The organism is Clostridium amylolyticum (genome assembly GCF_900142075.1).
Taxonomy (GTDB): domain Bacteria; phylum Bacillota; class Clostridia; order Clostridiales; family Clostridiaceae; genus Clostridium_AA; species Clostridium_AA amylolyticum.
Genome location: NZ_FQZO01000002.1, coordinates 57,672 through 173,014, shown reverse-complemented (window position 1 = coordinate 173,014; position 115,343 = coordinate 57,672). Strand labels below are relative to the sequence as shown.

Annotated in this window: 103 protein-coding genes, 1 pseudogene, 2 riboswitches and 2 other annotated features (1 of these 108 only partly in view); of the genes and pseudogenes, 74 read left to right on the top strand and 30 right to left on the bottom strand. The window is 32.8% G+C overall.

Annotated features, from left to right (window positions below; all coding sequences use genetic code 11):
- The first annotated feature begins 73 nt into the window (after positions 1-73).
- Entirely contained in the window at positions 74-820 is a 747-nt protein-coding gene (gene map, locus BUA82_RS05360) for a type I methionyl aminopeptidase (RefSeq protein ID WP_073005423.1), read from the top strand.
- Here the strand turns inward: map and BUA82_RS20625 are convergent.
- The 3 genes from BUA82_RS20625 to BUA82_RS05350 form a co-directional block, all read right to left on the bottom strand.
- Positions 806-976: a hypothetical protein gene (locus tag BUA82_RS20625; RefSeq protein WP_178140695.1), complete on the bottom strand. Its 171-nt coding sequence runs from the start codon at positions 974-976 to the stop codon at positions 806-808. The genes map and BUA82_RS20625 overlap by 15 nt on opposite strands.
- A gap of 23 nt (positions 977-999) precedes the next feature.
- Positions 1,000-3,033 carry a glucose-specific PTS transporter subunit IIBC gene (ptsG, locus tag BUA82_RS05355; RefSeq protein WP_073005422.1) on the bottom strand — a complete coding sequence of 678 codons (2,034 nt, stop codon included), beginning with the start codon at positions 3,031-3,033 and terminating at the stop codon, positions 1,000-1,002.
- 286 nt (positions 3,034-3,319) lie between these two features.
- Positions 3,320-4,171: a polysaccharide deacetylase family protein gene (locus BUA82_RS05350; RefSeq protein ID WP_083599800.1), complete on the bottom strand. Its 852-nt coding sequence runs from the start codon at positions 4,169-4,171 to the stop codon at positions 3,320-3,322.
- 197 nt (positions 4,172-4,368) lie between these two features.
- Here BUA82_RS05350 and BUA82_RS05345 point away from each other — a divergent pair, with 197 nt between their 5' ends.
- The gene (locus BUA82_RS05345; protein ID WP_073005419.1) at positions 4,369-5,244 is read left to right on the top strand and encodes an SDR family oxidoreductase; all 876 of its coding nucleotides are present in this window, start codon (positions 4,369-4,371) and stop codon (positions 5,242-5,244) included.
- Positions 5,245-5,620: 376 nt separating this feature from the next.
- Complete coding sequence (locus BUA82_RS05340; protein WP_178140694.1) at positions 5,621-7,270, top strand: MutS-related protein; 1,650 nt, start codon at positions 5,621-5,623, stop codon at positions 7,268-7,270.
- 486 nt (positions 7,271-7,756) lie between these two features.
- Here BUA82_RS05340 and BUA82_RS05330 read toward each other — a convergent pair whose 3' ends face one another.
- Entirely contained in the window at positions 7,757-8,683 is a 927-nt protein-coding gene (locus BUA82_RS05330; RefSeq protein WP_073005414.1) for an alpha/beta hydrolase, read from the bottom strand.
- Positions 8,684-8,918: 235 nt separating this feature from the next.
- Here BUA82_RS05330 and BUA82_RS05325 point away from each other — a divergent pair, with 235 nt between their 5' ends.
- Positions 8,919-9,200, top strand: coding sequence for a YciI family protein (locus BUA82_RS05325; RefSeq protein WP_073005412.1), 282 nt, complete (start codon positions 8,919-8,921; stop codon positions 9,198-9,200).
- A gap of 45 nt (positions 9,201-9,245) precedes the next feature.
- On the opposite strand, the gene BUA82_RS05320 is transcribed toward BUA82_RS05325, so the two are convergent.
- The 3 genes from BUA82_RS05320 to BUA82_RS05310 all read right to left on the bottom strand — a co-directional run bounded on the left by BUA82_RS05320 (position 9,246) and on the right by BUA82_RS05310 (position 13,028).
- Positions 9,246-10,364: an HD-GYP domain-containing protein gene (locus BUA82_RS05320; protein WP_073005409.1), complete on the bottom strand. Its 1,119-nt coding sequence runs from the start codon at positions 10,362-10,364 to the stop codon at positions 9,246-9,248.
- Positions 10,365-10,437: 73 nt separating this feature from the next.
- On the bottom strand, positions 10,438-10,803 hold the full coding sequence (locus tag BUA82_RS05315; protein ID WP_073005407.1) for a zinc ribbon domain-containing protein: 366 nt from the start codon (positions 10,801-10,803) through the stop codon (positions 10,438-10,440).
- Positions 10,804-11,126: 323 nt separating this feature from the next.
- The gene (locus BUA82_RS05310; RefSeq protein WP_073005405.1) at positions 11,127-13,028 is read right to left on the bottom strand and encodes a type I glutamate--ammonia ligase; all 1,902 of its coding nucleotides are present in this window, start codon (positions 13,026-13,028) and stop codon (positions 11,127-11,129) included.
- A gap of 326 nt (positions 13,029-13,354) precedes the next feature.
- Here BUA82_RS05310 and murI point away from each other — a divergent pair, with 326 nt between their 5' ends.
- The 10 genes from murI (at position 13,355) to BUA82_RS05260 (ending at position 29,362) form a co-directional block, all read left to right on the top strand.
- Complete coding sequence (gene murI / locus BUA82_RS05305; RefSeq protein WP_423230445.1) at positions 13,355-14,140, top strand: glutamate racemase; 786 nt, start codon at positions 13,355-13,357, stop codon at positions 14,138-14,140.
- Positions 14,141-14,316: 176 nt separating this feature from the next.
- Complete coding sequence (locus BUA82_RS05300) at positions 14,317-14,592, top strand: STAS-like domain-containing protein (protein ID WP_242948925.1); 276 nt, start codon at positions 14,317-14,319, stop codon at positions 14,590-14,592.
- A 349-nt stretch (positions 14,593-14,941) separates the two neighbouring features.
- A complete protein-coding gene (locus BUA82_RS05295) occupies positions 14,942-15,463 on the top strand; it encodes a peptidylprolyl isomerase (protein ID WP_073005402.1) in 522 nt (173 codons plus the stop codon).
- A gap of 26 nt (positions 15,464-15,489) precedes the next feature.
- Positions 15,490-15,849 (top strand): DUF3783 domain-containing protein, encoded by a 360-nt coding sequence (locus BUA82_RS05290; protein WP_083599829.1) that lies wholly within the window; start codon positions 15,490-15,492, stop codon positions 15,847-15,849.
- An 83-nt stretch (positions 15,850-15,932) separates the two neighbouring features.
- Positions 15,933-16,619 carry a helix-turn-helix domain-containing protein gene (locus BUA82_RS05285; RefSeq protein ID WP_073005399.1) on the top strand — a complete coding sequence of 229 codons (687 nt, stop codon included), beginning with the start codon at positions 15,933-15,935 and terminating at the stop codon, positions 16,617-16,619.
- A 235-nt stretch (positions 16,620-16,854) separates the two neighbouring features.
- Entirely contained in the window at positions 16,855-20,382 is a 3,528-nt protein-coding gene (locus tag BUA82_RS05280; protein WP_083599798.1) for a S8 family serine peptidase, read from the top strand.
- Positions 20,383-20,540: 158 nt separating this feature from the next.
- Complete coding sequence (locus BUA82_RS05275; RefSeq protein WP_073005398.1) at positions 20,541-22,034, top strand: peptidoglycan-binding domain-containing protein; 1,494 nt, start codon at positions 20,541-20,543, stop codon at positions 22,032-22,034.
- A gap of 325 nt (positions 22,035-22,359) precedes the next feature.
- Positions 22,360-24,150: a heme NO-binding domain-containing protein gene (locus BUA82_RS05270; protein WP_073005397.1), complete on the top strand. Its 1,791-nt coding sequence runs from the start codon at positions 22,360-22,362 to the stop codon at positions 24,148-24,150.
- A 257-nt stretch (positions 24,151-24,407) separates the two neighbouring features.
- On the top strand, positions 24,408-28,409 hold the full coding sequence (locus BUA82_RS05265) for a 5'-nucleotidase C-terminal domain-containing protein (RefSeq protein ID WP_073005396.1): 4,002 nt from the start codon (positions 24,408-24,410) through the stop codon (positions 28,407-28,409).
- A 101-nt stretch (positions 28,410-28,510) separates the two neighbouring features.
- Entirely contained in the window at positions 28,511-29,362 is an 852-nt protein-coding gene (locus BUA82_RS05260; protein WP_073005394.1) for an RMD1 family protein, read from the top strand.
- Positions 29,363-29,474: 112 nt separating this feature from the next.
- On the opposite strand, the gene BUA82_RS05255 is transcribed toward BUA82_RS05260, so the two are convergent.
- Both BUA82_RS05255 and BUA82_RS05250 read right to left on the bottom strand, forming a co-directional pair.
- Positions 29,475-30,350, bottom strand: a complete 876-nt coding sequence (locus BUA82_RS05255) for a radical SAM protein (RefSeq protein WP_073006190.1) — start codon at positions 30,348-30,350, stop codon at positions 29,475-29,477.
- 132 nt (positions 30,351-30,482) lie between these two features.
- Complete coding sequence (locus tag BUA82_RS05250) at positions 30,483-31,553, bottom strand: YkvI family membrane protein (RefSeq protein WP_073005393.1); 1,071 nt, start codon at positions 31,551-31,553, stop codon at positions 30,483-30,485.
- A gap of 138 nt (positions 31,554-31,691) precedes the next feature.
- Here BUA82_RS05250 and BUA82_RS05245 point away from each other — a divergent pair, with 138 nt between their 5' ends.
- The 7 genes from BUA82_RS05245 to BUA82_RS05215 all read left to right on the top strand — a co-directional run bounded on the left by BUA82_RS05245 (position 31,692) and on the right by BUA82_RS05215 (position 38,120).
- Positions 31,692-32,804 carry an outer membrane protein assembly factor BamD gene (locus tag BUA82_RS05245; protein WP_073005392.1) on the top strand — a complete coding sequence of 371 codons (1,113 nt, stop codon included), beginning with the start codon at positions 31,692-31,694 and terminating at the stop codon, positions 32,802-32,804.
- Positions 32,805-33,161: 357 nt separating this feature from the next.
- Positions 33,162-34,094 carry a tRNA modification radical SAM protein MnmL/YtqA gene (gene mnmL, locus BUA82_RS05240; RefSeq protein WP_073005391.1) on the top strand — a complete coding sequence of 311 codons (933 nt, stop codon included), beginning with the start codon at positions 33,162-33,164 and terminating at the stop codon, positions 34,092-34,094.
- A gap of 90 nt (positions 34,095-34,184) precedes the next feature.
- Positions 34,185-35,294: an ABC transporter ATP-binding protein gene (locus BUA82_RS05235; protein ID WP_073005390.1), complete on the top strand. Its 1,110-nt coding sequence runs from the start codon at positions 34,185-34,187 to the stop codon at positions 35,292-35,294.
- 15 nt (positions 35,295-35,309) lie between these two features.
- The gene (locus tag BUA82_RS05230; protein WP_073005389.1) at positions 35,310-36,254 is read left to right on the top strand and encodes a PucR family transcriptional regulator; all 945 of its coding nucleotides are present in this window, start codon (positions 35,310-35,312) and stop codon (positions 36,252-36,254) included.
- A gap of 1 nt (position 36,255) precedes the next feature.
- Positions 36,256-36,972, top strand: a complete 717-nt coding sequence (locus BUA82_RS05225) for a 2-phosphosulfolactate phosphatase family protein (protein WP_073005388.1) — start codon at positions 36,256-36,258, stop codon at positions 36,970-36,972.
- 174 nt (positions 36,973-37,146) lie between these two features.
- Positions 37,147-37,461 carry a hypothetical protein gene (locus tag BUA82_RS05220; RefSeq protein ID WP_073005387.1) on the top strand — a complete coding sequence of 105 codons (315 nt, stop codon included), beginning with the start codon at positions 37,147-37,149 and terminating at the stop codon, positions 37,459-37,461.
- A 17-nt stretch (positions 37,462-37,478) separates the two neighbouring features.
- On the top strand, positions 37,479-38,120 hold the full coding sequence (locus tag BUA82_RS05215; RefSeq protein ID WP_073005386.1) for a hypothetical protein: 642 nt from the start codon (positions 37,479-37,481) through the stop codon (positions 38,118-38,120).
- A 329-nt stretch (positions 38,121-38,449) separates the two neighbouring features.
- On the opposite strand, the gene BUA82_RS05210 is transcribed toward BUA82_RS05215, so the two are convergent.
- On the bottom strand, positions 38,450-39,325 hold the full coding sequence (locus tag BUA82_RS05210) for an anti-sigma-I factor RsgI family protein (protein WP_073005385.1): 876 nt from the start codon (positions 39,323-39,325) through the stop codon (positions 38,450-38,452).
- Positions 39,318-40,001 (bottom strand): RNA polymerase sigma-I factor, encoded by a 684-nt coding sequence (sigI, locus tag BUA82_RS05205; protein ID WP_073005384.1) that lies wholly within the window; start codon positions 39,999-40,001, stop codon positions 39,318-39,320. Before sigI ends, BUA82_RS05210 begins: the two co-directional genes overlap by 8 nt.
- 225 nt (positions 40,002-40,226) lie before the next feature.
- Here sigI and BUA82_RS05200 point away from each other — a divergent pair, with 225 nt between their 5' ends.
- The 6 genes from BUA82_RS05200 (at position 40,227) to BUA82_RS05175 (ending at position 46,128) form a co-directional block, all read left to right on the top strand.
- Positions 40,227-40,598, top strand: a complete 372-nt coding sequence (locus BUA82_RS05200; RefSeq protein WP_073005382.1) for a GntR family transcriptional regulator — start codon at positions 40,227-40,229, stop codon at positions 40,596-40,598.
- Positions 40,595-41,293, top strand: coding sequence for an ABC transporter ATP-binding protein (locus tag BUA82_RS05195; protein WP_073005380.1), 699 nt, complete (start codon positions 40,595-40,597; stop codon positions 41,291-41,293). The genes BUA82_RS05200 and BUA82_RS05195 overlap by 4 nt, the downstream gene beginning before the upstream one ends.
- A complete protein-coding gene (locus BUA82_RS05190) occupies positions 41,287-42,093 on the top strand; it encodes a hypothetical protein (RefSeq protein ID WP_073005378.1) in 807 nt (268 codons plus the stop codon). Before BUA82_RS05195 ends, BUA82_RS05190 begins: the two co-directional genes overlap by 7 nt.
- Before the next feature lie 116 nt (positions 42,094-42,209).
- Positions 42,210-42,956, top strand: a complete 747-nt coding sequence (locus BUA82_RS05185) for a MurR/RpiR family transcriptional regulator (RefSeq protein ID WP_073005377.1) — start codon at positions 42,210-42,212, stop codon at positions 42,954-42,956.
- Between the two features lie 258 nt (positions 42,957-43,214).
- Positions 43,215-44,771: a PTS transporter subunit EIIC gene (locus BUA82_RS05180; RefSeq protein WP_073005374.1), complete on the top strand. Its 1,557-nt coding sequence runs from the start codon at positions 43,215-43,217 to the stop codon at positions 44,769-44,771.
- A 34-nt stretch (positions 44,772-44,805) separates the two neighbouring features.
- A complete protein-coding gene (locus BUA82_RS05175; RefSeq protein WP_073005372.1) occupies positions 44,806-46,128 on the top strand; it encodes a family 4 glycosyl hydrolase in 1,323 nt (440 codons plus the stop codon).
- Positions 46,129-46,313: 185 nt separating this feature from the next.
- Here the strand turns inward: BUA82_RS05175 and BUA82_RS05170 are convergent, their stop codons facing one another.
- The 3 genes from BUA82_RS05170 to BUA82_RS05160 form a co-directional block, all read right to left on the bottom strand.
- Positions 46,314-46,676, bottom strand: a complete 363-nt coding sequence (locus BUA82_RS05170; protein ID WP_073005370.1) for a hypothetical protein — start codon at positions 46,674-46,676, stop codon at positions 46,314-46,316.
- Positions 46,677-48,608 carry an OPT family oligopeptide transporter gene (locus BUA82_RS05165; RefSeq protein ID WP_073005368.1) on the bottom strand — a complete coding sequence of 644 codons (1,932 nt, stop codon included), beginning with the start codon at positions 48,606-48,608 and terminating at the stop codon, positions 46,677-46,679.
- Between the two features lie 162 nt (positions 48,609-48,770).
- A complete protein-coding gene (locus tag BUA82_RS05160; RefSeq protein ID WP_073005366.1) occupies positions 48,771-50,213 on the bottom strand; it encodes an aminoacyl-histidine dipeptidase in 1,443 nt (480 codons plus the stop codon).
- A gap of 636 nt (positions 50,214-50,849) precedes the next feature.
- Here BUA82_RS05160 and BUA82_RS05155 point away from each other — a divergent pair.
- The gene (locus BUA82_RS05155) at positions 50,850-51,353 is read left to right on the top strand and encodes a hypothetical protein (protein ID WP_073005364.1); all 504 of its coding nucleotides are present in this window, start codon (positions 50,850-50,852) and stop codon (positions 51,351-51,353) included.
- Between the two features lie 295 nt (positions 51,354-51,648).
- Here BUA82_RS05155 and BUA82_RS05150 read toward each other — a convergent pair whose 3' ends face one another.
- Both BUA82_RS05150 and BUA82_RS05145 read right to left on the bottom strand, forming a co-directional pair.
- Positions 51,649-52,479 carry an endonuclease VIII gene (locus BUA82_RS05150; protein WP_073005362.1) on the bottom strand — a complete coding sequence of 277 codons (831 nt, stop codon included), beginning with the start codon at positions 52,477-52,479 and terminating at the stop codon, positions 51,649-51,651.
- A 205-nt stretch (positions 52,480-52,684) separates the two neighbouring features.
- On the bottom strand, positions 52,685-53,860 hold the full coding sequence (locus BUA82_RS05145; protein ID WP_073005360.1) for a class I SAM-dependent rRNA methyltransferase: 1,176 nt from the start codon (positions 53,858-53,860) through the stop codon (positions 52,685-52,687).
- 145 nt (positions 53,861-54,005) lie between these two features.
- On the opposite strand from BUA82_RS05145, the gene BUA82_RS05140 reads away from it, so the two are divergent.
- The 5 genes from BUA82_RS05140 (at position 54,006) to BUA82_RS05120 (ending at position 57,512) form a co-directional block, all read left to right on the top strand.
- Complete coding sequence (locus tag BUA82_RS05140) at positions 54,006-54,875, top strand: sensor histidine kinase (protein ID WP_073005358.1); 870 nt, start codon at positions 54,006-54,008, stop codon at positions 54,873-54,875.
- A gap of 158 nt (positions 54,876-55,033) precedes the next feature.
- On the top strand, positions 55,034-55,537 hold the full coding sequence (locus BUA82_RS05135; protein ID WP_073005356.1) for an NfeD family protein: 504 nt from the start codon (positions 55,034-55,036) through the stop codon (positions 55,535-55,537).
- Positions 55,538-55,570: 33 nt separating this feature from the next.
- A complete protein-coding gene (gene floA / locus BUA82_RS05130; protein ID WP_073005354.1) occupies positions 55,571-56,569 on the top strand; it encodes a flotillin-like protein FloA in 999 nt (332 codons plus the stop codon).
- Positions 56,570-56,580: 11 nt separating this feature from the next.
- Positions 56,581-56,769, top strand: a complete 189-nt coding sequence (locus tag BUA82_RS05125; protein WP_073005352.1) for a hypothetical protein — start codon at positions 56,581-56,583, stop codon at positions 56,767-56,769.
- Positions 56,769-57,512 carry a LytR/AlgR family response regulator transcription factor gene (locus BUA82_RS05120; RefSeq protein ID WP_073005350.1) on the top strand — a complete coding sequence of 248 codons (744 nt, stop codon included), beginning with the start codon at positions 56,769-56,771 and terminating at the stop codon, positions 57,510-57,512. Before BUA82_RS05125 ends, BUA82_RS05120 begins: the two co-directional genes overlap by 1 nt.
- A gap of 63 nt (positions 57,513-57,575) precedes the next feature.
- Here BUA82_RS05120 and BUA82_RS05115 read toward each other — a convergent pair whose 3' ends face one another.
- Complete coding sequence (locus BUA82_RS05115; RefSeq protein ID WP_073005348.1) at positions 57,576-57,770, bottom strand: hypothetical protein; 195 nt, start codon at positions 57,768-57,770, stop codon at positions 57,576-57,578.
- Between the two features lie 166 nt (positions 57,771-57,936).
- Here BUA82_RS05115 and BUA82_RS05110 point away from each other — a divergent pair, with 166 nt between their 5' ends.
- The 3 genes from BUA82_RS05110 to BUA82_RS05100 all read left to right on the top strand — a co-directional run bounded on the left by BUA82_RS05110 (position 57,937) and on the right by BUA82_RS05100 (position 61,146).
- The gene (locus BUA82_RS05110) at positions 57,937-59,865 is read left to right on the top strand and encodes an ABC-F family ATP-binding cassette domain-containing protein (protein ID WP_073005345.1); all 1,929 of its coding nucleotides are present in this window, start codon (positions 57,937-57,939) and stop codon (positions 59,863-59,865) included.
- 75 nt (positions 59,866-59,940) lie between these two features.
- Positions 59,941-60,549: a DUF1643 domain-containing protein gene (locus BUA82_RS05105; RefSeq protein ID WP_073005343.1), complete on the top strand. Its 609-nt coding sequence runs from the start codon at positions 59,941-59,943 to the stop codon at positions 60,547-60,549.
- A gap of 93 nt (positions 60,550-60,642) precedes the next feature.
- Entirely contained in the window at positions 60,643-61,146 is a 504-nt protein-coding gene (locus BUA82_RS05100) for a hypothetical protein (protein WP_073005341.1), read from the top strand.
- 58 nt (positions 61,147-61,204) lie between these two features.
- Here the strand turns inward: BUA82_RS05100 and BUA82_RS05095 are convergent, their stop codons facing one another.
- On the bottom strand, positions 61,205-61,717 hold the full coding sequence (locus tag BUA82_RS05095; protein WP_073005339.1) for a nitroreductase family protein: 513 nt from the start codon (positions 61,715-61,717) through the stop codon (positions 61,205-61,207).
- Between the two features lie 254 nt (positions 61,718-61,971).
- On the opposite strand from BUA82_RS05095, the gene BUA82_RS05090 reads away from it, so the two are divergent.
- Together BUA82_RS05090 and BUA82_RS05085 are read left to right on the top strand one after the other, a co-directional pair.
- Complete coding sequence (locus BUA82_RS05090; RefSeq protein WP_073005337.1) at positions 61,972-62,889, top strand: ABC transporter permease; 918 nt, start codon at positions 61,972-61,974, stop codon at positions 62,887-62,889.
- Positions 62,890-62,891: 2 nt separating this feature from the next.
- Positions 62,892-63,800, top strand: a complete 909-nt coding sequence (locus tag BUA82_RS05085; protein ID WP_073005335.1) for an ABC transporter permease — start codon at positions 62,892-62,894, stop codon at positions 63,798-63,800.
- 74 nt (positions 63,801-63,874) lie between these two features.
- Here BUA82_RS05085 and BUA82_RS05080 read toward each other — a convergent pair whose 3' ends face one another.
- On the bottom strand, positions 63,875-64,066 hold the full coding sequence (locus tag BUA82_RS05080) for a (2Fe-2S)-binding protein (RefSeq protein ID WP_073006189.1): 192 nt from the start codon (positions 64,064-64,066) through the stop codon (positions 63,875-63,877).
- 581 nt (positions 64,067-64,647) lie between these two features.
- Between BUA82_RS05080 and BUA82_RS21215 the strand changes: the two are divergent.
- Together BUA82_RS21215 and ileS are read left to right on the top strand one after the other, a co-directional pair.
- Positions 64,648-64,813 (top strand): annotated as a pseudogene (locus tag BUA82_RS21215) (YkvA family protein); the annotation flags it as partial.
- Positions 64,814-64,957: 144 nt separating this feature from the next.
- Positions 64,958-65,249: a binding site (T-box leader), on the top strand.
- Between the two features lie 62 nt (positions 65,250-65,311).
- Entirely contained in the window at positions 65,312-68,416 is a 3,105-nt protein-coding gene (gene ileS / locus BUA82_RS05070; RefSeq protein WP_073005333.1) for an isoleucine--tRNA ligase, read from the top strand.
- Positions 68,417-68,704: 288 nt separating this feature from the next.
- Here the strand turns inward: ileS and BUA82_RS05065 are convergent, their stop codons facing one another.
- Positions 68,705-69,724, bottom strand: coding sequence for a LacI family DNA-binding transcriptional regulator (locus BUA82_RS05065; protein WP_073005331.1), 1,020 nt, complete (start codon positions 69,722-69,724; stop codon positions 68,705-68,707).
- A 219-nt stretch (positions 69,725-69,943) separates the two neighbouring features.
- Here BUA82_RS05065 and BUA82_RS05060 point away from each other — a divergent pair, with 219 nt between their 5' ends.
- Together BUA82_RS05060 and BUA82_RS05055 are read left to right on the top strand one after the other, a co-directional pair.
- Entirely contained in the window at positions 69,944-70,942 is a 999-nt protein-coding gene (locus BUA82_RS05060) for a LacI family DNA-binding transcriptional regulator (protein WP_073005329.1), read from the top strand.
- Between the two features lie 110 nt (positions 70,943-71,052).
- Positions 71,053-71,763 carry a M48 family metallopeptidase gene (locus BUA82_RS05055; RefSeq protein WP_073005327.1) on the top strand — a complete coding sequence of 237 codons (711 nt, stop codon included), beginning with the start codon at positions 71,053-71,055 and terminating at the stop codon, positions 71,761-71,763.
- Positions 71,764-71,793: 30 nt separating this feature from the next.
- Here the strand turns inward: BUA82_RS05055 and BUA82_RS05050 are convergent, their stop codons facing one another.
- Positions 71,794-72,954 carry a hypothetical protein gene (locus tag BUA82_RS05050; protein ID WP_073005325.1) on the bottom strand — a complete coding sequence of 387 codons (1,161 nt, stop codon included), beginning with the start codon at positions 72,952-72,954 and terminating at the stop codon, positions 71,794-71,796.
- Between the two features lie 188 nt (positions 72,955-73,142).
- Between BUA82_RS05050 and BUA82_RS05045 the strand changes: the two genes are divergently transcribed.
- From BUA82_RS05045 to BUA82_RS05030, 4 genes are all read left to right on the top strand, one after another.
- Entirely contained in the window at positions 73,143-73,583 is a 441-nt protein-coding gene (locus BUA82_RS05045; protein ID WP_073005323.1) for a MarR family winged helix-turn-helix transcriptional regulator, read from the top strand.
- A complete protein-coding gene (locus BUA82_RS05040; protein ID WP_073005319.1) occupies positions 73,576-74,916 on the top strand; it encodes an MATE family efflux transporter in 1,341 nt (446 codons plus the stop codon). The genes BUA82_RS05045 and BUA82_RS05040 overlap by 8 nt, the downstream gene beginning before the upstream one ends.
- A 326-nt stretch (positions 74,917-75,242) precedes the next feature.
- Positions 75,243-76,586, top strand: a complete 1,344-nt coding sequence (locus BUA82_RS05035) for a sodium-dependent transporter (protein ID WP_073005317.1) — start codon at positions 75,243-75,245, stop codon at positions 76,584-76,586.
- Positions 76,587-76,762: 176 nt separating this feature from the next.
- Positions 76,763-79,087, top strand: a complete 2,325-nt coding sequence (locus BUA82_RS05030; protein ID WP_083599794.1) for an immune inhibitor A domain-containing protein — start codon at positions 76,763-76,765, stop codon at positions 79,085-79,087.
- 59 nt (positions 79,088-79,146) lie between these two features.
- Here BUA82_RS05030 and BUA82_RS05025 read toward each other — a convergent pair whose 3' ends face one another.
- Positions 79,147-79,332 (bottom strand): hypothetical protein, encoded by a 186-nt coding sequence (locus BUA82_RS05025; RefSeq protein WP_073005315.1) that lies wholly within the window; start codon positions 79,330-79,332, stop codon positions 79,147-79,149.
- A 176-nt stretch (positions 79,333-79,508) separates the two neighbouring features.
- On the opposite strand from BUA82_RS05025, the gene BUA82_RS05020 reads away from it, so the two are divergent.
- The 3 genes from BUA82_RS05020 to BUA82_RS05010 all read left to right on the top strand — a co-directional run bounded on the left by BUA82_RS05020 (position 79,509) and on the right by BUA82_RS05010 (position 81,088).
- Positions 79,509-80,084: a nucleoside recognition domain-containing protein gene (locus tag BUA82_RS05020; RefSeq protein ID WP_073005313.1), complete on the top strand. Its 576-nt coding sequence runs from the start codon at positions 79,509-79,511 to the stop codon at positions 80,082-80,084.
- A gap of 14 nt (positions 80,085-80,098) precedes the next feature.
- The gene (locus tag BUA82_RS05015) at positions 80,099-80,626 is read left to right on the top strand and encodes a spore maturation protein (RefSeq protein ID WP_073005311.1); all 528 of its coding nucleotides are present in this window, start codon (positions 80,099-80,101) and stop codon (positions 80,624-80,626) included.
- Between the two features lie 258 nt (positions 80,627-80,884).
- Positions 80,885-81,088: a glycine zipper domain-containing protein gene (locus BUA82_RS05010; protein ID WP_073005310.1), complete on the top strand. Its 204-nt coding sequence runs from the start codon at positions 80,885-80,887 to the stop codon at positions 81,086-81,088.
- A 264-nt stretch (positions 81,089-81,352) separates the two neighbouring features.
- Here BUA82_RS05010 and BUA82_RS05005 read toward each other — a convergent pair whose 3' ends face one another.
- The gene (locus BUA82_RS05005; RefSeq protein WP_073005309.1) at positions 81,353-82,549 is read right to left on the bottom strand and encodes a dicarboxylate/amino acid:cation symporter; all 1,197 of its coding nucleotides are present in this window, start codon (positions 82,547-82,549) and stop codon (positions 81,353-81,355) included.
- Between the two features lie 281 nt (positions 82,550-82,830).
- Between BUA82_RS05005 and BUA82_RS05000 the strand changes: the two genes are divergently transcribed.
- From BUA82_RS05000 to BUA82_RS04975, 6 genes are all read left to right on the top strand, one after another.
- Complete coding sequence (locus BUA82_RS05000; protein WP_073005308.1) at positions 82,831-84,024, top strand: glycine C-acetyltransferase; 1,194 nt, start codon at positions 82,831-82,833, stop codon at positions 84,022-84,024.
- Between the two features lie 88 nt (positions 84,025-84,112).
- Positions 84,113-85,069 (top strand): L-threonine 3-dehydrogenase, encoded by a 957-nt coding sequence (locus BUA82_RS04995; protein ID WP_073005307.1) that lies wholly within the window; start codon positions 84,113-84,115, stop codon positions 85,067-85,069.
- 109 nt (positions 85,070-85,178) lie between these two features.
- The gene (locus BUA82_RS04990) at positions 85,179-85,616 is read left to right on the top strand and encodes an ACT domain-containing protein (RefSeq protein WP_073005306.1); all 438 of its coding nucleotides are present in this window, start codon (positions 85,179-85,181) and stop codon (positions 85,614-85,616) included.
- 87 nt (positions 85,617-85,703) lie between these two features.
- Complete coding sequence (locus BUA82_RS04985) at positions 85,704-86,945, top strand: aminopeptidase P family protein (RefSeq protein WP_073005305.1); 1,242 nt, start codon at positions 85,704-85,706, stop codon at positions 86,943-86,945.
- 89 nt (positions 86,946-87,034) lie between these two features.
- Positions 87,035-87,451 (top strand): hypothetical protein, encoded by a 417-nt coding sequence (locus tag BUA82_RS04980; protein WP_073005304.1) that lies wholly within the window; start codon positions 87,035-87,037, stop codon positions 87,449-87,451.
- Between the two features lie 135 nt (positions 87,452-87,586).
- On the top strand, positions 87,587-90,847 hold the full coding sequence (locus BUA82_RS04975; RefSeq protein ID WP_083599793.1) for an SNF2 helicase associated domain-containing protein: 3,261 nt from the start codon (positions 87,587-87,589) through the stop codon (positions 90,845-90,847).
- Positions 90,848-90,991: 144 nt separating this feature from the next.
- Here BUA82_RS04975 and corA read toward each other — a convergent pair whose 3' ends face one another.
- Complete coding sequence (corA, locus tag BUA82_RS04970) at positions 90,992-91,981, bottom strand: magnesium/cobalt transporter CorA (RefSeq protein WP_073005302.1); 990 nt, start codon at positions 91,979-91,981, stop codon at positions 90,992-90,994.
- A 214-nt stretch (positions 91,982-92,195) separates the two neighbouring features.
- On the opposite strand from corA, the gene BUA82_RS04965 reads away from it, so the two are divergent.
- The 6 genes from BUA82_RS04965 to BUA82_RS04945 all read left to right on the top strand — a co-directional run bounded on the left by BUA82_RS04965 (position 92,196) and on the right by BUA82_RS04945 (position 98,232).
- On the top strand, positions 92,196-92,882 hold the full coding sequence (locus BUA82_RS04965) for a hypothetical protein (protein WP_073005301.1): 687 nt from the start codon (positions 92,196-92,198) through the stop codon (positions 92,880-92,882).
- 310 nt (positions 92,883-93,192) lie between these two features.
- Positions 93,193-93,582: a large conductance mechanosensitive channel protein MscL gene (mscL, locus tag BUA82_RS04960; RefSeq protein ID WP_073005299.1), complete on the top strand. Its 390-nt coding sequence runs from the start codon at positions 93,193-93,195 to the stop codon at positions 93,580-93,582.
- A gap of 164 nt (positions 93,583-93,746) precedes the next feature.
- Positions 93,747-94,415 (top strand): diacylglycerol/polyprenol kinase family protein, encoded by a 669-nt coding sequence (locus BUA82_RS20285; protein WP_083599792.1) that lies wholly within the window; start codon positions 93,747-93,749, stop codon positions 94,413-94,415.
- Between the two features lie 8 nt (positions 94,416-94,423).
- The gene (locus BUA82_RS20280; RefSeq protein WP_083599791.1) at positions 94,424-95,221 is read left to right on the top strand and encodes a DUF92 domain-containing protein; all 798 of its coding nucleotides are present in this window, start codon (positions 94,424-94,426) and stop codon (positions 95,219-95,221) included.
- Positions 95,222-95,263: 42 nt separating this feature from the next.
- Positions 95,264-95,522 (top strand) — a binding site (T-box leader).
- A gap of 59 nt (positions 95,523-95,581) precedes the next feature.
- Positions 95,582-97,510 (top strand): methionine--tRNA ligase, encoded by a 1,929-nt coding sequence (gene metG, locus BUA82_RS04950; protein WP_073005297.1) that lies wholly within the window; start codon positions 95,582-95,584, stop codon positions 97,508-97,510.
- Positions 97,511-97,755: 245 nt separating this feature from the next.
- Complete coding sequence (locus BUA82_RS04945; protein ID WP_073005295.1) at positions 97,756-98,232, top strand: hypothetical protein; 477 nt, start codon at positions 97,756-97,758, stop codon at positions 98,230-98,232.
- A gap of 72 nt (positions 98,233-98,304) precedes the next feature.
- On the opposite strand, the gene BUA82_RS04940 is transcribed toward BUA82_RS04945, so the two are convergent.
- Positions 98,305-99,000 (bottom strand): Crp/Fnr family transcriptional regulator, encoded by a 696-nt coding sequence (locus BUA82_RS04940; protein WP_073005293.1) that lies wholly within the window; start codon positions 98,998-99,000, stop codon positions 98,305-98,307.
- Between the two features lie 148 nt (positions 99,001-99,148).
- Here BUA82_RS04940 and BUA82_RS04935 point away from each other — a divergent pair, with 148 nt between their 5' ends.
- Positions 99,149-100,669 carry a DUF445 family protein gene (locus BUA82_RS04935; RefSeq protein ID WP_073005291.1) on the top strand — a complete coding sequence of 507 codons (1,521 nt, stop codon included), beginning with the start codon at positions 99,149-99,151 and terminating at the stop codon, positions 100,667-100,669.
- A gap of 75 nt (positions 100,670-100,744) precedes the next feature.
- Here BUA82_RS04935 and BUA82_RS04930 read toward each other — a convergent pair whose 3' ends face one another.
- A complete protein-coding gene (locus BUA82_RS04930; RefSeq protein ID WP_073005289.1) occupies positions 100,745-100,945 on the bottom strand; it encodes a cold-shock protein in 201 nt (66 codons plus the stop codon).
- Positions 100,946-101,144: 199 nt separating this feature from the next.
- On the opposite strand from BUA82_RS04930, the gene BUA82_RS04925 reads away from it, so the two are divergent.
- The 12 genes from BUA82_RS04925 (at position 101,145) to BUA82_RS04870 (ending at position 112,797) form a co-directional block, all read left to right on the top strand.
- Positions 101,145-101,924 (top strand): TatD family hydrolase, encoded by a 780-nt coding sequence (locus BUA82_RS04925; protein ID WP_073005286.1) that lies wholly within the window; start codon positions 101,145-101,147, stop codon positions 101,922-101,924.
- 331 nt (positions 101,925-102,255) lie between these two features.
- Positions 102,256-103,296 carry a 3D domain-containing protein gene (locus BUA82_RS04920; protein ID WP_073005284.1) on the top strand — a complete coding sequence of 347 codons (1,041 nt, stop codon included), beginning with the start codon at positions 102,256-102,258 and terminating at the stop codon, positions 103,294-103,296.
- A gap of 162 nt (positions 103,297-103,458) precedes the next feature.
- Complete coding sequence (gene rnmV, locus BUA82_RS04915; RefSeq protein ID WP_073005282.1) at positions 103,459-104,010, top strand: ribonuclease M5; 552 nt, start codon at positions 103,459-103,461, stop codon at positions 104,008-104,010.
- A 3-nt stretch (positions 104,011-104,013) separates the two neighbouring features.
- Positions 104,014-104,856, top strand: coding sequence for a 16S rRNA (adenine(1518)-N(6)/adenine(1519)-N(6))-dimethyltransferase RsmA (gene rsmA / locus BUA82_RS04910; RefSeq protein ID WP_073005280.1), 843 nt, complete (start codon positions 104,014-104,016; stop codon positions 104,854-104,856).
- A gap of 34 nt (positions 104,857-104,890) precedes the next feature.
- Positions 104,891-105,541: an HAD family hydrolase gene (locus tag BUA82_RS04905; protein WP_073005278.1), complete on the top strand. Its 651-nt coding sequence runs from the start codon at positions 104,891-104,893 to the stop codon at positions 105,539-105,541.
- A gap of 198 nt (positions 105,542-105,739) precedes the next feature.
- The gene (locus BUA82_RS04900; protein ID WP_073005276.1) at positions 105,740-107,119 is read left to right on the top strand and encodes a DUF7922 domain-containing protein; all 1,380 of its coding nucleotides are present in this window, start codon (positions 105,740-105,742) and stop codon (positions 107,117-107,119) included.
- An 84-nt stretch (positions 107,120-107,203) separates the two neighbouring features.
- Positions 107,204-107,788: a hypothetical protein gene (locus BUA82_RS04895; RefSeq protein ID WP_073005274.1), complete on the top strand. Its 585-nt coding sequence runs from the start codon at positions 107,204-107,206 to the stop codon at positions 107,786-107,788.
- A gap of 158 nt (positions 107,789-107,946) precedes the next feature.
- The gene (locus BUA82_RS04890; RefSeq protein WP_073005273.1) at positions 107,947-108,720 is read left to right on the top strand and encodes a prolipoprotein diacylglyceryl transferase; all 774 of its coding nucleotides are present in this window, start codon (positions 107,947-107,949) and stop codon (positions 108,718-108,720) included.
- Positions 108,707-109,537 (top strand): YhfM domain-containing protein, encoded by an 831-nt coding sequence (locus BUA82_RS04885; RefSeq protein WP_073005272.1) that lies wholly within the window; start codon positions 108,707-108,709, stop codon positions 109,535-109,537. The genes BUA82_RS04890 and BUA82_RS04885 overlap by 14 nt, the downstream gene beginning before the upstream one ends.
- Positions 109,538-109,553: 16 nt before the next feature.
- Positions 109,554-110,396 (top strand): Mrp/NBP35 family ATP-binding protein, encoded by an 843-nt coding sequence (locus BUA82_RS04880; protein WP_073005271.1) that lies wholly within the window; start codon positions 109,554-109,556, stop codon positions 110,394-110,396.
- A 64-nt stretch (positions 110,397-110,460) separates the two neighbouring features.
- Positions 110,461-110,649: a ferredoxin gene (locus BUA82_RS04875; protein ID WP_073005270.1), complete on the top strand. Its 189-nt coding sequence runs from the start codon at positions 110,461-110,463 to the stop codon at positions 110,647-110,649.
- Between the two features lie 87 nt (positions 110,650-110,736).
- A riboswitch (Lysine riboswitch) is annotated at positions 110,737-110,915 on the top strand.
- Positions 110,916-111,024: 109 nt separating this feature from the next.
- On the top strand, positions 111,025-112,797 hold the full coding sequence (locus BUA82_RS04870; RefSeq protein ID WP_073005269.1) for a Na+/H+ antiporter NhaC family protein: 1,773 nt from the start codon (positions 111,025-111,027) through the stop codon (positions 112,795-112,797).
- A gap of 114 nt (positions 112,798-112,911) precedes the next feature.
- On the opposite strand, the gene thiT is transcribed toward BUA82_RS04870, so the two are convergent.
- The 4 genes from thiT to BUA82_RS04850 form a co-directional block, all read right to left on the bottom strand.
- Complete coding sequence (gene thiT, locus BUA82_RS04865; RefSeq protein WP_242948924.1) at positions 112,912-113,577, bottom strand: energy-coupled thiamine transporter ThiT; 666 nt, start codon at positions 113,575-113,577, stop codon at positions 112,912-112,914.
- 71 nt (positions 113,578-113,648) lie between these two features.
- Positions 113,649-113,747, bottom strand: a riboswitch (TPP riboswitch).
- A gap of 31 nt (positions 113,748-113,778) precedes the next feature.
- The gene (locus BUA82_RS04860; RefSeq protein WP_073005268.1) at positions 113,779-113,985 is read right to left on the bottom strand and encodes a hypothetical protein; all 207 of its coding nucleotides are present in this window, start codon (positions 113,983-113,985) and stop codon (positions 113,779-113,781) included.
- 148 nt (positions 113,986-114,133) lie between these two features.
- A complete protein-coding gene (locus tag BUA82_RS04855) occupies positions 114,134-114,586 on the bottom strand; it encodes a PadR family transcriptional regulator (RefSeq protein ID WP_073005267.1) in 453 nt (150 codons plus the stop codon).
- Between the two features lie 3 nt (positions 114,587-114,589).
- Positions 114,590-115,343 carry the 3' portion of a DegV family protein gene (locus BUA82_RS04850; protein ID WP_073005266.1) on the bottom strand. 92 nt of this gene lie beyond the right edge of the window, so the window shows 754 of its 846 coding nt (coding positions 93-846); its start codon lies beyond the right edge, outside the window — the gene reads right to left on this strand; its stop codon occupies positions 114,590-114,592.

The window sequence follows — 115,343 nt, the reverse complement described above, 5'->3', positions numbered from 1 at the left end:
ACATATGAATAATGATAGTTGATTAAATATTGCTATTAATTATAAAGATTAAATATTGTAAAGAAGGGATAGTATGATAATACAAAATGAAAGCGAGTTTGAAGCACTAAAAAAGATAGGTACAGTAGTTGCCATAGCTCGAGAAGAAATGCTAAAGGCAGTAAAGCCTGGAGTTACTACTAAGGAATTAGATATGATAGCAAAGGAAGTGCTAGATTCCTACGGAGCAAAATCTGCACCTATAACTGAGTACAATTATCCAGGATACACCTGCATAAGCATAAACGATGAAGTAGCTCACGGTATACCTGGTGGAAGAGTAATAAGAGAGGGTGACTTAGTTAACGTAGACGTGTCTGCAGTGTTGGATGGATTTTATTCCGATACTGGAGCGACTATTATAGCTGGAGAGTCACCTGCTGTGGTTAAGAAGTTGTTAAAGTGTTCTGAAGATGCACTTTACAAAGGCATAGCCAAGGCCAAGGCAGGAAGTAAAGTAAATCAGATAGGAAGAGCTATATTTAATGAGGCTAGAAACAATGGTTTTACAGTAATACGAGACCTTACTGGCCATGGAATAGGAAAAAAGCTTCATGATGAACCTCAATATATTTTTAATTATTATAACAAAGAAAATGATGAGCTTATGGTAAATGGAATGGTTTTGGCCATAGAGACCTTTATATCTACAAAAGCAGAGCATATAGAAGAGCTGGAAGATGGCTGGACATTAGTAACTCCTGACGGCAGCTGGGTATCTCAATTTGAGCATACAGTGGTAGTTCACAACAACGAACCAATAATTTTAACTGCAATTTAGAATTGACAATTTAGAATTTAGAATGATAGATAGTTTTTCTGAAAAAGCATCAGAAAAACTTACAAATATAATAAGAAAATGCCCAAAGGCTGGAGGCCTTTGGGCATTTTTTGAAATTAAATTTATAGAAACTCCGTCAGGAGTTTCCTCCTTCATTCTCAATTCTCAATTTTAAATTATTAATTAATCTTCACTAGTCCTCTTTCTCCGGCTTTACCAGTGTGTCCGAATTTTACGTCCACGGTTTGCTCTGGTGTGAGGTTTGTAAACACAACAGGGGTGATCATAGATGGCACCTTTGATTTTAGCAGATTTAGGTCAAACTTCATAAGGGGCTGACCTACTACCACTGAGTCTTCTTGGGATACTAGGGCTTCAAAGCCTTCACCTTTGAGATTTACTGTGTCCATGCCAATGTGGATTAGAATATCTAAACCAGAATCAGAGGTTATGCCTATAGCATGCTTAGTGGGGAATAGAATGCTGATCTTTCCGTTTACTGGAGAAAGCACAACACCTTCTTTTGGTTCTATAGCAAATCCTTCACCCATCATCTTTTGTGAAAACACTTCATCTTTAACCTCTGAAAGCTCTAATAGCTTACCGCTTATAGGAAGAGCTATTACTTCTGAAGCACTGCTTGCTGCGGTAGTTTTTACATCTGTAAGGCTATCTACGGTGACTTGAGGTATGTTTCCTGCTATAACGTCTTTAATTTGGGTTTTTAAGTTATCGGATTTAGGTCCAAAGATAGCTTGAATGTTATTTCCTACTTCTAATACCCCAGAAGCTCCCAATTTCTTTAATTCATTCTTGTTAACATTTTTAGCATCTCTTACGGTTACCCTAAGTCTTGTGATACAAGCATCCAAATCCTTTATATTTTCTTTTCCACCTAAGGCGCCTAATACTTGTATTGCTAAGTCTGTACCTTTGGATATATTTCCTTCAGAAGATACTTCGTTGGAATCCTCTCTACCAGGGGTTTTTAAATTTAGTTTTCTAATAGCAAATCTAAAGCCAAAGTAGTATATCACTGCAAATACTAATCCTACAGGGATAACTATCCACCAGTGGGTTCTGTTAGGAACTATACCAAAGAGTATATAGTCGATGACACCTCCAGAGAAGGTCATACCTATCTTAACGTTAAGTATTTGCATAATCATGAAGGATAACCCAGCAAATACTGTATGTATTGCAAACAATACTGGAGCTACAAATAAAAATGAAAATTCTATAGGTTCAGTAATCCCTGTAAGGAAAGAAGTTAAGGCAGCTGAAGCTAACAATCCTCCTACCAGTTTTTTCTTTTCAGGTTTAGCTTCGTGATACATAGCTAGTGCAGCAGCAGGAAGCCCAAACATCATAAAGGGGAACTTACCAGTCATAAAGGTTCCAGCTGTAAAAGGAACGCCATCTTTAAGCTGAGCAAAGAAAATCTTTTGATCCCCTAATATAAGCTCTCCAGCTTTATTGGTGTATTCCCCAAACTGATACCAGAAGGGGTTATAGAAAATATGATGTAGTCCAAAAGGTATTAAAGCTCTTTCAATTACACCAAACACAAAAGCTGCCAAAGTTTTATTGGTATCAATCATGCTTCTAGAGAATATAAATAATCCATTTTGAATGGGAGGCCAAACTATTACCATAGCCAAGCCCACTAATAAAGCAGCAACTGCTGTTACTATAGGTACAAACCTTTTTCCAGCAAAGAAGCCCAAATAAGAAGGAAGTTCTATATTATAATATTTTTTATATAACACTGCAGCTATAACACCTATTATAATACCTCCAAAAACACCGGTTTGAAGGGTGGGGATACCAAGTACGCTAGCATAGGCAGGATTACCCTTTATAATTTCTGGAGTAACTCCTGCAACTAGCCCCATGGTCTTATTCATTATTAGGAAACCAACTATAGCAGCAAGCCCTGCTGTACCTTCTCCATCTGCAAAGCCTACAGCTACCCCTACAGCAAATAATAATGCCAAGTTGTCAAATATGATTCCTCCAGATTGCTCCATAACCTTTGCAATTTGTTGAAACCAAAATACATTTAATGCAGGCACATTATGAAGAAATGCCTCATTTTGAAACATATTACCAAAAGCCAGTAGTATACCAGCTGCAGGTAACAGAGCCACAGGCAGCATTAGGGATCTGCCTACTTTTTGTAATACACCAAAGCCTTTTTTTGATGATGACATAAGATTACCTCCTTATATTTATAAATATCAATTAAAATTGTATTCATTATTTTTTGAAAAAAGAGCTATATACTTTATAGTTCCCTTTAAAACAAAAAATAAAAGGCATGAGAAAGCATAGAAAAGAAAAGGATATAAAAATCCTGTTCTAATCTATTACCTTACTCATGCCTGCTAAAATCAGTAACACGTAACAGTAATAAATACAGTTTTATTAAATTTATAAAAGAATTATAACATTTAAATTTTATGATTTCAACTTTAAATTTTTAACAAATTTTAAAATTTAATTTCTTTCACTAATGGCACAAAACTTATAACCTTTCTTCTGTAGAAATTCTATTACTTCTGGAAGAGCTTCTACGGTAGTGTCTTTAGGGCTTAGGTCATGCATGAGTATTACCAGATTGTGGCCATTTTTTGTGCTGTTTAAATCTTCTGTTTCCTTATATATATTATTTAGTAAGGCAGACTTTGGCACCTTTATGGCAGAAGTGTCCCCATTGGATAAGTTCCAGTTAATATCTTCGAAGCCTGAAGACTTCAAACTAGCTTTGTAGCTATTAAGGTTAAAAGATCCCCCAGGAAAGCGCACTAAATTAGTTTTAAAGTCTTTACCTAATACTTCTTTGAGTAATGCATCATTTCTTTTAATATCATTAACGAAGTATTTTGGAGAAAAATTTTTATATCGCACATTATGGCTATAACTGTGATTTCCTATGGAATGTCCAGATTCATGAATTTTTTTTACCAAATCCCTTTGGGATTCTACCATAGTTCCTACTAAGAAAAAGGTAGCTTTTATATCGTATTTATTTAAAATTTCTAAAATTTTTTCTGTATTAGAGCTGGGGCCATCGTCAAAGGTTAAGAAAGCTTTATATTCTAAATTGTCATTAAGAATTTCCTTTACAGCAAAAACACTTTTTTCTGTTTTTTTAGGTATAGGTTCAGGAGGAATTTCTTCTGTAATAAAATTTCCAAATTCTTCTTGTGCTATGGGAGGCACAGGAATAGTATCCTTTGGATGAAAATATTGTATTTTAATAAGCCTAAAGGCGCAAATTATCAAAAGTAAACCTATAAAGCATATCTTTTCTTTAAGTATATAGGGCTTTTTGGATAGATATCTCATAGCTTCCTCCCATAATAATAATAATTTATTAAGTATTTATAAAAAGTATAGAAAATAAATACAAAAAGGAAACACTCTATACATGGAATGTTAATTACACATATATAAAATATATGTAAGCAAACTAAGGGTATATTACTATGAGAAAAATTAAATAATATATGGATAAAATAAATATCTTTGAAAGGAGAATATAAATGAATAACATAGCCGAAAGTTTTCCTAAGAATCAACCACCGCAAAAGCAGCAAAAACAGCCTGGTATGGAAAATCAGATGAATCCAAATCCAGTATTTGAAGATGCAAATTATAACAAAGTCTCAGGAAGGCTACAAGGAAAGGTAGCGCTTATTACCGGGGCAGATAGTGGAATTGGAAGGGCTGTAGCAGTAGCTTTTGCTTATGAAGGAGCTGATATAGCTATTTTGTACCTAGATGAGACTTCTGATGCAGAAGAAACAAGAAAACATATAGAAGCAGTGGGCAAAAAATGTAAACTTATCTCTGGGGATATAGGATATGAAGAGTTCTGCAAATATGCTGTAGATGAAGTGGTTAAGCACTACGGTAAAATTGATGTATTGGTTAATAATGCAGCAGAACAGCATGAACAAGCGAGTATAGTAGATATTACCAAGGAACAACTGGAGAGGACCTTTAAAACCAATATATTTGGCGCTTTTTATATTACAAAAGCAGTAGTTCCACATTTGAAGGAGGGAAGCAGCATAATAAATACAACTTCTGTAACAGCTTATAGAGGAAGTCCTTCTTTATTAGATTATTCCGCTACTAAAGGAGCTATGCTAGCCTTTACCCGTTCCCTTTCCGGTCAACTGGTAAATCAAAAAATCAGGGTTAACGCAGTAGCTCCAGGACCAATTTGGACTCCTCTAATACCAGCTTCCTTTGATGCCGATAAAGTAGCTAAATTTGGTGCAGATGTTCCTATGGGAAGGGCAGGACAACCGGTGGAAGTGGCTCAAGCTTATGTATTCTTAGCTTCTGAAGCGGCTTCTTATATAACAGGGCAAGTAATTCATGTAAATGGTGGAGAAATAGTTAATGGATAATAGATAATAGGTAAGAACTAAGAGGTAAGAAGTAAGAAGTAAGAGTTTTTGAAAAAATTCAGCAAAGGTGAATTTTCACCACAACTATTACTTCTTAGCTATTACCTCTTACTTATCCACAAATTAATTATAAAAACTCTATGAGTTTTATCCTTAACTCTTCACTCTTACCTCTTACTTCTTACTTTTTTAAGTTTTTAAGATAGATTTAAGAGTTAAGGGGTAGAGAGGCACATGAAATCCATTGTTAGGAGTAATACTTATGTATATAATTAAATGGTAGGTAAAATGATGTATTAAGATTATTTTATATACAATTATAATGGAGTATATCTTTATTATTACTATTAAATTTACATACATAAGGGGGATTAAAATGACAGGTGGATATTTATTTAGTGAAGGGTGGCACTATACTGCGGCTTTTTGCCTGGTGGTGCTCATAATAATATTGCTTATTAAGCATCAAAACAGAAAATCTAATTTAGACAATTTAAATCTTTCTATGGAAGAAATGAAAAATAGAAAGAGAGATTTTAAGGTTATAACTAGATTGTTTAATTATGAAAATATGGAAAAAAAGGATATTGATATAATTATAGATGATCAGACCTGGCAGGACTTAGAAATGGATAAAGTGTATAGAGAGATGGATTTTACACTAACCACTCCAGGGGAACAAAAGCTGTACGAATTACTTAGAAAGCCACTTATAAACGCAGAAGCCATCAAAAAAAGAAGTAATGTAATAAAGTTTTTTCAAGAAAATGCTGAGGACAGGAATAAAGCAAGAAAAATACTAGCTCTTCTTGGAAGACAAACCAAAGGTGACATAGTAGAGTTCATATATACTGGCAAACATAAATATGTAAACAAATTAATATTTGATATATTAGCACTTCTAGGGCCTTTATTTTTAGCTGCCATACCTTTTATAGGAATGAATGCAGTGCTGCCAGCTATAGGGGTGTTTACCATAAATATGTATATACATTATAAAATAAATAAAAGTATTAATGAAAGAGTACTTTCCATTAGCTATTTATCTTCCATAGCATCTTCAGTAGAAGGTTTTTGCAAGTTTGATAATGAAGCTTTAAAAGATTATAGGGAAACTTTACTACATAGCAAAAAAACTTGTGATGTTATATTAAAAAACTCTTCCTCCATAGGAAGAGTAGAAGGTTTGGACATTCTGGCGGACTATTTTAATACCATTTTCCTAGTTCAAGTAAGAGCTTATTACAAAATAATGAATAAGATTGAAAAGTCTAAAGAAGATCTTATAACTATATACAACACCATAGGTGAATTAGACGCTTTAACTGCCGTAGCCATGTATAAAAACACTCTTAGTACCTGTGCTGAACCAGTATTTTTAAAGGAAGAAAAGAAACTTATTATAAAAAATGCCATAAACCCAATTATTATAGATGGGGTTCCTAATACTATAGAAATAGGGGATAAGGGAATAATACTTACAGGGTCTAATATGTCTGGAAAGTCTACCTTCTTAAGAACCATAGGTATTAGTGCAGTTACAGCACAAACCCTAGCTTTTGTTACCGCTGAAGCTTATGAGGGAAGTATATTTAACATAGTGACTTCCATAAGTCCTAAGGATGATTTAGCTCAAGGAAAGAGCTACTACCTAGGAGAAGCAGAAGCAGTATTAAGAATTATAAAAAAAGTGGAAGGAAAATTATGCTGCCTTTGCATTATAGATGAGATATTCCGTGGCACTAACCCTATAGAAAGAATAGCTTCCTCCACAGAAATATTGAATTATATTATGGAGCATAACGCTATTTGCGTAGTTGCCACCCACGACTTAGAGCTTACAGAACTTACATCCCACTATTTTGAACCCTTCTACTTTAGCGAAAATGTAGATGATAATGAAGGTATAAGCTTTGATTATAAGATTAAAAGAGGAGTGTCCCCTACTAGAAACGCTATTAAGCTTCTAAAATACTTGGGATATCCTGAAGAAATAATAATAAACTCTCAGAAGAGATTAGATTAGGTGAGAAGAATAAGTTTCCTATTCCAAGTGTATCTATAAAAAGGAGCTATATATGAGAAAAGATATAAAAAATTCTTTTATTAAAAATACTCTATATTTATATATAATTGTTAATTTGTCAGTTATTATATATTATTTTATTAAAAGAGTTTTATTGAAAGATCCTTACCATACCTCTCTTCAATTATTTATTTATATAATATTTGGAGGCATAGGAATTATAAGTTCTTATCTAGCTCTCAAGGGAAAAGGTATAGGTATATATGGAATTATTGGAGCTACCACCATATCATGTTTCTTTAACTCCGCTTATAGAGCCTTTACTATGAATTCCTTACTATTAAATGGAATGATATTTCTTACGGTTATAGTATATTCTTTTTATTTTATAATTTACATAAATAATTATAAGTAAAAAAATAAACTGGTTTATTAGTATTTAAATTACTAATGAGCCAGTTTTATTATATATTAAGTAGATTTTAATCAATTTGTATTTTTTGTTATAAATTCAAAAACATTTTTTAAGGTGTTTAATATATCCATGGCACTTGCCCCGGACATATCGTGATCCCCTTTATCTACAATTATCATTTCTACATTAGCACCAGAAGCTTTTGCTTTTGAATAAAAGTCTTGAGATTGCTTTAAAGGCACTATATCATCTTTAGAGCCGTGAACTATAAGAGTGGTTGGGGATTTGGAATTTATATAATTAATAGGACTTGCTTCTTTGAGTTTTGCTTCATCTTTAGCAAGATCTCCCATTAAGTTTTCGACAGAAGTATTTGTAATTTTATTATCCAATCCATAAAAAGTGGTAGGCCCTGAAAAGTCTACTACATATTTTACTTTAGAGGAATAATTTCTAAGCTCTTCGCTGCCAAGAAATTCATTGTTGCCGCTATATGCAGAAAGCATTGCTAAATGTGCTCCTGCGGAAACTCCTATAATTCCAATATTAGAAAGATCAAGATTAAATTTATCCGCATTCTTATAAATCCATCGTAAAGAGTCCTTAGTATCTGTAACAGGTATAGGATATTTTACTTTGTCATTAACTAATCTATATTCTATGCTTATTACAGTATATCCGCTTTCTCTAACCTGATTGATAACGGGTTCTAAATTATGAGGTATTGATTTATCTCCGGAAAACCAGCTGCCACCATGAATATATACTACTACAGGAGAAGGATTATGTATAACCTTCAAAGGAGTGTATAAATCTAGTTTTAAATCCCCATCATCTACAGATTTATAAACTACATCTTTAAAAATAGTTCCTACCTCAATATCTTTTTTAGCTTTTTCTTTAACCACTGTTGATTTATCCTGAGTTTGATATGAGCCGTCATAAGATTTCTTAAAAGAACAGCCTGAAAACATCAGTATAAACGCTAAACCTACCATAAATAATGATTTTCTTTTTATGCTCTCACCTCCTTTCTATACTTTATTCTATTATAATAATAAATTACGGTATAAGTACAGTTTTTATTAATAATATATTGACAATAAAACGTACGTTCGATATTATATTATTATAACAAACAGATGTTCGAATAAAAATAGTTAAAAAAGTAATATTTATTCATACTACGAAATAGATTATAGTGAACTTCTAAAATAAAAGGAGGAACCGTAGATGAAAAAATCCGGTGGAATATTCGTTAAAATTAATTACAAAATAGACACAAATTCAGATGCTAGAGCGAAAGATAGAAAAGTTAATGACATAAAAAATTCTATTTATAATAAATATCTTGCTTGTGCAGGTACCCTAAACAAAAATGGCGGCACTATAATTTTTCAAGCAAAGGATCTAACTGAAGCTGAAGAGATAATAAGTTCTAATCCTTTTATAAATAATAAATTCTATTCTTATGAGATATTAAGCAAGAATTCTATAGCTCTTACCTCTATTTAAATATTTGCAGACGTAAAAAGGGCAGATACTTACCCCATCTGCCCTTTATACATAATACTCTATATCTGAAATTACTACAGAAAGTTCTTTAACTAATTTAACTAAACAACCTATTTTTGATTTATCTAGACTTTTTACTATTCTCACATCCGGTCTTAGAGGAAAGTTTAAAGGTGTTGTTTCTACCACACCTACATCACCATTGCTTAACTTTACTACGGTTCCACTAGGATAAGGTACAATTACCTTAGAAAATGCTTTAACATAGTTATAGTCAAACATAGTGCTTGCATTTCCCATAATATACTCCATAGCCTCATTAGGAAGCATAGCGCGCCTATAAGGTCTATCAGAAGTAAGAGCATCATATACATCTGCAATAGCTACAATTTTTGCAAGCTTATTTATTTTTTCTCCATATATGCCTTCAGGGTAACCTTTACCATCTTGTCTTTCATGGTGTTGAAGAACCACCATCCTAGAAGAGCTTGTTATATTTTGCACGTTTCTTAAATAATCATATCCTCTTAAGGAGTGGGTTTTAATTTCCATAAACTCTTCTTTAGTGAGAGGACCTTCTTTTAATATTATATCTTTTGATACAAAAACCTTACCAATATCATGGATAAGAGCTCCCACGCAAAGATCTCTTAATTCATACTTATTAAGTTGAAGACCTATGCCCAGCACTAAGGCTAAAACTGCAACATTTACACAGTGCTGATAAGTATAATTATCCATGCTTTTAATATCCACCAGATTTACCAATACAGACTTATTACTTAATACATTATCAATAAGTTCTTGAGCTAAATCATAAATAGAAGAGAAATATTCATCTTGGGTCTTTAATAATGATAACCGCTTACTGCTATGGGACATAGACTGCTGAAGTTGTACCTGTAATCTTTCTATGCTGGTAAAGGTTTCTTTTACTATCTTTATAGATTTTTGCCTTAGTTCAGGCTTAATTATATCTTCTATTTCAATATCGCTATAATCATCTTGAACATAGAGAGAGTATATCTGAATATATTTTAGACGTTTTAATATGGGTGATGTAAGCTTTATTCCTTCCTTAAGAAGGATTCTACCATTATCGTCAAATATAGTGCGAGCCAGATAACTTCCTTCCCTTATACTTTCTATAGGAATCAGTCTCATACAAAACACCTCATAAAAATTATACTATCTTTTGTAAAAATAATCTTTACTAAAAGTATAGAAACTAAAAAAATTATAGAAGTTTGCCACATTTTAGACAAAACTTTGATTTTTTGTCTATGGATTCACCACAATAAGGGCAAAATTTTTCTTCTTTTATAACAGATATCTCTTTTCTCAGTTTTTTGATATCTTTTTCAATTAATTCTAATTCATTGCATATCTCTTTTAATTCTTTATATCTTAAAAGCTCTTTGCCATATTTCTTATATATTTTTTCTCCAATTAAACAATATATATCTTCCATATCCTTTTCTTTAGAGGCTATCAATATATTTATTCGTGAAATATCCATAAAAACTGTAGACTTTTTTAATGTCTTTTCACCTCCGCTTTTAAGAGCACGACCCAAGGAACTCAATGAACGCTTAAAATCCATAATATACTCCTTAAATTAATTATCACTACAGTATATGATACAAAAATCAAGGGTGATTTTTATAATTTAAAATTTAGAATTTAGAATTTAAAATGGACAAAGTAATTTATAATTGAGAATTTAGAATTTAAAATGACGGATATTTTTCTGATGAAAAGAATCAGAAAAATTTTAAATATATTTAAAACAAAGAAAGGAAACTTTCAGGTTTCCTTTCTCTCTTCATTTAAACTCCAAAGGAGTTTAATATTATATTCTACCAAAATTCCGTCAGGAATTTTTTCCCTCATTCTCAATTCTAAATTTTAAATTCTAAAGTATCTTCATATATCTAGTAGGTTTTTCTTATAGGAATTATATAGTTTCCTTAGTATATCCATTTTTTCATCTAGCTCTAATTGAAGTTCTGATACTTTGGTATAATTTTCGGAAGCGGCGGCTTCTTTTATTTTTGTAAATAAGCTCCTGTTTGTATAAGAGTCCTTCATGATATAGTGCCTTAGCTCGTTTATAGCCATCCAGTTTGTTATATCTAGGTCTAGAGCTTTGTCTAGAGAGTGAAGGGCTTTATAGGATCTTATTTCATCTATATAGTTATTTAATATTCTGTTAGAGATTTCAGTAAGCCATCTTCTGGTAGCTGTTGTTCTGAAAGAATTTATAATCTTATCAGTGAATACTGAGTTTCTCTTTAGAACTTCTAATTTTTCAGGATATTTATTAAAGGCGGTTAAATTTTCATATACTGTAGCTGGAGCTTTGCCAAAGAAGGCAACTCTTTCTTCTTCCGTAAAATCTTCAAATACATCATCTTCAGATCTATAGGCTCTAGAAGTTTCTAGGTAAGGGAATTCATCTCCAGGTTTCTTTGACAGCTCTCTTAATAAGGCATCCTCATCTTTATTGTTTTCTACAGCGTAATATACTCCATCTAACATGGTTATATAGCAAGCGGCCATAGCTAAATATGTATTGGTGTGAGGGTTTGGAGATCTAAGTTCAAATCTTGTAGCCAGTGGGTTATTTAGGTCTCTAATAAGTCCTGCTAAAATAGTTCTGTTTCTTGAAGGTAAGTGAGTAGTAAGACCTAAAGAGGTTACTATGCAAACAGGAGCTTCGTAGCCGGGTTTTAACCTTCTTAAAGAATCATTAGTTGCAGACACAAAGGGATTTATTACTTCGTAGTTTTTAAGAAGTCCCATTATAGATCCATAACCTATAACGCTTAGGTAATGATCTTTAACACCAGTAAATAAATTTATAATTTTACCGTTTTTAAGTTTTAAAGCCATGCCTACATGAACGTGTTTTCCACTTCCTGCAACTCCATCTATAGGTTTAGCTAAAAAGGTAACCTCCAAACCATTTCGTCTAAAGGTTTCTTTAACCAAGGTTCTTACGAAAATTTCATTGTCTGCAGCTTGAATTGCCTCTGAAAACTTCCAATCTATCTCTAGTTGCTCCATAATATGATTATACTTTCCAGATTCGTCAAGCTTTGCTGTAACTCCACCCACTTCTTTATGGCCCATTTCAGGCTCAAAGCCATATCTATCCATGAGTAAAAGGGTTTGCTCCAAGGCAGTTCTTACAGATCCTTTTGTACGAGTCCAATATTGCTCTTTAAGCACTTGAGAAGTAGAAAGCTCTTCTGTTTCTGCTTTATCATTAGGAGTTTTAACCCAAAATTCTAATTCTGTAGCTGCGGTGGCGGATATATTCTCTATATCGTCGATGGTTATATTATATTCTTCTAAAATGTGAGGATGATTTGTAAATAATTCAAAGAGAGAATTCTTATATGTTTCGATAGAGGATTTAAGAATATGCCTTGAATCTACGGCTTTGTTTTCATGATAAAGGAAGCAAGGGATTCTTAAAGTACCCACAGCTTTATGGGTGAAAGGGTCTATGTGATCATAGTTATAGTCTACGAACCAAGTGCAATCAATATCAGCAGCCATATCGATCTTAGCATTATTTAGGCTCGCTATACCTGGAAGAGAAACAGAAGAACCGTCGGTTTGAACTGCAGCACCTGTAAGAAATGTGTTTAAATCTTCTAGGAATGCCTTTATAGGTATTTTTTCGTCGGTATCATTACCTGCAAGATCAATTCCCACCAAGGAAACAAATTTAATTTCAGGATGATCCATAATTAATTTTTTTAATGTTTCTTCAGTATGCATATGTTTAGGAATGGTATAAATAATGTCTTCGTACATTTTATTTAGGCTTATAATTTTAAAATATTATAAGGCCTAGTCACTTCCTTTCATAATTAAGTGTGAAGTTTGCATAATGTATATTGTATCGATTAAACCATAAAAAAATTCTATAATATATTATTTATAAGTGTCAACCTTACTAAGTGATTTTTAAGAAATTTCAATTAATAAGAGTAAATATTTGATGTGAAAACATTTGCAGCAGGGAAGTATTTATTAAACTAAAATAAAGTATGTGGAAATATAAATAGAAAAGTAATAAAATAATATAATAGTTATAAAATAAAAGTTCTAAAAATATATCTTAGCTATACGGAGTGATAATTATGTCAGAACATAATCAGTGTCCCATTGGATTCTTTGATTCAGGAGTTGGAGGACTAAGCGTATTAAAAAAAGCAATGGAATTAATGCCTAATGAAAATTATATTTATTTTGGAGATTCTAAAAATGCTCCTTATGGAGGAAAGTCTACAGAAGAGGTAAGAGTACTTACTTTTAATGCCATGGAATTTTTTGTTAAGCAAAGAGTAAAAGCTGTAGTTATAGCTTGCAATACAGCCACTAGCGCAGCTGTTAGCAGCCTTAGAGAAGAGTATAAAAATATTCCTATAATAGGTATTGAGCCAGCTTTAAAACCTGCTGTAGCCATGCATAGAGAAGGAAAGATACTTATAATGGCTACTAGCGTTACCTTAAAGGAGAAGAAGTTTCAAGAACTTGTTAAAAATTATGGAGAAACTGCTTGTATAGTCTCTATTCCTTGCCCTGGGCTTGTGGAATATATTGAAAGAGGAGATTTAGAGAGTACAGAACTTCAAGATTATTTAATAAATAAGTTAAAGGATTATAAAAATGACAAAATCAGCTCTATAGTTTTAGGATGTACTCATTATCCTTTTATTAAAGATAAAATTCAAAAGATAGTAGGTAATGATGTGATAATTATTGATGGAAGTGAAGGAACTGCAAGAGAGCTTAAGAGAAAGTTACAAGGTTTAGGCATATTAAATAATTCTAAAAATATGGGAAGTCTAAAAATATATAATTCATTAAATAAGGAAGAAATAATTAATTTAAGCTATAAACTTTTAGGAATAAAAAAATAATAAATATTTAAAATTCATGGAAACACTCATTTAAAGCTCCTTTTTCTATGGGAAAAAATATAAATAAAAAGTTTGTTAAAGTATTGACAAAGTATAATGCCCATGATATATTTAAATTAGAAAATGAATTGTATGAAAATTACTACAATTACATTATTAAAAGGAGTGTTTAAGATATGTTGGATATTAAGGTTAAGGATTTCTTAGGTAAAGAATTTGCTGTAGAGGACGCAATACTGTTAAGAGGATATATATATGATAATATAGGTGAAAAAATAGTTTTAGATTTTAGTGATATTGAAAAAGTACCATCAACTTTCTTCTATTGTTTATTTAGCGAATTAATGAGTAACCAAGGTAGAGACTATGTTTTTTCACACGTTAATGTGAAAAACTTATCAAACTCCAATGATTATAATAGAGTTGTACTTGGTACTACTTTCGTAAATTAGAAAAAGTAACCACAATTTCTTTAATACTACAATACAATAATAACTATTCGGTTAATAAAAATAGCAACATTAATACTATTGTTATTTGCAGTAATTAAATTCAAGGGATGGTTAATAGATGATCTTAATAAAATTTAATAATATATCTTAAACACTGGATGATGCCTATTTCATCCAGTGTTTGCTTTATGATGATTTAGCAGTATGATTCTATATATAATAAGCTATGTTATTTCCAAAATGATAAAAATCATATATAATCTTTGTATAGTAAATTATGGATTTGATTAGACTAAATCCTTAAGGATAGAATAATAATATTAAAACCAAAATTCAAGGAGGTACAAAGATGAATCCTATAGTAACAATAAAGATGAAAAATGGTGGAGAAATAAAAATAGAACTTTACCCAGAAATAGCCGAAAATACCGTTTGTAATTTTATTAGTCTAGTTAAAAATGGTTTTTACAATGGTCTTATATTTCACAGGGTAATACCTGGATTTATGATTCAAGGAGGTTGTCCTCAAGGAACAGGAATGGGTAACCCAGGTTATTCTATTAGAGGAGAATTCTCAGCTAATGGATTTAAAAATGATTTAAAGCACAGTAGAGGGGTTATATCTATGGCCAGATCTATGGATCCCAATTCTGCAGGAAGTCAGTTCTTTATAATGGTAGAGGATGCTCCTCATCTTGATAAACAGTATGCTGCCTTTGGAAAAGTAATTGAAGGCATGGACATTGCTGATAAAATAGTAAGTGGAAAAACAGACTATAATGATAAACCTTATGAAGATGAAGTTATGGAAAGTGTTATTGTAGATACCTTTGGCAAAGAATATCCTGAGCCTGTTAAATTAATGAGGTAGGTTAATATATTTAAGGAGTGAGTATGTTGGATAATAACAAGATGATGCTAGCTTACGGACTTGATAATGAACAGCTAGAAGCGTTAAGAATGTCTAACCTAGAAGTAAAAGAAGTAACTACAGAAATGGCTAGCATGAAGATAGGCCAAATAATAGAAGGATTAAAGTTTGAGATACATGATAAAAAAGTTCCGGAGGAGAAGATAGTGCTATTTAATAGCTTTTCAGATGAAGAGCTGGATAAAGCTATTAAATTAGTTAGGGCCATCATAGGCAGAGAGGGAATACTAGCAGTGGTTACCCCTACCTCAATAAACTGGACTTTCCATTACCTAGTAGAGCATCTCATGGAAGAAAGAGAATGGTTTAAGAATAATAGAAAATAATGGAAGAGTGTCTGGCACGTGACAAGTGGCAAATGAGCTAAAAAATAATATAAAACTAAATGAGCTAGAAAGGAAATATACCAATGAGTAGAGTAGGAGAAAGAGTTAAAGCCGCTCGTAGTAGCTCTAATATGAGTCAAAAGCAGCTAGCTAAGAAGCTTGGCGTTGCGGAAAGCTTTATAGCTGATGTGGAGCTGGGAAGAAAAATAATGAACGAAGGCATGATTAACAGGATTTCTAAGGTTTTAAATGTAGATTTAAATGATGTTAATATGCTAGCAACAGATGAAGATTTAAAACGAGAAAATGAAGTTAAAAGAGCTTCGGCGCCTCCTTTGAAGGGAAGTAAATCTCAAGAAGAAACTAAGGATATATGGAATCAAGCCTTTGGTTCAGTATTAAAAAATGTACCTGTGTATGATTATTCTCTAAATGTGGTTAAAAGCACAAGACAGCTTCCTGTGCATTCAAATAAAATAGAAGGACATTCTGCTGATAAGGTTTTTTATATTGAGATAGAAGATGAAGACATGATTGGATATAGGATTGCTAAAGGTGATATAGCGCTAGCTTATTCTATAAAAGAATTAGAGAATAATTCTATTTGTCTTATGGATTATAACGATAAAAGAGCAGTGAGACAGGTTAAGAAGTTGGATAATACAAAAGTTTTAATTATAAGTAACAGTGGCACTGTAAAGACTGAAACTGCAGCTATTAAAGACATTAAGCCCATAGCGAAATTAGTTAAACTTGAAATAGTGTTATAAGAATAAAGATTTATAGAGATGAAGAAAGCATTAAGCTTAAACTTCATCTCTTTTTATTTTAAATTTAATGAAATAATACCCCATAATGTATTAACTTAACAGTGTAACTATTTTGCATATTTTGCATAATATATATCACTATAGAAGCTGTTTGGTTAAATGTTACAATAAGGTAATTTTCAATTAATTAATCAATTAAAGTTTAAGCTAATAATCATTTATTTGGAGGTCTAATATGGCAGGTAATGCTCTGCTTAATCTTTTAATTAATTTGCCCCCTGAGCTTTATGAGAAAATTGTTGATTTATCTAGTAGCTCGCAATTCTTAACAAATAAGGTAGAATTAGAAGTATTAATTGGGGATAATGTGGATAATGTGAGACAAGCTGTGGATAACATTGGAGGGACCTTTGAAAATCTAGGTTATGGGTATGGTATTATCACTTTGCCTGTGGATAAAATTAAAGATATTTCAAAAGTTACAGGCATTCACTATTTAGAACTTCCTCAAGTACTTTATACTTCTTCTTTAGATAGCAACAGAGCAGCTTGTGTACCGGAGGTGTGGCTGGTGGATAAGCTTACAGGAGAAGGGGTTTTAGTAGGGTTTATAGATACTGGAATAGACTACACCCTTCCTGCATTTAGAACAGATGCAGGGGGGACAAGAATAGAGTATCTATACGATTTAGCTCAACAAGGAAAGGTGTGGAATAAAAAGCAGATAGATGAAGCACTTTTATCACCGGATCCTTATGCCATGATTAACTTTAGAGACTCAACAGGTCATGGTACTCATGTGGCAGGGATAGCTTGTGCTGGAGGCAATATTAATAGAGAAAATTATGGAGTGGCATATAACAGCTCCATATCTATGGTAAAGATAACAGGAGTTGAAGGTATAAATTTTACTCTCAGTACACAGATATTAAGAGGTATTAAATTTCTGATAGATAGAGCTAGAGAACTTAATCTCCCTCTAGTTATTAACTTAAGCTGGAGTACTAATGACGGAGCACATAATGGTTCTAGTATTTTAGAGCAATATATAAATACTGTTTCTAGTGTAGAAAGGCTAAGTTTTGTAGTAGCCTCGGGCAACGAAGGAGATAGAGCTCACCATGTGGGTGGGGATCTTAGAGATGTAATTAACATAGGAATGAATGTAAGTCCTGGGGAAAATGGAGTAATTATGCAGTTTTACAAGCCACTATTAGCGGATGTTTCTGTAGAAGTTATAAATCCTTCAGGTAATAGCAGTGGTATTGTAAAAATTCAACAGGGATATAAAAGCATCAATGTAGGAGGAGATAGATTTTTATATTATTATACCGGGCCAAAGCCTTTTAATATAAATGGTGAAATAATAATTACTTTGGTGTCGCCATCTGGGCCTATAACTTCTGGACAGTGGAATATTAGGCTTACCACTGAAGGACCTGATAGAGGAAGGTTTGATATATGGATGCCTACCTCAGAAAGACTAAATCCTGGAACAAGATTTCTTCAGCCGGATGTTTTCAACACGTTAGGAATTCCTGCTACGGTACAAAATGTTATATCTGTAGGAAGCTATAATTATTTAACCAATACTATATCCCCTTTCTCGGGTAGGGGGATATATGGAAATGGCTTCATAAAACCAGATGTTGTTGCCCCTGGAGAGAATATAACTTCTTTCTTACCAGGCGGAAATACAGGACCCAAAAGTGGTACTTCCATGGCAGCACCACATGTATCAGGGATATGTGCTCTTTTAATGCAATGGGGAATAGTACAAGGTAATGATCCTTTTTTATATGGAGATAGATTAAGATATTATTTGCTTAGAGGAGCTAAGAGAATTAGAAGGGAGGAATCATATCCTAATCCTACTTGGGGTTATGGTGTAGTGTGTGCTAAAGATGCATTGGATATGGCTAAGCTGAGTGTAGGAGGAAGATCAATGGATATTGAGAAAGATGATATTTTAACAAGGGCAGAAAAGGAAAAATATAAAATAAATCAAGTGAAAAGTTTCAGGCAAGTATCCCCGGGGGCAAACTACCTAGATCCTACTTATGCAAATTACGTAATAGAATATGATGGGGATATTGTAGGTGCAACTGAGGCTACAGGTTTTGCTTCAGCATTTATTTTGGACGAAAATTATGCTGTGCTATCTGTAAAAAGAGGAAGGGAAGAAGAGTTAACTGCAAGGGTGAAAGAAATAGTTTTTATAGATCCTGGAAGGATATATACTTTATGTCAGGTATCCCCATTAGAATCCGCCAATATACTTCAGTTTCACAAAAATCCATATTTAACTCTCACAGGTCAAGGAGTTTTATTAGGAATATTAGATACGGGTATAGATTACATGAATTTGGAATTTATGTTTGAAGATGATACTAGTAAGGTATTAAGGCTGTGGGACCAAAGTATCTCCATAGGAAAGGCACCTAACAATATACCTTTTGGTAGTGAGTATACCATGGATGATATAAATAGAGCAATTAAAGCTGCTAGGAGTGGAGGAGACCCCTACGCTATAGTTCCCTCTAAGGATATTAATGGACATGGAACTCACATGTGTGGACTTATGGGGGCGAAAGGAAGAAATCCAATTCTTGTAGGTGCAGCTCCAGATAGTAGATTTATAGTGGTAAAGTTAAAAAGCATTCAACCTGAGGTATCCGAGGATTATGGGGTGGAAGATACCATCGTAGCTAAATATAATGATACGGATATAATATTAGCTCTTAAATATATATATAATGTTGCTAGGGAGTTAAATACCCCTATATCAATACTAGTGCCGGTAGGTAGTAACTTAGGAGGTCATGACGGTAATACTATCCTTGAAAAATATATTGATCAATTAACCAAGATAAGGGGCATTGTGATTTCCATTCCCACTGGAAATGAGGGCTTTTCGGATACACACACTGAAGGGGAATTTGATAAGACTGGTGATATAAAAATTATTGAATTAAGTGTAGCTCCTGAAGAGAATGAACTTATGTTTGAGATATGGTGTAACAAACCTGATAAAATCTCCTTAGGAGTAGTATCTCCATCTGGTGAAGTAATAGAGAAAATACCTGCTAGACGGGGAGAAGTAGAACAGGTTAATTTTGTATATGAAAGAAGTATTCTTTATGTGAAATATTTTATACCAGAAGAAGCCACAGGGGATGAGTTAATTAGAGTAATGATAACCAATATAAGGGAAGGGATATGGCAATTTAGACTTTATGGAGATTTAGTAGTGGATGGAAGATATAATTCTTGGATACCTCAAAGAGATCTTATTAAAGAGGGAACACGGTTTTTAAATCCTAATCAATTTATCACTCTAACCCTGCCCTCTACTGCTGCAGGAGCCATAACGGTGGGATATTATAATCAAAATAACAACACAGCAGTGGCTCAATCAGGAAGAGGTTATACAAGGGATGGACGAATAAAGCCAGAGATCTCCGCAGGAGGTATAAATGCTCTTACCACAGCAGTAGGAGGAGGAACTACCACGGTGACTGGAAGCAGTGTAGCTGCGGCAGTTACAGCGGGAGCTAATGCGCTTTTACTTCAATGGGGTATAGTGGATGGTAATGACCCTACTTTATACAGTCAAAAATTAAAGACTTACTTAATAAGAGGAGCCAATAAGAGGCCGGGAGAAGTATATCCTAATCCACAATGGGGCTATGGAACACTAAATTTAGAAGGGGTTTTTAATAATATTAGAGTTAAAACATCCATAGATGAGGATATAGATTAAAAAAATTCTGTATAGATAATAAGTTAAAGTATGAATGCAAGAAGTATTAAGAAATATAAATAATATAACTATAAAGAAAAGTATATTAGAAGACATAGTAACTCTTTAAATTTAAAAAGCATATAATATAAAGAATTATTATAATAAGGAGTCATCATATGGCGGTTGGCCGATTAAAAGTACAGGTTTTCCAAAGTGGAAACTTCGTACCCATAGAAAATACAAAGGTTACGGTAATACCCAGATCGCAAAATATAAAAGCATCACCTACTGAGCAGGTACTTACTACAAATGCTGTAGGACAAACGGAAGAATTAGAACTTCCTGCACCACCAGTAGAATTTTCTCAAGTTCCTAGTAATCAAATACCTTATAGCTTTTGTGATGTTCAGGTAGAAGCAGCAGGGTATGCACCTCTTATAGTTAGAGGAGTTCAGATACTTCCAAATATCACTGCACTGCAAGAGTGTAATTTAATTACTACAAGAGAAGCTGAAATGAGAGGAATAAAAAATCAAGAAATCATTATACCCACGCATAAACTTGTAGAAGGCTATGAATTAATGAAAAGGCAAGAGCAAATTATAAATATTGATCAGAATACTTTGGTAGGAATATTCCCGCCTAAAATACCGGAAGCGGAAGAAAAACCCCTGCCACCAGAAAAAGGAGCAGTGGTACTTGAAAATGTTGTGGTACCGGAGTTTGTAATAGTACATGATGGTAGTCCAGATGATCCTAGTGCGCCAAATTATACAGTTAGGTATAAAGACTATATAAAAAATGTTGCATCTTGTGAGATATTTTCTACTTGGCCTGAAACCACTATTAGGGCAAATCTTTATTGTATAATATCTTTTACTTTAAATAGGATTTATACAGAATGGTATAGAAGTAAAGGAAAAGACTTTACCATTACTACTTCAACAGCTTTCGATCAGGCTTTTAGTTATGGGAGAAATATATATGATAACATTAATAGAATAGTGGATGAAATCTTTTCTACTTATATTAAAAGACCAGATGCTAAGCAACCTCTCTTTGCTCAATACTGCGACGGAGTAAGGGTTCAATGCCCAGGGTGGTTAACACAATGGGGCAGTAAGTATTTGGGAGATCAAGGGAAAATTCCTTATGAAATATTAACAAACTTTTATGGCAATAATCTAGAGCTTAGAAGAGCGCCAGAGGTGTCAGGGATTCCTGTTTCTTATCCAGGAACAGTTTTATCTGTAGGATCTAGAGGGAATCCTGTAAGAGATATTCAAACTTATTTAAATAGAATTGCGCAAAACTATCCTTTAATACCTAAATTAGCAGTAGATGGTGTGTATGGACCTACTACAGAAAATTCTGTAAAAGTATTTCAGCAGGTGTTTGGACTGCCTCAAACCGGAAAAGTAGATTATGCTACCTGGTATAAGATTTCAGAAATATATGTGGGAGTCTCTAAAATAGCTGAGTTAAGAACTGTAGAATCAGAAGAAAAGACTCCAGTGAAGGTAGAGGAAGAGCAGCAGATTCAGAAATCTGAAGAAGCAGAAAGAAGTGTTGAAGAAGAGGTTTTTAAAGAAATTGATGATGCTCCTTATGTACCTTATTCTAGAAAGGGAAAAGGTACTAACAAAACCTTTTTAATGCCTATAAAATAAATTCTTCACAATATAAAATATAGTATCAAATAGGTGTGTACATCTAATTAGTATTTAAAGCAACCTTTTTAAAATAGTGTATTAATTTTAAAGTATTGCCATAATATGGCGAAAATTAAAATTTTAGCATTATATATTAAAAGGGTTGTTTTGTTATATAATAATTATTATCTAATAATAATTATTATATAAATATTTACATATTATGAAAATATACTAACCTTAGCAGAAAAATATATTAATTTTAACGCAATAATGATAGAAAATATGAAGAAAATTGTCTATAATAAGAGTTTGAGGTTAAATATATTAAGAGGTGAAGGATATGAAAGGTACTGTAGTTTCTACATGGATTAAAACCTGTAGAAGAGTTTATGGTGAGGATGTAGTAAATTCTGCCATGGATATTGTGGGGTGGCATAAGTATAAGATATTCACTCCTTTAGAAAATGTGGAAGACGAAAAGATAAAAAATGTTATTGCACACATAGCGAAAATGACAAATAAAGACGTTAAAAAGGTATGGAATACTATAGGAGAGGATAATATTAATACTTTTTACAAAGATTATCCTGCATTTTTTCAATGTGAAAATCTTTATACCTTTTTAAGAAATATTTACAATATACATATTGTTATGACTAAAAAGTTTATAGGAGCTAAACCGCCTTTTTTAGTAATAGAACCTATATCTTCAAAAGAAGCAGTGCTTACCTATAGGTCAGAGCGTGAGATGTATGACTACTTTTATGGACTATTAATGGGCAGTGCGGAATATTTTAAAGAAAAAATAGATTTTGTTGAAGTTAAAAAAGAAAAAGGAATGCTTCAAGTTAAAATCACTTTTGAGAATGAGATTTATTATAAAAAAGACTATATATTCAATAATATTTTATCCCTAGGGATTATAAAAAGCTTTGAACTTAAAATAGCTTTATTTACTTTTATAACGACATTTTTAAGCACGGTGTTTTTATTAAAACCAATACATTCCTTAATATCTGCAACCATATCCTCTATGGCTGCAGGAATAGCAGCCTTTGGGTTATTAAGACCTTTAAGTATAATTAAGGATGAGTTTAATGAAATAAACAATAGAAGGTATTTTTCAGAAAGCAAAATTACCACCCACGACTTTCTTGAAGAGATCCATGGACTTCTAATTAATTATAAAAAGCAAATTAAAAGTGACTTCACAGGCTTTAAAGGTGTTACCGATGAAATGAAAGTGTTTATAGACAACATAAATACTATAAGCGAATCTATGAATGTTACATCCAATGAAATATCAGGTGTAGTAGAACAGGTTTCTGAAGGGGCTGTTTCTCAGGCGGAAAATACTGAAGGCATAGCCTTTAAGATTCATGAAAGCATGGAGATTCTAGATACCATAGTAAAGGGTGAAAATAGTAATAAAGTTGAATTAGAAAAGGCTATGGAAAAGTTAAATAACAGCTATGACCAAGTGGACAAGGCTAGTTTAAATATTAAGAAAGCTTTAAATGACTTCTTAAAAGTTAAAGATAGCAGTGAAGTGCTAGAAAAGAAGGCTGCTAATATCACAAATATAGTATCCATAGTTTCAGGAATAGCTGAACAAACTAATCTGCTAGCCCTTAATGCATCTATAGAAGCAGCTAGAGCAGGGGAACAGGGAAGAGGTTTTTCTGTGGTGGCTGAATCTATAAGAAAATTGGCAGAGCAATCTAAGGATGCGGTTCAAGAGATAAACTCAAACTTAGCACAGTTTGTTAAGGACATAAAATTAGTGGTAAATGATGTAGACAATCAATATACACACCTGGAAAAAGAAACAAAGAGCTTGGAAGATGTAAGAGAAATAAGTTTTGAAGCTGTTAACTCCATACAAACTGTGGCGGTATCTACAATTAAAACCATCAATGATTTAAACAAAGAAGTTAAAGATTTTGAGGAGATAGCTGAAAATATAGAAAGTCTTGCTTCCATAGCAGAAGAAAACTCTGCATCCTCAGAAGAAGTTAGTGCTAGTGTAGCAAACTATACTTCAGAAATATTAAAGCTCATAAAAAATATTGAAGAATTTGGACAAGTTACGGAATTGTTTAAACAAGATCTTAAAAAATATACAATTTAAAGTTTTAAAAAATAAAAGTAAAAAATAAGATGATTAATGTAGAAAAAAGAATAATATAGTGATTTTATAAACCACTTTTCTAAATATTTAGAAAAGTGGTTTAATTCTTTTTAATAGTAAATTATATAAAAAGGTTGTAAAAATATTAAGTATATGTTAACTATATTAACTTATATTTGTATATATTTACAAAATATACACAATGGGTTACTATGTAAATAGTAACCTTAAACAAAAATAAAAAAGGGGGACGAGAAATGAGAAAAACTTATAAAAAGTTTCTAACGCTGTTTACGGCCTTAATGATGATAGTAAGTTTTATAACTCCTGTCAATCTTACTGCCCATGCTGCAGAAACTCCTATTGACATTCAGATACTTGCCACTTCAGACATGCATAATAAGTTTGTAGCTTATGATTATGCCACTGACAGTGTAAGTAAATCTGGAAGCCTTGCTCAAATAGCTACTTTAGTAAAGGGTCTTAGAGCAAAGAACCCTAACACTATATTGGTGGATAATGGGGATACCCTTCAAGGTACAGCTTCCTCACTATTCATAAATGATGAAATTCATCCTATGATAGCAGGAATGAATGCTATGGGTTATGATAGCTTGAGCTTAGGAAATCACGAGTTCAACTATGGTATGGATTTTGTTGCTAGATTTAAAAAAGCTGCAAAGTTCGAAATTTTATGTGGTAATGTACTTAATACTGCCACTAAAGAAAGACTAGGAAAGCCTTATATCATCAAAGAAGTTAATGGAGTTAAGGTAGGAATCATAGGCTTAATCACTCCGCATATCACTAAATGGGATGGCCCAAATCTTAAAGGTTATACCGTTACAAACCCTGTAGATGAGGGTAAAAAGATTGCTGATGAATTAAGACCTCAAGTAGATGTAATGATAGCTACTTTCCATGCTGGAGAGAATGAAGAATATGGTAATGGAGACAGTGCTAGAGAATTAGCTAAAGCTGTTCCAGATTTGGCTGCAATAGTAGCTGGACATGCTCACTCAAATATTCCTCAAGCAAAGGAAGGTAATGTATTAATTACAGAACCAGGAAGCTATGCTCAAAAGCTTTCTAAAATAGATCTTAAGGTGGAAAAAGATGCTTCAGGTAAGTATAAGGTTGCAAGCGGCAGCTCCACCTTAATAGACGTTAAAGATGTAGCTGAGGATGGCAGTTTAGTAGATATTTTAAAGTCCTATGACACTAGAGCAAAAGATAATGCTAAAACAGTTATAGGAGAACTTAAGGGTGGAGATCTTGTACCTGCTAATGAGGTTAAAGGAATACCTCAAGGTGTGATGCAAGATACTGCACTTATAGACCTTATTAACAAAGTTCAGCTAGAGTATGGTAAAAAGGGTGTACCTGCTGGAGCTAGAAGAGTGGCAGGAGCAGCGATGTTTGCTGAAAATGCTAATGTTAAAGAAGGGTCTATAACCAATGCTGGTACTTCTTTAATATACAAATATGATAATAGTCTTATGACTTTAAAGGTTAATGGAAAACAATTAAAGAAGTATATGGAATGGTCAGCTTCTTACTTTAATACCTTTAAAACAGGAGATTTAACCATTTCCTTTAATGAAAAGATTAGACTTTATAATTACGATATGTTTAGTGGTGTTAAATACGATATTAATATATCCAAAGCACCTGGTAGTAGAATTGAAAATCTTACTTATAGTGATGGTAACTCTGTAAAAGATGAAGATACTATTTATTTAACTGTTAACAATTACAGAGCCAACAATACCCTATTAAATAATGATAGTGGTTTGTTTAAAGGCGAAGGTGTTGAAACTATATATGACTCTACCAATGAGCAGCCTTCCCAAATAAGAGATTTTATTGGACAATATATCACTGAAAAGAAGATTATAACTCCAGAAGTAGATAATAACTGGAAGCTTACAGGTTATAGATGGGATTCAGTGAAGAGAGATAAGGCTGTTAAGCTGATAAATGATGGAAAGCTTAAACTTCCTACCTCTGAAGATGGAAGAACCCCTAATGTTAAGAGCATAAACTGGGAAGATATATTAAAAGTAGAGAAGAATTTTATCAATATACTATCTTTCAATGACTTCCACGGAACTATGGAAGAAGCAGGTAAGAACATTGGAGCAGCTAAATTAGCCGGAGAAATTAAAAAGTTTAAGGAAGCTAATCCTAACAGTTTAGTAGTGGCTGCAGGAGACTTGTATCAAGGTAGTGCTATGTCCAATTTACTTCATGGTAAGCCAGTAAGTGAATTCCTAAAATCCATAGGATTGGTCACTTCAGCCATAGGTAACCATGAGTTTGATTGGGGCTGGAAATATATTCCACAGTGGGCAAAGGATGGAGGTTTTGAAAACTTCCTAGCATCAAATATATACTCAAAGGATACTGGTAAACCAGTAGATTGGGCAAAAGCTTATATAGTAAAAGAAGTTGATGGTAAGAAGATAGGCTTCATAGGTCTAGCTACTCCAGAAACGGCCTTTAAAACAAAGCCTGAAAATGTTAAAGACTTTGAGTTTAGAGATCCAGTGGAAGCCGCAAACACTTGGGCTAAGCATTTAAAAGAAGTGGAAAAGGTAGATGCAGTAGTAGCTTTAACTCACCTAGGAGGCTTCCAAGATAAGAGTGGAAAGATAACAGGGGAAGCAGAAGATTTTGCTAATAGAGTTAAAAATATCGATGCTATTATCACTGGACACACTCATCAGACCTTAGATGGAAGAGTTAATAATATTCCAATAGTTCAAGGATACTATAATGGAAGATCCTTAGCTAGAATTCACTTAGAGTTTGATGATAATAATAAGTTAGTTTTGGCTGCAGGTTCAGTGGATGATCTATATAATAGAGTAAAAACTTTAACTGAAGATCCAGAAGTTAAAGCTATGGTAGCTGGATATGTTAAAGAACTTGCACCTATATTAAATGAGAAAGTTATTGATTTAGGAATGGATCTTCCTCACGATACCACTCAAAATGGTGGATTAAGCCCTATGGGTATCTGGTCTACAGCTCTAATGGCAAAAGTTGGCGGAGCTCAAATAGCTGTTACCAACGGTGGTGGATTGAGAAGAGGATTTGAAAAGGGAACAATTACCATGGGATTAATGTATGAATTAATGCCATTTGACAATACTATAGTTACATTAAATATTAAGGGAGCAGACCTTAAGAGGGTTATAGAGCATGGTATTATGGCAGAAGGATTTAAGCCAGGCCAGTTCTATGGATTAAAAGTTTACTATGACAAGGATGCTAAAGCAAATAGCAGAATTAAGGGAATGACCTTATTAGATGGTACTCCTATAGAAATGGATAAATACTACAAAGTAGTTACCAATGACTTTATAGTAGATAAAGGAGACCAATACGATTTTACAGGTGCTAAAGATATAGTAGACACCGGTAAGCCTATTAGAGATGAGATGGCAGCTCTTCTTAAATCTATGACAGCAGAAGAATTAAGAGCCTTAGAAGCTATAGCATCAAAACCAGAAGAAATGATGATAAACGGTGATGTGCCGGTTATAGAAATACCAGATGTAGTAGTGGATAAGAATGTAACTACAGTAAATAAACTAAAAGGACAAAATGGAAATTATGAAGTAGCTATTGATAAGATAGCTGAAGATACTCAAGTAGTTATTAAAGATATCCAAAGCTTACTTAATGATCCATCGGGAACTCTCACTATAAAGGGTAAAGATAACAGCATATTTAAGATTCCTTTCAATGCTTTTGAAAAAGGTGTACTAGAAAATGCTGATAAGATAGTTATTACTCTTGACACAGATATTAACAGTGAGTTATTAAAGGGGATAAAAGGTGTTAAAACAGTATTTAATTACACCATAAAAGTAATATCTAAGGATGGTAAAGAAACTATAATCCATAAGTTAGCAAACAATGCTTCCGTAGAAATTACTATACCTTTAACTTCTGAGATGTTAAAAGGCTTAGATTTAAACAAACTTGCTGCCTTCTACTATAATGAAGAAAGCAAGAAGTTTGAATTTGTATCTGATGTAAAAGTAGTTGACAGCACAGTTACCTTCAAAACTAATCATTTGTCTACCTTTGCCATTGCTGAAAAAGCAGTGAGCTCAGCTGGTACAGTTCTTCCTAAAACTGGTGAAGCTATAGGCTTTAATTTCTTAGTTGTACTAGGTATTTCCTTAGCAGCTGTAGGAACAGGGCTTGTAGTATATAAAAAGAAAGAGGAAGAAGATGCAGTTTAGTTAAAATAATGAGGAAACCTTCGGGTTTCCTTTATGTTTTATATATTTTTCAATAAAAAGCTGTGATAAAATAAAAATATCAAATAATGGGAGATGTTACTATGAAGACTTGCAGCGTGGTGGCTCAAGCGGTATGCAGTGAATTTAACATTTCAAATATTTCAGCTTTTTATGGCATAAATAGAAAGTTGAAATGGGAAGAACCTTTGATTTTAAAACCAGAAACCATAGCAAAATATAATGTTAATGAAGATAGCCTCGTATACATCTATTATTTTGGCGTAGTAGTGTTTATTAACTTTAAAAGAGAAGAAATGCAAAACTTTGTAGATGATATTAAAAACATACCCAATAGCATAAAAAGCAAAAATATAGATATGAAATATGATTGCTTTGAAGATTTTAAGATTGAAATTGATGAAACTCAAGAAGAGGAACTGGTATATTTGTGCCTTAAAGTTAAGACTTTAGAAAGCTACCATCTTGATATGACAGCTCTAGTTGTGGCCAAATCCGTAGCCCTAGAAGCTATAGAGCTAAGCACTGATTTGGTTTTTGACCAAGTAGAAGAAATTTTAAACTACTTTAAGATAGGAAAGGTAAATATCAGCGATAAAAAAGTAGCGAAAATAATAGGTAAGATATTAGCTTTTAAAAACACTACCATATCTTATATCTTACTTTTAGATAAGCCAGCGGTGGCTTGGAAAAATGAAAAAGCTGAGGAGCTTTTTAATGAACTGGCAGACCTCTTTGAATTAAATGATAGATATGAAAAGCTAAATGCCAAATCCCAAGTACTTTTAGATACCACAGAAGTATTTTCAAATTTAAGTCAATCTAGAAGAGGAACCATATTAGAAATAATAGTAATAATACTTATCTTAATAGAAGTGCTCCATGCTTTTGAACAACCATTACTTAATTTCATAAAAGGAGTATTTGGAGGTTAGAGTTGTCACTTGTCAAGTGGCTGTCACCTGTTTGTCCAAAGAAATTAAAGTTAGAATATGAATTGAAATAAGCCTCTAGGTCAAATGAAAGATTTGACTTAGAGGCTTATTTCTACCATTGAGGTATAAAAGATTGAGAACATGTACCTTCATCTTGGATGAAGCCATTTACAACCCCTAAATTCAAAGCATAATCTATAAGGGCTTCATAATGTTTTTGATTTAAGGGCTTGTTTATTTCAGGATATTCAGAAACTTTATTATAAGGGGTGTATTGATTCATTAAGCTTAAATACACTCTATCACTATATTTGTTATAGACATAATCTACTATCTTTTTTGAGTCAAATAAAAGGCCGGGCAACATCATATGCCTTATAATAACCCCTTTTTCCATAATGCCATCATTGTTAAAGGCTGGCTCTCCCACCTGTTTAACCATCTCTTTTATAGCCCCCGTAGCTATATGAAAATAGTTTTTAACTTTAGAGTATTTTATAGCATACTTATCATCAAAATATTTTAAGTCTGGAAGATATATATCTACATAGCCTTTTAAGGCTTTTATAGTTTCTAGATTGTCGTAGCTGCTGGTATTATAAACTATAGGCAGATTTAAACCGTTATTTTTAGCTATATCAATAGATTCTATTATTTGAGGGACAAAATGCGTAGGAGTTACCAAGTTTATGTTCATAGCTCCTTGTTCCTGAAGCTCAATAAATATTTCAGAAAGCCTCTCTATGGTTATTTCTTTACCCATATCTCCTTGACTTATGCAATGATTCTGACAAAAAACACATCCAAGGCTACAGGAAGAAAAGAATACAGTACCAGAACCCTTTTCACCGGAAATACAAGGTTCCTCCCAAAAATGAAGGGCTGCTCTGGCAATTTTTAAGTTTTTTGAGCTGCGGCAATAGCCTATCTGGCCTTTAAGCCTATTCACCCCACAGTTTCTAGCGCAAAGTCTACAATTTTCAAGCATATATTCATTAGACAAAGTCTGTTCACCTCTAATTCAAAGTCTCCGTAAATACAAATAAAATATATAACAAAGAGTAAACTATGTCTACATAAATATTACGGAAACCTATATTGCTTCCATTGAATTCTTTTATTATTCATGGGAATAATAAAAGAATAAACATTGGGCAATAAAAATCAAACTAAGCAGTCCAAAGATGGGGTATAAGATACTTATTAAGTTTGTAAAGCCTATTTGTGAAATGGGTAAAGCTATAGCGAGAACTATAAATATATTTTTTTTAAAAGAAATATTAGCAGATTGCTGAAGGCTTTTACTTATGCTGTAAATATCTGATACTTCAGTGGAGAACATCTCCAGCCAAATTATAATAAGCAGCATTATTTGAATGGCACTTCCAAATCTGTTGGCTATATAAAGGAGAGGTATTTCATAATTGTATATATAAGGCTGATTTAACATCAGCATTAAATTTATAAATAAGCATAAAATTGTTAAAGCTATAGAACCTAGTATTATACCTAAGGTTACGGTTCTAGTGTTTTTCATCTCTCTGCTTAAGGGGACTATTACTCCAGTACAGCACAGTATGTTATAACCTGAATATAAAATGCAAGAAATAAACCAATTAGACTTTTTTGCTGGTAAGCTTTGAAGGTTACCCATGGTTATAATATCTTTATAAAATAAAATATACAAAATTAAAATGGTTACAATAACTATTATCAGCGAAGGTACTATTATAGTATTAATTCCTATAAGACCTTCCGTTTCCTTCCATAATGCAAGAATAGCAAGAAAAGCCATGATCAACGTTCCTATAATCTTTGGTATGCCAAAGTATTGATGAAAAAGGGATCCGCTTCCAGCCAGTATTATAGAAGCACTACTTAAAATATATAAAGTGGTAATGCCTGAAGTCAGCTTACCCACTATAGAACCCAAAGAGCCTCTAGTTCTTTTACTATTAACTAATGTAATGACTTCAGAATAAGAATTTAAATTGTATTTGATGCTTAGCCTTCCAATAATAGAGCACATATAAATATAAAATACTCCTGTAAGAATTATGCCTATAAAACTCTTATATCCATAGGATGTAAAAAATTGAGTTATTTCTTTACCAGAAGCGAGACCGGCACCTACAATAGTGCCTATAAACACAGCCGCTACTTGAAAGGTTTTTGAAATTTCTTTTTGCAACTTTTTTCCTCCTCATAAGCTTTCTGTTACTAAATATATAAATAACTCTTTATTTTTATGTTTATTAATAAGAACTTTAATAAATAATAGTAGTAATTAGATTTGAAAAAGATAATAATTTGATTGGGAGTGAGAAATTTGAAAAGAATCATTACATTTTTTCTCATAGCTATAATGTTGTGTATACTTCCAGCCTGTGGAAAAGGCAATGAAGAAAAAAATGAAACAAGTAGCTCAAATAAATTTAACACTAAGGTTGCTCTCACAGTAGCAGAAAATTATTTAAACTTGTTGGCAAAGGAAGATTATGAAAATGCCAGTAAGCTTTATTCAAAAAGTTTAAAAGATAAAAACCAAGACTTTAGGCCGGGAGATTTAAGAATTGTAGGATTTAATCAAGACACATTAAATGAAGTAGGAGAAAGTATATTGGTTAGATATAGGGTTACTAGGGTGGTTAAAGGAGAAGCGAGATCAGATTTAGATAATTGCAGCATTAAAATAATAAAAGAAGGAACAGACTACAAAATTTCAGAGGTTAAGTCTGAAAATGAAAAAGAGGCTTATGTAGAAGGAAAATCTCTCCGCCAAAGGAGAAAAGATGATGTAAAGAGCAGCCCTATAATAAGGCTTCACCGCCTTCCTAGAGAAATGTATCCCAAAAGTAATAAGGCTAATTTTAATAAGGTACCTATACCAAACAAGGAATTTACTGCAGTGAATTTTTCTTATAGTGGAGAAAAAATTGCCATATCTACCTTCAATGAAGATTCCTTTATAGGCATTGTAGGTATAGATGATAGTCTTCAAACCGCTGCTGGCGCTCAAGGTGGAGGTGCTGGAGGACAGCAAGGGGGACAACAAGGAGGACCACAGGATGTAGGTGGACAGCAAGGCGAGGATATCAGTATGGAAAAGCCCATAGGACAAAAAATTTTATCATTGGACATATTAAAAAATGCTAAGGTTGATTATATGGTATTTTCACGAGACGAAAAAGTTATTATGGTTGAATTTACTGAAAAGGATAAAGGAAGCAGTTTAAATCTTTATGAAACAGATAATGGGAATTTAGTGGAATTAGATATTGATAAAAAATATCCATCAGATAAATATGATGTGGTCTTTGTAAGCTTTGACAAAAATGTTATGACCTTTGAAGTAAAAGCTAAAAAAGGTCAAGATCTTCAGGATCCTGCTGTTGGTAAATATCAAGTAGATCTAGAAAAGTTTAAAGTTAAAAAATTATAGTATATAATGTAAGAGGTAAGAAGTAAGAGATAAGAAGTAATAAGTAATAAGTAAGAGGTAAGAGATAAAAGATAAGAGATAAAAGATAAAAGATAAAAGATAAAAGATAAAAGTAAGAGATATAAGGTAAGAAGGAATAGTTAAGAATTATAACTAATTATAAACTCTAAAATACAGCAATACCGGTGATAAATCTTCATGGGTAAACAAAAGAACAAAAAACTTACACAGATTAGTTGATAAACTCAATTATAAAAAAACTCTATGAGTTTTATCCTTAACTCTTACTTCTTACCTCTTACCTTTTACCTATTTTCTTAGCTCTTGCCTATTTTAATTGAAAGGAATTTAATTTATATGGATAAATCCTGGGGGGATAAAAGATATAAAAGCCTTAATTATTTTCTTAGAGAAAAATTTGGAGAAAAGGTATTTAAGATATCTTTGGATGCTGGATTTAGTTGCCCCAATAGAGACGGCACTATAAGCCATGGAGGATGCATATTTTGTAGCGAACGAGGCTCTGGGGATTTTGCAGGGGAAAGATGTTTTTCTATAAATAAGCAGTTTCATGATATAAAGGATATGATGAACAAAAAGTGGAAGCAAGGAAAATACATAGCTTATTTTCAGGCTTATACCAATACTTATGCTCCAGTAGAGGTTTTAAAGAAAAAATATAATGAAGCCATAGAACAAGAAGGAGTAGTAGCTATAGCCATAGCCACTAGGCCAGATTGTTTGGGAGATGAAGTCCTAGACCTTTTAGAAGAGATAAATAACAAAGTTTATCTTTGGGTGGAGCTTGGACTCCAAACTTCCAAAGATAGTACAGCAAAGCTTATAAATAGAGGTTATAACCTTGAGGTTTTTGAAAAAGCTGTAGAAAAGCTTCATAAGAGGAATATAGCAGTGGTGGTTCATACTATTTTTGGCTTGCCAGAAGAAGGTGAAGAGGATATGATAAATACTGTAAAGTATATATCCAAACTTCCCATACAAGGGGTAAAGTTTCACCTTCTGCATCTTATGGAAGATACTCCTATGGTGAATTTGTATAAAAAAGGTAGATTGAAGTTTATGACACGAGAACAGTATATAAATGTTATATGTAAGGCTATAACCCTTCTTCCACAGAATATGGTGATTCACAGGCTTACAGGGGATGCTCCTAGAGATATTCTTATAGGCCCTATGTGGAGTTTAAATAAATGGGAAATATTAAATGCTATTGATAATTGCCTTAAAGATAATCATTGGTATCAAGGTTTGTACTTTTCTACAAATTAAAACTTATAACTTTGGGAATTTTGCGTATGGAATACCTTCCTTGAAACGGTTACAATAATAAGTGTAATAAACTCGAGGGAGGAACTAAAAATGGCAAGTTTATCATTAGAACATATTTATAAAGTATATCCTGGTAATGTTACAGCGGTAAAGGATTTTAACTTAGATATATCTGATAAGGAGTTTATCGTATTTGTAGGACCATCAGGATGCGGTAAATCTACAACTTTAAGAATGATCGCTGGATTAGAAGAAATCAGCGAAGGAACTCTTCAAATAGGAGAAAAAGTAGTTAACGACGTAGCTCCAAAAGATAGAGATATAGCAATGGTATTCCAAAACTATGCACTTTATCCACATATGAGCGTTTATGACAATATGGCTTTTGGATTAAAACTAAGAAAAACTCCAAAGGACGAAATAGAAAGAAAAGTTAAAGAAGCTGCAAGAATACTTGATATAGAACACCTACTTGATAGAAAGCCAAAGGCTCTATCAGGTGGACAAAGACAAAGGGTTGCTATGGGAAGAGCTATTGTTAGAAATCCTAAGGTTTTCCTTATGGACGAACCTCTTTCTAACCTTGATGCTAAGCTAAGGGTTCAAATGAGAACTGAAATAGCAAAACTTCATCAAAGATTACAAACTACATTTATATATGTTACCCATGACCAAACAGAAGCTATGACTCTTGGAACAAGAATAGTTGTTATGAGAGATGGTATTATTCAACAAGTGGATTCACCACAAAATATTTACGAACATCCAACAAATCTTTTCGTTGCAGGTTTCATAGGAAGTCCACAAATGAACTTTGTTGACTCCAAGCTTGAAGAAAAAGAAGGAAAGCTATTTGTAATATTTGGAGATGACACTGTAGAAGTTCCTGCTGATAAAGCAGCTTTATTAAAAGAAAAAGGCTATGTGGGAAAAGAAGTTATACTAGGTATAAGACCAGAACACTTAACTACAAAAGCTGAGTATATTGAAGCGCATCCTAATGCCGTAATAGAAGCAGATGTTGAAGTAACTGAATTAATGGGTGCAGAAAGCTATATTTATCTATCTAAGGGTAAATCAAACCTTACTTCCAGAGTTAATGGTAGTACTGCATTAAAAGCTGGGGATAAAGCTAAATTAGCACTTTTCACAGATAAGCTACACATATTCGATAAAGAAACAGAACTAACTGTACTATAATAGGAGGAATAATTGATGTACAATTTCAATGGGTTTTTGCAGGAATTAAGCAGTGAAACTGGTATTAAGTTCAATCTGATTTCCCAGGAGGGAATGGAGATGTTTAATTCTTTAGAGGGTATTAAAGCATCCCAGTGTATTACCACTCAGATCTCCCTTGGAAAGCAGAGTGCAAGGCTTATTACAGAAATTGAAAATGAAAAATGTACATCATTACTTAAATATACTATTGAAAGAAAGTATAATGAGCTCTATTATCTTAAAGAACAGTTAATTATTGATATTTTAGAAGGAACGGGTGTTGCTACAGAAGTGGTAGATAACACCCTACCCTTCTTATTAAAAGAGGCTACCCTTTTTTTAATATCTGTAGAAGGAAGCCTTTATGAAGCGCTAAATGCTTTAAAACAGTTGTATGACGAAGAAAGTGCAGTTACTATAATATATAGGGATAGTCTCCTTATGATAGGAAGCTTTGAAGAAGTGGATGAACATGCTAAGAGTATAAAAGAATCCATAACTTCCGACTTATTTAGTAAGTGTTACATAAGCTATGCAAATGTTCCTAAAGGTACTTGTAACCTTAAAAGTGCTTATGAGGATGCTAAGGAATGTTTAGTTATAGGTAAAAAATATGATATCAAAGATCAGATTTTTGATAGTGAGAGCATGATATTTGAAAAAGCTGTATATAATATCAGCCCTAAAGCTAAAAAAGAGCTTTTAGATAGATTTCAAAGTAAGTTTAGTTCCTTTGATCAGGACATAATAAATACCATTGAAGAGTTTGTAAGATGTGGATTGAATATTAGTGAGGCTGCAAAGAAGCTATATATACATAGAAATACTCTTATATATAGATTAGATAAAATATCAAAAGATACAGGCTATGATATTAGAGATTTTAAACAAGCAGCTATATTTATTATAGCCTTCCTTATATGGAAGGAGAGTAGATAATATGAAGCTAGATATAATAATATCAGCGGACAATATTAATGAAAAATATCTTGAAAATAAAATAGTGGTTGTTATTGACATGCTTAGAGCAACCTCTGTTATAACCACAGCCTTAAATAATGGCTGTAATAAGGTTGTACCTTTTCTTACGGTAGAAGAGGCTTTTGATTATCGTAAGAATAATGTAGAGCCATGCCTTTTAGGGGGAGAAAGAAGAGCCTTAAAGATAGAAGGTTTTGATTTTTCCAATTCACCTTTAGAATATACCAGTGATAAGGTTAAGAACAAAATTGTAGTTATTACCACCACCAATGGCACAAGAGCCATACAAGGAGCTTCTAAAGCCAATAGGATTTTTATAGGCTCCATGCTAAATGCCAAAGCAGTAACAGAAGCACTTAAAACCCTGGATAAGGATGTGGTTTTTGTAAATGCAGGCACTTATGGTGAGTTTTCTATGGATGATTTTATTTGTGCAGGCTATATGATAAGCCTTCTAAGCACAAATAAGGAGAATGCTTTGTCCGATATAGCTTTTACTGCTAAATATATATATGAAAACAATAAAGATATAGTAAGCTTTATTAAAAATGCAAGACATTTCAGCGTATTAAAATCCTTACAGTTAGAAGAGGATTTAACTTACTGTACAAAAAAAGACATCATTTCTATAGTTCCAGAATTTAAAGATGGTGAAATTAAAATAGCGAGTTTCTAAAAATTAACATAACTTTGTTCCTTTCCAAATTCCTTAAATTAAAAAGAGAGCCCCAGGGCTCTCTTTTACTTTACCTTTTATTTTTCTTTTAATTATTTCTATAGATCACCCCCTTAAAAGTTTTATATTTCCCGTATTAATTAGTAAAGACATAAAAGAGGGAAGAAGGGTACTATGAAGAAGTTATTTTTATTAACATCATTTATTTTAATTCTTGCTTTTTCAGGTTGTACAAGTAAGGGAAAGATAGACAGTAATGGACAAAGTGCTAAAAGTGACAGTAGTATTACTTCATCTGAAAGTAGTTCTAAAGCTTCTGAGAACAAAGAAGCAACTAAGGATAACAGCTCTCAAGGTTCAAAATCTACAACCTCAAAGCCCGTAAATAGTAGTGAAAAAGAAAAGCTAGATTCTATAATAGACAGTATAAATAGCTCTTTAAAATCCTTAGATGATATTAAAGATATAGATTTAAGCTCAATCAATTAGTTTAGGAGGATATTATCATGAAAAAAGGTAAATTATTAGCTTTAGTTTTATCAGTAGTATTATTGGTTCCTACAGCAGCTTATGCTAAAGGAAACTCAAAATCCCAAGAAAATAGTAAGGCAAAAGTAGTTACAGAGCAGAAAAAAGAAAATGTCAAAGAAAAGAAAAATGAAGTGGATAAAGAAGTTAAAAAAGAAAATAATGGTGCAGAAAAGAAACAAGCTAATGAAATTAAAAGAGATGAAAAGAAAGAGCAAATCGCTGCCTTTAAGGAAGCTATGAAAGCTAAACATGAAACCATGAAGGCTATAAAACAAGAGACCATTGAGGTTAAGAGACAAATTCAAGATAAAAAAGTAAAATTAGAAGCGATGCTTAATGATATTAAAGAAGGAAATAAAGAGATCTCAGAAGAAAACTTAAAAGCTTTACTAGAAAAAGTAGAGAGCTTTAAAGCTCATACTGAAGAAGTAAAAGCTACCGAAGATGTAAATAAAAATGTAGAGGAAACTCAAGATAAGATAAATAAAAAAGATTTCAATAATGCTCTTGCATCCTTAGATAAAGTTATAGCAAAGCTTCAAGCTAGATTAGATGCTCTTAAGCAGCTAAACGCTGATATAGATGCGGCTCTTGCTTTAGTTAATATTGCTGAATAAGTAAGTATAAAAATATTTAATTCCCGTGCATTTATCCTATAGATAACCACTCCTATATAAGTTCTTCTAAGCTTCAGAGGGAGCAAGCATTCCTTTTAAGCAGATTTCATCTGAAGATAAGAATTACTTAATATAGTTAAATCACAACATAAACCCTTATTGAAGAGCATTCATAGATTGTAACAATAAATCTATGGATGCTCTTCATCTTTACAAATTTAATAAAGATAAATTGAATACACCCCACTCAGAGTGTGTGTATCTAAATTTGTGTTAAATCAAATCTAGCAATTGCCTCTGTTTATCTCTGGGGTGCATTTTTATTACCTTTATTTTTTCTTGGTATTTTGGACTTGTCCTTTGCCAGTGATATTTTTCTTATTACTATTATCATTTTTTATATTATTGTTATTGTTAGTTTTATAGTTACTTTTATTATTATTGTTATCTTTATTAATTTCTTTATTATTGGTTTTATTGTCCTTAGATTTATTTTCCGTATTTTTTTCTTTATCATTTTGAGAGCTGTTATTTGTAGTGCTGTTTTTATTTTCTTTATCCTTACCATTTTCTGGAGGAGTTGAAGGTTTATCCTTCTTATTAGTTTCATTATTAATAGGAGTTTCTTCCTTTGGGAACTGCTTTTTTACTTTCTTGCCATTATTATCGATGTTTGTATTTAGTTTATTGTTATCTATATACTTTTCAAAATTAGTAATGTTTAGATTTTTATTTTTAGATAATATTTTTACTGAGATTATTTTGCCTTCCTCTACATAAGCATCGTCAATAAAATTATCTTTTTTAGCTTGAGAAACTAATAAGGTTAATGCTTCATCTATGTTTTTGTTTTTAATATTTATGCTCTTTAATAAAGTACTTCCATCTTCATTAAGAGGTATAGATTTTATTATTTTGTTGAAGTAGTTCAATTTAAGTTCTATAGAAGGGTTAATTGTTACTTCAACCGTAGCTGCCGGGGCGGAATAGGCATAAACCCCTGCGCTGGATAAAAGAAATATTGCTATAGCTGCAGCGGCAGCAAAGGGCTTTAAGATTCTTTTTTCTTTTTGTACAGCACCAGTGTAGGTATCTCCTATGTTAGGAGGATTTTTAGAGATAGTAACCTTAACAAATTCTCCGGTAGCTGTAACTAATGTGGCAGTATTCTTATGAGTTTTTAATACTAAGCCAGTTTTATTCATGGTTTTCACCTACTTTTATATTAAAATATGACCTTATATAAGGGTAATCATCGCTGCTTAAAATTAATATTAAAACTAAGATATATTTTCGCCACTTTTCTAAAAACTTCCTGCTCATAGAGGTAAATAGCATTATCTCTTTAATGGGAAGCTTTTTCTTTTCAATGATATATTTTAGTATGCTTTCTTCCTTTGAACATCTGAAAGCTATATTTAAAATAGTATTTCTAGTATCTAGGTGAGAAGGAGAAGCTTCAACAAGGTCATCTAGCGTTAATTTATACCTTGACAATTCCATAGAAAAATATGAGATTTCTTCTGCTCTTCTTAAATTTTCCTGCTGTTTTTCAAATTCTATTAAAGAGTTCCTGCTGTCTATGTAATCAAAAGCCTCTTCCTCAGTTGAAAATGCTAAGTGAGGAGTATTTTTAGATTTTCTAAAATAATCTATCAAAGCATTTTTTATAATTACCTTGGCATAGGGTAAGAAAGCACCTTTATTCTGGTTATAGATATCACAGGCTTTGTTAAAAGCTATTAAAGCTATGCTTAATTCGTCATCATTTTGCCATTGTAGTTTCCTTTTACATACGTTGCAGGTAATCTTATATATAAAATCTTTATTTTCTTCTATAAATTTCTCTCTATTAGTCATGAGAAGAGGATCTTGTTCCATGGAATCACCCCTTATATTTATTACGTAATTTATCGTGTATTTTGTAGGGTACTAAAATATAACTTGATTATAATTATACCAAAAACTAAGTTTTTATAGAGTTAGAATAAGTTTTTTATCACGGAAAGATTTACTAATATATTTTAATTTATTTGTTGACAAGTTAAGTTTTCAAATGTATTATTGTATTAAGTGATTAGTACAATAATACAAGGAGGTGATATAGTGAACTGGGAATTTCAATCAGATAGACCTATATACACTCAACTAGTAGAACAAATTAAACTTAGGATTATTTCAGGAGTATATAAACCCGGTGATAAATTGCCATCAGTTCGTGACTTTGCACAAGAAGCTGCAGTAAACCCTAATACCATGCAGAGGGCTTTAGCAGAGCTGGAGAAGGATGGATTAGTATATTCACAAAGAACCAGTGGTAGATTTATTACGGAGGATAGAGATATGATTAAAAAGGTTAAAGATAATTTGGCATTGGAAGAAATAACTGCATTTCTAGAAAAAATGAAAATGCTAGGTTTTGATAAAGAAGAGATGGTTTTGATTATGAAGAATATGGTAAAGGAGATGGAAGCATGAGCAAGATATTAGAGTGTAAAGGCCTTACTAAAAAATATGGAGATAAATATGCACTAAATAACATTGATTTGTCTATAAGTCGTGGCAGAATTGTAGGGCTTCTTGGTCCTAACGGCAGCGGCAAAAGTACAATAATTAAACTTGCCAACGGTCTTTTATTGCCCAGCAGTGGTGGTATTTATATCAATGGTGAAGAGCCAGGAGTTAATACAAAGAAAATTGTATCTTATCTACCTGAACGCAGCTATTTAAGTGATTGGATGAAGGTTTCGGATATTATTAAATTCTTTCAAGATTTTTATAGCAATTTTAATGTTTCCAAGGCCTATGAGATGTTAAAGCGTTTAAACATTAGCCCTGAGGATAAGTTAAAAACTATGTCCAAAGGAACTAAGGAAAAGGTTCAATTGATACTAGTTATGAGCAGGGAGGCAGAGCTTTATTTATTAGACGAACCTATAGGGGGAGTGGATCCTGCAGCTAGGGATTATATTTTAAATACTATAATCAGCAATTATAGTGAAAATGCAACGGTGGTTATTTCTACTCATCTTATTGCAGATATAGAAAAGGTGCTAGATGATGTAATATTTATAAACCAAGGAAATGTGGTTATGTCTGCAGCGGTAGATGAAATTAGAGAAGAAAAAGGAAAATCTGTGGATGATTTATTTAGGGAGGTATTTAGATGTTAGGAAAGCTTTTAAAATATGAAACTAAAGCAACTGCAAGAATGTTTTTACCTCTTTATGCAGCACTCCTAGTGTTTGCAGTAATAAATAGAACATTTATATCAATTAACAGCTCAACAAATGTCTCTAATACTTTTATGAATATTAGTACTGGTATATCCATGTTCCTGTATGTATTTATTATTATAGCCATATTTGTTCTTACTTTTGTGGTAATGATACAGCGTTTTTATAAAAATTTGCTTACAGATGAGGGATATCTAATGTTTACTTTACCAGTAAAACCTTGGCTTCACATAATATCTAAATTAATGGTTTCAATTATGTGGGATATAGTTAGTACGATACTTACTATAGTATCAGTCATTATATTAGCGGGAAATAAAGAAATGTTCACAGGACTTCCACAGGCTGTCAGGATAGCTATGTCAGAGATATATGCTGAATTTAGTATAGCGGGATACGATTTTATTCTTCGAATTGGTTTAATGATGTTACTTTCATTGATAGGAGGAACACTTATGATATATGCCTCCATAGCCATAGGTCAATTAATTAGCAAGCATAAGCTTTTAGGAGCCTTTGGAGCCTTCTTGTTATTAAATACCGCTTCACAGATAATAGTTACAACTGCTATTTCCATAGCTGCAGTTGTAAAGCCAAATACCTGGTTTATAACCGTACCACCAAGAAATATGTTTAATTTACTCTTTACTGGAGCAACAGTACTAAACTTAATATTTATAGTAGTTTACTTTATAATTACAAATTATATTCTTTCCCACAAATTAAATTTAGAATAAAATAGTTTAAAGTAAATTTATTTAAGTTTAAAAGAAAATAATTGTTTTTTCTCTTTAGTATAGTAAAATATGGTTAGTGAAACATTTAAGTCAAAGTTTTGGAAAGTGGGGATTCAATGGAAAGTTTAGCTAAAATGTTTAATAATCTAACCAACAGTGAGCAAAAGGTGTTTAAATATATCTACTCACATCAAGAAGAGGTTTCAAAAATGAAGATAAGTGATTTAGCTAAAAAAACCTACAGTTCCAAAACTGTAATAATCAATTTATCTCAGAAATTGGGTTTTGAAGGCTTTTCAGATTTCAAGTATTTTTTAAAATCCAATGATAGTAAAGATATGGATACACCCTTTGTAGAAGAACTACAATATAATATAAAGCAAAATATTGATAAGACCCTTTCTGTAATAGAAATTGAGAAGTATAAGAAAATATCAAAGGAACTTATGAAGGCTAGTACTGTATATGTCTTTGCTAGAGGAACCAGCAAAGCTGCAGGAACTTACCTTAATCACTTGCTTTTGACCATAGGCGTAAAGTGCATATTTGTGGAAGACTATAATCTGCTTACCTTAGTAAGTAAGTCTCTAAATAGTCAAGAGGTAGTGATTTTAATTTCTTTATCTGGAAAAACAGAAAAAATCTTAGAAGTAGCTAATGTGGCAAAGGTAAAAGGGGTTAAAATAATATCTATAACTTCTTTTGGAAACAATGAATTAGAAAGGCTTAGCGACTATACTCTTCACTGTGTATCAGATAATACGGAAACAAAGTTTAACGATAGTTTATCTAGAATAGGAATGTTTGTTATTATTGAAATATTAGTTAATTCCATTAAGGAATTCAATAAAAATAACTTATAAAAATTAAAACAAAAAACAACTCACTTTTATAAGAGAGATGAAAAATCATTGGTTTTTCATTATTCTCCTATAAAAGTGAGTTGTTTTTATGACCTAGTTCATTTTAGATGACCTAAGCCATAATATAGGTAAAGAGTATCATCTAGAATTATTGTAAGGCATCTTATATATATGTAAAATAGTTATTGAAAAGAGTGCTCTTTAATAAAAACGTATTCATAAATTAATAATTATAATTTGAATAATGGGGGAAGTGAAATGTCCAAGGATTTTAGTCAAAAGATACAAAGATTTGGAAGAACCTTATTGCTACCAATTGCCGTTATGGCTCCTGTGGGAATGATATTAGGTATTACAGGTGCGCTGGTTCAATCTTATATGATTGCTAGGTTTCCTTTCTTAGGAAATACCGTACTAAACACTATTTTAGTTAACTTGAGAACCATAGCTGGTGCGGTATTTGACAATATTCCGTTAATGTTTGCTATGGGTGTGGCCTATGGTATGTCTAAGAAGGATAAAGGTATATCCGTGTTTGCATCGGTGATAGGATATATTATTTTAATTATTACCATGAATGCTTGGCTAGTTGTAACTGGCAAGTTAGCAGATCCAGCAGTGATGAGTCAGTATGGACAGATAAAAGTTTTAGGAATTCAAACAATGAATATAAACGCACTAGGTGGAATCATCACCGGTTTAGTGGCTGCTTGGGTTACAGATAGATTTTACAAGCTGGAATTACCTATTGCCTTTGCCTTTTTCTCTGGTAAGAAATCGGTTCCAATAATCACCATGGGGATAATGCTTGTAATAGGTTTAGTGATTCCATTCATTTGGGAAGTATTTGTGTCACTATTAACTAAATTATCCGTAGTATTTTTAAGTCCAGTAGGACCATTCTTTACCGCAGCAGGGGAAAGATTATTTATTCCTTTTGGTCTTCACCATTTATGGAATGCATTATTTAGATTCACTGAAGCAGGAGGAAGTTATGTAATAGATGGACAGACCTTTGTAGGAGTAGTTCCAACTTTAAACCATGTTTTATTTAAACTAGGTCCTAGCAGTGAGCATTGGAGCATGATGCCATCATTAACAAGATTTATGGCTCAACAACAAATGCTTTGTACATTATTTGCTTTTCCAGCAATAGGACTAGCTATGTATAAAACTTCCTATAAGGAAAACAAGCCACTAGTAAAATCTTTGATGATTACATGTATATTAACAGCTTTATTAGGTAATGTTACAGAACCTTTAGAATTCTCCTTTGTGTTTATTGCACCACTATTATATGCAGCTTATGCAGTTATTATTGGAGTAGGTGCTGTGGCTCTTTCCTTAGCCAATGTAGGTATAGGATACATAAGAGGAACGATATTTGATTTTGCCATATTTGGATTACTTTATGAGAAGACTAACTGGGTAAGTTTTATAATTATTGGATTAATATTAGCAGTGGTAACTTACTTTGTATTTAAGTGGGCGATATTAAAATTTGATTTAAAGACTCCAGGAAGAGAAGATTCTCCATCATTAGATAATTCACTAATAAGAGAAAAGAAATATGATGAAATAGCAAAAATAGTAGTACAAGCTTTAGGCGGGAAACCAAATATAAAAAATGTTGATAACTGTATTACACGTTTAAGGATTGATTTAGAAGATGTTAAATTAGTGGATCGTAAGCTTTTAGAGACCTCAGGATGTACAGGAATATTCTTCCCTGCATCTAAGCATATTCATATAGTTTATGGACCGCTGGTAGAATTCGTTAGAAATGAAGTGGATGAAGAGTTGCAGAGGTTATAGCAGCTAAAGGAAAATCATATAAAGGAGGAAACACATGAGAAGCAGCAATATAATCACCATAACAGGAGCAGGTAGTGCTAGAACTCCGGCACTAGTAGGAAGTTTAGTTAAATTAAAAGAAAGATTTCCATTAAAGAAGGTTATCTTTTATGATATAGATTCAGAAAGAACTTCAAAAATGGAGGATTATATAAGATTAGTTTTAAAAACATATTCTCCAGAGACAGAGGTTGTATTCACTATAGATCCTGATACAGCATATGAAAATACTGATTTTGTATTCTGTCAAATGCGTGTTGGAAAAAATGAAATGAGAAGTCTAGATGAGAAGATTCCACTAAAATACGACTTAGTAGGTCAAGAAACCTGTGGACCAGGAGGATTTTCCTATGGTATGAGATCACTAGGCGCTATGATAGAAATGGTTAACCAGGTTCGTAAACATTCTAAGGATACATGGATATTAAACTATACAAATCCTGCGGCTATAGTTGCCTTAGGACTAGATAAGGTATTTCCTGAGGATAAGAGAATTTTAAACTTATGTGATCAACCATACTCTCTTATGAGGTCCTTTGCAAAAATTCTAGGGGTGGAACAAAGTATCCTAAGAGCCACTTACTTTGGACTAAATCACTTTGGTTGGTTTACAGAGCTTAAGGGCACTGATGGAAAGGATTATTATGAGACTTTAAAAACATATTTAAGAGATTATGACTTTAAGCCTTATAATGCAGAGCAACGCTCAAAGTCTTGGCTTGATACCTATTTAAGGGTAAATAAATATATGAATTTCTTTGATGAGTATATACCTACTACTTATTTGCAATATTATTTCTTCTCGGAGGAAATAGTATCAGAAAGCGATCCAAACTATACCAGAGCGGATGAAGCAAAAGACAGCAGAGAAAAAGAAGTTTGGGAGATTTGCAGCAAGGCAGTAGGAACTGATTCCGTAGATGACATTGAAATAATAACCAATAGTGTCTTTGGAGATTTAATGGTGGAGCTAGCTGAGTCCATAGCTTATGATCTGCATAATGAGTTTATACTTATGAGCAGAAACAATGACATCATACCAAACTTCAGCAAGGATGCCATCGTAGAGGTTTCCGGTACTGTAGGTAAAAATGGTGCTAACCCATATAAATATGGTGACATAAAGCCTTTTTATAAGGGGCTTATGGAAGGTCAGCATGCTTATGAGCTACTAACTGTAGAAGCATTTTTAGAGAAAGATTATACTAAAGCTTTACAGGCTCTAACCTTAAATAGAACTGTAGTTAACCCTGAAAAGGCTAAAGCAGTATTAGATGATTTAATGGAAGCCAATAAGGATTATTGGTATTTAAGTTAACTAAATATAATGTTAGCCATATAAGTTATGGTTATTTATATTAAATAATAAGCTTTTAAATTAAAATATAAAAAGGAGCTTTTGTCACTGGCGTAAGGCCAAAGCATATAAAAGCTCCTTTTTTATTTATATTTTAATTTTACACTTATTTATCATAATATTTAGCAGTATTTGTAGTAGTAATATTATTGTATGCTTTTAACTTCTTTAAAAGAAACCCAACCTCTTTTAGAGATGTATCGTATAAAGGTTACAAGTCTCCTTAAATCATCATTGGCATCGGCTTTAGTTTTCTTGTTCATTTCTTTGGATATTTCGTAAATACTCTTTTCACCATCTATTAAGCACCAAGCTTTAGAGCATAACTCATCGAATTCTAGATGATTCTTTGGAGATTTTTTTACAAGCCATCCTGCAAATCTTCTTATGGGGTCTTTAACGGTAAAGTAAAGATGTACTTTACCATCAGTAACTTCCCATTTATCATGCTTAATAACTGGAACATACAAGGCAAAATTGTATTTATCTTTAGCATTGGTATTTGACATTTACACAGCTCCTTTATTCTTTTTTGATGAGAATAAGTAAATCCACAATCCAAGGAGTATAAACATAATAAAGGCAAAAAGATTGCTTTCAGAAAGAGCAGGTAATAAAGCTTTACCCAAACCTAAGTTAATATCTAAGGTAGCAAAGGCTGCAATTATGATACCTATTAAAGCATCTCCTGCCACTAGACCGGAGGCTAGCAAGGTACCTTTTTCTATAGATTCGGCTTTTCTTTCTTCATTGTTAGTAAATTTCTTCTCTACTAGCACCCTAATTATTCCACCAACTAATATGGCAGCATTTAGGTTTATGGGTAAGTAGATCCCTAGGGCTACAGGTAGTATAGGCAATCCTACAAGGGCACAGAATACTGCTATAGCAGCACCTACAATAACTAAGGTCCATGGAAGCTGAGCTGTCATTATACCATCCACTATGAGCTTCATTAAGGAAGCTTGAGGAGCAGCTACTTCAGTACCACCAATGCCATAAGCCTTATCCAGCATTATTATTACGATTCCTGCTACTACTGAGGCTATAGATAGGGCTATGAACATTCCTATTTGAACGTTTTTAGGGTTTCCACCAATGACGTAAGTAGTTTTTAAACTTTGAGCAGTACCACCTGCCACAGCTATGGCCACACAAACCACGCCTCCTATTAAAATAGCCTTCATTACTCCAGCATCTCCAGTTACACCAGTTAACTTTAATAAGGAGGTAACAAAGAGTAAAGTTGCAATAGTCATACCAGAAACAGGGTTATTAGATGCACCTATAATACCAACCATCCTTGCTGAAACTACAGCAAAGAAGAAGCTAAATACTACAGCAGCTAAAGCACCTAGCACACCACCATTTATTGCAGGTACAAGCCAAGTAGCAACAAATCCAAATACCGCTGCGCCAATAACCCATGTTAGTGGAGCTTCCACATTTATTCTATCTACATCACCAGTATTCTTGCTTCCAATACCTGACATAGCTTGTTTAAAGCTTCTGATTATAGTAGGTAAGGATCTAGCTAAGGAGATAAAACCTCCCATGGCTACTGCTCCAGCACCTATATATCTTATATAACTACTCCAAATTTGGCTTGCTGACATTTCTGAAATTAACTTAGTAGAAGGGAATAATGGAACTGCAAGACCTTGACCTAAAAATTTAATTAATGGTATTAAAGCGAACCAGGCTATTAAGGAACCTCCAAACATTAATGCTGAAGCATGAGTTCCTACGATAAAACCTACACCCAGCAGTGAAGCTAAAGCATCTACTCCTATCATGGTGCCTTGATATTGAGTTACAGTGTAACTAGCGCTTTCCGACCAAAACATTAAACCACCAGATAAGAATTTATATCCACCACCTACACCAAGTCCGGTTAAAACAGTTTTAAAAGCACTACCTCCTTCAGTACCTGTAACCAGTACTTCAGCAGCAGCCATGGACTCTGGATAAATTAAGGTACCATGTTCTTCCACTATAAGAAATCTTCTTAAAGGGGTAATGAAGAATACACCCATTATTCCACCAATAATTGTCACTATAGCAACTTGAGCAATAGATAATCCAAAACCAGAAAGAATTAAAGCAGGAAGTATAAATATTATTCCCCCCGCTATGGATTCTCCCATAGCTGAAAGAGATGCTATCATATTAGCTTCAAGTATATTGTTTCTTCTAAATAAACCTTTTAATAATCCAGTAGCAAGAATTGCACCTGGAATACCAGCAGAAATGGTAAGTCCTACTTTAAGACCTAAATAAGTATTAGCTGCTGCAAAGATACAAGCAAAAATAATACCTATAATTATAGAATAACCAGTAGTTTCAGGCATTACTTCAGTAGTTGGGATAAATGGAATGTAATCTTCTCCTTTTATTCCACCATAGGCAGTGGCAGAAAGTTTTTTCCTATTTTCACTCATGGGTTGTACCCCTCTCTTTTCATTTAATTAGTATTTTTAAATTTTTATTTATTATTGTATTTTAAGTCAAGAATTATGAGTTGCTTGCATTAGTATATGCTAGGGTTCAGGTGGAGAGGTAGTTTTTTGAGAAGGCTCCACCTGAAGTTAAGAATCATTTCATTATTTTAGATTTGTGAGCAGGGATAAAAGAAAATCCCAAGTTCTAGCCACAGAAGATATGCTCATATGTTCATTAGGCGTATGAACATCGTAAAGGTTAGGTCCAAAGCTGATCATATCTGCATCAGGAAGCTTTTCTTTAAGAAGTCCGCACTCTAATCCTGCATGAATAGCTTCGATTTTAGGTTCTTTACCATTAAGATCAGCATAAGTTTTTATAGCAATTTTTCTTACTTTAGAGTCAGCTTCATATTGCCATTCAGGATAGTCACTGAAGGTTTTCATGCTACCATCGCATAAAGCTGCAATGGTTTTTACCCTATTTGTAATTTCGAATTTAAGACTTTTTATGGAACTTCTTATGGCATGAGTAAACTTGATTTTTCCATTAGATTCTTCCAATACTCCTAAATTTAAACTGCTTACCACAAGACCTTCTATGGCTTTGCTCATGGTTTGCACTCCATCAGGCACAGTAACCATGTAGTTGATTATGCTATTGGTATCTTTTTTAGACATAACCCTACTTACTTGTACTGGTTCCAATTCTATTTTGATGTCTGGATCTTCAATATTATATTCATTTTTAAATTCATCATTAATTTTATTTACAATGTCATATGCTTTATTGTGATCGTCCTTTGATAGCGCTATGTTTGCAAAAGCTTCTCTAGCTATGGCATTATGTTTTGCTCCACCCTGTAAAGAAATTAATTTAATATCAATTTCTTCATTAAGACTATAGAGCAATCTACCTAAAAGTTTTACGGCATTGGCTCTTTGTTTGATTATTTCTATTCCTGAGTGCCCTCCTTGAAGTCCCTTTATATATACTTTTAGCCCTTGTCCGCCATGATCCTCATACTTAGGTTCAAAAGTTACAGTGGCTGTAGTACCACCTGCACAGCTCACTAGGAAGATTCCTTCTTCTTCTGCATCGATATTAATCATGGTCTTTCCTTTTAAATGAGAAGCATCTAGGTTCGCAGCTCCATCCATTCCAGTTTCTTCATTGGTGGTAATAAGCAGTTCCATGGGTGGGTGAGGTATATCCTCAGAATCTAAAAGGGCTAATCCATACGCTACAGCGATACCATCATCTCCGCCAAGGGTTGTATCCGTAGCATATATGTAATCATCTTTTACCCTTAGGCTTAGAGGGTCAGTTAAAAAATTATGATTACTTTCATTTGACTTTTCTCCTACCATATCCATATGACCTTGAATAATTACAGCAGGTGAATTTTCATAACCCTTTGTGCCTTCTTTTTTGATAATCACATTTAGCCATTCATCTTGATAAACCTCCAGGTTCCTAGATTTGGCAAAGCTTACAAGCCAATCACTAACTCTTTTTTCATCTCCGGATGTTCTGGGTATATTTGAGAGTTCTTCAAAGAAATGAAAGACTTTAGATGGCTTAAGATCTTTTAATTTATCCATTAAAATTCTCCTTTCCAATGTTTTTACACTAATAAAAATACAAGCAATACGCTTTATTCATCCTATAAAATTAATAATTTAACTTCTGTACAGTATAAAAAGTACATTGATAATAAGAAATCTGAAAATATTAGTGGAAATATCATCTTTTAAAATTTTAACCAAGATGTGTTTTTAATAAAGAAAATAATCTACTGGTAAGGATGATATATATAGGATAACGCAAATCTTTGAAATTATTCTTGCCTTTAAGCTTGAACACAAGGAGAGCAGCAATAGAAGTTTGCTTAGAAACAAAGAAGAAATAGTTACACCTAACATTCAAAATAAGAGCAGTGTAATATTTGTTGTAATAAAAATTAAAGTTTTGTTATTTAATAATATAGAATGATATTTATCAGAGTAAACATTTACATATTGTATTCTACCATTCTTTAAATACACTTTCAATAAAATGTATTTAAAAATATCATAAAAAATGGTTAACTTTTATTTAATTTTTTAATAGTATCTATTTTATAATTTAATTTTATATATTATAAAACTCTATAAAATGTTTAATTTAGGACATAATTTTGCCTTATTTATTGGCTATTATAAATACATAAGTAAAATTAATAACAAGGAGTGATTAATATGAAAAAAGGTTTATTAGCAGCATTAGCAATTACTATAGCATTAGGGGCAGGTGCAACAGCTTATGCAGCGACAAGCTCTTCAGCACAGCCTCAAAGATTAGAACTTGGAAGAAAGATTTCTCAAAGAGGATGGGAAATTAGAAATACTATATTAGAAAAACTAGGAATATCTCAGGATGAGTTTACAGAAGGCAGAACTGAAGGGAAATCTATGTATGATCTAGCTAAAGAAAAGGGGATAACAGAAGATCAAATAAAAAGCACTATGTTAGAAGAAAAATCAAAGCTTATAGATAAGGCAGTAGAAGAAGGGAAAGTCACCAAAGAAGATGCAGCTAAATATAAAGAAGACCTTAAAAGCAACATAAATAGTTGTGATGGTTCCTTTGGAAGAGAGAGAACAGGTATGGGCCTAAATGGACAAGGCAATGGAAATGGCCAAGGAATGGGCAAAGGTCAAGGCATGGGTAGAAACGGTGCAGGAAGAGGACTGGGGAGATAATTGAGAATTTAAAATTTAGAATTTAGAATTAAGAATGATGGAGGTTTTTCTGAGAAGAATACTCAGAAAAACTTCAGCTGAAAAGGGACTATGGCATAATACATATGTGTTATGCCATAGTCCCCTTTTAAAGAACTCAATTCAGGCCTTTGATTAATATTTAATGATTAATAAGTCTTATAGCTGATTATTATAGTCCTCATCCATTTTGTAACACCAGTTTAGCTTTGTTTAGTTACAACAAATAAATAACCAATGGTATGTCTAAATTGATTATTACCTTTAAGGTTTTAAACTACTTTCTGATGGGTTGGCATGTGGGACAATAATATACATTACCTCCCAGGTATGCCTGTCTGATAATAGTATCTCCGCATATGGGACAGGGATTCTTAAAGGTCTTATTGGAAAGTATTGTCTTATATCCTCCTCTGGAACCAAACAAATCCTTTTCAGTGTCACGTCCACCTTTATCTATCATTTCAAAAAGAGTATTTTTTATATTTTTGAACAAACTCTCTACTTCCTCCTGGGAGAGCGCTTCAAGTCTGCTTTTGGGATTGATTTTAGCGTTAAACAAAATATCCTGCAATACTCCATTTCCAAGTCCAGGAATACGTTGTTCAGTGGCAAGAAAAGCCTTTACACTGAGGGATTGTTTCACGCCTGACAGTAAAGTTTCAAAATAGTTTTCATGGAATTCCTCAGAGAGAGGTGAAGGCTTTTGCTTTGCTACAAGGTAATAGAGGTTATCATTTTCTCCCTGGGAAAATACCCAAAGGCCGCCATACATTTGAACTGTACATACTATAGAGGAAGAATCCTGAAATTCAATATGAAGCTGATGCTTTTTGGGGAGAATCTCTCCTGGGTTAAAATATCTAATATTGACGCCGTCGCTAAATAATAATCTGGAGTTTTCAGCCGTTATCTCAACCTGACCGGCAATAGCTGCGGCGTTTCCCAAAATTTTCCTGGTAAGTAAGCTGTGATAATGATTAGGGTCTCCGAAAAAAAACGCAAAACTATGTGGTGATGAGTTTGCATACACATTTTGAATTGTTTTACCTTTAATTGTTTGGTTTAATTGTTTTGATATAGTATGGCTTTCAGGTATTTCAAGCATTTATAACACTCCATTCTATTTGAAACTTTCAATAAAAGCTGAAGAACAGCAGCATATTTATTATACATTATAGAATAACTTATGCGGTTATATAATATCCTTTTACTTTTATAGGTATAATATAACCTAGATTATACATTTATTACAATATATAAAAACAAGAAACTCTTATAAGCTTCTTGCTTTTAAACCTCCATTATAAATTTTAAATTACTTGAAACACGTAGAATTTCAAGTAGTATGACTCGTCGGAATTCCAAAGTATTGGGTGGTCTGCGGATTGAGTTCTGAACTCTATCTGTCTAAGCTGTCTTTTGGCATCCTTGGCTGCATCAGCTATGATGCTGCTTAGGAGTTCTTCTTTCATGTAGTGGGAGCAGGAGCAAGTTACAAAATATCCTCCTGGCCTTACCATTTTTAAGCCTCTAAGATTTATCTCTTTATAGCCTCTTTTGGCTCCTAAAACAGTGTCTCTAGACTTAGTAAAGGCAGGAGGGTCCAGTATTACCACATCAAACTGCTTTCCAGCTCTTGACCATTCTGAGAGTATATCAAAGGCATTATCACATTGAAATTTAACTATTTCAGAAAGATTATTAAGCTCAGCATTTTTTCTAGCAAAATCCACTGCATGCTGTGAAACATCTATACCTAAAACGCTTTTAGCCCCTGCTATCCCTGCATTTAGTGCAAAGGAGCCGGTATGGGTAAAGCAATCTAGCACTTCTTTGTCCTTGCATATTCTATGAATGGCTTTTCTATTTTCCTTCTGATCCAAGAAGAAACCAGTCTTCTGTCCATTTTCTAAGTCCACATTATATTTAACTCCATTTTCCACTATTTGAATCATGGTATCAAAGGGTTCAGTGAGAAAACCTTTTTTTTGTTCCAAGCCTTCTAGCTCTCTAGTAGAGATGTCGCTTCTCTCATAAATACCTTTAGCGCCATATTCCTCCACTAAAAGTTTAACTACTACATCTCTAAACTTATCCATACCTAAGGTGGAAAATTGAACTACATAGTAGTCTTCATATTTGTCTATGGTAAGGCCAGGAAGAAAATCTGCTTCTCCAAATATAAATCTACAGCTGGAAGTGTCTATTACATCTTTTCTATAGTTCCAAGCATGTTTAAAGCTTTTCTTGAAATATTCATAGTCTATATCCTCATTAATATCTCTAGTTAGAATTCTTATGGCAATTTTAGATGCATCATTTATATATCCTTTTCCAATAAACTGTTCCTTTGAACTATATACATCTACAATATCGCCATTTTCATAATCTCCATCATAGCCATCTATCTCGTCGGTATAAATCCAAGGATGGCCTTGCTGTGCCTTTTTACCTTTTCCGGTATTCAAATAAAATTTACAGGACATAAAATCCTCTCCTTCGTAAAAAATCCTGTTAAAATTATAGCACAAAGGAAGAGAAATAATACAATATTTTGTATGATGTAATTTTGGTGATATAATATAAATACATTATTATAATGAAATGCATAAATATGGTAGGAGAGTAAAAATGAAAATTTCCAATGTTAGTATAGGGAAGAAAATTATTATAGGTTCTTTGATTGTAAACAGCATACAGATAATTCTCATATTGCTTTTAATAGTAAACAGCCATTCAGGAGAAAATCTTAAGGCTTTAAGCGGTGTTCTTTATATAATTGCTTTAACCATGGCTATAAATAGCTTTTTTACAATAAGAAGCTTATATTCCCTTATATTCAGCAATGGAGAAAAGCAAGGCCTTGTTCAAAGTATAAATGATTTAAAGGAGCTGAACAGAACTTTAAGGGCTCAAAGACATGATTTTTTAAATCATATTCAGATTGTTTATGGACTTTTAGAATTAGGAGAGCAGGATGAGGCCCTAAAATACATGGAGCCTGTTTATAAAGATATATCTAGGGTAAATAAGGCTCTTAAAACTTCAGAACCTGCGGTAAACGCCTTACTACAAGCTAAGATGCACATAGCTGAGGAAAAACATATAGATGTAGAGCTTAGCATCACTTCAGATTTAAAAGAACTTTATATGCCTTCTTGGGAATATTGCAGAATTATAGGTAATTTAATAGATAATGCAATTTTTGCCTTAGGAGAAAATCTTGGAAAGAAGAAGTTATATATAGAAATATCTGAAGATAGTTTAAGTTTTAGGACATTCATAATAAATAATGGTCCTAAAATACCTGAAGCAATTATAGATAGTATATTTGAAGAAGGCTTTACTACAAAAGGAGATAAGGGTCAAGGTATGGGACTTTCTATAGTAAAAGAACTGGTAGAACATTATAATGGTAACTTGATGCTCACTTCCATAGATGATAAGACTAGCTTTTATATTGAAATTCCTAAAAACACAGCAGATAAAATCCAAGGTTAAAGGTATGATTTTAGCTATAGAAGTTTATACCTAAATTAGTTTAGTATTATAAAAGTGACATTTGGACAAGTTAAATGTATAAGTTGTGGCATATGAATTTTAATTACTGGAATATTGATATAGTATAATAGCATAATAAGATTATGAGAGGTGAGAAAATGGACTGGGGAGCATTTATTAGCAATGTAAGTGCTGTAGCAATAGTATTATTTACCATAGGGATAATTTTAGTAGTAATAGAAATGTTCATTCCAGGCTTTGGAGTGGCAGGTATTTCTGGAACGGTATGTCTAATACTATCAGTTTTATTTGCAGCAAATTCTTTCTTTGAAGGGCTGATATTGATGCTGGGAGTTTTTGCTATAGTGGGTGTGCTGTTAGGCATTGTGCTAAATTCTCTTTCTCGGGGAAGGATGAGCAAAACCCTGGTGTTAACAGAGGAACAGAAGAAAGAAAAAGGATATATTAGTTCCGATGATTTAAATTACTTTATCGACAAAGAGGGAATGGCCATTACAGACTTAAGACCTTCTGGAAGTGCTGATATAGAAGGAGTTAAGCTAGATGTGGTCACCGATGGTGAGTATATCTTAAAAGGCACTAAGGTAAAAATATTAAAGGTTAAAGGTAACAAAATTTTAGTAAGAAAAGTAATCAATTAAAGTCTTATGACTTAAAAGAAAGGGGTTAATTTTATGGATAGTAGTACAATTTCTCTTATAATTACAGTGGCAGTGGTTTTGGTGGTATTGTCAATATTCTTTAGTTTTGTACCATTAGGTTTATGGATTTCATCCTTAGCAGCTGGAGTAAAGGTAAGCATATTTAATCTAGTAGGTATGAGACTTAGAAGAGTTAGTCCTAACAGAATAGTTTTACCATTAATTAAATCTACAAAAGCAGGTATAAATGTTAGTGTTAATGAACTTGAAGCTCACTTTTTAGCAGGTGGTAATGTAGATAAGGTTATTGATGCAATGATAGCAGCAGAAAGAGCATCCATAGATCTTCCTTTTGAAAAGGCAGCAGCAATTGACCTAGCAGGAAGAGATGTTTTAGAAGCAGTAAAAATGAGCGTTAACCCTAAAGTTATTGAAACTCCTAATGTATCAGCAGTGGCTAAAGATGGTATAGAATTATTAGTTAAAGCTAGGGTTACAGTAAGAGCTAATCTTGAAAGACTTGTGGGTGGAGCTGGGGAAGTGACCATTCTTGCAAGAGTTGGTGAAGGTATAGTAACTACAGTAGGTAGTTCAGAGTCTCACAAAGAAGTTTTAGAGAACCCTGATAAAATTTCTCAAACTGTTTTAAATAAAGGTTTAGATGCAGGTTCAGCCTTTGAAATACTTTCTATTGATATAGCAGATATAGATGTGGGAAGAAATATTGGTGCACAACTTCAAACCCTTCAAGCGGAAGCTGATAAGAACATTGCCCAAGCTAAGGCAGAAGAAAGAAGAGCTATGGCTGTAGCAAGAGAACAAGAAATGAGAGCAGATGTTGTAGCAGCAGAAGCAGAAATTCCAAGAGCTCTTGCTCAAGCTTTAAGAGAAGGAAAACTAGGCATAATGGACTATTATGACATGCAAAATGTAGTATCAGATACCAATATGAGAAATTCCATATCTGAATCAGGAAAAAGCAAACTAACAATTTCTGATAATAAGGATAACAAATCCAAGGATCAAAAATAGGAGTTGAGAATATGGATGACTCTATGAGAAATTCTATGGATAAAAAGGATAAAAATAATAATACTGGTTATATTGACAGTATTGTTAAGGAGATTACTTCCAGTAGATTAAAACAGGCATTTATTATGTCAGAAATCTTAAATAAGCCTGTGTCAAAGAGAGAAAAATCTAACAGAAGATATTTAAGGAGAAAACCATAATGAATTATAGGGTATTGATAGTAGACGATGAAGCTGGCATGAGGCTCTTAATTTCAAAAGCAGTAACAAAAATGGAAGGCTTTGATGTTATAGGAGAGGCAGCCAGTGGAGAAGAAGCTTTAAACTTATTTAAAAAGAATCTTCCGGAAATAGTGTTTTTAGATGTGGAATTAGACGGCATGTCTGGTGTAGAATGTGCCGAAAAGATTTTAGAGATTAATCCTAAAACTATGATAATATTTGCAACAGGCCATAATGAATATATGCCAAGAGCCTTTGAGATATATGCTTTTGACTATATTATAAAGCCTTTTAAAATCGACAGGATATTTCAGACTTTAGATAGAATTAAAGGAATACTCAAGGAAAACACTGAAATTAAAGTGGAGGATAAAATAAGGCCAAGCAAATCCCTAGATAAGCTTATAATTAAAAATAAAGAAGGAATAAGCTTTGTAGATTCATCAGATATCATTCTCATTCAAAGAGAAGATAAGTCTACTGTCATATACACTTCTTCAGAGAGATTTGTAACCTCTGAAGCTCTTACAGATATAGAAGATAAACTTGATGCTAATAAGTTTATGAGAAGCCATAAGTCCTATATAATTAATATTTCTAAAATAAGCAAGATATTTCCTTATGGAAGATGGACTTATGTGGTTAAGCTTAAAGATACAGAAATGGATGCTTTATTGACTCATGAAAAGTATGAAGATCTTAAAAAAATGTTTAATCTTTAAAGATTCAAAGCCATGCTGATAATAACAGCATGGCTTTAATTTTGCATATTATTATAATGTCATCTACAGTGGGGAAGTGTTAATATCTTCAGCTACACTGCCGTTATCAATGCTTGAGATATCTCCATTTATATTTTCTGGGATTCCTGTGCTACCCACCATACCTTCCATTGCAGCACTATCTTTAGTGGATGAAGACTTAAGTTTATTTTCTAGTTTATTGTATAGCTCCATTTCTTTTTGTTTTATCCAAGGCATGAGAAGACCTCCTTAGTTAGTATTTAGTTAATTCACTAGACAAAGGTATTATATCCAAATAAAATGTTTTTTATTGATCAATTACCACAAACATTGATATTTCGTATTTAGACCCATATGTGCTACTATATTAGTAGAAAATTTGTACATAAAGGAAGGAAGCTTAATGAATATAATATCTGTTGAAAATATAAGTAAAAGCTATAGTGAAAAAGCTTTAATTGAAAATATATCACTAGGAATAAATGAAGGGGAAAAGATAGGACTTATTGGTGTCAATGGTACAGGAAAATCTACCTTATTAAAAATAATTGCAGGGGTAGAGGTGGCAGATTCAGGCAATATAATAAAGGCTAATAGGGCAAGGATAGAGTATCTTTCCCAAAATCCAGCTTATGATGATGAAGCTACTATAATACAGCAAGTTTTTAACGGTAACTCACAAGAGCTAACGCTCCTTAGGGAATATGAAGAAATTTTATATAAAGTTCAAGGACAATTATCAGAAGAAGAGTACAACTTGTACAATGGAAGGCTTTTAAAGCTTCAAAGCTCCATAGATAATATGAATCTATGGGATTTAGAAAGCGAAGCTAAAACCATTTTAACAAAGCTTGGGGTAGAGGATTACAACGCAGTAATGGGTGAATTGTCTGGAGGGCAAAGAAAGAGGGTAGCTTTGGCCTCGGCGCTAATAACTCCTTGTGATCTTCTTATACTAGATGAGCCTACTAACCACATGGACAATGAAACCATAGATTGGTTAGAAAAGTATCTAAAGGGCAGAAAAGGCGCTTTGCTTATGGTTACCCATGATAGGTATTTTCTAGATAGAATAGCTAACAGGATAATTGAATTAGATAGAGGAAATTTATACAGCTATGAAGGAAACTATAGTGTTTTTATTGAAAAAAAGTTAGAGAGAGAAGCCTTAGAAGCTGCCAGCGAGGATAAAAGACAAAACCTATTAAGGAAGGAACTAGCTTGGGTAAGGCGAGGTGCGAAGGCTAGGAGTACAAAGCAAAAGGCTAGACTCCAAAGATTTGATGAGCTTAGCAGTAAAGAGGTTACACAAAAATCTCAAGCTGCAGATATTTCTTCTGTAAGCTCACGCCTAGGTAGGAAGGTCATAGAGATAAAGAACCTTAGTAAAAGTATAGAGGACAAAACTCTTATTAAAGATTTTACCTACACCCTTCTTAGAGATGACAGGATTGGGATAGTGGGGCCTAATGGTATTGGTAAATCTACCTTAATGAGGCTTATTTATGGAGAAATAAAACCTGATGGAGGAAGCATAGACATTGGGGAAACAGTAAATATAGGTTTCTTTTCTCAGGAAAATCAGCACATGGATGATGATATGAGAGTTATAGAGTATGTCAGAGAAGAAGCGGAATTTATAGCTACTTCTGATGGAGAGAAAATATCTGCATCCCAAATGTGTGAGAGATTTTTATTTGATGCCACTATGCAGTGGACTCCTATAGGAAAGCTTTCTGGAGGAGAAAAAAGAAGGCTATATTTACTAAGAGTACTTATGAAGGCACCTAATGTACTGCTTCTAGATGAGCCATCTAATGACCTAGACATAGAAACCTTAAAGGTTTTAGAAGATTATTTAGACAATTTTAAAGGAGCTGTAATTACAGTTTCTCATGATAGATATTTCATAGATAGAATATGCAGTAAAATATTCTTCTATGAAGGAGCAGGTAAAATAAAACAATATAATGGTAATTATGAAGATTTTATTGAAGCTAGAGAAGAAGAAGTGAATAGTGTTACTAATTCTAAGAATACTGTGGATAAAAAAATATCTTCTGTGGATAAATCTGAAGAAAAAAAGAAGAAACCACTTAAGTTTACCTTTAAGGAACAAATAGAATTCGAAGAAATAGATGGGATCATAGAAGATATAGAAAATCAAATGGAGAGTTTAGAAAAATCCATTGAAGTCTCAGCTTCTGACTATGAAAAGCTTCAGGAACTTTTAGAAGAAAAGGAAGCTCTGCAAATTAAATTAGAAGAAAAGTATGAAAGATGGGAATATCTTAATGAATTGGCGGCTAAAATAGAAGCTTCTAAAATTTAATAGTAATATAACTCATCTAAGCTAAATATGTATTAATAAAGATTACATTAAAAAGTACTTAGAGGAGTATTGCTAATGGCACGTTATAGGTACCCTAGGTTTGTAGATAAAAATAGTATATTTACTATAACTGATAAGGACAATGAAAGAAGATATGTCCTTAGGATAAGGCTTAAAGGTAAAGGTAAAGAGTCTTTATTAGTGATAATAAAAAACATGGGAGCTGCGGATGAAACTGACTGCGATGGCAAAGTATATAGAATACTAAAATATGTATACCAAAGCCATGATTTAGTGGATGTTGGAGAAGTCATAATAATGAGCCTCTTTCCCCTATGCTGTTGCAAAAGCAATCACATAATACAAAAGCTATATGAAAAAGGGCCTGACTTCATAAGCGGCAATGATAATTTGTTTATAGAGGAAGGAAGGGCTATTCAAAATAGGCAGCTTCTTAAAGAATATATTTTTAACACTGATAAGATAATATTAGCCTGGGGCACTCCAGTTAACGTGCTGCAAAAGTTCTTTAAGGACAATGCAGACTATGTTATAAATCTCTTAAGAAAAAGCCAAAGGCTTAATTCCACTCAGCAGATTTATACAGTGGGAGAAAAAAATATTACAGGACATCCTAAAAGCTGTTTATGCTGGGGATATAAAGATACATTAAATAAATATTAGCCATAAGTAAAATAATATTAATTGGTAAAATATTTAATAAAAGTATTTATATGGTATAATAGAGTTGTAATATAATATAAAGGATGTGCCTATATGAAAAAGATAGTAACTATTATGCTCATGTTATTATTCATTTCTATGCTATTATTTACAGCGTGTTCTTCTAGTAGAGAAATCACTGAAAAGGACAAAAAAGAAGCTACAAAAGTATTTAAGGAATACAAGGAAACTGAAATAAACACAGAAGAGCTTACCTTAGATCAGGTGGAGGAAAAGGGCAGAAAGAATTATGATAAAATGATGTATATGGTGACAAAAGAGCACTTAGAGAGTATAACAAATCAAAGGATCCCTATATTATATCCTAACTTTGCAGCGGAAAAAGGCGTGTCAGTGAAAGTAAAGAATATAAAATTAAACTTTGATGATAATTTTAAGGAGAAGTTTAAGGCTGATTATGATGTGGAAATCAGTGTAGATAAAAAAGGTGCAGAAAGTAAAATAATTAGTGAAAAAGGAATAGTATATTTTGTAAAAGATGATAAGAAAATCTTAATTGAAACAGAAAGTTTTATGCCGCCTTCTGAATTAAAATAACTATATAATTTTAAAATAAAAGCATTGCCTAAACATATTATAGGCAATGCTTTTATTTTTACTTATACCTGTTGTAACAAACTATATCTGGTAATTCCTTTCTAGATCTTGCTTCTGGTTCTTCTGCAGGATATCCCAATGGGGTCATAGCCGCTACCATGACATCGTCAGGTATATCTAATATTGCTCTTACCATATTGGTATCAAACATGCCTAGCCAGCAGGTACCAAGGCCTTGCTCATGAGCTTCTAGCATCATGTAAGATAAGGCTATGGAAGCATCTACCGTATTAGAGGGCTGACCGCACATCATAGTTCTGTTTAAACCCTCTGTACAAACCACTAAGGCTAAAGGGGCCTCTAACACCTGTTTTTGACCTTGAGCTGCATGATATAGCTTTTCTATTATTTCTTTATTATCCACCAATATAAACTTCCATGGTTGGTTGTTTCTAGCTGATGGAGCAAGCCTTCCAGCTTCAAGGATCTTATTTATTTTTTCTTCCTCTACAGCTTTAGGGGAATATTTTCTTATACTGCGCCTTCCTTTAATAGCATCTAAAACATTCATAATTTTCAACCTCCTATTTACTTTAGGTCTAATTTAAAATACTTATAAAAGCATTAATCTATTCTAATTTTAAAAAAATATTTTTTAGTAGTTAAAGCACATTTTACCAAATTATCATTGAAAGTTCAAATTAAAAGTCCACTTAATTATGTATGTAGTAACTAAACTATATCATAAACCTTTGAAACATTTACAATATGTTCCTTTAGTAGTACTATATTAGATAAGCAAAATATTTAATTTGGGGTGAGGCTATGAGGACATATTTGCTTAAAAGAACATTTTCCATGTTCACATCTTTAATACTTATATTTATATTTTCTATTACACTATTTGTTTATCTTCCAGGGGACTATACTAACAACTTTATTATGAAGAGAGAAGACAAAGATGAACTTAGAAGAGAACTGGGGCTGGATAAAACTAAACCACAACAAGTTTTATACTGGGGTAAAAGGTTAGCAACTTTTGATTTAGGAAATGCCTTTGGAAGTAAGGTGCCTGTAAAGGACATTATAAAAGATGTTATAAAAAATTCTGCTTCCATGTATGTGCTTTCCTTTGGTGTGAGCATAATATTAGGGGTTATATTAGGAGCCTTAGCTGCTTATAAGAAAGGCGGGGTTTTTGACGGGGTTAGCAGAATACTGGTGCTTATAGGTATAAGCAGCCCAGTGGTGGTGGTCTGTACAATATTTATGGCTGTTTATTTTTATACATTTAAAGTATCTGTGGAGTATTTTTATGGAACGGTAAATAATAGGCTTACCTTCGTATTTTTAGTGCTTCTTAATGTTCCGTTATTTATGAAATACAGCAGAAGCATGATGATTGATATACTATCAGAGGATTATATAAAAACAGCTAAATCAAAAGGTTTAGGAACTTTTAAAATTTTATTTAAGCATGGTATGAGAAATTCCTTAGTAGGGATAGTAGGAGCCGTGGGTGTATCTTTAAACACTATCATATTCACAGGATGCTTGCTAGAGACTATATTGCAGTTTAATGGAATAGGATCGTTAATTACCCAAGCAACCTTTAACAGGAATTATCCTTTAATGCTAGGTAGTGTAGTAGTATTAGCCTTCATTACCGTAGCCTTCAACTATTTCTTTGATATAGTTATGCATATAATAGATCCTAGAATAAGAGTGGCAAAGGAGGCGTAATTATGGATATGGAATTAGAAGTTAATAATACCGCAGAAAAAGAAGTGATACTTTCACCTTGGAGAGTTTCTCTTAGAAGGTTTAAAAAGGACAAGTTATCTATGGCGGCTTTTTACATATTATCCTTTATAGTTATAGCAGCTATAATAGGACCTATAATCTATCCATATAAAATGGATACTTTAGATCTTCCTAATATGAATACTCCGCCTAGCCTTATGCATCTATTGGGCACTGACTCCTTGGGCAGAGACTTACTTTCTAGACTTTTTTATGCAGGAAGAGTGTCTTTAGTCATAGCTTTTTTAGCTTCGTTGGTTCAAATATTAATTGGTACAGTTTTAGGAGTTCTTGCAGGCTATTATGGTGGAATTGTAGATGCAGTGATAATGAAAATAAGTGACGTACTTATAAGTATGCCTTTCTTGCCAATATTTATTCTCATTAGTGATTTGATGTCTACTCAAGATATATATTCTTATAAGAGGATATATATAGTTATGATCATTATTGGTATGTTAACTTGGCCAGGGGTATGCAGGCTTATAAGAAGCCAAGTGCTAGCCATGAAAGGAAGAGAATTCATGGAAGCAGCAGAGGCTTTGGGTATAAAGGATAGCAGGAAGCTTTTTAAATATATACTTCCAAACACTATAGGCCCTGTTATAGTAGCATCTACCATGGGAATTGCTAATGGGGTACTAATTGAAACTTCACTAAGTTACATAAGGTTAGGCGTCATACCCCCTGTACCCAGCTGGGGAAACATGGCCCAGTCTGCTACAGACATATTTACCTTACAATATTTATGGTGGTACTGGCTTCCTGCTTGTGTATGCATATTCTTAACCATTACCTGCGTAAATATTATAGGTGACGGTTTAAGAGATGCTTTCGATGTAAAACTTTAATTATATATAACCCAATAAAGTAAAATAAAAGTGGTATCTTTTGGATACCACTTTTTTAGAGGGTTAAATATCAACTATTGGTTCAGTTGTTTTTCTAGAAGCTCTTGTATCTTGGGGGTACATCGTCTTCCACCACAACCGCCTGAGCCAGCTCCTGTAGCTTTTTGTACCTTCTCTACAGTATCAGCTCCATTGGCTATGGCCTCTTTAATTTTAAGTCTAGGAATTGCTTTGCATAAGCATACTTTTGTGTGTTTATCAAGCACTAGCTCCTGGAGTCTTCGTTGTTTATCTTCTTCGCTTTCTTCTTCATCTTTCTTATTAGATTTAGAAGATTCCTGTTTCTCCATTTCCTTTTTTGACTTATCTAATATTTCTTTATTAGCTTTATCCTGTGCTTGATCATATTTTTCGTTAAAATTGTTTTCCATAATTAGTCCTCCATATATTTCAATTATCAGTAAGGGGGAATGTAATTGAAAAGTTATTAATAGAGAATAATTATTTGTTATTTATATTAAACCACAAGATAAATTAAAAATCAAGGGGGATTGTTAATTAAGAATTAAAAAATTATAATTAAAAATTAATTTAGAATGTAAGAAAAAATTCCTGGCGAAATTTTAGATAACTTATATAATTAATTAGTAAATTTAAATTTATCAATTATAGACAAGTTCAAATAGATTTTCTATAATATACATAAATTAGTAGAGACTCCGGAGGAATTTCCTCCATGATTTTAGATTCTAAATTTAGAAGGACTTCCATGTTAGATAAAATTAAAGAAAAAGCAAAAGCTCTTAAATTAGAAATAAAAGTTTTATATCTTGCTTATAAGAATAAGGATACTCCTTGGTATGCTAAGTTTGTAGCTGCTATAGTGGTGGCCTATGCGTTAAGCCCTATAGATTTAATACCGGACTTTATTCCCATATTAGGATATCTAGATGATTTGATATTACTCCCTTTAGGTATTGCCTTGGCCATAAAACTTATACCTAACCATGTATTAGAGAAGTGCAGAAAGCTAGCAAAGGAAGAAGGTCAACAAGGAAAACCTAAGATTATGTGGGGAGCTGTTATTATAGTTATAATATGGTGTATTATTGGATATCTTATAATTGACAACTGTCTTCTTTAGTATTATAATTTAATGAAAAACTATGATCAGGAGAAGTAGTTAGATTTGGAGCTTTAAGAGAGCGGTCTCTAGGGTGTAAGGGCTGCAGTGAGAATTTAGCGAAGATCACCTGGGAGTTGGCGGCTGAAAGTTTAGAGTAAGCTGACCCGCAATCCTGCGTTAGGGGATAGAGCATGATGGTGCTTGAATTTTAGCCTTTCTTTTTATAAAGCCGTAATTCTATGTAGGTTTAATATAGATTTAATGCTAATATAAATGATAGGCAGACCTATAGGTGGTATAGCGAACAGAACTTCGTCCTGATGGATGGAGCTTTTTTTATTTGTAACTAAAATTTGATAATAGAACTCATGAAAGGGGATTAATAATGTACAAAAAGATTGATAACTCCAGAAGCTTTGTAGATATGGAAAAAGAAATAGCTCATCTCTGGAAAGAAAAAGATGTTATAACAAAAAACTTTGACATGAATGACGGAGCAGAAGAATTTACATTTTATGATGGACCTCCTACAGCTAATGGTAAACCACACGTAGGTCACGTGCTTACCAGGGTTATGAAGGACATAATTCCAAGATATAAGGTTATGAAGGGATACCACGTGCTAAGAAAAGCAGGTTGGGATACTCATGGACTCCCTGTAGAGCTAGAAATTGAAAAGAAATTAGGTATTTCTGGTAAGCCTCAAATAGAAGAATATGGGGTAGAGAAGTTTGTTAAGGAATGCAAAGGCAGTGTTTTCAGCTATGTTAATATGTGGAGAGAAATGTCAGAGAAGACAGCATATTGGGTAGATATGGATGATCCATATGTTACTTATCATGACAATTATATAGAGTCTGTATGGTGGGCTCTTAAACAAATGTGGGATAAGGATCTTTTATATAAAGGTCATAAGATAGTTCCTTATTGCCCAAGATGTGGTACTGCATTATCTTCTCACGAAGTGGCTCAAGGGTACAAGGATGTAAAAGAAGCTACAGCATTTGTAAAGTTTAAGGTTAAAGGGGAAGAAAATAAATATATACTAGCATGGACAACTACTCCTTGGACACTTCCAAGTAACGTGGCTCTTGCTATTAATAAATCTTATGATTATGTAGAGGTTGTTCAAAATGGAGAGCATCTATATCTTGCCAAGGCTTTATTAAATGTTTTAGATGGGAAATATGAAAAAGTTAAAGAATTTAAAGGTGAAGCTCTTCTTGGCATGGAATATGAGCAGCTTTTCCCATTCTACACTCCAGAGGAAAAAGCATTTTACATCGTTCATGGAGACTTTGTAACTTTATCCGATGGTACTGGTATAGTTCACATTGCTCCTGCTTATGGTGAAGATGATAACCTATTAGGTAAAAAGAACGGCCTTCCATTAATAAACCTAGTGGATGCAGAAGGAAAGTTTGTAGATGCAGTGGAACCTTTTAAAGGTATGCCTGTTAAAAAAGCAGATCCTAAGATTTTAGAGTACATGAAGGAAAAAAATCTTTTATATAAATCAGAGAAGTTCACTCACTCCTATCCTCATTGCTGGAGATGTGACACTGCACTTCTTTACTATCCAAAGGACAGCTGGTTTGTAAAAATGACTTCTCTAAGAGATAAGCTCTTAGAAAATAATGATAAAATTAACTGGTATCCAGATAACGTGAGAACCGGAAGATTTGGTAAGTTCCTTGAAAATGTAATAGACTGGGGTATTTCCAGAGACAGATATTGGGGAACACCACTTCCAATTTGGGATTGTGAATGCGGACATAGAGAATGCATAGGAAGCAGAAAAGAATTAGAAGAAAAGGGTATAAATGTTCCAGAAGGTTTAGAACTTCATAAACCTTATATCGATGAGATAAAGCTTACTTGTCCTCATTGTGGAAAGCCTATGAAAAGAACAGGAGAAGTTATAGATTGCTGGTTTGACTCAGGTTCCATGCCTTTTGCACAATGGCATTACCCCTTTGAAAACAAAGAGATATTTGAAAAGAATTTCCCAGCTCAATTTATTTCCGAAGCTGTGGACCAAACAAGAGGATGGTTCTATACTTTACTGGCTATATCCACTGCCATATTTGACAAAAGTCCTTTTGAAAACTGTATAGTTTTAGGTCACGTGTTAGATAAGCACGGCATTAAGATGTCAAAACATAAAGGCAATGTTGTGGATCCTTTAGATGTACTAGAAAACCAAGGAGCAGATGCAACTAGATGGCATTTTTACACTGCCAGCGCACCATGGCTTCCTACAAGATTCTCAGAGGATGATGTAGCAGAAGCAGGAAGAAAGTTCTTAAGTACTTTATGGAATGTATATTCCTTCTATGTGCTATATGCAGAAATAGATAAATTTAATCCATTAGAATATTCAGATTTTGTATCTGACAATGTGATGGATAAATGGATAATGTCAAGGCTTAACACATTAGTTAAAACTGTAGATGAAGACTTACATTCCTATAGGATAACTCAAGCTGCTCTTGCTGTGGAGGAGTTTACCGATGAGCTTTCCAACTGGTATGTAAGAAGAAATAGATCAAGATACTGGAGTGAAACTTTAACTGATGATAAGATAGGGGCTTATGTAACTTTATATAGAGTACTTACTACTTTAGTTAAGGTAGCAGCACCTTTTGTACCTTTCATTACAGAAGAAATCTATCAGAATCTAGTAGTTGCTTTGGATAAAGATGCTAAGGAAAGCATACATTTATGTACATGGCCTTCATATAATGCTGAGCTTGTAGATGAAAAGCTAGAAGCAGAGATGGATATGGCATCTAAGATAGTTAAGCTAGGAAGAAGCGCAAGAAACGGTGCTAACATAAAGAACAGACAGCCATTATCAAAGATGTTAGTAAGCACTAAATCCCTTCCAGCTTATTATGGAGATATCATAAAGGATGAGTTAAATATTAAAGAAGTTCAATTTGGAGCAGACCTTTCCAAATATGTTAATTTTGAAATAAAACCAAACCTTCCAGTGTTAGGAAGAGCTTATGGTAAGTTGATACCTGCTATAAGAGCTGAAATTGCTAAGAAAAATCAGATGGAATTAGCACAAAAGGTTCAAAATGGCGGTACTGAAGTTATCAATGTAAATGGAGAAGAGATTACTTTAAATAGTGAAAACCTACTAGTAACTATGCAAGGCCTTGAAGGATATGCCTTCTCAGGAGAAGGAGAAATGGGTGTAGTTCTTGACACCACCATCACCGCTGAGCTTAAAGAAGAAGGTCACTTAAGAGAAATAATCTCCAAGGTTCAAAACATGAGAAAAGAAAGCGGCTTCGAAGTTTCCGACAAAATCAAGCTTTACGCAGCTCACAATGATATGCTGCTAGAAGTAATTAAAAAGTTTGAAGACTTCATAAAGAAAGAAACCCTTTCAGTAGAAGTTCTATACAATGCAGAAGCTGAATACACTGAAACAACCATAAATGGTGAAAAGTTAGACCTAAAAGTAGAAAGAAAATAAATTAAATCCCCTGCTAAGGCGAAAAAATATCTTAGCAGGGGGTTTAATTTAATTGAGAATTTAGAATTAAGAATGTAGAATGAAGGATAGTTTTTCTGAAAAAGCACCAGAAAAACTTATAATTTATATTGAAAAAGGAAGCTTCTTCTGAAGCTTCCTTTTGAAGGTATAAAAATATATTTTAAAGTATACGAATTTCTCTTCACATTCCAAACCCAAAAGCTCCTTCTGGAGCTTTTGGGTTTGCATAAATTCAAAGAAACTCTGCTAAGAGTTTCCTCCTTCATTTTAAATGCTCAATTGCTTTTCCGTTGATTTCCTTTGGATAAGTTTTGGTAGTAGCAGCTTTTGCTCATTTTCTTGAAAATTGCTTGTGACTTTTTTCATTAGGAGTTCACTGGCGACGTGTCCAAGTTCGAAGGTATCCACCTCAACACAGGTGAGTGGAGGGTTTACATAGGGAGCCAGTGGGAAGTTGTCGAAGGTCAATACTCCTATATCCTGAGGTATACTTAGAGATTTTTCTTGTAGGGCTCTTAGGGCTCCTATGGCAGTATAGTTGTTAATGCATATTACAGCATCTGGAGGATTTTCTAGTGCTAAAAGCTCTTGCATATGATTGTATCCATCCTCTTCTGTACCTTCACCTACTACAATATAATCTTTATTAAGATTAATGTGTTTATTTTTTAATGTTCTCTTATAGCCTTCAAGCCTATGATTAGAAATAGATTCATCTTGAGTACCAGAAATAAAGGATATTTTTTTATATCCTTTGTCCAACAGGTGAGTTACTGCTAATTCTCCTCCTATGGAGTTGTCTATGTCTACCCAAGTGGTATCCTCTTCTGTCTGCCCTACTATAACATAAGGAAAACCTAGCTCTTCTAAGGAATTAATAACTTCAGGGTTTACTAAAGAAACATGGAGTATTACTCCATCTACCTTTTTGTTATAAACGAATCTTTCAAGAAAGCTTTGCTTTGATTTCAAATAGTTAAGATCACATATAGTGAGATCATAATCATTAGCAAAAACCACGCTTTGAACCCCGCGAATAATATCATAGAAAAAAGTGTCCAAGAGTACTTCTTTGCTTTGAGTACTGAACAAAAAGCCTATATTGAAGCTGCTTTGTTTAGCTAGTTGCTTACCTATACTGTTAGGAGTATAGTTTAAGTCCTTCATTATGGCACGTACCTTTTCTTTAGTTTCTTGAGAAATTAAAGGACTGTCATTTACTACTCTAGAAACCGTGGAAGGGGAAACCTTTGCTTCTTTTGCAATATCTCTTATGGTTACGGTCATATTATCACCTCTACCGCGCATTACGGTGTTTTATAATATGGGATTATAGCATATAATAATAAGTAATACTATATAAGTTATCACTTATTTAAAAATTTAGAATTTCATAGAAATAATTGTATAAAATATTGTATAATGTTATAGTTTACTTGTAATGTTAGGATGATTTTTAGTATAATTATTAACAATGAAATATTAGAATAGGTAGGAGTTGATAAAATGGCGGCTTCAATTAAAGACGTTGCAAAAGAAGCAGGTGTTTCCATAGCAACGGTTTCTAGAGTATTAAACGATATAGATGTAGTAAATGAAGAAACTAAAAAGAAGGTTCAAGAAGCAATACAAAAATTAGGTTATAGACCTAATATAGTTGCTAGAAGCCTTAAGACTCAAAGGACAAAAACTATAGGGATCTTAATTCCGGATATATCAAGTCAGTTTTATCCTGAAATAGTTAGAGGAGCTGAAGACGTTTCTAATATATATGATTATAACGTTATCCTCTGTAATTCAGATTTAGATGCAGAAAAGGAAAAAGAATACTTGAGAGTACTTAAAGAAAAGATGGTAGATGGTGTTCTTTATATGAGTTCATCTCTAAAACCAGATATTACTGAGCTTATAAGAGAACTGGATTTAAAGACAGTGTTAGTAGAGTCCAGTGATGAAGAGGGCACTTTCCCAAGTGTAACCATCGATAATGTAAAGGCTGGTTATGATTCTGCAAATTACATAATTAATAAGGGAAATAAAGACATAGCTTATATAGGTGTGGCTAAAGATGCTGGTAATGCCTGGGGCCATAGATACAAAGGTTTTGAAAAAGCTATGAAAGAACACAATATCGAAATAAATAAGGATATGGTGTTCTTTGGAGATCTAAGAACTGAAACAGGTTATAAAGGTATTGCTCAAATACTTAAAAAAGCTAGTTCCATAGATGCTGTAGTATGCGCTTCTGATGAAATAGCTATGGGTGCTATAAATGCACTTAGAGAAAATCAGCTGTCAGTACCACAGGATGTTGATGTTATAGGATTTAATAATATATACTCAGCTAGAGTGTATTATCCAAACTTAACTACAGTGGCTCAGCCTATGTATGATATGGGTTCCATCGCTATGAGAATGCTTATAAAGCTTATAAATCAAAAGACCATAGAGCAAGGGCATTATGTTTTAGACCACGAAATCATAGAGCGTGATTCTTGCAAATAAGTTTTACAAGGATACTATACTTATAAGTTAATAATTTACGGCTTGCAGTGATCTGCAGGCTGTTTTTATATTTTATGATATTACAAATATCTATAAGGCAGTGTGTATATATGAAATACGACTATAAAATAAAATATAGTTCTAGGAAAACTCTAGGAATAAGAATAAGTCCTGAAGAAGGTATTGTGGTGTTAGCCCCATATAGGTGCAATAAAATCTATATAGAGAAATTACTAGAAGAAAAAAATCAGTGGATAGAAAAGAATTACTTAGAGATACTTGAGCTAAGAAAATATATGGGTGATAGAAACAATATTGATAATATAATGTTCCTAGGACAGACTTATCCTGTGGTGTTAAGATACTCTTCCTTAAAAAAGTCCTCAGTGGAATTTAGTGAAAACACCTTATATGTAAGGTTAAACGGAATCCTCCAATTTAATGAAGATAACAGGATTAAGGAACTTAAAACAGCCATTAAAACCTGGTATTTAAATTCAGCCTATATAATTTTGTCAGAAAGAACTTTATACCATGCACAAAAGCTAGGACTTAAATATAATAATATTTCCATAAAGAATGTAAAGAGCAGATGGGGAAGCTGCTCCAGCAAAGGCAACTTAAATTACAACATAAAGCTAATGCTAATGCCTTTAGAGGTTATAGATTATATAGTGGTGCACGAGCTAAGCCATTTAGTTCACATGAATCATTCTAAAGACTTTTGGGACCATGTAGAAAAGTACATGCCTGATTATAAAGTAAGAGAAGAAAAATTAAAGAGCTTGAGTCATGAGGTTAAAATTTATTGGAAGTTTTAAGGTGCCAGTCACGTGACTGGCACCTTCTAGCTATTCAACTATAACTACCTCGGAGCCGTTGGTTTTCATAGTAAATAGGTATAGGTTTTCAGATGAAAAATTTAGGCTAGATATGATGTATAATCGGTCTTTAAGGGTATAAATAGAACTAAAATAAAGATCTTTGATGTCTTTGTTTTTATAGAGGGGTACAGTTCTATTTTCATTAATGAAGCATTTATATACCTCGGAATAAGTTGTGTAATACAGTATGCCGTCCTTTACTACAAAACTGGTAAATTGTAGAGGAAGCTTTTCTATAACAGTTTCCAATTTGTTACTTTCCACATTTAATCTTAATATTTTAATACTTTTTCTTGGATCTTCTTGAGGAGTATTACTCTTAAGAAAATATATATAGTCTCCATCCATTTGCATTAAACGCATGAAATCATCTAAATCGGAGTGCAATTTAGTGATTTTTTTCGATTTTATATTATAGGAGTATAAAACTGAGTAATCCTTTCCTTCCTTAAACTCTCTATTAGCAAAATACAAATTATCGCCCTTAGCGTATAGAAAGGTAGTAAATGAACTTTCATCTAATTGCATTATAACCTCTTCGTCTTTACCCTGGTCATTTAAAGAAATCAGCTTATTACCATTTAAAGTTTGCAGGTACAATCTTGAATTATATACAAACAGAAAGTTAGCTGGGAAAGGATATAGGATGTTTTCTTCCTTTCCAGTCTTATGTGAAACCATTACACGTTGGCTTTTAACATAATATAAATTGTTGTTAAGTAAATTTAAACTGGATAATGAAAAGTTACCAATTTTATTAAAGATTGTAGTTAGGTTGGGCCTAGCTCTATAAAATCCAAGTTCATTATTAATAGCTAAAAATAAGTATATAAAATTATCATCGCCTGCCAAAAATCCACCTTGAGCTAGATTTCCAGAGACATTACCAAACTGATTTTGTAAATTATCTTCAGGAGATTCTTCTATAATGGAGGCAATGGTTTGAATAGGGGCTTCTTCTTTATTAGTATTAGAAGCACTAGAATTATTAACTTGTTCCTTTGACTCTAGGGCGTTATTTTTAGAAGTTTTAGGAACATTTTTATTATAATAATTCATTATAGAAAGTACAGAAAGCAATATAGCTATTGCACATACAATAAATACACTATATTTTTTATATTTCATTTCACTACCCCTTTACTTTAAAGTAAGCGACCATATCTATGGTTATATTTTACTATAATTGAGAAATATTAGATATATAGTGTATAAAGATAAGGAATATTTTTGAAATATATATGCTTGCACAGTTAAAAAAATTATATTATAATAATTGTTGCAAGTGCAACTAATTAAGAAGAGGGTTGATATATTTGAATGATAGCTGCGATTCCATTGGTAAATATATATCTATACTTTATAGACTGTCTGGAACTTATTTTGCCAGGGAGTTTAAAAAGTTAAATATAGGCAGCGGGCAGTATATGTTTTTAGCTTTTCTTTATAATCATGAGGGGATAAATCAAGAGGAGTTAAGTAATTATCTCAGTATAGATAAAGGCACCACTGCCAAGGCATTAAAAAAACTTGAGGATGAAGGCTATATTAGCCGTGTACAAGATGAAAAAGATAGAAGAGCCTATAGGGTTTTTATAACTCCTAAGGGCATGTCTATTAAAGAAGAGTTTTTTTCTATACTACGGGGCTGGAATGATAATTTAATCAATGAATTAAAACCAGAAGAAATACAAACATTAAAAACATTATTAAAAAAGCTAATTTTATTAAATATACAGGAGGATTTTCATGGATAGACATAACAGATTGGGAGAAGAAAAGATAAGTAGTTTATTATTTCAGTTTTCCATGCCAGCCATTGTAGGAATGTTGGTTAACGCACTTTATAACATAGTAGATAGAATTTATATAGGAAATATAAAGGATATAGGTAAACTTGCCATTACAGGTGTAGGGATGACACTTCCTATTACTACTATAATTATGGCCTTTGGAATGTTGGTGGGTATAGGAACCTCAGCAACCATATCCATAAGGCTTGGACAACATAAGAAGGAGGAAGCTGAAAAGATTTTAGGTAATGCTTTTGTACTTCTTGTAATTATAAGTATTACTCTTTCAATATTAGGAATTATCTTTCAAGATAAGATATTAAGTTCTTTTGGTGCAAGCCCTAATACTTTAGTTTATGCTAAAGAGTATATGACAGTAATATTTTATGGAACAATATTTAGTATGGTGAGCTTTGGTCTAAACCATTCTATAAGGGCAGATGGTAACCCTAAAATGGCCATGATGACTATGCTTATTGGAGCTATACTAAACACCATACTGGATCCTATATTTATATTTGTTTTTAATATGGGGGTTAAAGGAGCAGCCATTGCCACTGTAATATCTCAGGTAGCAACTACCATATGGATATTAAGATACTTCACAGGACCAGATAGTATGCTTAAGCTTAAGAAAGAAAACTTTAAACTTAACAAAAAGCTTATTCTAAGTATTTTTACTATAGGAGTATCTCCCTTTAGTATGCAGATTGCAGCCAGCGTGGTTCAGATAATAATGAACAAATCCCTCACCAGCTATGGTAATGATTATGCTGTTGGGGCTATGACTATAATAATGAGTATAAGCATGATATTCCTTATGCCTATATTTGGAATAAACCAAGGCAGTCAGCCGATTATAGGTTTTAACTATGGAGCTAAAAAGTATCATAGGGTAAAGGAAACTGTAAAATATGCTATTGTGGCAGCCACAGTGTTTGTGATAATAGGCTTCTTGGTTATAGAAATATTCCCGGCTCAAGCCATAGGGCTATTTAATAGAGATGCTGAAATATTAGAAGTAGGAGTAAATGGTATAAGAATATATTTGTCCATGCTTCCTGTAATAGGATTTCAAATTATAAGCTCTAATTACTTTCAATCTATTGGAAAAGCAAAAGTATCCATGTTTTTAAGCATGTTAAGACAGGTAATACTATTAATTCCTTTACTTCTAATATTACCTAAGATATATGGACTAAATGGTATTTGGCTAGCAGGACCAATATCCGATTTTACTTCTGCATTAATAACAGCAATACTGTTTTTTAATGATATAAAGAAAATAAATAAATAAATGGTAAATCTTTGATTCGCGATTTAATAATTTAGAACTTAGAAGTGGAACATATTTTAATTGAATAATAATAGATTATCGTTTTCATTATTAAATAGTCAAAAATATTGATAATTCATTGACAAAAATCCATGAAGCTTATAAAATTATAAACAATATTATAAATAAGCTATCATGGAGTGAAGAAAAGACACCCCTAAGAAAGTTATATATTCCTAGGGGTGTTTTTATTAGAAAAAATGGGGTTTTGTATTTAAAAAAGGGGCTATTTCTTATTTTTGTTGGTGAAGAGACATTTTAATATTTACTAAAAGGGGGCTTAAAATATGAAAAGAGATAATTTCGGTTCTAAGTTTGGGGTATTAGCTGCAGCGGCGGGATCTGCTGTAGGACTGGGAAATATTTGGAAGTTTCCCTATGTGACAGGTAAAAATGGTGGCGGAGCATTTTTGCTACTTTACATAGCATGTGTTGCACTTATGGGAATTCCAGTAATGATAGCTGAGTTTTCTTTGGGGCGAAAGACTCAGGCCAATGCTGTAGATGCTTACAAGAAACTTCAGGGGAAGGGGCCTTGGTATCTTGCAGGTATATTAGCAGTTATAACACCATTTATAATACTTTCTTTTTATTCCATAATAGCAGGATGGGTATTATCTTATGTTGTAGGTTCTGCCACAGGTAAGGTGGTTAATATAAGCACTGGAGAGCTGGGTAATTATTTTACTCAAGTAACCTCAGGGGTATATACACCTATGTTTTGGACTTTTTTGGTGATAGTTATTACCGCTGCTATCGTTATTGCAGGAGTTCAATCCGGGCTTGAAAAGTACAGTAAAATATTAATGCCAGCTCTATTTGTAATATTAGTAGTACTTATGATTCGTTCTGTAACATTAAAAGGAAGCTCACAAGGGTTAGAATTTTTATTTAAACCAGATTTTTCAAAGCTTACAGGTACATCAGTGTTAGAAGCTTTAGGACAAGCTTTCTATTCACTAAGTTTAGGTATGGGAATTATAATTACTTACGGAAGTTATATTAAAAAAGATGAAAATCTTATTTCTCTTTCTGCACAGGTGGCAATTACTGATACATTAGTAGCTATTTTATCAGGAATTGTAATATTTCCTGCAGTATTTGCCTATGGCTTAGAACCTAATTCAGGTCCAGCACTTATATTTATTACACTTCCTACAGTTTTTCACTCCATGCCCTTTGGAAGCTTCTTTGCTACCTTATTCTTTACTTTGGTGGCTATAGCAGCAATAACTTCCACTATTTCGCTATTGGAGGTATCCGTAGCTTTTATTACGGAGAAATTTAAGATAAATAGAAAGGTTGCAACTATAATTATAGCTTTTGGAACTTTCCTTTTATCTATTCCCAGCAGCTTATCCTTTGGACCTTGGGCGGAGGTTACTATATTTGGAAAAAATATATTTGATGCCTTAGATTTCCTAGCTTCTAATATATTCTTACCCTTAGGAGGAATATTTGTAACATTATTTGTAGGATATGTTTGGGGAATAAATAATGCCATGGTGGAAATAACCAATGAAGGAGCTATTAAGTTTAACTTAAAGAAGTTATTTACATTTGTTATAAAAATTCTAGCGCCTATTGCTATTTTTCTTATACTGTTGTTTTCAACAGGTATAATTAAATAGAATCCTCCCTAAAGATCAAGACTCTAGAATTAGAGTCTTGATTTTTATAAAGAAAAGAGAAGTAAATTTTATACATTATTGTTGTTTTATAGAGGAAGAATTTTCTTGTGGATAAATTTATATAAGTTTATAATAATCCATATAATGGTTATAAATATAAGAGAGGTGATGTAGTAATGAGATCAAAGAAACTAACAGCTCTGGTAGTGGCATTAACTATGTGTGCCGGAGTGGGATATGGACAGAAGGTTCTTGCTAGAGGATATAATAGCATTGCAGATGATGGACAAGTTGAATACACCTATATGGATGAAAGCATAATAAGTTCACCAGTAGACATAAGTATAGCTAATGAGGAAAAGGTTATAGAAATGCTTAAAAAAGAAGGCAAAATACCTAAGGACGCTTCCTATGAGAAAGCTAGAGAAATTTATATGAATTACATGAAAACAGCATCTCAATCAAATAAGAAAATACCATTATCAAAAATGGAAAAGAATTTAAAGGGAAAACAAAATCAAAAGGTTCAAAAATACCTTTTTGATAAAAGTACTCCAGACACTAATCCTAAGAAAGTTAATGTGTTAGTGCTTTTAGTAGATTATAAAGACTATAAGCATAATAGCATACAACCAGGGGAAAGTGACATGTATTATAAAGATTATACAAAAGAGCATTATGAAAATATGATATTTGGAGAAAAGGGTTACAAAGGACCTGGGGGAGAAAATCTTATATCCATGAAGCAATACTATGAGCAACAATCTGGTGGAAGTCTAATTATACAAGGAAAGATTGCAGGGTGGTATACAGCTCCTAACACAGCAAAATATTACGGTGAAGAAGTAGGGTCATCCCATGATACAAGACCAAGAAATTTAGTGGATCATACCCTTCAATTAGCAGCTAAAGATCCAAACATTAATTTAGCAGACTTTGATAAAGAAGATAGATATGATTTAGATGGTGATGGCAACTATGATGAGCCAGATGGAATAATAGATCACTTAATGATCATACATGCAGGTGTAGGACAAGAAGCTGGCGGTGGAAGTTTAGGTTCTGATGCTATATGGTCTCATAGATGGAATTTAGGTGGCCTTTACAAGATACCTGGAACTGATTTTATGGCTTATGATTATACTATAGAACCTGAAGATGGAGCGGCAGGGGTGTTTGCTCACGAATTTGGACATGATCTTGGACTTCCTGATGAATATGATACAGATTATACCAGCGCTTCAGGTGAGCCTATCTCTAATTGGTCCATAATGTCTTCTGGAAGCTGGGCAGGAAAAATACCTGGAACTGAGCCTACAGGCTTTAGTCCTTTTGCAAGACAATTTTTCCAAGGTGTATATGGTGGTAACTGGCAAAAATCAGTAATAGTGGATTATAACAGTCTTACAAAAGCTGGTGCTAGGATAGATTTAAGACAAGCTAGTGAAGAGGGACAAGTTGTTAGAATAAGTCTTCCTGATAAAGGAAATTCTATAACAAAACCTTTTAGCGGTAAATACGCTTATTGGGGTGGAAAGGGAAAAGATGGTACACCAATTTTAACATCTATGACTACCAATATTGATCTTGCTAATTACAATTCAGCCACTCTAAGTTTCAAGACTTGGTATGATATAGAAGAAGGTTGGGACTTTGCCTCCATACAGGTAAGATCTGAAGGAAATAATGAATGGACTTATTTAAAAGGAAACATTACTACCAGTGAAAGAGACCCAGAGGCTATAGTTCAAGTTCCTCATGGTATTACTGGAACTTCACAGGGATGGGTGGATGCAAGTTTCGATTTAAGTGCTTTCACAGGTAAGAAGATAGAATTAAAATTTGAATATGCCACAGATAGCTACAGCTTTGGCTCTGGACTATATGTAGATGATATTAAAGTCTCATCTGGAGATAAAGAAGTGTTCTTCGATAATGCTGAAAACACTCCTAAATTTGCTTTTAATGGCTTTAAAGCCGATACAGGAGTAGTATATGCCCCACATTATTATTTAGTAGAATGGAGAAATCATCACGGTGTGGACAAGGGTCTTGCTAATGTTTCTACTTTAGGACAATTAATATCCTATGAGCCAGGAATGGTAATCTGGTATGTAGATGATTACTATAATGATAACTGGACAGGGTTACATCCAGGAGATGGTTACCTAGGAATAGTAGATGCAGACCAAAATAATATATTATGGAAATGGAACGACCCTACTAAGGCACCTATGGCAGCTAGCGGAAAATATCAAATGAGAGATGCAGCCTTTAGTAAGATGAAGGAATCTGAAATGCTTATTGACCTAAGCGCTGAATATGGAAGAACAGCATCAGATACCAATAGATTTAATGAACCTAATTTCGATGATAGCAGAGATTATGGAAATGCTGAGATCCCAAGCCTTGGACGTAACATTCCAAAGTTAGGTCTTAAAATTCAAATAACCCAGCAATCAAGAGACAATACTGCTGCTTCTATAACCATAAAGAAGTAAATGTTACCAAATTAAAAGACCATCTGGAGATATAGATGTGTACATATCTCCAGGTGGTCTTATATTATGCCTTCAGACTTTAAAAGTGATTCGATTTCATTAACCTTTTCGTTAAGCTTTATAAATTTCTTTTTTAGTTCATCTTTTGAAAAGTCTTCTTTATCAATATTATTTTCCAAAGTTTCTACGGCCTCTAAAGCTTCTTCAATCTCTTGCTGAGCTAGTTTCATCATATCTTCTTTCATAAGAGCTCTCCTTTTTATCGCTGTTTAAATTACTCTTATATGTTAACACGGTGAAAAATGTAATGCAATAGACATAAGCCATACTTATTATTTTACCACCTAATAAGAACCATGTAGAATTATATGACCTTCTCTTTCATATATTATAAGGAAAAACTGCCACGGAGGAAAAGAAAATGATAAATTATATATGGTTTATAATGCTAGCTATTGGAGGAATTGTGGGGCTGCTTTCCGGTAATGGAGAAGCTATATCAAAATCTATTATAGATTCTGCAGGTTCCACTGTGGAATTGATCATAGGACTTGCTGGTCTCATGTGCTTATGGTGCGGAGTTATGAAGATAGCAGAAAAAAGCGGGCTTACGGAAAAAATTGCCTGGCTTTTAAAACCTTTTTTAAAATTGCTTTATAAGGATGCTTCTAAAAGCGAACATGCTTTAGGAGCCGTAATTATGAATCTAACAGCAAATATGTTTGGACTTTCTAATGCAGCTACGCCTTTTGGTATAAAGGCAATGGAGGAATTGCAAAAGCAAAACCCTCATAAAGAGAGGGCTTCTAATGATATGGTGCTTTTTTTGGTGATGAATGCTGCTTGCCTTCAGTTGGTTCCTAGTACAGTGATTTCTATAAGAGCAGCCTGTGGTTCTGAAAATCCTGGAATAATACTAGTGCCGGCTATTATAGCCACTGGATGCGCGGCTTTTGTAGGTATTTTATTTACCAAAATATTAGAAAAATACTTTTAAGGGAGATATAAAAAATGTTTTCATATATATTAAAATCCATTATACCCATAATAATATTAATTATTGTTGTGTACGGCATGATAAAGGGAAAAAAGGTATATGAATGGTTTGTGGAAGGAGCCAAAGAGGGATTAGGAGTTTGCTTTAGGATATTTCCATATCTTCTTGCTATGCTTATAGCTGTAAAAGTATTTAGAGAGTCAGGAGCTTTAAATATATTCACTAAAGGTGTTTCTCCTATAACAAAACTTATAGGGCTTCCTTCAGAACTTTTGCCCTTGGTAATTATAAAGCCACTTTCTGGCAGTGGAGCGCTAGGAGTATTTACTGAAATATTAAAGGAATATGGACCTGATAGCATCATAGGACTTATAGCTTCTATAATAATGGGCACTACAGAAACCATATTTTATACACTAACTGTATATTATGGTTCAGTAGGCATAAAAAAGATAAGACATACCCTTTGGGCTGCCTTGTTGGCAGATTTTACAGCCATACTGGCTTCCATTACCATAGTTAGGTTGTTTTTCATCCGATAGCTAACCTCTCCTAAACCCTTCTCTTATACTTTCTTAGTAAAAATTTAATGTTTATATAAGGAATTCTTAATAATATCTTTAGATTTATATAGGATAATAATATTAGTAAGAATTAAAATTTAAATTTAAATAATTATTTTTAAAAATTGAAACTAATCTGTGTTTTGTTTCGTCTAATAGTTAAAGGATAATTAAAGAAAATAATATAATGTAATTTAAAGTAAAAAAGAGATTCTTGGAAAGGGGAGTGGGTTAATTATGGACAGCAAAAAGAAGGTACAAGATGAAGAATTTACATTAATAGCAAAGGGTATATGTTTTGGTTCTGCCACAGGAATAGCAATAGGAGCATTATTTTCCCATCCTGCTTTGGGAATGACCATGGGAGCGGTTATGGGCATCCTTGTTGCTGAAGGGAAAAGGATGATTGGTTACATGAAGAAAAAGTCAGAGATAATATGATCAAGTGATTCTTAGTTTCAGATGGAGTTTGCTAAAAAGGAATACCTACTCCAGCTGAAGCTTAGAAGAACTTATCCAGGAGCTTAGCGCCCTTTTCCCAGCACTTAAAGAAGTGGGGGTATTAGGGGCGGTTAGCTATCGGATAAAAAAGCATGGATTGTGGTTAATACTTCAATCCATGCTTTTTTATTGTTATTAAGTATATAATTTATTTACATTATTTTTAATTAAGTAAAGTTATACTATGTCTAATTAACTATTCATTTACTCTACTGCTGCTTCTTTAGTTTCAGCCTTGTTTTTACCTTGTATAGCGTCTACTATAATGGCTATGGCATTATCGCCGGATACGTTACATGCTGTTCCAAAGCTATCTTGGGTGATGTATAAAGCGATCATTAGTGCAAGCTGAGCTTCAGTAAATCCAAGCATGGTTTGAAGTATTCCTAGAGCTGCCATAACTGCACCACCAGGTACACCAGGGGCTGCTACCATGGTTACACCAAGCATAGCTATGAAGCCCATCATTTGAGGTAAGGTAAAAGGAATATTGTTAAGCATCATAACTGCTATAGCACAAGCAGTTAAGGTTATGGTACTTCCTGAAAGGTGTATAGTAGCACATAGTGGCACTACGAATTCTCTTATGCCTTTGCTCACACCATTCTTCTCTGCACACTGAAGATTTACAGGTATGGTAGCTGCTGAGGATTGAGTCCCTATAGCAGTAAGATATCCAGGGATTTGGTTTTTTAAGCATTGAAATAGATTCTTTTTACCTATGGTGCATGCCACTAGGAATTGGAAGAATATTATTATTAAATGCATGGCTATTACTATTAAGAAAACCTTCCAGAATACAGAAAGAACTCTACCAACTTCCCCAGCATGAGTCATGTTGGCAAATATACCCATTATATGAAAAGGTAATAGTGGAACAATAACATTAGAAATAGTTTTTTCCATTATCTTTTGAAATTCTACTGAAGCGGTATAAAGAACTTCACTTTTCCCTTTAAGGGATGCTATGCCAAGACCTAATAAAAATGCAAGAATAAGTGCTGTCATTACAGGCATAAGTGGAGGCATTTCTAGTTTAAATAATGAAGCTAGTAGCTTTTCTTCAGGGTTTACTGCATTAGTTAATTCGCTGGTTTTAGTAATAAAGGCAGGGAAGAAGTTATAAGATACAATATATGCAAATAGCCCAGCTATTAAAGTGGAAGCATAAGCTATTACTGTGGTTATCCCCAGCATTTTTCCTGCACCGGCACCTAAATCTGCAATTCCTGATACCACAAAACCTAAGATGATCAGTGGAATTGCAAAGCCTAAGAAGTTTCCAAAGATGTGGTTAAAGGTGGCTAAAACTTGTACAACAAATGTAGGAGCAAAAGCACCTAGCAATATACCTATGATAATAGCAGCGATTAACTTAGGTATAAGACCGATTTTTTTCATAAAAACACAACCCCCTAAAAGTTTTATATTATATCACAGTATGATAGTATCATAGAAACGTAAATCTATGCAATTATATTCTGAATATTTAAAATTATGAAAAAGAGAGATAATAGCACCATTATGTAATCGTTTTAAGCTACAAGGCAAAAAACAGTAAAATTTGATTTTTTTTAATTATATTGAACTGTAGATAGCTTTTATAGTGTTTGGTATAATATAATAAGAAACAGAAATACAAATTTGTTTTTACATATATAACTACTTAAGGAGTGAAGGTAATGGGAAGTAAAGCTTTAGAAAAATTTTTAAAAGAAAACTTAGACGATCTTAAGAGCAAGGGGCTATACAATGAGATAAATGTGCTTCAAGGTGCTAATGGACCAATAATAAAAATTAAAGGAAAAGACCTAATAAACCTTTCTTCAAATAACTATTTAGGACTTGCTAGTGATGAAAGAATGAAAAGAGCCTCCATCGAAGCCACTGAAGTGTATGGTGTAGGCGCAGGAGCAGTTAGAACAATAAATGGTACTTTAGAAATCCATAATGAATTAGAAAGAAAATTAGCAGAATTTAAGCATACTGAAGCAGCTATAGCTTTCCAATCAGGCTTTAATTGTAATGCTGGAGCTATTCAAGCTGTAATGAATAAAAAGGATGCCATATTATCTGATGAACTTAATCATGCCTCCATTATAGATGGATGTAGATTATCTGGAGCAAAGGTAATTAGATACAATCACAATGATATGAATGATCTTAGAGAAAAAGCTAAAGCAGCTAGAGAAAGCGGTTTATATAATAAATTAATGGTTATTTCAGATGGAGTTTTTTCCATGGATGGGGATGTAGTAGACCTTCCGGGCATGGTTAAAGTAGCTGAAGAGCTTGATCTTATAACCTATATAGATGATGCTCATGGTTCAGGAGTAATGGGAAAAGGAGCAGGAACTGTTAAGCACTTTGGACTATCCCATAAGATTGACTTCCAAATAGGTACACTATCAAAAGCCATTGGAGTAGTAGGTGGATATGTAGCAGGATCTCAGGATTTAATAGATTGGTTAAAAGTTAGAGCAAGACCATTCTTATTCTCTACTTCTTTAACACCATCCGCTGCAGGAGCCTGCATAGAAGCGTTAAGAATAATGACAGAAAGCACAGAGCTTCACGACAGACTTTGGGATAATGGAAATTATCTTAAAGCTGGACTTAAAAAGCTTGGCTTCAATATAGGTAAAAGTGAGACCCCTATAACTCCTTGTATTATTGGAGATGAAAAGCTTACTCAAGAGTTTAGTAAGAGACTTATAGAAGAAGGGGTTTATGCTAAGTCCATAGTATTCCCTACAGTACCTCTAGGCACAGGAAGGGTTAGAAATATGCCAACAGCTGCTCATACTAAGGAAATGTTAGATAATGCATTAGCTATATATGAAAAAGTGGGAAAAGAACTTAATGTTATAAAATAATAAGGCATTGTAAAAAAATAAATAGTCAAATATACCAGTAGACTCACTAGTTATTTTTTTGTGGATGCCTAATAAATGGGGGATTAAAATGAAAAAAATACTTGTTACAGGTTCACTTGGTCAAATAGGTTCTGAATTAGTAACTCATATGAGAAAAATCTATGGCGACAGCAATGTTATTGCCACAGATATTAAGGTTCCAGAAAATAATGAAGTAGTAAATGGAGGACCTTTTGAAGCTCTAGATGTATTAGATGCAAATAAAATGGCAGAAGTAGCTAAAAAACATAATGTAGATACCATAATACACTTGGCAGCTTTACTTTCTGCTGTAGCAGAGGCAAAACCTGTGTTAGCTTGGCAGATAAATATGGGAGGACTTTTTAATGCCTTAGAAGTAGCAAGAGAGCTTAACTGTAAGTTCTTTACACCAAGCTCTATAGGCGCTTTTGGATGTGATACCCCTAAAGATAATACACCTCAAGATACCATACAGAGACCAGGCACTATGTATGGAGTAACCAAGGTATCTGGAGAGCTTCTTTGCGATTACTACTTCAAAAAATTTGGCGTAGATACAAGAGGAGTTAGGTTCCCAGGACTTATTTCCTATGTAGCCCCTCCAGGAGGCGGAACTACAGATTACGCGGTGGATATTTACTATAAAGCCCTTCAAGAAGGAAAATATACTTCTTTTATTGGTGAAGGTACATACATGGATATGATGTATATGCCTGATGCACTAAATGCTATAGTGACACTTTTAGAAGCAGACCCATCAAAACTAAAGCATAGAAACGCATTTAATATAACTGCTATGAGTTTTGAACCATCTCAAATAGCAGAGGAAATAAAGAAGCATATTCCAGAGTTTAAGATGAGCTATGATGTAGACCCAATAAGACAAGCTATTGCAGACTCTTGGCCAAATTCCATAGATTGCACTGCAGCTAGAGAAGAATGGGGCTTTAATGCTAAATATGATCTTCCATCCATGTCAAAAGATATGCTGGATAAACTAAAAATAAAATTACAGATAAAATAATTCATATCATTATTTCCATTATGGTATCCTGGAGTATATAATTAATTCAGGGTACCATTTACTTTTACCCTAAAAAATTGACATATTATGCTTAAAGGATGAGAGTGCTATGGAAGATAAATTTTATATAGTTGATGGAGACATTTTACAAGATGTAATAAAAAAAGTATTGGAAGTTAAAAAAATGCTTCATGCTGGAAAGGTAAAGGATATTACTGAAGGTGTAAAAACTGTTGGTATAAGCAGAAGTGCATATTACAAGTATAAGGATAAAGTTTTTCCGCTTTCTGAAGGTGTGCAGAGCCAGAAAGCTACTTTGGCATTGCTAATTTCCCATGAAGCTGGAGCCCTTTCCAGGGTTTTAGATACCATAGCAGCAAATGATGGTAATATACTTACTATAAGCCAAGATGTACCTATAAATAATGCTGCTAATGTTACCATTACCTTTGATATATCAAATTTAAGAATTGATATTAAAGAGCTTATGGAGATTTTATCCAAAGAAGGTCTGGTATTAAAAATCAAGCTTATTGCTTTGGAGTAATTGCTGATACCATTGGATTATGGATAATTAAAGCTTTCAGTGATATAATATTTTAAAGAGAATTAGTTAATAAATAGAGGTGAAAGTATGAACAAAGAGGTTTTTGATAAAAACAGAAAAAAGTTATTAAATCGTATTGGAGAAAATTCTATAGTAATGATATTTTCTGGCAGAGCAGTGAAAAAATCTGCTGACGAGCAATATAAGTTTACTCCTAATAGAAATTTTTATTATCTTACAGGTATAGATGAAGAGAATGTGGTTCTTTTTATGACAAAAATGAAGGGCGAATATGAAGAGAAATTGTTCATAAAAGCACCTAACCCTGAACTTGAAAAATGGGTAGGAAGAACAATAACAAAAGAAGAAGCGCAAGAACTTTCCGGAATTAAGGATGTAGCTTATTCAGACTCTTTGAATTCTACCATTCATAGCTATATCTTCAATAAGGATATTAATGTGATGTACATGGATCTTGAAAAAGACAGCTATAACAGTATAGAAACCTATACAGAAAAATATGCAAGAGAGTTAAAGAATAAGTATCCTCAATTAAAGGTTAAAAATGCTTATAACATGATTGCAGCTTTGAGAATGGTTAAATCTGAAGAAGAAGTGGAAGAAATTAAAAAGGCTATAGAAATTACCATTGAAGGCGTTGAAAATTTAATGAAAAATGCCAAACCTGGCATGAAAGAATGTGAGCTGGAAGCTTACTTCGACTTTGTATGTAAATCTAAAGGAGTTAATGACTACGCCTTTAAGACCATTGCTGCTTCTGGAGTAAATGCCACTATATTACACTATGTAGACAATAACTGTGAAATTCAAGATAATGATCTGATACTCTTTGATTTGGGAGCTCAATTAAACTATTACAATGCAGATATTTCAAGGACCTTCCCAGCCAATGGCAAATTTACTGAAAGACAGAAAGAAGTTTATAATGCTGTTTTGAGAGTAAATGAAAAGGTAATTGAAGCGATTAAGCCTGGAGTAAGCTATTTAGAGCTAAATCATCAGTCTACAGAATGGGTAGCAGAGGAATGCGTCAATCTTGGACTTATAGAAGACAAGAAAGATGTTATAAAATATTACTGGCATAGCGTAGGTCACAGCTTAGGATTAGATACTCACGATGTGGGTGATAGAGACATTAAGTTTCAACCAGGAATGGTTTGGACTGTAGAGCCAGGTATATATATAGAAGAAGAGAAAATTGGTGTTAGAATAGAAGATGATGTTTTAGTAACAGCAGATGGATGTATTAATTTAACTAAGGATATGATAAAAACCGTAGAAGATATAGAAGCTTTTATGAAAAAGTAAATGTAGTGCAGGAATGCTTTATAGTATATTTTAAGATTATAAAGGGATACTGCCATGAATATTATCTTCAAAATTAAGGGGGGAGCAATATGAATTTGTTTAAGGGGAGATATGGCTTTGACAAGCTTTCTGCACTGATGTTATTGATAGGAATGCTTCTTCTTTTATGGAGATATACCATTTCCATAGGCGTAATTTTAATAGGGTTTGCCCTTTGGAGAGCTTTATCTAAAGACTTTGTATCTAGGGGTAACGAAGCATTAAAACTTCAAAATTGGCTTAATAGAACCTTTAAAGCAGGAAATGCTTATAATAAAAGCAAACCTTCCTTTCACAGTGGTATTAAAGGTTCAGCTAACAAAGTTAAGGATTATTTTAATGAGAAAAAGAACTTTAAAATATTTAAATGTCAGCGTTGCGGGCAAAAGCTTAGAGTCCCAAGAGGCAAAGGTAAAATTACAGTAACCTGTAAAAAGTGCGGATATGAATTTAAGATGAAGAGTTAATTTTAAAAGTGCATATTATTAGAACTATAAGAGTATAGGCTTTTCTTTTTAAAGTTTATGCTCTTTTGTTTTTATGTATTATGGGTTATAATTATATTGTTAATAATTTATCAATTAATGTAAATAGAGGGAATAATGATGATTTACGATGAGAATATAATCCACAATTACACAGATAATGAAATCTACGAAAAAGGTTTAGAATATTATAATAAGAATTTAGTAGAAGATTTTGTGGTGCAGATTTACTCTACGGAAAATTCTATGGTAAATAGGTATGGTATTGATACCTGGGTTCATTCTGCATTTACTGAAGCTGTGTATAATGTTCAGATAGGATTTAATGATAATAGTGGATTTACAAGGTTTCATTGTGATTGTTTATATTTCAATGAAAGTTATAGAAGAAAAGGTATATGTAAGCATATAGCTTCAACGCTGTTTAAATATTATAAGGAAAAGAGTAATCTTGTAATGGAAGAGAGGAGCGCTTTTAATGGTTCAAAGTTCCTAGATAACATAGATAATATGTTAAACAACATCCATGAAAAGAAGCAAAAGCTTAATGTTAAAATAAATTATCACTATAATAATACCGGAAGAATAAAAAGTCATGTTGAAGTAAAGGTAGGGGTAAATAGGCTTTATATTATAAAAGATATAGAAAGGTTTTTAGAAGCTATGGAAGATAATATTCCATTTAAATTATCTAAAGCCTTTCAGTATAACTCTAAACAGCATGAATTTAAAGAAGAGCATAAAGATTTAATAGCTTTATTTAAAGATATATATGAATTCAATAAAATTAGTCGTTTAAGCTTAAACTATGATAGAGGGATAATTAAGCTCTTAGATGGAAGAAAGCTTTATATACCATCTCGTCAAGTGGAGAGGCTTTTCAAGGCAGCTTCTAATAGTGATATTAATATTACAATAAACACCAAAGAAATAGGAGAGGTAAACTATTACGAGAAGGATATGCCTTTGGATTTTTGCATACATAGGGATAAAGAGGATTTGGTAGTATTGCCTAAGGGTGACCTACCTATAAGCTTAAATGATGAAAAAAGTATTTTTTATTATAAAGAAGCTTTATATAAACCTTCTAAAGAGCAGATTAAGCTTTATCTGCTTTTAGAAGAAGCCTTGGGCTATGAACAGGAGCCTATGTTTAAAATTAGGCAAAGTGAAGGGGAAAGATATGCCTCTTATATGCTGCCTCTATTAAAATCTATAAGTAAAAATATAGATATATGTAATGAACTTAAAGACTCATATATTATAGAAGATTTCAAAGCCAAGGCTTATATAGATAAAGAAGGCAGCAAGATAAAATGTAACCTTGTATATACCTATGGTGATGTAGACATACAAATACCTGATAATACATCAAACAATAAAAATGAGTTAATACTTAGAGATAAACTAAAAGAAAAAAATATAGAAAATGTTCTCATGGAACTTAATTTTAAAAAGGGTAAGGATAATTTTTATCTACAAGGAGATGAATCTTTAGTATATTTTCTTAAAAAGGGAGTGCTGGAGCTTCAAGAAATCTGTGAGGTTTATTACTCTGAAGGTTTTAAAACCCTTAAGCTATATGATTATACCAGCATACAAACTAACCTTAGTATAAATAATAACAACCTTTTTAAAGTAGATTTTTATATAAAGGACATAAATAAAAAAGACATAGCTACTTTATTTAAAGCCATAAAACACAATAAAAAATACTTTAAATTAAGAAATGGTAATTTTATTGACCTCGAGAATAAAGAACTTCAAAAGCTAGTAGAGTTCATTGATAATATTGGTATCAAAAAAGAACAATTAATGGAAGAAAGTATAGAGCTTCCACTCTATAAAGCTTTTGCTGCAGAGCAAATAAAGCAAATTGATAACATTGAAAATGTAAATATAAATGAAGACTTAATAAATTCCTTAAAAGAAATTAGAAGCTTTAAAACCTTGGATGCTTCTGTTCCAGATAATCTGAAAGGCATACTTAGAGACTACCAAGTATCTGGTTATAAGTGGCTTAAATACTTGTCTCATATGGGCTTTGGAGGAGTATTAGCAGATGAGATGGGACTGGGTAAAACCCTTCAATCTATAGCTTTTTTACTATCAGAAAAGGAGAAAGGGACTTCCCTTATAGTTGCTCCAACCTCTTTACTTTACAATTGGAAAGAGGAGTTGGAAAGATTTGCTCCAGAGCTTAAGGTGCTTATTATTCAAGGTAATCCAGAGGATAGAGAAGAATTAATAAATAGCATTAAAGAGTATGATGTAGTAATAACATCTTACGCATTGCTGAGAAAAGATGCTGATAGATACAAAGATTATGGATTTTATTGTTTTATACTGGATGAAGCTCAGAATATTAAAAACCCATATTCTCAAAATGCTTCCTGCACAAAGGCCATTAAAAGCCGAATACGGTTTGCTCTTACAGGAACTCCTATAGAAAATTCATTGTCAGAGCTTTGGTCTATTTTTGATTTTATTATGCCAGGATATTTAATGAATTATAATACATTCATTTCAAGGTTTCAGGGACCCATATCAAAAAATGTAAATGCAGATGCTTTAAGTAAGCTTAATTCTTTAATAAAACCTTTTATTTTAAGAAGGTTAAAAATACATGTGGCATCAGAACTCCCTAATAAAATACAACATAAAATATCCTTAGACCTTACAAAGGAGCAAAAGGAAATCTATACGGCTTATCTTGCTGCAGCTAGCAAAAAAATAAGAAAAGAAATAGATGTTCAGGGTTTTGAAAAAAATAGGATAAAAATATTGGGAGTATTAACTAGACTGAGACAGATATGTTGCGATCCTTCTTCTTTTATACAAAATTATAACGGTGAAAGCGCAAAGATTTCAGCTCTTTTAGAGATATTACAACAGGCATTGGAAGAAAATCATAAGGTTTTAGTGTTTTCTCAATTCACCTCAGTACTAAAAAATATAGCCTTTAAATTGGATAGCAACAACATAGATTATTGTTATTTAGATGGTAGCATGACCTCAGAAGAGAGAGTAAAAGTAGTAAATAACTTTAATATAAGTAATAGCCCCATGGTATTTCTTATATCATTAAAAGCTGGTGGTACCGGACTTAACCTCACCTCAGCGGATATAGTAATACACTTTGACCCATGGTGGAATCCTGCTGTGGAAGATCAAGCAACAGATAGAGCTCATAGATTAGGACAAAAAAATTCTGTAGAGGTAATAAGGTTAATTACCAAGGGAACTATAGAAGAAAAGATATATACCCTTCAGCACAAAAAGAGAGAAATAATAAATAAAGTGCTTTCAGAAGAGAAGCATGGGGGATTTATAAGTAGCTTTACAGAAGGTGAACTTTTAGAACTCTTAGAAATATAGATTGAAGCATATATTTAGAAGAACTTATCCAGGAGCTTAGCGCTCATTATCATGCTACTTGAAAAAGTGAGGGTATTAGGAGCGGTTAGCTATGGGATAAAATATAGGGGAAAAGCATACATAGCATTTTCTCCTATATTTTTATTAGAGCCAATTTTTCTTTTTAAAATATCTAACTTGAAGTATTACCAATATTAACATAACTACAAGAGTTATAGGATAAGCAAATTTAGACTCTATTTCAGGCATAAATTTAAAATTCATTCCATATATACCTGCAATTAGGGTAAGAGGAGCCATAATAGTAGTAATAACAGTTAAAAACTCCATGGTTTCATTCATTTTATTGGACATTTTAGAATTGTATAAATTTAAATCTGTAGCTAAGGTGTCTAGTTCAGATTCTAGAGCCTCATAAATTTTGAAGGTATTGTCATGAACAGTTTTAATATAGTTTGTATTTTCTTCGTCTATAACATCGTAATCATAACTTATAAGAGAATAAGTAACGGTACGTAGGGAACTAACCACCCGCTTGAATTTTAATATTTCTTTTCTAAGTTTCAGTATTTTATCTTGAAGTTCATTAGTGTTTCCATCTATTAAGGCTACCTCAATTTCTTCTACCATGCTTTCCAAATCTTCTAGAGCGGCAAAATATTCATCACATATGTAATCTAGGATTAAGTACAAGATTCCATCAGTGTTACCTTTAAGGGCTGTAGGGTGAGTAGAAAGATTTTTCCATATTTCTTCAAATATTTTAGAATGCTCACTGCCTAGGGAAATTATTATGTTTTTATTAATGATAAAATGTTTTTTTAGCCAATGCATATGTTTTTTTAGGTTACTATCTTTAAGAATAAGCATGTCTATGCTATAGAAGTCAGAATATTTTTCTACTGAAGAATGACGTGCTGGAAGCTCTCTAGCAATAGATGAGTTAGAATAATCGAAAAACTTATTTATTATATCTTTAAAGTCATCCTCCTTTGAATTTGAACAATAGTCTATATCTATCCACATAATATTACATTGGATGTTATGGCATTCTTTAAGAAAATTATCAGTGCTTTCATAATTTTTTATTTCAACTTTATTTAAGTATTTTGAATGATACATTACTCTAATCAAAATATAACCTCCCTTTATAATAAATTATAGTTTATTTAAAGCATATAAGATATGAATTATGTTTTAATAAAATATAAATTTATATATTTTATTTATGAAATGTTGGCTTTTAATGAAAACATTTTCGTATAATTTAATGTATAACTATTGAAAATATTTACATAATATGTAAAGAAAGTTAAAATATAATTAAAAAATAAGAGTGGTGCTTTATATGGATAAAAATAAAAATGAGCTAGTAAACAAAATAATATATATATCAGCTAATGTTGTTACAGCTTTGTTCTTATACTTTGGACTGAAGCAATGCATATACTATAAGATTGATCTTATCATCGCTTATAGTGCCACCTTGGCAATGCTTTTTGCAGGTGTAGTAGTTATATATTTATATCATAAAAAATATATAAAGAGTTCACTATACATAGCTACCTCCATATCTCTACTGATTTTTATATGGAGCCATGTGTTTAATAATTATTCAGAAGTGAAAATAAGCCCCTTCCCATTGATTGGCATCTTTCTTATAGTTATTATGAATAGAATCATTATAGATTTTAAAAGGGGAGCAATTAAAAAGCTTCAATTAGCTTATAGTATAGCTTTTTTATCTTTCATTTTTTGCATATATTTTTGTAATGTAGGTTTATGCTTCTCCCAAGGGCAAGTACTGAAGAACCAAGTGATTTCTTATTTGAAGGATAAGGGCTGTAGCGATAATATTCATAGTATAATAGAATATCCAGAGTATACTATAGTAATTTTTAATGATGAAAAGGAAATAGAATATAGATATGAATTTAAGAGAGGTAAAGTAATTCAAAGGTCATTATATACACCTAAAGATTTAAGTGTTTACAAAAATATGGAACATAAAGATGTAATGATAAATAATAAGTAAGAGGTAAGAGGTAAGAAATAATAGGTAATAAGTAATAAGTAATAAGTAGTAAGTAATAAAAGGTTGCAAGTAATGATTAGGTTGTATTACAATACTAGTGGCACTATAATTTTAGTGAAACTTATTTAGATACGATGGATAAAATTTATCCTATAGCTAACCGCCCTTAATGCTCCTACTTCTTTAAGTAGTGAAATAAGGGGTGCTAAGCTCCTGGATAAGTTCCTTTAAACTTCAGATGGAGTAAGTATTTCTTTTAAGCGAATTGCATCTGAAGCTAAGAATCACTTGATTGAAAGGATGGGAGAGCATGTGGAAAGAGTTTAAAGAATTTGCTATGAAAGGAAATGTCATAGATTTAGCAGTGGGTGTTATTATAGGAGGTGCTTTCAACAAAATAGTTACATCTTTAGTTGAGAACATATTAACACCTATATTAGAACTTGTTATGGGAAAAATAAATATATCTGATATAGTACTTTCTCCTTTTGGTGTAAATATAAAATTAGGTTTGTTCTTACAAAGTGTAATTGATTTTCTTATAATGGCATTTACCATATTCTTGATGGTTAAAGCTATTAACAGGTTAAGAAGGCCTAGACAGGAAGAAGTAAAAGAAATAGTTGAAAAAAAATTATCTAAGGAAGAAGCTCTTCTTACAGAAATAAGAGATCTTTTAGCAGAAAAAGGTAATAATTAATTTAAAACTAAAAATTTAACCGCAAAAGCTCAATTATTGATAATAATTGAGCTTTTTAGTTAGTAGTTATTTAATATAGAATTAGAATTTTAAAATATTGGGTAAATGGACATGTATAAACTATTTAAGTATAATGAAAAATATATGTATTTACAGGAGGAAAAATGAATAGCAATATACTTGGAATATTAGTTTCTATAATTTTCATTTTTATTATTATTGCAATGTCTACAGAACTTACATCAAAAAACATTATTAGTGGTGAAGGCAGCAGAAAGTTTATACACATAGGAGTTAGCAATTGGTGGATTATAGCTATGATATATTTTAATAGTCCCATTTATGCAGCCATTGTACCAGCTCTATTTATTGTGATAAACTATATATCTTATAAGAAGCAAGTTTTTAAAGCCATGGAAAGAGATGGGTCAAAAAAAGATTTAGGCACTGTATATTATGCTGTTTCATTATTTGTTTTATCAGTTGTTACCTTTAGCCAAGGTTTTAACCCTTACATAGGAGCTTTAGGGATACTGGTTATGGGATATGGAGATGGACTAGCTGCTGTTATAGGCAGTAAATATGGTAAGCATAAGATAACGGTTCACAATAGTACTAAGAGCCTTGAAGGTAGTGTTACTATGTTTATAACTTCCTTTATTACAGTTTTTATATTACTTTCTATATTTAATGATTATTATAAGTTAGCCGTTAGCTTAATTTTAGCTGTAGTTGCAGCAATACTTGAGCTTGTCACTCCAGAAGGCTTTGATAACATTACAGTACCCTTAGGAACTTCATTTTTGTACATGGTTATTGTTGCGATTATTTAGGAGGAAAAATGAAGAATTTAATTATTGGATTTGTTTTCTCCACCATTATTTCTTTAGCTGCCTATAAAAAGAATTCACTTTCAGAAAGTGGTGCCATAGCAGCTGCTATAATGGGTGGACTTATGTATTTTTTTGGGGGCTTTGTTGCCACAGCTTTACTTATAGGATTTTTTGTGTCCGCTAGTTTACTTACAGTGCTAAACAAGAATAAGAAAAAAGATGTGGCAAAGCTTAATGAAAAAGGTGGCAGAAGAGATGTATTTCAGGTTTTCGCCAATGGAGGAGTAGGACTATTATTTGCAGCTTTATTTTATTTTACAAAAAATCAGCTGTTTTTAGTGGGATGCGCCATTTCTTTTGGAGAAGCTAATGCGGATACCTGGGCTTCAGAAGTAGGAGTGCTTAGCAAGAAGCTTCCAGTTTCTATACTTACAGGAAAGGCTTTAATGAAAGGTATGTCTGGAGGCGTTAGCATCCTAGGAACTTTTGCTGCTCTTGCAGGCTCTACTTTTATGGCAGTGGTCTTTGCTATTAGCCATATAATAGAGTATGGCTATGATAAATTTGTTATTTTTGGCTTTATAGCTGCCATGGTTTTAGGGTTTTTTGGAGCTATAATAGATAGTGTTTTAGGAGCTTCTATACAAGCTCAATACTATTGTGAAGAAGAAAACATAATCACCGAACAAAGTCTTCACAATGGAAAACCCAATAAGCTTATAAAAGGATTTTCTTTTTTTAATAATGATATGATAAATTTATCCAGTAACATAATAAGTTCCATAATGATATTTTTCTTTATATAAAGTTGACAATGGTTAGTATATATCATATTATGATATTATAATTAAAATGTTTTGAAAAGAAGAGTAGTAAAGTGGAGTGTCTAAAAGAGATCCGGGGAAGGTGAAAGCCGGAGTCAAGAAGCTTTATGAACATGGTCTTGGAGCAGATTTTCTGAGCCTTAATATGGTTAGGAAAATACGGGAGCAACCGTTATATTGCAAGGTGATAAAAGCTAGATATTTCTGGCGGAGTCACTTAATGAGTCGTCTTTTGTGAAAAAGATGAAAAATAGAGTGGTAACGCGAATAATACGCCTCTATACGGGAATATTTCCGTATAGAGGCTTTTTTAATTTTCAGCATAAATTAGGAGGAGATAAAATGTGTAAAAAAACTTATTATATTACCACACCCATTTATTACCCATCAGCAAATCTTCATATAGGTAATACCTATACCACTGTAGCAGCAGATGCTATGGCTAGATTTAAAAGGTTAAAAGGTTACGATGTAATGTTCCTTACTGGTACCGACGAGCATGGACAAAAAATACAGAGGATAGCTGAAGAAAAAGGCGTAACACCAAAAGCTTATGTGGATGAAATAGTGGCTGGTATTAAAGATCTTTGGAAGCTTATGAATATCAGCTATGATAAATTCATAAGAACTACTGATGACTATCACATTAAAACAGTACAGGATATATTTAAGAAGCTGTATGCACAGGGAGACATATATAAAAGTTCCTATGAAGGTTGGTACTGCACACCTTGTGAATCCTTTTGGACTGAAACACAACTAGTGGATAGCAAGTGCCCAGATTGTGGAAGACCAGTGGAAAAAGCTAAGGAAGAAGCTTATTTCTTTAAGATGAGCAAATATGCTCCTAGGCTTATAGAGCATATAGAAAATCACCCAGAGTTTATTCAGCCTGAATCTAGAAGAAATGAAATGCTAAACAATTTCCTAAAGCCAGGACTTCAAGATTTATGCGTTTCTAGAACCAGCTTTAACTGGGGTATACCCGTTACTTTTGATGAAAGTCACGTTATATATGTATGGATAGATGCATTATCTAACTACATTACAGCCCTTGGTTATGGCAGTGATGATACTGAACTTTATAAAAAATATTGGCCAGCAGATGTTCATTTAATAGGAAAAGATATATTAAGATTTCATACCATTTATTGGCCAATTATGCTAATGGCTTTAGACCTTCCATTACCAAAACAGGTATTTGGTCATGGTTGGCTGCTAGTGGATGGGGGCAAGATGTCAAAGTCCAAAGGTAATGTAGTAGACCCTGTAATCCTAGTTAATCACTTTGGTGTGGATGCAGTAAGATATTATCTTTTAAGAGAAATACCTTTTGGTTCTGATGGATTATTTACCAATGAATTATTTATTAAAAAGATAAATTCAGACCTAGCCAATGATTTAGGAAACCTTTTATCCAGAAGTGTAACCATGGTAGAAAAATACTTTGATGGAGTGATTCCAGCTCCTACAGCCAAGGAAGCTATTGATGACGAGCTTATAAAGCTTGCTTTAGAAACACCTCTTAAAGTAGAAGCTGCTATGGATAAACTGAAAATCCCTGAAGCTTTAGATGCAATTTGGGACTTAGTAGGAAGAGCAAATAAATATATAGATGAAACTACACCATGGATCCTTGCTAAGGATGACAGCAAGAAGGAAAGATTAGGAACAGTGCTTTATAATCTTATTGAATCTTTAAGATTTACATCTGTACTGGTTTCAGCATTCCTGCCAGTAACCAGCGAGAAGATAAATGAACAAATTAATAGTGAGTTAACTTCTTGGGATACATTATCTGCCTTTGATGGCACTTCTGCAGGTAAGAAGGTTAAGAGGGGAGAAACTCTTTTCCCAAGGATAGATTTAGAAGCAAAGATAAAGGAATTTGAAGCTTTAAGCCAGAGGACTAAAGAAGAAAAAGCTCCTATGCAGCCAATAAAAGAAGAAATAACCATAGATGATTTTGACAAAATAGATCTAAGAGTGGTGAAGGTAATAAGCTGTGAACCAGTTAAAGGAGCAAAAAAACTATTAAAGCTTAAAGTGGATTTAGGTGGAGAAGAGAGACAGGTAGTTTCAGGTATAGCTCAGTACTATAAGCCTGAAGAGTTAGTGGGGAAAAATGTAGTGTTAGTGGCTAACTTAAAACCTGTAAAATTAAGAGGAGAATTATCTCAAGGGATGATACTGGCAGCTGCTACTGATGATGATTCAGTGTTATATGCTGTAAATCCTGGTGATTTACCTTCTGGAAGCCAAGTGAGATAGTAAATTTAATAAAAAATTTACAAAAACTGCTGAGGAGATTTAATTCTACCCAGCAGTTTTTTTAATATATCGAAGGAATAAATGCCTGTATTAAAATTAACATAGCCTGGATTTTTTGAATATATTAAATTTATTTTGCAAATAATAAATTACCGTTAACTATGTAAAATCTCTTTTAAAATAAGGAGTTTGTACTAAGGAAGAGTATATAATCTATATATAGTTTGGTGAAAGAAGGTGAAAATATGGGTAGAAATATTTTAAGGTGCATGCTGGGAAGTTTGTCTATAAGTATTGCAGCTCTGATTATAAGTTCTTTAGCAGTACCTCCAGTTATATTTTTAAAAAGTTATGCAGGGAGTTCAATTATCAGTGCTAGAGGCATTTATTTAATTATTATAGTAGTAATTCTTGCATTATGTGCCTTGGGCTATTACTTTTTAGGAAAAAGCTTAAAGATTTATAAAGAAGACATGAAAAATATTATTCCTGTGGTTTTCTTTACTTTATGGAATATTTTATTGCTTTCTTTAACCTATATTTTTCAAAATTCAAATCCGGAATTATCTAGATTTAATTACAATATATTTTGTTTATTCAACGCACAATGGATGAGCCTCATTATTATCACAGCCGAGAACTTTATTTTTAAAAGCAGCATTGTATACTCTGTTTTTCCATCTTTATTCATTTATTTGGGGGTAAGAAAAATCCAAAGTTAGTAAATTATTAATATATAACAAAATCAAAAGACTACTGAAAAATATAAAGTTTTTCAGTAGTCTTCTTAAATTTTATGAATTTAAAGTATCTTCCAAAGCATCTAAGTTCAGCACATAAATATGATCTTTATCATAATCTATGATTTGCTCTTCTTTCATCTTCATTAATTCTCTTGATAAAGATGGCCTTTGTACACCTAGCTTGTCAGCCCAATCTTTTTTTGACATATTTAACTTTATTTTATTAGAACCGGTTTTTTTATAGCTTATATATATAAAATCACATATTTTTTGACGAAGGCTCTTAAGTCCTATTTGTTTTAGCTTAGAGCTTAGGGCAACAGCTTTATTGGAAAGAGTCCTTAAAAGGGTATTTAAAAAATCTGTATTTGTGGTACAAAGTTTTTCTACATAATCTTTAGAAATATGAAGCACTGTACTTTGTTTTTTGCTTATAACATCCATGGGATAAAAATTTCTATCTCCAAAAAGAAGGTTCTCTCCAAAGACTTCACCTTCATGAAGATTTGAAACCGTAAGTACTTTTCCAGAGGGTTCTAGTTTTTGTATTTCAATTTCTCCTGAAAGTATTATACTTAAATTAGTACATTTTTCTCCTTCGCTGAAGATAACATCCTCAGAATAATAGGAGATTATTTTACAAGAGATACTTTGTAATAACATATTTAAAGATTCATCGCTAAAGGTCTTAAATAATTTAGAATCCTTTAATACCTTAATATATTCTTGAAAATTATAAGTTTTCAAATTATCACCTCTTTTTGAGATTAAGTAATTATTATTATAAAGTATGGCAATATTAAATCAATAGATAATAAGGTATTGAACTAATAAGAACAAAAAACTATAATATTTAAATGCGGTATAGCTTTTAAAACAGAAAGGATGAAGAAAATTGAAATATATAATAGGAGCGGTAGTGGGAGCCATTATAGGGTATATAACTAATTGGTTAGCTATAAAAATGCTATTTAAACCCTACAGTGAGAAAAGGTTTTTAGGTTTAAAGATACCCTTTACTCCAGGGTTAATACCAAAGGAGCAGAAAAGAATAGCTAAAAGTGTAGGAGAAGCTATAGGAGAACATCTTTTAACCACTGAAACTATAACTAATGCTTTATCAAATGATTTGATGAAAAATCATATTAGAAAATGGATAAGTGAAAAGTTAAATGCTCTTTCAAATAAAACTAACAGTATTAGAGAAATTATGAGTGAAGCGCTAAAAGATTCCTATGAGAGCTTTAGAAACAAACTTGTAAAATATATAAATTCCATGATTATATCAAAGATAAGAAGCGAGGAAGTAATAAAATCTGCTTCTAAACTTTTAATGGAAAATGTAAATTTTTTATTAAATAAAAATAATGGAGAAATCATAGAATATATACAATCTTCTCAAATAAATTCCAAGATTGAAGAATCTATATTAAATTTTAAAGAAGAAAAAGAATTTGAAGCATTAACCTTAAATCTAATTAAACAAAATGCAGAGAATATCTTTAAAAGCGACAAAACCTTATTCGAAGTGATTCCCGGAGGCTTGTACAATGCTTTAAAGGTATACATATACAATTCAAGGTATGATATAGCTTCAGATTTAGAAAATATGCTAAAACAGCCTAAGATTCAGGAGCAAATAAGGATGTTTTTAGAAGATGCCTTAAGCAGTAATTTTAATCCCCTTATAGCTAAATTTATCAGTGTAGACATGCTTCTTGGAAAACTTACTGGATATGTAGGTGATTATCTACAAAAAGATGAAGGGGTACAAAATATTTCAATACTCATTATAAGTGTTTTAGATAGGATATCCAGTAAGAAGGTTGAAGAAATCATTAAAGGAGTACCAGAAAACAGCATAGAGGAAGTTTACTCATACCTAAGTGATTTTATTAAAGAGAAAATAGTAAGTGAAGAATTTGTAAAAGAGTGTTTATCTCTAATAGGCAAGAATATAGGAGATATGGGGACCTTAGAAGATACTCTAAATAAATTTTCAGATAATTGGAGAAATCGCTTGGAGTCCTATGTATATACTACCTTAGAATCTCTTGTAAACTCTGAAGAATTAGAGGGAAATATAAATGTTTTTGTAGATAAAAGTATAAATAACCTTGAAGGGATGCAGATAAAAACATTCTTTGAAAAGGATAAAGAAAAGCTAGAAAATGTAAGTTTTGACATTATATATTCTGGCGTAAATAAGTTTATAGAAAAAGAGGCACCAGAGATTATTAAGGTTATTAATATACCTAAAATAGTAGAAGAGCAAGTTAATTCTTTTGAAGTAGATTATGCAGAAAAGATAATCCTAGATATAGCCCATAAGGAGCTTAGTGCCATTACTTGGCTGGGAGCTTTATTAGGAGGTATTTTAGGAGTGCTTTCTCCTATTTTATCAAGTATATATTAAAAAAACTAAGAGGCTGTAGGGCAATGCCCTACAGCCTCTAAAACTTTTCCTGCAAAAATTACTTTATAGTAAAGCTTATTCAGCTTTAGTTACATTTATAGCTTGCTCGCCTTTGGAGCCTTCAGTAACTTCGAATTTAACAGGATCTCCTTCGTTAAGGGATTTGAAACCGTCTCCCTCAATACCTGAGTAATGAACGAATATGTCCTTGCCCTCTTCTGTGGTAATGAATCCATATCCCTTTTGGGCATTGAACCATTTTACTTTTCCTAACATTTAAATACCTCCATATAACTGTAAAAATTACTTTCCATCTATATTCTACCTCAAATTCCACTAAATATTCACCCCTTTAAGAAAAATAAACAATAATTTTAAAAAGTGTTCACAACTTTAACTTTCCAAAGAAAATGTATATGATATAATATGAATATTAAATTTCAGGGAAATGTAACTTTATGAGGTGATTTATCCAATGAAAGAAGATAGTATATTAATATTTGATTCTCATGCCCATTATGATGATGAAGCTTTTCATGAGGATAGGGATTCATTGTTACCTAACTTAAAAGAAAAAGGTATAGTGGGAATATTAAATTGTGGTTCAACCCTTCAAGGAGCTAGAACCTCTTATAACTTAGCAAAAAAGTATGATTTTGTATATGCTGCTGTAGGTATTCATCCTGAAGAGGCCTATGAACTCAATGAAGAATCCCTTAATGAAATAAAGAATATGGCTAAAAATCATAAGGTTAAAGCTATAGGAGAAATAGGACTTGACTACTATTGGGAAGAAAATCCACCCAAGGAAGTTCAAAAAAAGGTATTCAGAACCCAAATGCAATTAGCTGAAGAATTAGGCCTTCCTGTAGTAATTCATGATAGGGATGCCCATGGAGATACTTTAGAAATTATAAAGGAGTTTCCTAAGGTAAAGGGTGTTCTTCACTGCTTTTCTGGCAGCCCTGAATTTGCAATGGAATGTATAAAGCTTGGTTATTATATAGGTTTTACTGGAGTAGTTACTTTTAAGAATGCTAAAAAAATAGTGGAAACAGCTAAAATAGTACCTTTAGATAGAATACTTGTAGAGACAGATGCACCTTATATGGCACCTGTTCCTAACCGAGGAAAAAGAAATCAATCAGATTTTATACTTCAGATTATAGAAAAAATTTCTGAAATAAAAGGTATGTCTCCTAAGGAAATCAGCGTTATTACCATAGAAAATAGTAAAAGGTTGCTTAACTTATAATTTTACTATAAAACGTTACATATATTTCCAAAATATGAATAATATTTAAAAAATAGGGCATGATTAATAGATGTATTTCTCTACTTTAGATTAGGTACAGGAATAAATTAAGGGAATATATTATATATTATTATAAGCTAGGACTATTGTGAGTAACCCCCTTTGTATAGTAAAGACTGTGCTTCGTTATCATATTATATTTTTAGACATTTTTTTATGCACGTTGCTGCATTTTATACAGTCTAATTCAAATGCGAGAGTGAAAATTTGACAAACTTGTCCAGTGTGATATATAATTCAATGGTCACTCTTGCCAAAGGGAGGTAGTTTAGTGGAAAAATTGAAAATATACTTCAAAAAGTATCTTTTCAACGGTCCTAAGGCAACATTTATTTTAGCATTAGTCGCAGTAACATTAGTACTTCTTATTTATAACATGAGAAAAACTATAGCAGTAAACATAGACGGAGAAGAAAAAACCATAGTAACATATAAAAGGACTGTTGCAGGGGCGTTACAAGATAACGGAATAGTTTTAGGCCCTAAGGATAAAATACAACCGGGAATTGAAGCGGAGCTGAAAGATAAAGAAAAAGTCTTTATTAAAAGAGCTGTGAATGTTTCCTTGGCTGTAGATGGTAAAGAACTAGATATTTTAGCTAACGAGGACAGTCTTAAAGATTTATTGCAAGCTGAAGGTATATCTTTACAAGAAGAAGATAAGATAGAACCTGCAGTAGACACACCTCTTAAAGAGGGAATGAAGGTAGTTATTACAAGAGTTAATACCCAATTTGTAAAAGCAAATGCACCCATTGACTTCGCCACCGAAGTAAAGAAAGATGATGAACTGGAAAAAGGTAACAGTAAAGTTCTACAGGAAGGTGTTCCTGGTGAAAAGGAAATAACCACAAAGGTGGTTTATGAAAATGGCAGGGAGATAAGCAGAGATATAGTTGAAGAAAAAGTTGTTAAAGAACCTGTCACAAAGGTGGTATCAGAAGGTGCAATGACAGTGGTAGCTATGTCAAGAGGAGGGGTTCCCGTTAAGGTTAAACCTAATGGAGCTCCACTAGGAAGCAATGTATTGACAGTTAAAGCTACTGCATATTGGGCAGGAGATGACGGCGGTGCAAGAACCGCTACAGGGGTAAAGCCTGTAAGAATACCTGAAGGATGGAGTACCATAGCTGTAGATCCAAGGATTATTCCACTTGGTACAAGAGTTTTTGTTGAGGGTTATGGTTATGCCATTGCTCAGGATACAGGAGGAGCTATTAAAGGAAATAGAATTGATGTTTTCTTAAATAGTCACAGTGAATGTTACTCATGGGGAGTAAGAACCGTAAAGGTGCATATTCTTGCAAAATAACTTGATAATAGAGGCAGCAGATATTGCTGCCTCTATTATATTTTTACGGTACCTTAAGCTTAAATATTGACAAATACTTAAAAATAAGTTTAAAGTATATAAAGATTGGAAAGCATGAACAGATATAATATTCATTTAGTGTTGAAAGGAAGTAGTGCTACTTTGATAAAAGAAGTTATTGTAGTGGAAGGAAGAGATGATGTCACAGCGGTAAAGAGAGCGATAGATGCTGAGTGTATAGCTGTGGGCGGTTTTGGTATTAATGCCAAGGTCATAGAACGCATTAAAGAGGCTCAAAATAGAAAGGGTGTTATAGTGCTTACAGACCCTGATTTTGCAGGGGAAAAGATAAGAAGGATAATATCTAAGAGGGTACCAGGTATAAAGCATGCTTATATAACTCAAAAAGAAGGAAAAAAAGAAGATGACATCGGAGTGGAAAATGCTTGCCCGGAAGCTATATTAAGAGCACTAGAAAATGCAAAGATTACTTTAGAAGAAAAGAGAGAAACTTTCACCCTTCAGGACCTAGTTTTTTTAAAGTTGTCTGGGGATAATAATGCTAAAGAAAGAAGAGATTTTTTAGGAAGAGAGTTAGGCATAGGCTGCTGTAATTCTAGGCAGTTTCTTTCCAGATTAAATAATTATGGAATAACCAAAGAAGAGTTTTCTAAGGCACTTGAAAAACTAAACTATGAAAGTAAAGGTGAATAGCTTATGGATATAAACACTGTAGAATTAGTAAAAAAACATAATTTTCGTTTTAGTAAGAGCTTAGGACAGAACTTTCTTGTAGACCAGTCAGTGTTAAATGACATAGTACAAGGAGCAGAAATAAGTGAAGAGGATCACGTTATAGAAATTGGCCCAGGAGTGGGAACATTAACTAAAGAGCTTCTGAAGAAAGCAAAAAAAGTTACTGCTATAGAATTGGACTCGGATCTTATACCTATACTTACAGAGGAGCTTGGACAAGATGAAAAATTTACTTTAATACATAAAGATGCTTTAAAAGTAGATTTTAACGAGCTTATAACTGAAGGTGAAAGTGTAAAGCTAGTAGCAAATTTACCTTACTATGTTACAACTCCTATTATTGCCACATTGCTTAATGAAGGCTATGATTTTAAATCTTTAACTATAATGATACAAAAAGAAGTTGCTGAAAGGATAAATGCTAATCCTAGCACTAAAGAATACGGTGCACTTTCATTATTAGTTCAGTATTATTGTAATAGTGAAGTAATTAGAAAAGTAGCTCCAAGTTCTTTCATGCCACGTCCTAAGGTGGATTCCATAGTAATAAGATTAGATAAGCTTCCAAAGCCAAAAGTACAGGTAAAGGATGAAAAACTATTTTTCAGGGTAATAAGAGAGTCTTTTAATATGAGGAGAAAGACCTTATCTAATGCTCTAAAAAGTTTAAAGTTACCTAAGGAAGTTTTAGATAACGCTTTTGAAAATAGCAATATAGATTCTAGAAGAAGGGGAGAAACACTTTCTATAGAAGAATTTGCTGTCTTATCCAACCATATTTATGAAGGAATAAAATTAATATAGATTATGTTATAATTAACAAAAGGGAGGTGTTAATTTGAAAAACATAAAGCTTGTAATATTTGATATGGATGGACTTATGTTTGATACTGAAAGACTAGCTGTAGATTCATGGGTAAGCATAGGTAAAGAAAGAGGTTTTGATATTAAAAAGGAATACATATTAGAAACCATAGGTCTTAATGACTTGGATAGTGCGGTAGTATTAAAAAAGCATATGGGACAGGATTTCCCTTATGAGAAAATCAATGAATATTGGCATACACATTTAGCCAACCTTTTAGAACAAGGGAAGGTTCCTGAAAAACAAGGGCTAAAAGAATTACTAGACTACATAGATGAAAAAGGGTTTAAAAAAGCTGTGGCTACTTCTACTGCTAGAGCCAGAGCGGAAAGGCTTTTATCTAATGCAGAGGTACTTCACAGATTTGATACCATTATATGTGGTGATGAAATTAAAAATGGAAAACCTGAACCGGAAATATTCCTGACAGCTTGTTCTAAATTAAATATATCTCCAAAAGATGCTATCGTTCTTGAAGATTCAGAGATGGGATTATTAGCAGCTAGCAGAGCTGGCATAAGATGCGTTTTAATTCCTGACTTGAAACAGCCCTCTAAGGAAAATGAAGCTTTAGCTTATGCTAAGGTAAAGAGCCTTCTTGAGGTTATGGATATTAAATTTTAGATGTAAATAAAAGTTATAGATCATGAAAAGGTAAAATAATTTCTTATTAAAAAACTAGTTGATTATATTTCAACTAGTTTTTTGTTTATAAGGGCCAAGATTTTTTTATTAAAGCTTCTTGCTGAAATAAAATTTAGTCTTTTTTATTTTAGTAGTTCATATAATATATAGAATAAATATATGTGGAGGGACTATAACTTGGCACACAGTAAGTTGTATAGAAACTTTTTGATACTAAAAGAAGATGGGAAAGGATATTCAGTGTCCTCTGACAAGCCTCTGTCCGGCTATGCGAAAATCGAAGGTAAGGGCGATAAATGCAAAATAACCTTTTATGCACAAAATATAAAAAAGGATAGTTATCATATGATACTTATGTGTTTTAAAAAAGGAATGAAGCAAAATATCAACCTTGGTGCCATGAACATAAACGAGCAGGGAAGAGCAGAAATCAGCAATGAATATAGTATGAATAATATAGCTAACACAGGAGCTCAATTAGATAATATTTCAGGAGCTGCTATTGTAAAGGTTATGGGAAGTAGTTTCACTGTTATTATGTGTGGATTTATGTCAGGAGAAAAAGCACCTGAAGATTGGAGTAAAATCAACATTACAAATATTCAGCCTCAAGAAAATATGCCAAAAGAGATTAAACGTGAAGAGGATACTCCGAAAGAAATTAAACCTGAAGAAAATATACCTAAAGAGGATATACGTGTAGAAAGTATGGCTAAAAAAGATACTACTGAAGACATTATTCCACCATCCACCCAGGCATCTAAGTTAAATGACATACCAGAAAAGGAGAAAAGTGTGGAAAGAATTGAAGAGAAAACTAGAGTGATAGAAAATACTAATGTGGATAATTCCGAAGTATTATCTATTCCTAAAGAATACATGCCAGGAGAAAATAATACTTATGCAAATATAATTCCTAGGGAAGAATTAGAGAAAATAGACGAGAGGTTTACACAAAGAGAAGATAATAGTAAAAACGAAGAAAATGAATTTGATAAATATGAAAAAATAATTGAAGCAAGCAAGATTGTACTTGAGGAAAGTAAGTCAGCTCAAAATATAAAGAGTAAAAATAAAGAAAACAATAACATAAAATTAGATGATAAAAATAGAGATAATGAAGAAGAGGATTTTATACTTAGGGGAAGCGTAGCAGATTTCTTTGAGGCTGCAGCAGAAGGCTTTGAACCTATGAGAGGAATATGCAAGGAAGTTAAGTACTGTAAGTGGTATAAGGTGAAGGTGGATAATTTAGATACCTTATGCAATATATCAAATTACAATAAATATACCATAGCTTATTATCCCATGATGAATTATTATCCCTATATTAAAAAATATGGACACTATCTCTTAGGATATAAGTGCGACCCTTCTGGGAAAATGAAATATTTAGTATATGGCATACCAGGGAAAAAGGATAAAGCAGATCAGCCCTATGGAGGTAAATCAGGTTTTGTAACTTGGGTACCTTCAGAGGATAAAGATAAAGATATGGGGTTCTGGTTGATGTTCTTTGATTTTAAAAACTCCGTTATTGTTGTGCCAATGAAATAATAAAAGTGGTAGTGCAGAGATTTAAAAGGTACTGCACTACTATTTATTTAAATATTCACTTACTTAAAAAAGGAGGTGCTGTAGATGAAAATAAAAATTAATAGAAAACAGTTGGGGATAACCTTAATACTATTGGGACTAATGGCAGTGTTATTTTCTTCTCAAAAAGTATTTGAAGATAAGTTTAAAAAAGCTGCACTCCTAAATACGGATATGAGCGTCATGAAACCCATAAATGGTGTGGAAGGTAAAATAAATTATAAGCTTCCTGAAAATTGGGAGGTTAAAGAAAAAAAGTATCCTGATGATTCTATTATTTACTATAATGAATATAAATCAAAAGACAGTCATATAAATGGATTCATGTCTATGATAAAGGCAAATGGAGATATTAAAAAGTTAATTGAAAATGATAAAAAGCTTTCTGAGTCTATATATAATATAAAGGACTATGCCAGCTATGCTATAAATTTAAATAAGAAAGAAATATATAGAGTACAGTATGAATTTAATTCTAAAGCATCAGAGCAGTACGTGGCACAGGAATATTACATTAAGTATGATGACGTTTTTGTTAAATTTGCATTTTACGTGGTAAAAGACAAATACAAAGAAAATATGATAGTTGCCTTCAACACCATTGTTGAAAGCTTCAATAGACAACCATAATAAATAATGCCTGAGGTTGATTAATATTTTTCTAAGTATTATAATTTAAGAGTGTTTATTAAAGAGAAGCTTAAGCTTCTCTTTTTTGTCAGGTGCCTGGCACGTGACAAATGACAAGTTCAATTAATAAGGAAAATTTATGTAAGGTGGAGAAGGCTATGAAACCAATATTATTTACGCTTTTTGGATTAACTATATATGGCTATGGACTTATGATAGCTATAGGAATTATTTCAGGTATTTTACTCTTAAGCTATAGAGCAAAAGAAAAGGGATATAACGAAGATAATATATTAAACATGGCTATATTTGCAGTTATTGGAGGCATACTTGGGGGAAAGATACTTTATTTAATTACAGATTATAAAGTTATCGCTGAGGATCCTTCTATAATAATAAAAAACTTTGGAGAAGGTTTTGTGGTATATGGTTCCATTATAGGTGGAGTTATAGCCGTTTATATCTATTGCAAAAATAAAAAATGGCATCTATGGTCTATAGTTGATTTAGTTATACCCAGTGTAGCGCTTGGTCAAGCTTTTGGAAGAATAGGATGTTTCTTGGCAGGGTGTTGCTATGGGGCTGCTACTAATTTACCTATAGGGGTAGAATTTTCAAATTCCCCTTTTGCACCATCCGGGGTTCATCTTCATCCTACACAACTATACTCTTCAGCTTTTAATTTTCTTTTGACATTTTTCCTTTTGTGGTATGATAAAAAGAAGAAAAGAGAAGGTAGTACTTTTGGCCTATATCTAATTGTATACAGTATAGGAAGATTCTTTGTGGAATTTATCAGAGATGACCCAAGAGGAAATGTAGGTATTCTTTCCACTTCTCAATTTATTGCTATAATTACACTAATATTAGGTTTACTAATATTTTATTTTCAGAGAAATAAGGGGAGAGTAAATAACATTGAAGAAAAATAAATTGCTGTTATTATCTATATTGTTATTAACCTTTTTATTTAGCGGTTGTAACTACATAGATAATATGAAAGTTAAATTAAAAATGAAGAATCAAGACTTTGAATATATAAAGCAGGGGAAAGTGGAAAAGATAGTAATTCAAAGCACTAGAGATAATGGTTTTAGATTTGTGGTAACGGATAAAAGTACCATTAGAGATCTTTATGGCCTTTTGTCTACAGGAAAAGAAGCCACAGAAAATTCTAATCTTTCACCGGATTATATCTTTGAGTTTCAGGAATCAGCAGATAAGATTCATAAGTTTAACTATGTAGCTGGATTAAATAAAAAAGGCGTTGGAAACTTTTATGACGGTGAAAAGTCTTATAGCGTTAATAAAAGACTAGATAATGATATTATTAGAAATATGTATTCCCTTAGAAGACCTAAGGATTTTAGTGATATATATTATGCTTCTATATTAAAATTTTTATCAAGCTACGGTAAAAATATAAATTCAGATGGTTCTAAGTCCCTGGGTATTAATATTAAAGATGATATAGAGTGTGCAAAGTACGTACTCTCTGTAGAATTAGAAGATTTTAAATATAATCTTAATAGTACTATAAAAAATGCTAAGCTTGTAGATAATAACAAAGAAGATTTTGATATATTGGTTTCAATGAAAACTCAGGGCTATAAAACTACGGTTTATAAGAGTATAATAACATTGTACAACAAAAGTGAAGGTACTGAACTCAAATATTATGTCCTTGGAAATTATGAAAATCGAGAATGGACTATATTAATATCTGAGTCAAGACCTGAAAAATGGTAAACATAGAGGTGATTTAATGGGTAATTGTTCAACCTGTCCTTCTAGTTCTAAATGTTCCATACAAAACAAGGACAAATGCGGTAAAATGTTGCCTAAGTATGGCAGCATTAAAAATATAATAGGTGTTATCAGCGGTAAAGGTGGAGTAGGAAAATCTACAGTTACTGGAATAATTGCATCAAAGCTTGCTAAAGCAGGTTATAAGGTAGGAGTATTGGATGCGGACGTAACAGGTCCTTCCATGCCTAGGTTTTTTGGAATTAATCATGAAAGAGCAGAAATCGTACCTCTAGATGAGAAAGGAACTGAATATAGATTTGTACCTGTTACTTCTCAGTTAGGTATAAAAGTAATTTCCATGAATCTTCTAACTCAAGTAGAAGATCAGCCAGTTATATGGAGAGGACCGGTTATTAACGGAGTGCTTAATCAAATGTACTCTGACACTGAATGGGGAGAAATAGACTATCTTTTAGTAGATATGCCTCCAGGTACAGGAGATATAGCATTAACAGTAATGCAAAATTTTCCTCTTAATAGTGTAGTTATAGTTTCAACTCCTCAAGATATGGTATCTATGATAGTTAAGAAAGTTGTAACTATGGCTCAAAAGCTATCTATACCTATAAAAGGTGTGGTGGAAAATATGGCTTATATAAGATGTGGAAATTGTGGAGATAAGATGAGAGTATTTAGCAAGAAATCTGCAGAAGAACATGCTGCTTATCTTGAATTACCACTTTTAGCTGAGCTTCCTATTAATTTAGATTTGGCTGAAGCTTTAGAAGAAGGAGAAACCGAAAGCTATGCAGCTCTTAATACTGATTATGATACTTTGGCATCCAGCGTTTTAAGGTAAGCTTTGAATAATTAAAATGCCTTAGAGTTATAATAAATATGTTAATACGAAAGGAGGATTATGTATGAAAGCTTTTGTTGATAAGGATACATGCATTGGTTGTGGACTTTGCCCATCTATTTCCCCTGAGGTTTTTGACATGCAAGAAGACGGTAAGGCAGGTGTTATAGTGGATGAAGTTCCAGCAGGGAGCGAAGATTCCGCTAAAGAAGCAGAAGAGAATTGTCCTGTAAATGCTATAAAAGTAGAGTAGTATGATAGTCATAGTAGTATTTAGATAATTGATATTGACAAGTTATTAAGAGATATATATAATTTAAAACTGTAAGTGAATATAATATTTTGAGGTAGAGGTGCGGTCTTTATTAGTACTTTCGCAGAGGTAAGCACAATGAAGCGAAGGAAAAGGAAAGGTCGTCGGAGCATGCAGCTAATGCTTTATGGCTGTAGGGCTGGTTCTGTATAGAATATGTACAGTAACTGTCACAAATGCGTAATTTGTGGAGAGCTATCTAGATATGTGTGAAAATGCAGACTCTGGTTTAAAGCTCCAGAGTCTTTTTATTATTTTATAAATGTTCTCTTTAGGCCTCTTGTATATTCACTAAAAATAACAAGGGGGATACTCATGAAAAAGAAAAAATTATTAATTCCATTTTTAGCTATTACTTTTATATTTTTATTTCAAGTTACTGCTTATGCTTCCACAGCTCAAGAGCTAGCTAAGGCGAATGCAGAAAGGCTGGGTATATTTACATTGATTCCACCGCTAATAGCAATAGTTCTAGCCTTTATAACAAAAAATGTTATTATATCTTTGTTTGTAGGAGTACTTAGCGGTTCACTTCTAATTCAAATTCAAGGTAATAATTTATTTTATGCGTTATTTAAATCCTTTTTAGACTTTGTCCAGAGAATTCTTGCTTCTTTATCAGATCCTTGGAATGCGGGTATTATACTTCAATGCCTTACAATTGGAGGAGTTATAGCCCTTATAACAAAGATGGGAGGAGCAAAAGCTATAGCAGAATCCCTTGCTAAAAAGGCAAAGACTCCTGTAAGTGCTCAATTAATAACTTGGCTTTTAGGTCTTATAGTATTTTTTGATGATTATGCAAATTCATTGATAGTAGGACCTATAATGAGACCAGTTACAGATAAAATGAAGATTTCAAGAGAAAGATTATCCTTTATAATAGATGCTACTGCAGCGCCAGTGGCGGGTATAGCTCTTATATCTACTTGGATAGGCTATGAACTAAGCCTAATAAAAGATGCCTTTTCTTCAAGTTTGGGACAAGATGTTGATGCCTTTGGTCTATTTATACAAACTATACCTTATAGATTTTATAATATATTAATACTTTTATTTATTGTAATAACAGCAGTAATGATGAAAGAATTTGGCCCTATGTACCATGCAGAAAGAAGAGCTAGGACTACAGGAAAGGTTCTAAGAGATGGAGCTCAGCCCATGGTATCTGAGGAAGCTACCAACATAGAAGCTAAGGAAGGCATAAAGTTATCCATTTGGAATGCCATAATACCTATAGGAGTACTTATAATAGGCGCTTTTGCGGGATTTTATTATAACGGTTATACAAATATAATGGGTGGAGAAGATGAAGCATTAAAGGCTTTATTTGCCTCAGCGCCTTATTCCTTCAAAGCTGTGCAACAAACCTTTAGTAATTCAGATGCTTCCCTAGTTTTATTTCAATCTGCACTTTTAGCTAGCATAGTTGCTATTATAATGGCTGTAGGAAAGAAAATACTTACCTTAAGTGAAGCTATTGATACTTGGATATCTGGAATGAAATCTTTGGTTATCACTGGAGCAATATTACTTCTAGCATGGTCCTTAAGTGGAGTTATTAAAGACTTAGGTACTGCAAACTATTTAGTTTCAATACTTCAGTATTCATTGCCTCCATTTTTACTTCCAACATTGATTTTTATTTTAGGATCCGTAATATCCTTTGCTACAGGTACCTCATATGGAACCATGGGAATACTTATGCCACTAACTATTCCTTTAGCTCATGCTATATCACCAGATATGAATTATATTATAATGTCTGCAGGAGCAGTGCTTACAGGGGCAATTTTTGGAGATCATTGTTCACCTATATCAGATACTACTATTTTATCTTCCATGGGAGCAGCTTGTGATCATCTAGATCATACTAAGACACAGATATACTATGCATTATTCGTAGCAGCTATTACCATAGTGTTTGGATATATTCCAGTAGGATTTGGTCTATCAATAAAACTAGTTTTACCTGGGGCTATAGTAATTATGGCACTATTAGTATTTATAGTAGGAAAGCCCGTAGAAGATATTAATGCCAAAACTCAATATGAAAGTCATACAGGTTTAGAAGAAAAAGCTTTATAATCAATTTAAAGAAAATGAAAAGCATGTACATGGAAATTCCATGTACATGCTTTTACTTATAGAATATATACTTATAATGTTTATTCAAGCGTTTTAAGTACAGTTTATCAAGTACTAATTAGCTGGTGAAGCTATAGATCTTAACCTTTTTACAGGTAACAAAGCTACCACTAATACTGTTATTATCAATTCAGGAAGCAAGTAGCTACCGTTATAGATTATAGAGTAGATTAATGGGTTTTGATCTCCAGCAAAGCTAGCAAAAAATACTACCCCTGAAAGTAAGTGGCATACAAATCTTGCAAATATAGCAACAGTAGAACCTACATAATTATTTTTGAAGTAACCTGCAGTTCCTAAAAGCATAAAAGGAAGAGGGTAATCCAGTAGTACTTGTATAGGGTGCATTATATAAGGTCCGGTGATAAGATTTATAAGGCCATACACGAAACCGGTTAAAAATCCAACCTCAGGGCCATAAATAAATGTAAGAACTAGTATTGGAACCATGCTGCCTAAGGTAACACTGCCGCCCTGAGGCATCTTATAGACACTTATGGTGCCTAGCACTGTAGATAAGGCTATGGTTATAGCCATGAAAGCTAAAAGTCTGGTGTTAAATTTAATCTTTTTGGTTCTTAATAGAACAACTATAAGAACTATAACTGCAACTAAGGCTATTATAGTACCAGGACTTGAGAGTACTTTAGAAAGCTTCTGAGGCATGTCCTGAAACATCTTGCTTAGCTTTTGTAATGATTTAGATAAATTTAAAAACATATATAAAACCTCCTAATGGTGCGCTGAAGTTTTGAAAAATAAAAAACCACATCCCAATGGAATGTGGCCTATTAACGTAAATAACGCTTCCCTACGCTGGTACTATCCAGATCAGGTAAAAGGGTTAATGATTGCTCATTTCTCAGCCACAGGCACCCCTAGCACACCTTATTATATTATATGCACATTCTATCATTTATATTAGAAAAAATCAACTGTACTGTTATTAGTCATTCTGTCTCTAGAGGTGGAGCTTTGAAAAGAAGCATTATTGGAAAAGTGAATATCCACTTCGTCACCCACGGAAACATGTCTAGGAAGATTATTCACGGATATATCCATAGTGGTTCCATTTTCAAAGCTTATAAAGGCATCAGTCTTATTCATGTCTATAACTTTACCCTTCATTATAACCTTTCACTCCTTAGCATCTCTTTTCTCCAGAATTAAATACTAGAGATTATGAATTAGTATTTACAAAAATATTATAAATATGCAAAAAAAAGCTTACCCTTTAGTAAGGGAAAGCTTTTTACTGATAATTAAAATAATAATTCTAATTATACAAATCGCTATATATAATTTTAAAAACTTCTAAAGCTTCTTCAATCTTTATTTGCAGCAGTTCTTTTTTATTTTCCAGTTCTTCTTTTCCTTCTTCTGTTAAGAAGTATATTTTTTGAAATTTCTTTTTAGGATCATCCCATTCTCCAGAAATCCAATTTTGCTTTTCAAATTTTTTAAGGAGGGGATATATACCACCAGTGCTGGGTACCCACATGCCATTGGTTTTTTCACCTATTTTATGAGATATTTCATTACCGTTGGTAGGGCCTAAACTCAATATATACATTACATAAATAGGCAGAAGTCCTTTGGTAAAAACTTGACCTACAGCCTCTTTTTCCTTTTGAACTTTTTTTAAGGCAGCAAGTTTTAGTTTATACTCTTCATATAAGCGTTTCTCTTCAGCTTTTAAAGTTTCGTTATCTAAAAAGCCTTGGCTCATAAGTTATTCTTCCTCTTTAATAATTAGCCCAATTAGCCCTGGGCCTGTGTGTACCCCTAGAGCCGGACCGATGTCACCTGAGAATAAATTTACTATATTATTGAGCCCCTTAACATTTTCCATAAACTTTCTGCCTTCTTCTGGAGCTCCACCGTTTAGTATCCAAACTGAGCATTTTACCTTATCTAAATAATCTTTTAATATTGAAAGGATCTTTGACATGGCTTGATTTTTGCCTCTAGCCTTGGCATAGGAATGATATATACCATCATCTCCCACATGTATGATAGGCTTTATATTTAGAAGATCACCTATGGTACCAGCTACTTTTCCTATTCTGCCACCTTTTCTAAGATACTCTAGAGTTTCTAAGGTGAAATAAACATGAACTTTATTTCTAAGGTTAGGAAGAGCTTCTGCAATCTCATTAAAACTTAACCCTTTTTGTATCATCTCTGCAGCAGATAATACCAAGGAACCTTCTCCCATAGTTAATGTCTTTGAATCAAAAATCTCACAAGTAAGCTTAGGGTGATTTTCACACATTAATCTCATACTATTATAAGTACCAGATAAACCAGAAGAGATCATTATAGCTATTACGTGGGTGTAGCCCTTATCTTCTATTTCTGTTAAGGTATCCTCTATGAGCTGTATATTTGGCAAGGAAGTGGAAGGGATTTCAGTACTCAATCTGTTATAAACCTCTTGAGGAGATATTTCTATCCTATCCATAAATTCTTCACTTTTATAAATT

Excerpts from the sequence above, each read along its gene's own strand:
- map (WP_073005423.1), top strand. The coding sequence starts at position 74 with ATGATAATACAAAATGAAAGCGAGTTTGAAGCACTAAAAAAGATAGGT.
- BUA82_RS05055 (WP_073005327.1), top strand. The coding sequence starts at position 71,053 with ATGAAATACGACTATAAAATAAAATATAGTTCTAGGAAAACTCTAGGA.
- BUA82_RS05300 (WP_242948925.1), top strand. The coding sequence starts at position 14,317 with ATGTTGGATATTAAGGTTAAGGATTTCTTAGGTAAAGAATTTGCTGTA.
- BUA82_RS05040 (WP_073005319.1), top strand. The coding sequence starts at position 73,576 with ATGGATAGACATAACAGATTGGGAGAAGAAAAGATAAGTAGTTTATTA.
- BUA82_RS05325 (WP_073005412.1), top strand. The coding sequence starts at position 8,919 with ATGAAAAAATCCGGTGGAATATTCGTTAAAATTAATTACAAAATAGAC.
- BUA82_RS04895 (WP_073005274.1), top strand. The coding sequence starts at position 107,204 with ATGAAAATAAAAATTAATAGAAAACAGTTGGGGATAACCTTAATACTA.
- BUA82_RS05030 (WP_083599794.1), top strand. The coding sequence starts at position 76,763 with ATGAGATCAAAGAAACTAACAGCTCTGGTAGTGGCATTAACTATGTGT.
- BUA82_RS04930 (WP_073005289.1), bottom strand. The coding sequence starts at position 100,945 with ATGTTAGGAAAAGTAAAATGGTTCAATGCCCAAAAGGGATATGGATTC.
- floA (WP_073005354.1), top strand. The coding sequence starts at position 55,571 with ATGGATAGTAGTACAATTTCTCTTATAATTACAGTGGCAGTGGTTTTG.
- BUA82_RS05150 (WP_073005362.1), bottom strand. The coding sequence starts at position 52,479 with ATGCTTGAAATACCTGAAAGCCATACTATATCAAAACAATTAAACCAA.
- BUA82_RS04980 (WP_073005304.1), top strand. The coding sequence starts at position 87,035 with ATGAATTTGTTTAAGGGGAGATATGGCTTTGACAAGCTTTCTGCACTG.
- BUA82_RS05295 (WP_073005402.1), top strand. The coding sequence starts at position 14,942 with ATGAATCCTATAGTAACAATAAAGATGAAAAATGGTGGAGAAATAAAA.
- BUA82_RS04855 (WP_073005267.1), bottom strand. The coding sequence starts at position 114,586 with ATGAGCCAAGGCTTTTTAGATAACGAAACTTTAAAAGCTGAAGAGAAA.
- BUA82_RS05340 (WP_178140694.1), top strand. The coding sequence starts at position 5,621 with ATGACAGGTGGATATTTATTTAGTGAAGGGTGGCACTATACTGCGGCT.
- BUA82_RS05190 (WP_073005378.1), top strand. The coding sequence starts at position 41,287 with ATGTTAGGAAAGCTTTTAAAATATGAAACTAAAGCAACTGCAAGAATG.
- BUA82_RS05265 (WP_073005396.1), top strand. The coding sequence starts at position 24,408 with ATGAGAAAAACTTATAAAAAGTTTCTAACGCTGTTTACGGCCTTAATG.
- BUA82_RS05010 (WP_073005310.1), top strand. The coding sequence starts at position 80,885 with ATGGACAGCAAAAAGAAGGTACAAGATGAAGAATTTACATTAATAGCA.
- BUA82_RS05100 (WP_073005341.1), top strand. The coding sequence starts at position 60,643 with ATGAAAAAGATAGTAACTATTATGCTCATGTTATTATTCATTTCTATG.
- BUA82_RS05020 (WP_073005313.1), top strand. The coding sequence starts at position 79,509 with ATGATAAATTATATATGGTTTATAATGCTAGCTATTGGAGGAATTGTG.
- BUA82_RS05110 (WP_073005345.1), top strand. The coding sequence starts at position 57,937 with ATGAATATAATATCTGTTGAAAATATAAGTAAAAGCTATAGTGAAAAA.
- BUA82_RS04880 (WP_073005271.1), top strand. The coding sequence starts at position 109,554 with ATGGGTAATTGTTCAACCTGTCCTTCTAGTTCTAAATGTTCCATACAA.
- BUA82_RS05215 (WP_073005386.1), top strand. The coding sequence starts at position 37,479 with ATGAAAAAAGGTAAATTATTAGCTTTAGTTTTATCAGTAGTATTATTG.
- BUA82_RS05350 (WP_083599800.1), bottom strand. The coding sequence starts at position 4,171 with ATGAGATATCTATCCAAAAAGCCCTATATACTTAAAGAAAAGATATGC.
- mnmL (WP_073005391.1), top strand. The coding sequence starts at position 33,162 with ATGGATAAATCCTGGGGGGATAAAAGATATAAAAGCCTTAATTATTTT.
- BUA82_RS05135 (WP_073005356.1), top strand. The coding sequence starts at position 55,034 with ATGGACTGGGGAGCATTTATTAGCAATGTAAGTGCTGTAGCAATAGTA.
- BUA82_RS05155 (WP_073005364.1), top strand. The coding sequence starts at position 50,850 with ATGAAAAAAGGTTTATTAGCAGCATTAGCAATTACTATAGCATTAGGG.
- BUA82_RS05330 (WP_073005414.1), bottom strand. The coding sequence starts at position 8,683 with ATGGTAGGTTTAGCGTTTATACTGATGTTTTCAGGCTGTTCTTTTAAG.
- BUA82_RS05275 (WP_073005398.1), top strand. The coding sequence starts at position 20,541 with ATGGCGGTTGGCCGATTAAAAGTACAGGTTTTCCAAAGTGGAAACTTC.
- BUA82_RS05225 (WP_073005388.1), top strand. The coding sequence starts at position 36,256 with ATGAAGCTAGATATAATAATATCAGCGGACAATATTAATGAAAAATAT.
- BUA82_RS20285 (WP_083599792.1), top strand. The coding sequence starts at position 93,747 with ATGAATAGCAATATACTTGGAATATTAGTTTCTATAATTTTCATTTTT.
- BUA82_RS05125 (WP_073005352.1), top strand. The coding sequence starts at position 56,581 with ATGGATGACTCTATGAGAAATTCTATGGATAAAAAGGATAAAAATAAT.
- BUA82_RS05015 (WP_073005311.1), top strand. The coding sequence starts at position 80,099 with ATGTTTTCATATATATTAAAATCCATTATACCCATAATAATATTAATT.
- BUA82_RS04985 (WP_073005305.1), top strand. The coding sequence starts at position 85,704 with ATGAACAAAGAGGTTTTTGATAAAAACAGAAAAAAGTTATTAAATCGT.
- BUA82_RS05180 (WP_073005374.1), top strand. The coding sequence starts at position 43,215 with ATGTCCAAGGATTTTAGTCAAAAGATACAAAGATTTGGAAGAACCTTA.
- BUA82_RS05165 (WP_073005368.1), bottom strand. The coding sequence starts at position 48,608 with ATGAGTGAAAATAGGAAAAAACTTTCTGCCACTGCCTATGGTGGAATA.
- metG (WP_073005297.1), top strand. The coding sequence starts at position 95,582 with ATGTGTAAAAAAACTTATTATATTACCACACCCATTTATTACCCATCA.
- BUA82_RS04990 (WP_073005306.1), top strand. The coding sequence starts at position 85,179 with ATGGAAGATAAATTTTATATAGTTGATGGAGACATTTTACAAGATGTA.
- BUA82_RS05210 (WP_073005385.1), bottom strand. The coding sequence starts at position 39,325 with ATGAATAAAACTGGCTTAGTATTAAAAACTCATAAGAATACTGCCACA.
- BUA82_RS05260 (WP_073005394.1), top strand. The coding sequence starts at position 28,511 with ATGAAGACTTGCAGCGTGGTGGCTCAAGCGGTATGCAGTGAATTTAAC.
- BUA82_RS05035 (WP_073005317.1), top strand. The coding sequence starts at position 75,243 with ATGAAAAGAGATAATTTCGGTTCTAAGTTTGGGGTATTAGCTGCAGCG.
- BUA82_RS04945 (WP_073005295.1), top strand. The coding sequence starts at position 97,756 with ATGGGTAGAAATATTTTAAGGTGCATGCTGGGAAGTTTGTCTATAAGT.
- BUA82_RS04875 (WP_073005270.1), top strand. The coding sequence starts at position 110,461 with ATGAAAGCTTTTGTTGATAAGGATACATGCATTGGTTGTGGACTTTGC.
- BUA82_RS04925 (WP_073005286.1), top strand. The coding sequence starts at position 101,145 with ATGAAAGAAGATAGTATATTAATATTTGATTCTCATGCCCATTATGAT.
- BUA82_RS05345 (WP_073005419.1), top strand. The coding sequence starts at position 4,369 with ATGAATAACATAGCCGAAAGTTTTCCTAAGAATCAACCACCGCAAAAG.
- BUA82_RS05285 (WP_073005399.1), top strand. The coding sequence starts at position 15,933 with ATGAGTAGAGTAGGAGAAAGAGTTAAAGCCGCTCGTAGTAGCTCTAAT.
- BUA82_RS04995 (WP_073005307.1), top strand. The coding sequence starts at position 84,113 with ATGAAAAAAATACTTGTTACAGGTTCACTTGGTCAAATAGGTTCTGAA.
- BUA82_RS05315 (WP_073005407.1), bottom strand. The coding sequence starts at position 10,803 with ATGGATTTTAAGCGTTCATTGAGTTCCTTGGGTCGTGCTCTTAAAAGC.
- BUA82_RS05085 (WP_073005335.1), top strand. The coding sequence starts at position 62,892 with ATGGATATGGAATTAGAAGTTAATAATACCGCAGAAAAAGAAGTGATA.
- BUA82_RS04965 (WP_073005301.1), top strand. The coding sequence starts at position 92,196 with ATGGATAAAAATAAAAATGAGCTAGTAAACAAAATAATATATATATCA.
- BUA82_RS05115 (WP_073005348.1), bottom strand. The coding sequence starts at position 57,770 with ATGCCTTGGATAAAACAAAAAGAAATGGAGCTATACAATAAACTAGAA.
- ptsG (WP_073005422.1), bottom strand. The coding sequence starts at position 3,033 with ATGTCATCATCAAAAAAAGGCTTTGGTGTATTACAAAAAGTAGGCAGA.
- mscL (WP_073005299.1), top strand. The coding sequence starts at position 93,193 with ATGTGGAAAGAGTTTAAAGAATTTGCTATGAAAGGAAATGTCATAGAT.
- BUA82_RS05120 (WP_073005350.1), top strand. The coding sequence starts at position 56,769 with ATGAATTATAGGGTATTGATAGTAGACGATGAAGCTGGCATGAGGCTC.
- rsmA (WP_073005280.1), top strand. The coding sequence starts at position 104,014 with ATGGATATAAACACTGTAGAATTAGTAAAAAAACATAATTTTCGTTTT.
- BUA82_RS05005 (WP_073005309.1), bottom strand. The coding sequence starts at position 82,549 with ATGAAAAAAATCGGTCTTATACCTAAGTTAATCGCTGCTATTATCATA.
- BUA82_RS04870 (WP_073005269.1), top strand. The coding sequence starts at position 111,025 with ATGAAAAAGAAAAAATTATTAATTCCATTTTTAGCTATTACTTTTATA.
- BUA82_RS04860 (WP_073005268.1), bottom strand. The coding sequence starts at position 113,985 with ATGAAGGGTAAAGTTATAGACATGAATAAGACTGATGCCTTTATAAGC.
- thiT (WP_242948924.1), bottom strand. The coding sequence starts at position 113,577 with ATGTTTTTAAATTTATCTAAATCATTACAAAAGCTAAGCAAGATGTTT.
- BUA82_RS05105 (WP_073005343.1), top strand. The coding sequence starts at position 59,941 with ATGGCACGTTATAGGTACCCTAGGTTTGTAGATAAAAATAGTATATTT.
- BUA82_RS05095 (WP_073005339.1), bottom strand. The coding sequence starts at position 61,717 with ATGAATGTTTTAGATGCTATTAAAGGAAGGCGCAGTATAAGAAAATAT.
- BUA82_RS05000 (WP_073005308.1), top strand. The coding sequence starts at position 82,831 with ATGGGAAGTAAAGCTTTAGAAAAATTTTTAAAAGAAAACTTAGACGAT.
- BUA82_RS04890 (WP_073005273.1), top strand. The coding sequence starts at position 107,947 with ATGAAACCAATATTATTTACGCTTTTTGGATTAACTATATATGGCTAT.
- BUA82_RS05280 (WP_083599798.1), top strand. The coding sequence starts at position 16,855 with ATGGCAGGTAATGCTCTGCTTAATCTTTTAATTAATTTGCCCCCTGAG.
- BUA82_RS20625 (WP_178140695.1), bottom strand. The coding sequence starts at position 976 with ATGAAGGAGGAAACTCCTGACGGAGTTTCTATAAATTTAATTTCAAAA.
- BUA82_RS05175 (WP_073005372.1), top strand. The coding sequence starts at position 44,806 with ATGAGAAGCAGCAATATAATCACCATAACAGGAGCAGGTAGTGCTAGA.
- BUA82_RS05320 (WP_073005409.1), bottom strand. The coding sequence starts at position 10,364 with ATGAGACTGATTCCTATAGAAAGTATAAGGGAAGGAAGTTATCTGGCT.
- BUA82_RS20280 (WP_083599791.1), top strand. The coding sequence starts at position 94,424 with ATGAAGAATTTAATTATTGGATTTGTTTTCTCCACCATTATTTCTTTA.
- BUA82_RS05060 (WP_073005329.1), top strand. The coding sequence starts at position 69,944 with ATGGCGGCTTCAATTAAAGACGTTGCAAAAGAAGCAGGTGTTTCCATA.
- BUA82_RS04975 (WP_083599793.1), top strand. The coding sequence starts at position 87,587 with ATGATGATTTACGATGAGAATATAATCCACAATTACACAGATAATGAA.
- BUA82_RS05255 (WP_073006190.1), bottom strand. The coding sequence starts at position 30,350 with ATGCTTGAAAATTGTAGACTTTGCGCTAGAAACTGTGGGGTGAATAGG.
- BUA82_RS05195 (WP_073005380.1), top strand. The coding sequence starts at position 40,595 with ATGAGCAAGATATTAGAGTGTAAAGGCCTTACTAAAAAATATGGAGAT.
- BUA82_RS05310 (WP_073005405.1), bottom strand. The coding sequence starts at position 13,028 with ATGTACGAAGACATTATTTATACCATTCCTAAACATATGCATACTGAA.
- ileS (WP_073005333.1), top strand. The coding sequence starts at position 65,312 with ATGTACAAAAAGATTGATAACTCCAGAAGCTTTGTAGATATGGAAAAA.
- BUA82_RS05220 (WP_073005387.1), top strand. The coding sequence starts at position 37,147 with ATGAAGAAGTTATTTTTATTAACATCATTTATTTTAATTCTTGCTTTT.
- BUA82_RS05090 (WP_073005337.1), top strand. The coding sequence starts at position 61,972 with ATGAGGACATATTTGCTTAAAAGAACATTTTCCATGTTCACATCTTTA.
- BUA82_RS05065 (WP_073005331.1), bottom strand. The coding sequence starts at position 69,724 with ATGACCGTAACCATAAGAGATATTGCAAAAGAAGCAAAGGTTTCCCCT.
- BUA82_RS05235 (WP_073005390.1), top strand. The coding sequence starts at position 34,185 with ATGGCAAGTTTATCATTAGAACATATTTATAAAGTATATCCTGGTAAT.
- BUA82_RS05270 (WP_073005397.1), top strand. The coding sequence starts at position 22,360 with ATGAAAGGTACTGTAGTTTCTACATGGATTAAAACCTGTAGAAGAGTT.
- BUA82_RS05230 (WP_073005389.1), top strand. The coding sequence starts at position 35,310 with ATGTACAATTTCAATGGGTTTTTGCAGGAATTAAGCAGTGAAACTGGT.
- BUA82_RS05140 (WP_073005358.1), top strand. The coding sequence starts at position 54,006 with ATGAAAATTTCCAATGTTAGTATAGGGAAGAAAATTATTATAGGTTCT.
- BUA82_RS05050 (WP_073005325.1), bottom strand. The coding sequence starts at position 72,954 with ATGAAATATAAAAAATATAGTGTATTTATTGTATGTGCAATAGCTATA.
- BUA82_RS05025 (WP_073005315.1), bottom strand. The coding sequence starts at position 79,332 with ATGAAAGAAGATATGATGAAACTAGCTCAGCAAGAGATTGAAGAAGCT.
- sigI (WP_073005384.1), bottom strand. The coding sequence starts at position 40,001 with ATGGAACAAGATCCTCTTCTCATGACTAATAGAGAGAAATTTATAGAA.
- BUA82_RS05185 (WP_073005377.1), top strand. The coding sequence starts at position 42,210 with ATGGAAAGTTTAGCTAAAATGTTTAATAATCTAACCAACAGTGAGCAA.
- BUA82_RS05145 (WP_073005360.1), bottom strand. The coding sequence starts at position 53,860 with ATGTCCTGTAAATTTTATTTGAATACCGGAAAAGGTAAAAAGGCACAG.
- BUA82_RS05160 (WP_073005366.1), bottom strand. The coding sequence starts at position 50,213 with ATGGATAAATTAAAAGATCTTAAGCCATCTAAAGTCTTTCATTTCTTT.
- BUA82_RS05170 (WP_073005370.1), bottom strand. The coding sequence starts at position 46,676 with ATGTCAAATACCAATGCTAAAGATAAATACAATTTTGCCTTGTATGTT.